Here is a 99,196-nt window from a genome sequence, read left to right as displayed (position 1 = left end):
CTGGACCGGCTGCACCCACCCACCATCCTTCACCGAAGCCCACCACCTCGACTGGTGGTCAACAGGTGGCCCCACCGACCTCGACAACGGCATCCTCCTCTGCCCCTTCCACCACCACCGCATCCACGACGACCACTGGAACATCGACGTCCGCGACGGCGTCCCCTGGTTCATCCCACCCGGCACCATCGACCGACACCAAACCCCCATCCGCGGCGGACGCATCCGCCTCGCCGCGTGACACATGGCACCCGTCTGCCCACAGGCAACCACCCTGCCCTTCGACAAGCTCAGGGACCGGAACTGCCAGCAGAGACGGGGGCCACTCGCTCCCCGCGTCACTCTCGGAAACCAGAGCCCCGGTCCCTGAGCCTGTCGAAGGGCCCACGGACGACCACGCCCTTCGACAGGCTCAGGGACCGGTGCTGCGCTCTGAGACCGGTGGGGCGCTCAGGGACTGGTGCAGCCCTCTGGGACCGCGGACACCCGCTCAGGGACCACACCCCGACACGCTCGGCGACCGGTCCGCCGCACGCCGCACGGGTCAACCCGCGGCGACGACCTCCTCGACGGCCGCACGCGCACCGACGGCAGCCAGTCGGTCGCGCGCCGCGACGAACGCCTCACGGAGCCGCGCATCCTGGCCGAGGTCTCCGAAGACGACCTCCAGGTCGAGGAACGCCCCGGGGCGCTCGGCTTCCTGAGCGACGGCCGCCTGCAGTTCGGCGAGCCGCCGGTCGACCGGCTGCAGCTCCCGACCATCGTCACCGACACCCTCGATGAACCGACTCCACGCCGCCAGCACGAGCGCCGAGCGCGCGATCCCTCCGCCCGTCCGCAGCTGCTCCCGCACGACCGGAAGCAGGAACTTGGGGATCCGTTCCGACCCGTCGACGATCTGCCGAGCCAGGGTGTCCTTGATCGCCTGACTGCCGAAGCGACGCATCAGCTCCGCACTGTAGGCGTCGAGGTCGATCCCCGGCACCGGCGCAAGCGTCGGCCTCGCCTCCTCGTGCATGTAGCCGAGGAGGAACCGGGCGAAGAGGTCATCGCGGCAGACGTCATGGACGTAAGTCTCCCCCGCGAGCAATCCCAGGTAGCTCATCGCCTGATGCGAGGCGTTCAGCAGCCGGAGCTTCATCAGCTCGTACGGTTCCACGTCCTCCACCAGCTGCACGCCGACCTGCTCGTACGGCGGACGGCCGTCGCTGAAGTCGTCCTCCAACACCCACTGCTCGAACGACTCCGACAGCACCGGCCACCGGTCCTCGATCCCGAACCGCTCCGCGACCATCGCCCGCTGCTCGTTGGTCGTCGCCGGGGTGATGCGGTCCACCATCGAGTTCGGGAAGCGCACCTCGGCGGCGATCCAGGCCGCGAGCGACGGGTCGATCCGCTCGGCGAACGCGAGGATCGCCGTGCGGGCGACGTGGCCGTTGCCCTGGATGTTGTCGCACGACATGACCGTGAACGGCACCGCACCGGCGTCCCGACGAGCGCGCAGGCCGGCGACGATGAAGCCGAGCGGACTCTGCGGGAGCGCTCCAGCCGGCAGGCCGTCGAGATCCGCGAGGGTCGCACCGTCGCTCGGTTCGAACGCGCCCGTCGCATCGTTGACGCCGTAGCCGCCCTCGGTGATCGTGAGCGACACGATCCGGGTCGAGGGATCGCTCACCCGGGCCAGGACGGCGGCCGGGTCGTCGGGTGCGAAGAGGTACTCGACGATCGACCCGACCACGCGCGCCTCGGCCTCGCCGTCGGGACTCGTCGTCACGAGCGTGTACAGCCGGTCCTGCGCACCCAGCGCGTCCCGCATCGCGGCGTCGCCGGGCAGGGTGCCGACGCCGACGAGCCCCCAGGACGAGTGCTCCGCGCCGGGTAGGGCGAGTACACGGTCGACGAACATCGCCCCGTGGGCACGGTGGAAGGCGCCGACCCCGAAGTGGACGATGCCGGGGCGGACCGCTGAACGGTCGTAGGACGGCACGGCCACCTGCGGGTCGAGGGCGGTGAGGGTGGCGTCGGAGAGCTGGGTCATGGGTGGTGCCTTCTCGTCGGTGAGCGGGTTCCGGATGGTGCGGTGGTCGTCAGGCGCCGTGGCTGGACTCGGTTGCCAGCGGCGTGGTGGCGTCGAGGGTCACGACGCGGGTGGCGCGATGCTTCGTGGCGTCGACCAGGCGGGCGTTCGGCTCGTCGACCCCGAGCACCCAGGCTTCGGCCTCGTCCCGCGGGTGGCCGTGGCCGAGGCGTCGGGCGATGAGGCGGTCGCGGCGGAGTTCGTCGTCCACGTCGACGTACCAGGACTCGTCGAGGTGCCGGGCGACGTCCTGCCAGCCGTGATCGTCGAACAGCAGGTAGTTGCCCTCGGTGATGACGAGCGGCACCTCGGGGCGCACGAGCACCGCACTGCCGATGGAGACCTCGAGTGAGCGGTCGAACCGGGGCGCGTAGACCGGGGCGCCGGGCGAGGACTCCGTGCGACCGCTCGTGGCGAGCCGCGCCAGCAGGGCGACGTAGCCGTCGACGTCGAAGGTGTCCGGGGCGCCCTTGCGGTCGCGTCGCCCGAGGCGGACGAGTTCGGGGTTGTCGAGGTGGAAGCCGTCCATGCCGACGATGACCGCCTGGTCGCCGAGGGCCGCGGCGAGCGTGTCACTGACGGTCGACTTCCCCGCGCCGGGAGCGCCGACGATGCCGAGGATGCGTCGCGACCCTGAGGCGGCGAGGGCCCGAGCTCGGTCGACGAGCTCGTCGAGGCTGATCCCGGTCGTGCTGCCGCCCATCGTGATGCTCCACCTCTCGTCGGGTCGGCGTCGTCGCGGTCGCGCCGTCGCCCGACTCACGGTAGGTCCAGGCGATGCCCGTGTCAACCGCGCATGTCACCGGTGTCACGACATTGGCCCGAAATGTCATGTCACGGGTGACATGACGGTGATTCCGTGGATATGATCTTCGCGACCCGGTGCACCGACGCACGGGCCCCTCACGTCGATCGGAAGAACCCATGACTGACTTCAACGGCCGTACCATCCTCGTCACCGGAGCGAGCGGCGGCATCGGCGGCGCGACCGTCCGCCACCTCGTCGCAGCGGGCGCACAGGTCATCGCCTCCGGCCGCAACGTGGAGCACCTCGAGGCCATCGCCGCCGAGACGGGTGCCGAACCGCTGCCCTTCGACCTCACCTCCGAGGACAGCATCCGCGACGCCATCGAGGGTCGCGACATCTGGGGCGTCGTCAACTCCGGCGGCTGGGGCGGCGAGATCGCGTCCCCCCAGGAGACCGACATCGAGGTCTTCGACAAGGTCATCAGCATCAACGCGCGCGGATCGCTGCTCGTCACGAAGTACGCCTCGCGCGAGATGATCCGCCAGGAACGCGGCGGCGCGATCGTCAACGTCTCCAGCCAGGCCTCCCTCGTCGCCCTGTCGGGTCACATCTCCTACGGTTCGTCGAAGGCCGCCCTCGACAACATCACGCGGGTCTCCGCCCTCGAACTCGGGAAATACGGCATCCGTGTCAACGCCGTCAACCCGACGGTCGTCATGACGCCGATGTCCGCCTGGTACTGGGGCCGCCCCGACATCGAGGGCCCGTTCCTCGAGGCCATGCCGCTCGGCAAGTGGGCCACCGAGGACGACATCGCCGGCCCCATCACCTTCCTGCTCAGCGACGCCGCCGGCATGATCTCGGGCGTCTCGCTGCCGATCGACGGCGGCTACACCGCACGCTGACCCGGTCGGCACGGGCCGTGCGGCCAGCACGAGCAACACGAGCGGGAGGGAGGACGACGCATGGCGACGATGCGACAGATCGCGGCAGCCGCCGGCGTGAGCGCGAAGACCGTCTCGCGCGTCTTCAACGACGATCCACACGTGCTCCCGGAGACGCGGGAACGCGTCGAGGCGATCATGCGCGAGCTCGACTACGTGCCGAACACGCTCGCCACCTCGTTCCGGTCCGGCCGCCCCTCGGTCATCGGGGTCGCCGTGCCCGACATCGTCGATCCGTTCTTCGCCGAGATCGCCCGGGCGGTGGAGCGGACCGCCCGCGACCACGACATGTCGACGCTCGTGACCAGCCTCGGCGACGATCCGGACCGCGAACGCGAGGTGCTGGAACCGATGCTGCGGCGGCAGCTCGCCGGGGTGGTGCTCGCGCCGATCGGCGACGACCAGAGCTCCCTGGCCGCGTGGGCGTCACGGACGCCGTTCGTGTTCGTCGACCGTGCACCCGGCGGACTGGCCGCCGACTCCTTCACGCAGGACGACTTCGGTGGGGCGTTCGCAGCGACGACGCACCTCGTCGAGCACGGCCACCGACGGATCGCCTTCATCGGCGACCAGCTGGCCCTGCCGACGACGGCCGAGCGGTTGCGCGGATACCGGGCCGCACTCACGGGAGCCGGGCTGCCCGTCGACGAGGACCTCGTCGTCCTCGGCGCGGAGACCCGGGTGGGGGCCGCGGGTGCGCTGGCGGCGGTCGGCCCACGGGCGACGGCCCTCTTCTCGTCGAACGCCGTCTGCACCATGGCGTTGCTGCCCGCACTCGCCGAGCACCCGCCGCCCCTGGTCGCGTTCGGTGACTTCCCCTTGGCCGAGCTCCTGCGACCGTCGGTGTCCGTCATCACGCAGGATCCGGAGACCCTCGGCCGACTCGCTGCCGAACGCATCATCGACCGCCTCGACCGCCCGGACGGACGCTATCGCCGGAGCACCGTCCTCCCGGTGCACCTCGTCGAGCGGGACTCCTGCCGGGTCGCCTGAGTCACCCGGTCCCGGAGCCACCGCCGGTCCCTGAGCTTGTCGAAGGGCCCACGAGTCCCCGACCGCCCCTAGTAGCTCAGCACCGCCGGCGCGAGCTCCGCGGTCTGGTCGCCGACCCGGTCGGGATCGCGCGGGTCGAGCCGCAACACCTCGTCGGCGTCGGCGAGCCGGTCGAGCTCGACCCAGAAGATGTTGGGGCTCCTCGTCGACCCGAAGTAGTACACCCGGTTCGTGAGGTCGGCCCCGGCCCGCCACCAGGTGGGGTACACGTCGCCCGTCGAATACGGTGCGCCGTACGGGACCGACACGTTCGCGATGAGCTGGAACACGCCCGCCACGGCCTCCACGGTGCCCTCGGGCTCCGGCAGGTAGTGGAGGAAGTAGGACGCGCGCACGAACCGGTCGAGCGAGGTGATGTCCCCGGGAGGCGGGAGCTCGCCACCGAACGGGCGGTACCGGTCGCGGTTGGCGAGCTGCTCGTCGAGACTCGGTGAGTTCGCCATGACGGTGTACTCGCGGCCGTGGTGGACGACGAGCCGGCCGTCGATGGGCTCGATGATCGCGGAGTCACCCGACGCGTCCTCGATGGCGATGTGGATGCCCATCTGGAGGCCGCGGAACAACGGGGACGTGATGCGGACGGTGTCGATGTCGGCGATCGCCTCGGCGACCGACGCGAAGCTGTCGAGGAGGTACTGCACCCAGAGCGCGTTCGACACCGTCGGGCGACCGTCGGGCTCGGCGAACGTCACATCCTCCGGGTCGAGGTAGAGCGCATGCGCACCGAGGCCGGCGGTGTTCAGGCCGTCGACGGTCCCCATCCCCCACATGCTCGTGACGACGCTGCCGTACCGGGAGGTCCACCGATGCGAGGTGGCGTCCCCGGTTCCGCCCCGGACCGTGCCGCTCGGGACGAACCACAGCTCCGGTTCGTCGCTTGCGGACCAGTCCATGCAGCGGCTCACCGTCTTGGCGACCGCGTTGTCATTCCAGAAGATTCGAGTGCACACGCGCTGAGCGTACTCCGCGCGCGGTGTTCGCCGGAGGGGTTATCGCCCACGCAGTGCGGCCGCCTCGCTGAGCCAGCGGGCGTACCCGTCCCAGGGGTCGACGTCTCGGGCGACCGCGGCGATGTGGGCGAGGAGCCGCGGTGAACCGGTGAACCACTCGGAGCGTTCCAGGCGTTCGCGGGCGAACTGCTCGTGCCGGGCTCGTTCGACGTGTCGGTCGCCGCGTTCGAGCGCGAGCAGTTCGTCGTGCCAGATCGCGGCGAAGCGTTGGCGGGGGTTGGTCGTCGTGCCGATCTTCACCCGGTCGCCGTGGCGGAGGTAGTAGACGACGTCGATCCGTGGTCGGGCGAGGTCGTCGTCGGGCACCTCGCCCTGTCTCCACTCGCAGGTGGCGCACAACCAGCCGGACGGGTAGTCGCGGCCGAGCCGTGAGCCGCACATGATGCACGGCGAGGGCAGGGTGTCGAGGACGCCCCATCGGCGTCCGGCCCACTCGGCGGCGAGCGCGAGGTGTTGTTCGCACAGCGCGACCGGCGCGTCCCGTGGAGCCGTGTCGTCGCATCCGGGTTGCACGCATCGTCTGTCGGACATGTGGCGAGTCTCCCCCAACCCGCCGACACCCGTAGGTCCCTGAGCCCGCGCCCGGTCCCTGAGCTCGTCGAAGAGCCCAGGGCCACCACGGCACGCTCCCGGCTGGGAGGCGGTCGGGTGGCCTCCCAGCCGGCGCGCAGGTCACATCGCGATCGCTCGCCCCTCCTCGTGGGAACGGATCGCCGCGCGGTAGATGTCGTGGGTCAGCGCCGCCTCTTCAGGACGGGCGGCACCGAACCGGTCACCGAGCGAGCCGTGACGCTCGGCCAGGAACACCGCCCACATCTGCAGGATCGTGTCGGAGAACCCCGACTCGAAGTTCGGCCCGGTGACCGTCGGCCACACCGACTGACTCCCCGCATCGAGCTGCTGCCACACCTGTTCGCGCCCGCCGCCCGGGATGTCCCGGATCGCGAACACCTCCACGAGCTTCGGGTTCTTCGTGCTGAACCGCACGCCGCCGTCGAGCCCGATCGCCTCGAACTCCCAGGTGTTCTTCTGCCCGGGATCGATGCGCTTCGTCTCCGTCGTGAGCGGGAAACGGACGCCGTCATGGCTCGCCCAACTGTGCAACACGGCGTTGTCCCACGTGTCGCACGGCACGAGCGAACCGTCGGGGCCCGGGCGTTCGGTCACGATGTTCTGCAACACGCCGTAGACGCTCTCGGGCGCCCAACCGAGCCGCAACGGCACGTGCCAGGTGTGCATGCCGAGGTCGTTCATCACGCCGGCCTCGCCACAGAACTGCGTCTGGCGCTTCCAGTTGATCTGCTTGCCGCGATCGATGTCGCTCGAGTGCAGGAAGCTGTTGCGCGCCTCGACGATCGTGCCGAGCGCGCCGGAGCGGACGTAGTCGATCGCCAGCTGCGCACCCGGGAAGAACGGCATCTCGCTCGAACACCGGACGAAACTCTCGGGGTGCTCGGCCATGGCCGCGAGGACGGACTGCGCCGCCGCCGCGTCGATCCCGAACGGCTTCTCCGCGAGCAGACCCTTCCCGGCGCGGATGACGTCGGTGTAGATCTGCTCATGGAGGTCGTGACGCACGGCCACGTAGACGACGTCGACGGACGGGTCGGCGAGGAGCTCGTGGTAGTCGGTGGTCTTCGTCACGACGGTGTCGATCTCATCGAACCAGTCCAGGGCGGCCGGGTTGATGTCGCACACCGCCGTCAGCCGGGGTCGCACCGGGTGGTCGATGAGGGCGGGCCAGCGCTGGATGGCCGCGGCGATCTCGCGCCCCATGAGGCCGCCGCCGATGATCGCGATGTTGACGCGTTCCGCCGCCACCCGGTCGGTCGTCCCCTGCTCGGCGCTCACGCGCGGGCCGCCTCGAGGATCGCGAGGCCGGCGTCGGCGTCGGCACCGTCGTGCAGCACCGCCATGAGGGCCGCCGTGATGGCCGCCGGGTGCTCGTGCTGGATGATGTTGCGGCCGTAGACGATGCCGCTGACCCCGGCGTCGAGCACGGCCACCGTGCGCTCCAGCAGGGTCCGGTCATCGACCCGGCCGCCACCGCGGACGAGGACGGGGACGTCACCCGCGACCTCGACGACGCGCCCGTACTCGGTGATGTCACTGCTCGGATCGGCCTTGACGAGGTCGGCCCCCAGTTCGACCGCCTGACGCACGAGCGTGACGATCTTCTCGATGTCGCCGTCGACCTGATAGCCGCCGGCCGTCGTGTTGTCCTGCATGACGAGGGGCTCGATCATGAGCGGCATCCCGTACCGGGTGGCCTCGCGGCGCAGCGCCATGATGGAGCGGATGTTCGCCTCCCGCACCTCGGGGTGGTCGGGGATCTGCATGAGGTTGACGCACACGGCGACGGCGTCGAGCCGGACGGCCTCCTCGATCGCGTGCGGCACGTGGTGGCTGTACAGGAGCGAGTCGAGCGGGTTGCCGTAGACGTTCGCGACATCGGTCCGGAGGACGAGTGCCGGCTTGTCCTTGCCGGGGACCTGCTGCAGGTGTCGGGCCTGGCCGAGAGTCAGCTGGACGGCGTCGGGACCGGCGGCGACGAGGGTGCGGACGACCTTGCCCATGTCCTCGATGCCGGTGATGAAGGAACGCTCTCCGAAGAACCCGTGGTCGACGGCGACGTCGAGCGCACGACCGGATCGGGCGTTGAAGAGACGATTGAGGCGGTACAGCGACATTGCGGCGGCTCCTGATCGTGACGGGAAGGGTTTCCGGATCCTCCCTCGGTGTGTCACAGTAGTGGCCTGAGACAACGTTGTCTAGCTTGCGTCGGCTGAGCGTCGACGCGAAGAACGGAGGGTCCATGGGCGAGATCGTCGTCGCCGGCCACATCTGCGTCGATCTGTCGCCCCGGCTCGGCGCGAGCGCGCGGATCGACCCCGGCGCGCTCATCGACACCGGCCCGCTCCGCATCTCGCTGGGTGGATGCGTCGCCAACACCGGCCTCGCGCTCGCCGACCTCGGCAGTGACGTCCGGCTGCACGCGACCGTCGGTGACGACGAACTCGGCGCGATCGTCGCCGCCCGCATCGCCGCGCAGCCCCGCCTTCATCCGGCACTCGAGGTGACCGACCGGGCGGCGACCTCGTACAGCGTCGTCGTCGAACCCGAGGGCCTCGACCGCACGTTCTGGCACCACACGGGCGCGAACGAGGTGTTCACCGGCGAACACCTCGCCGTCGGTGGCGCGGACCTCGTCCACCTCGGGTATCCGCCGTTGCTGCCCGGCATCGTCGCCGACGACGGCGCGCCACTCGCCGCCCTCCTGGAGCGGGTCCGCACGCACGGCGCGACCACCTCGATGGACCTCGCCGTCGTCGACCCGAGCAGCACGGTGGGCGCCCTCGACTGGGAGGCGATCCTCCGGCGCACCCTCCCCCTCACGGACGTCGTGAGCCCGAGCGTCGACGACCTCCGATCCGCCCTCGGCACGACGCTCCTCCCTGCCGACACCGCGCCGTCACCCCGGGCGCAGGCCACCGCGTTCGCCGAGCTCCTCCTCGCCTGGGGTGCCGGCGTCGTGGCGATCTCGGCCGGCGAGGACGGGCTCGTGGTGCGCGCCGCCGGCGTCGACCGCCTCCGCAGCGCCGGCCGGATGCTCGCCCCACTCGCCGAGACCTGGGCCGACGCGGCACTCCTCGCACCACCGGTCCCCGCTCCGGCCTTCGTGTCCACGAACGGCGCCGGAGACGCCTCGACCGCCGGTCTGCTGTTCGCTATGTCACGCGGCGCAGGACCCGCGGCCGCGGCGGACGTCGCCGGATCCAGTGCCGCCGCGGTCATCGCCGGTCTCCGGCCGACCGCGGACGAGATCGTCCGGCTACGGCCGAGCCTCCGCCCGCTCCTGACGGACGCATCGCCCGACCGACCCGCCGCGTGATCGGCGGTAGGCCAGGATGGTGATCATGCGCAGCTCCCGGCCCCCGACCATGAACGACGTCGCCGCAGCGGCCGGCGTCGGTCTCAAGACGGTCTCGCGGTACGTGAACGGCGCGACGAACATCAACACCGAACTGTCGGAACGCATCGGCGCGGCCATCGAGTCGCTCGGCTACCGGCACAACCTCGCGGCGGCGAGCATCAGGCCCGGACGGTCGAGCAAGGTCGTCGGACTCATCATCGGCGACCTGGCGAACCCGTACTACTCGGTGCTCGCCCGCTCCGTCGAACGGGTCTGCACCGAACACGGCTACCTCCTCATGTCGGCGAGCTCCGAGGAGGACGCCGGCCGGCACCGACTCCTCGTCGACCGCCTGGTCGCGCAGCGCGTCGACGGGCTCATCGTCGTTCCGCCTCGGCACGCCACGACGCCGTGGGCGACGAGCACGGTGGAGCACGCGCCGATGGTCCTCGTGGACCGCCCGACCGGACCGTTGGAGTCGGTCGAGGTGCACACGGTCCTCGCCGACAACGCGGGCGGGGCACGCCGGGCGACGGCGGCGATGCTCGACGGCGGAGCCCGGCGGATCGCGTTCCTCGGCGACTCCCTCGAGCTGTACACGATGCGGGAACGACTGACCGGTTACCACCAGGCCCTCGCCGAGGCGGACCACGTGAGCGCCACCGGGGCCGCGCCGCCCGAGCCGATCGTGTCCGACGGCGCGCACTCCGTCGAGGACGCGGCCGCGGTCGTGGCCGGCTTCCTCCGCGACGGCGTCGTGGACGGGGTGTTCGCGGCCAACAACCGTGCAGCGATCGGGACCATGCAGGCGTTCGCCGCGGCCGGACGTCGCCTCCCGCTCGTCGGCTTCGACGACTTCGAGGCGGCACCCCTCGTGACGCCGGCGGTGTCGGTGGTCGCGCAGGACGTCGCCCTCATGGGGCGGGTCGCCGCCGAGACCCTGCTGGCCCTCATCGCCGGTGAGGCCGGCCCACCGACCACCCACACGCTCGACGTGCACCTGGAGTTGCGCGGCTCCGAGCGCTGAGCGGGGGCCCTTCGACAGGCTCAGGGACCGGCGTGGGGTGCGCTCAGGGACCGGGGCGCCCTTCGACAAGCTCAGGGACCGGAGCGGGCGCTCAGGGAGCGGGGCGGGGGTCGCTCAGGGACCGGTCAACCCGGGTAGCGCAGGCCGTGGCCGAAGCGGAACAGCGGGTCCTCGGTGTCGTAGGGCACGTCCGACCGACTCGCCTCGACGGCCGCCATCGACCGCGGGAGGTCGAAGGGCAGCGACCCCTCCGGCAGCGCTCGACCGAACACGACGTCGAGGAACGCCGCATCACTGCCGCCGAAACTCGCGACGAGCGCCGCGACCGCGTCGACCACGCCCGTGAGGATCGCCGGCCGGTCGAGGTGCATGTCGAGCACCGTCGGCACCGTCGCGGCGAGGTCCAGCAGGCGGGTGACCTCGTCGGCCGGGATGTCCAGCGATCCGGCGTGGAACATCGCCTCGAACCCGCCCGGCCGGGGTTCGTACGGCGTCTGCATACGGACGAGTGCGAAGTCCGCCGACGCCGGGTCGGTGACGACCTCGCCGTAGCCGGCGGCCACGGCCGCATCGATCCCCTCGACGTACAGCCGCGGACGCGGCGAGCGCACCGGGAGCGTCCCGTCGACGTTCGTCAGCACCGTGAAGGCCCGGCGCTGTGCGGCCTCGCCGGCGGCGATGAAGTCGGCACGCCCGACGATCCCGCTCGCGGCCGACGCATCGACGAGGGGCTGTTCGAAGAGCCCGAGCACGAACTTCTCGCGGAGCAGTCTCCGGACGGACGCGTCGATGCGGTCCTCGGTGATGCGTCCCTGTTCGACGAGTTCGACGACGAGTTCCGGTCGGGCTTCGCCACCGAACTGGTCGCAGCCGGCCTGCAGGATGCGCTCCACGCGTGTCAGCTCGTCGAGGTGCTCGAGTCCCCAGGCCCGGGCGGGCATGTCCTGCCCCATGATCGAGGTGTCGGTGATGAGCCCCCAGTCGGTGCAGACGATGCCGTCGAAGCCGAGCTCCTCGCGGAGCAGCCCGGTGATGATGCCGTGGTTGAACGCGAAGGCGACCTCCTCGTGCTCGGTGCCGACGGGCATCCCGTAGTACGGCATCATCTGTCCGGCACCGGCGGCGATCGCGGCACGGAACGGGATGAGGTGGTAGTCGAAGTTGCCGCCCGGGTAGACCTGTTCGCGTCCGTAGGCGAAGTGCGGGTCTTCGCCGTCGAGCTGGGGCCCGCCGCCCGGGAAGTGCTTCGTCATGGTCGACACCGAGTCGGGCCCGAGTTCCACGCCCTGGAAGCCGCGGATGTAGCCGGCGACGAGCTCGGCGCTCAGCTCCGCATCTTCGCCGAAGGTGCCGCCGATGCGCGACCAGCGGGGTTCGGTCGCGAGGTCGACCTGCGGATGGAGGGCGAGTCGGATACCGACCGCCAAATACTCCTGGCGTGCGGTGTCGGCGAAGGTCTCGACGAGCTCGGTGGATCCGATGGCGGCGAGGCCGAGCGTCTCCGGCCACTGGGAGAACGCTCCGGCTCGGGCGGCGGTGCCCACGTTGTCGGTGAAGTGGTTGCGCGGGTCGGTGGAGAGGGTGACGGGGATGCCGAGCCGGGTGCGCGACGCCCGCTCCTGGAGGGCGTTCGTCCACTCGGCGAGCGCCGTGGTGTCGGGTGCCGTGCCGAGCACGTTGAAGTGCGTCAGCAGCTGTTCGCCGATCATGTGCTCGCCGCTCGCGAGGCCCATGTGCGGGTTGGCCTCGTCGATCGGGCCGGGGGCGATCATCGTCTGGAACAGCATGCCGGCCTTCTCGGCGACGGTCATGCGGCCGAGGAGGTCGTCGACGCGCTCGTCGACCGGGAGGGCTGCGTCGCGGTAGGCCGGCGCGGGTTCGGGAACGCTCATGGGTGGTCCGTTTCTCGTCGATGAGTGGAGCAGCGTCGGGATCACCCGTACCCGAACGGGCCGAGCATGAAAACCGAACCCCGTTCGGGAACGGAGGTTGTCTCTAGTATGCACGCTGTCGACGATCGCGCAACGCGTCCGGAGATGGCGATTCGCGCTGCGTCCTCGTCTACCCGGCGTGCTCCTCCATCGCGCGCAGCCCCTCGGCCAGCCAATCCAGCGACGGCGCCACACCCGGCGCGACGGGATGACGGTTCAGGTGCCCGTGGAGGACGCCCGGTTCGAGCCGGCTGCGGACGGATGCCCCGGCGGCCTCCGACGCGGCGATGAGCGCCTCCCCGGACGGGCGGAGGTCGTCGAACTCCGACAGCAGGACGGAGAGCGGCGGGCGGTCGGCGGTCACCTGCACCACCCCCGGCAGGGCGAGCTCCGGCAGGTCGTCGAGGCGGCCGACGTAGTTCTCGACCATCCACTCGATCGACTCCCGCGGGAAGCGCATGATGTCGGGCAGGACCTCCATCTCCGGAAGGACGTCCTGCGGCAGTGGCGGCACGACCGCGTGGAGGAACGGGTAGGCGAGGAGTACGGCGTCCGCTCGGCGGTCGCTGCGGAGCGAGGCGGCGAGCGCGAGGGCGGCTCCAGCACTGGCACCGCCGATCGCCGTCCGCGATCCGGGGACGACCGACCGCTCGTCGACGAGCCACTCCCAGACGGCGAGCACGTCGTCGAGTGGCACCGGGTAGCGCGTGACCCCGTCCGCCAGCCGGTAGTCGACGGACACGACCTCGGCTCCGGCCCGAGCGGCCAGTTCGGCGCTCACGACGTGCGCCTCCGGCCAGTCGAGCGTCCCCGCTGCGAACCCACCACCGTGTGCCCAGAGGAGGGCGGGACGGGCGAGATGGGCGGCGGCCTGGTCGGCCTCTCCGGGCACGTAGCGCCTGATCGGGATCTCGCCGTGGGGGCCGTCGACGACCTCGTCGGTGATGACGACGTCGACCGGTGGCTGCCACGGCCCGTCGTCGCCGTAGGCCGCGAGTCGCTCCTGGAACGCTTCGTCGAGCGCCCCACCCGCCGCGGCGCGTTGGGCATCGGAGAATCCATCGAAGAGCTGCAGCCGGTCGCGGTAGTAGGGGTCGAGTGCCATCTGCCGAGCCTACCCAGCCGGCTCCGTCGACCCGGCCGCCTCAGACCACGACGCTGCCGACGCGGTCGAGGTAGACGTCGATGGCGTCCCGGCTGGCCTGGATGCAGCCCAGCTTGGCGTCGAGCCGCGCCCGGTGTTCGAGGAGTCGCTCGAGCACCTCGGCCGACGGCGTCACCTGGTAGATCGTGTCGTCGTCCTCGAAGCACGGCAGGATCTGCAGGATGAGCGCGGTCGGCATGCCGACGGCGATCAGCTCGCGGATGCGCTGCACCTTCGCGACGAGGTGGTCGCCGTACTCGCGGTACCCGTTCGCGCAGCGGGTCGGTCGGAGCAGGCCCTGCTGCTCGTAGTACCGCAGCAGCCGCGGGGTGCTCCCGGTGGCCGCCGCCAGTTCGCCGATGCGCATGCAAGACCCCTTCGAACGAGATGTGTCCATCTTGAGCAGCCGTCCGAGTCGGCCGGGTATTCCCGAGCTGTCGTGCGCCGACTTGACCCTGACACCAGTGGCAGGCCGCGAGACTTCCCGACATGACCACCGACGCCGTGCGCACCGCACCACCGACGACCCTCTCCCCGGCCCGAGGCCGTTCGCCCCTCCCGACCGCGTTCCTCCTCGCCGCCGTCGGATTCGTGACCCTGCTCACCGAGGTCCTCCCAGCAGGCGTCCTGCCCGCGATGGCCGCCGACCTCGGCACCACGGAGGCGATCGCCGGCCAGAGCGTCGCGGTCTTCGCCCTCGGGTGCATCGTCGCCGCGATCCCGATCAGCCGCCTGCTCGCACGACTCGACCGCCGCACGGTCGTGCAGCTCGCCATCGCGGTGTCGGCCCTCGCGAACGCCGGGACCGCCGCAGCGCCCGACCTCCTCACGCACCTCGCGACGCGCTTCGCCGCGGGTCTCGTGGCCGGCGTCGTCTGGGCGATGCTCCCCGGGTACACCCGCGGGTTCACGAGCCAGGAGCGGTTCGGATCGACCCTCGGGATCGTGCTCTCAGGTGCGACGCTCGGCTTCGCCCTCGGCGTCCCGGCGGGTGCCGTCCTCAGCGCGGAGCTCGGGTGGCGGGCCGTGTTCGGCATCGTCGCCGCCACGACAGCGCTCCTCGGCGTCGTCGCCGTCGTCCTCGCGCCACGAGTGGCCGGAACGGTCTCCGGTCGCTCGACTCGCATGGGCGCTGCGCTCCGCCTCCCCGCGGTCGTCACGATCCTCGTGGCCCTGACGGTCTGCATCATCTGTCAGAACATCGCGTACACCTACCTCGCGCCGGTCCTCGCCGACCGCGGGACGCCCGTGCCGCTCGGCCTGCTCCTCGCGGTGTTCGGGGTGGCGTCCGTCCTCGGCACCCTCGGGGCCGGACGGCTCGCGAACGTGCGTCTCGGGATCACCATCCTCGGCGCGGCCGTCCTCGGGACCGTCGGGCTCGGCGTCGTCGCAGCGGATCCACCGGTCGCGCTCCTCCTCGTCGCGGCCGGGGGCTGGGGGCTCGCCTTCGGCGCGTACTCCGTGCTCTTCCAGGTCGCGATCGCCCGCGTCGCCGGCGATGCGGCGGACGCGGCCCAGTCGGCGCTCGTCACGATGTGGAACGTCTCGATCGCGGTCGGCGGGATCATCCTCGGCACCTGGGGCGCCGCGCTCCTCCTCCCGGCCGCCGCGGCGCTGACCGTCGTCGCCGTCCCACTGTGCGTCGCGATCGCGCGATCCGTCCGTCCTCGGTGAGCCGCCGGACGCCACGGGACCGGCTTCGGATCCTCCTACACTCGATGGGATGCCCGTCCCGTTCCTGCACTCGCCCAACGTCCTCTTCGACACCGTCGTACAGGGCACCCGGCGTCTGTCCCCCGGCTTCGTGCGGGTGACCCTTGGTGACCCGTCGCTGGCGGACTTCGCACCGTACGAGCAGGATCAGCGCATCAAGATCCTCCTCCCGGACAGCGACGGCGCCTACCCGGACGGACTCCGCGGCGGCCAACCCGAGCACGAGTGGCGACGGGCCTGGCGTGCCCTGCCAGCGGCGGAACGCCCGGTCATGCGGAGTTACACCGCGCACCGGGTCCGGCCCGGCCGGCACGAACTCGACCTCGACGTCTTCATCCACGACCCGGCGGGCCCGGCCAGCCGCTGGGCGCTCGGCGCGAGCACCGGGGACCACCTGCTCGTCTCCGGGCCCGACCTCCGCCGCGGCGACCCGACGCACGGCGTCCAGTGGGCGCCGGGGACCGCGACGACCGTCCTCCTCGCGGCAGACGAGACGGCCTTCCCCGCCGTCGACGGCATCCTGCGCTCCCTCGGCGAGGACGTGCACGCACACCTCATCCTCGAGGCCGGAGACCCGGCCGACCTGGCCCTCCTGCAGCCGCTGCCCGAGCGGCACCGGGTCGAGATCCACGAGCGTGGAGGCCGGGCGGGCGGCGACGCCCTCGTCGACGCGGTCGAGCGGTGGCTCCGCGCACACGGTGCGCACGTCGCGGCGCTCGGCCACGACTTCGCCGCCTGGTTGGTGACGGAGAGCACCAGGGTCCCACTCCTGCGAGCCGCGACGACCGCCCACGGCATCGACCCTGAACGGGTCCACACCCAGGGCTACTGGAACGCCCGGCCCAGGACCACCTACTGACAAAGGTTATGCTTGCCTTACCCGGTCGCGTCGATCGCGACCCGTTCGAAAGGTGACCAGTGCCCCTCCCCCTCGTCCGCCGCCGACGGCTCGCCGCCGTCGCCGCCCTCGCCGTCGCCGCCCTGAGCCTGGCCGCCTGCAGCAGCTCGAGCGCCGCCACACCCTCGGACGCCGCCACGAGCGCCACCCACGTGATGAAGCACGCCCACGGCGAGAGCACCATCCCGGACAGCCCGAAGCGGGTCGTCGTCCTCGAGCCGGTCCAGCTCGACACGACGGTCGCCCTCGGCATCACCCCGGTGGGCGCGGCCGTGCTGAACGAGACGGCCGGCGTGCCCGCGTACCTGGGGAAGCAGGCCGCCGACATCCCGACCGTCGGGACCGTGGCCGAGCCGAACGTGCAGCTGATCGCCGCGGCGAAGCCCGACCTCATCATCGGCACCGAGTCGCGCCACTCGGCCCTGTACGACCAGCTGTCCGAGATCGCCCCGACGGTGTTCATGGCGACGCAGACCGACCCGTGGCGGGACAACGTCCGCTTCGTGGCAGAGGCGCTCGGCAAGCCGGACGGCGCCGACGAACTCCTCGACGCCTACGACGCGCGCTGCGCCGAGATCGCGACGAAGCACGACACCGCCGGCAAGACCGCGCAGCTCATCCGGCCGCGCGACGGCGTCCTGACGCTCTACGGCCCCACCTCCTTCGCCGGCAGCACGCTCGAATGCGCCGGGTTCACCACGCCCGAGCACGCGTGGGAGGACATCTCCCTCGACCTCTCGCCCGAGCGGGTCCTCGAAGCGACCGCCGACCAGGTGTTCGTCACGAGTGTCGACCCCGACGACGCCTCGACCATGCCGGCCTCCCTCACCGCGAACACGGACGCGTTCCCGGAGCTGCACCTCGTCGACCAGTCGTTCTGGATCACCGGTGTCGGTCCGCTGGGCGGCATGGCCGTGCTCGACGACCTCGACCGGCTGCTCTCCGCGGAGTCGTGACGGACAGCGTCACGACCGGCGCCATCGCGACGACCGATCCTGCCGGACGGGCCACGACGGACGCCCGGCCCGGCTTGCGGACGCCTCACCGACGGCATCGGTTCATCCCGCTGCTCGCCGGGCTCGGAGCGCTCGCGCTGGCCGTCGTCCTGTCGCTCCTCGTCGGCGCGAACCCGATCAGCCCCGACGCGGTCTGGTCGGCGCTCACCGGCGCAGGTTCCGGCGAGGCGCGGTTCGTCGTCTGGGACCAGCGGGTGCCGCGGACCATCGCGGCGCTCGCCGTCGGTGCGTCCCTGGGTGTCGCGGGGGCACTCATGCAGGCGTTCACCCGCAACCCCCTCGCCGACCCCGGCATCCTCGGGGTCAACGCCGGGGCCGGGTTCGCCGTCGCCGCCGGCCTGGCGTTCCTCGGCGTCACGGCACCGAGCGAGATCGCCTGGCTCGCCTGCGGTGGCGCGCTCGTGGTCACCCTCGTCGTCTACACGATCGGCTCAGGCGGACGCGAGCGGTCGTCCGCCGCCCGCCTGACCGTGACGGGTGTGGCGTTCGGCGCCGTGCTCGCCGGCATGACGACGGGGATCGCCATCACCCACCCCGACGCGTTCGACCGCATGCGCGGCTGGAACGCGGGGAGCCTCCTCGAACGCGACCTCGGCGTCGTCGTGCCCGTGCTCCCGTTCCTCGCGGCGGGGCTCGTCCTGGCGGCGGCGAGCGCCCGCAGTCTCAACGCGATCGCCCTCGGTCCCGACGTGGCTCGCGCGCAGGGGGTCAGCGTCGGACGGAGTCGCGTCCTGGTGCTCGCGGCCGTCACCCTGCTCGCCGGCGGGGCGACCGCCATCGCCGGGCCGATCGCGTTCGTCGGCCTCGTCGTCCCCCACCTCGTGCGGTGGACGGTCGGGAGCGATCAGCGCCGCATCCTCGCCGGCTCGGTCGTCGTCGGCTGCGTCCTCGTGCTCTGCTCCGACGTGGTCGGGCGGATCGCGGTGCTCCCCGGCGAGATGCCCGTCGGACTCGTGACCGCCTTCGTGGGCGCCCCCGTCCTCATCGCGCTCGCCCGGCGCAGGACGGCGTCCGGACTGTGACCACGACGCGTGAACGGGCGGCGGACGTGCTGCGCACCAGGAATCGGCCGGCACCGCGCCTGCTCATCGTCTGCGGCGCGGCCCTGTTGCTGATCATCGTCGCGGCCATCGCCGGTCTCGCCCTCGGCGACTACCCGCTGAGCGCCGACGAGGTGCTCGGTGTCCTCTCCGGCCGGGTCGACGGCCTCGCCCGCACCGTGGTGCTCGAGTGGCGACTGCCGCGGGTCCTCGCCGCGATCGGCTTCGGCGCGGCGCTCGCCCTGTCCGGTGCGATCTTCCAGACGCTCACGCGGAACCCGCTCGCGAGCCCCGACATCATCGGTCTCGCCAACGGCTCCTTCACCGGGATGCTCGTAGCGCTCCTCCTGCTCGGCGGCGGGTGGCCGGCCCTCATGGCCGGTTCCCTGATCGGCGGCCTGGCCGCGGCGGTCGCGATCTTCCTCCTCGCCCTGCGACAGGGCTTGTCGGGCTTCCGCTTCATCGTCGTCGGGATCGGCGTCTCGGCCATGCTCGCCGCGTTCAACAGCTGGCTCCTGCTGCGAGCCGACCTCGACGTCGCCCTGTTCGCGGCGGCGTGGGGCGCCGGCACCCTGAACACCGCGACCGCGACGGTGGTCTGGCCGGCCCTCGGCTGCCTGCTGGTGTTGTTCGCGCTGCTCCCGCTCGTCGCCCGCCCGCTCCGCCAGCTCGAGCTCGGTGACGACGTGGCCGCCGCGACCGGGGTGCGCCTCACCCGCGAACGCGCGATCCTCATCGGGATGGCCATCGCCCTCGTGAGCGCGGTGACCGCCGTGGCCGGGCCGATCGCGTTCATCGCCCTGGCTGCCCCGCAGATCGCCCGCCGCCTGACCCGGTCACCGGGCATCCCGCTCGTCGCGACGGCGCTCGTCGGTGGGGTACTGCTGCTCGGGTCCGACCTCGTCGCCCAGCATCTGATCCCGCTGACGGTTCCGGTGGGCGTCGTCACGGTGGTGATCGGCGGGCTCTACCTCACACAGCTGCTCCTCCGCGAGCGCCGGCGCTGAGGGATCGGCGCGGAGCGGTCGGCGCTGAGCGGTCGGCGCTGAGCGGTCGGTGCCGACGGGCCGGCACCGGACGGCTCAGGGTGCGGCGTCGAGCTCCAGCAGCTCGCCGATCTCGCAGTCGAGCGCGCGGCAGATGGCGGTGAGCGTCGAGAACCGGATCGCCTTCGCGCGGTCGTTCTTGAGCACCGACAGGTTCACCACGCTCACCCCGACGAGCTCGCTCAGGCGGGCGAGCGTGAGGCCGCGGTCGGCGAGCAACCGGTCGAGGGTGCAGTGCACTCCGGTCGCCGCGTCGTCGTCGATGGCCGGGACCATCAGACGAGCCCCTCGGTGTCGGCGCGCAGTCGCTCGCCGGCACGGAACGCGATCGCGAGGCCGCCGACCGCCATGGCGACGAGCACGGGGACCCAGGTGAGTGGGTACGGGGTTCCCTCCACCGCACCGTCGGTCGCGACCGCGAGCGCGCCGTTCGACGCCATCGTGCCGAACCAGGTGTCCGCGATCCACCCGCAGAGGATGGCGATGGAGGCGATCGAGAGCAGGCGTGCGTTGCCGGGCGCGAAGGCGTCGCCGCGCAGCAGGCGGCGGAAGAACCTGAACCCGCAGACGATGACGACGAGGTTCGCGATCGCCGGCAGGATCGCGGCGAGCAGGACACACACGAAGGTCACGACCGGGAGGTCGACCACGACGATCGAACCCTGGTCGACCGTGACGGAGCCGGCTCCCGCTGCGCCCGGCAGGGCCACGTCGACGGCGTCGAAGAACACGGGGACCCGGGTCCCGTCGGTGCCGAAGACGTCGAGCAGCCGGAGGACGAGGATGACGACGACGGCTCCTGCGGCGGCGACGGCGGCACCGAGCACGGACACGAGGTCGTTGCGGTTGGAGCGCTGGGTCTTCGCCGCCTGCCAGGCGGCGTGGTCGAAGCCGGACGGCGTCGGGCGATCGGTGGAGTCGGTCATGGTCATCACATCCATATCGATTGTCGTTGGTATCGATAAACGATATGTCGAGATCGTCCGGAGCGCAAGACCGGCCCCCTGGATCACCCCTGGATCACCCCCAGGATCGCCCCTGCGGTCACTCGTCGAGCGCGTCGAGCTCCTCGAGCGCCGCCTCAGCGCGTTCGAACCGTGCCGCCTCGGGCTCCTCCCACCAGGTCGGACCACGTTCACCGAGCCCGTGTTTCGCGAGGCCGACCCGTCGGCGTGCGGCAGCCACAGCCTCCTCGTCGCCCGCGCGCTTCGCGACCCCGACGCCGGAGCGGCCACGGCCGAGGTGCGACTGCAGCGCGGCGACGAGGTCCTTCGGCAGGCTCGGGTCGGTGCGACGCCAGCGTCGACCCTTCACGACGAACCAGTGCTCGTCCTCCGCCGGTCTGCCCTCCTCCGGTCCGCCATCCGAACGCGGCGTCACGGACGCCTCCCGGAGACGACGCAGGGCCCGGTCCCCCGCAGACGCGGACGGGACCGGACCCTGGTGGTCATGATCGGTCGATCAGCCCTTGACGGCGTCGAGCACGCCGGCCCAGCCGAACGAGGAGATCGCGTCGGCGAACGTGGAGTCGCCGCGTCCCTCGCCGAGCTGCTTGCCCGAAGCGTCGCGGACGACGACCGTGTGGTCCTTCTCGGCCTCGGTGCCGTTGCCCTCTTCGACGAAGTCGATGTGGATCTCGGTGTCGCCGAGGGTGCCGGTGACCGTGGTCGTCGCGTCCTGCTCGGTGGTCTTCGTCGTGAGGAACGGGCCGCCGCCGAGTGCCGCGAGCGCCTCGTTGATCTGGTTGATGAGCGATGAGGTGTTCATGTGTCTCTCCCTGCGGTCGTGAAGCCTCCAGGGTAGTGAGCGGACCCGAGAACGGCAGGAGCATGGCGCTCGCGCACGAGATGTGCGATAGGACCCACCTGGCCTGCGCGCAGAGCAGAAGAAGCCGCTCCCGTCAACGGTCCCGCGCATCCAGGCGGGCTCGCGGTACCGGGTCGTAGGCTGCGAGCCACGCAGACCGGCACCCCGACACCGACGGACCGGTCGACGAGACGAAGGAGACAGCCATGTCCGGAGACACCGACCCCTACACGACCCTCAACGGCCTCCTCGCGGACTTCCGTTTCGCGATGCTGACGACCGTGGACCTCGACGGCAAGCTCGTCGCCCACCCGCTCACCGTGCAGGAGCGCGAGTTCGACGGCGACCTGTGGTTCATCATCGGCAAGGACGCCTCCGCCGTGCAGCAGCTCGACGTCAACCCGAACGCCGGCGTCACGCTGAGCTCGGACAGCTCGTGGGTGTCGCTCGCCGGGACCGCGGCACTCGTCGAGGACCAGGCGAAGCTCGAGGAACTGTGGAACAGCGTCGTCGAGGCCTGGTTCCCGGACGGCCCCTCCGACCCGCGCGTCGGTCTGCTGAAGTTCTCGGCCGACAGCGCCGAGTACTGGGACAGCCCCGGCGGCAAGATCGCGACCGCCGTCGCGTTCGTGAAGTCGAAGGTCACCGGCGAGACCTACGACGGCGGCGACAACGCGAAGATCGAGCTGTAAGCAACCAGCACCTCAGGCGCGCTCGTCCGCCAGCACCTCGCCCAGGATGCGGGCCGCTTCCTCGAAGCGGTCCGCGTCCTCGCCGGAGTAGTTCAACCGGATGAAGGACCCGGCGGGTTCAGCGGGGAACCACTCGGCGCCGTCGGCGATGATGAGCCCGCGGCTCTCGCAGGAGCGCACCACCTGCGCCGCATCCGTGCCGTCCGGCAGTCGCCCCCACAGGTTCAGGCCGCCGGCGGGGACCAGCCCGAGGTGGACCGTTGGCGCATGTTCGGCGAGGCTCGCGACGAGTCGGTCGCGTCGGGCACGCAGGCGGGGACGCAGGCCACGGAGATGCGTCCGCCAACCGGGTTGGGTCACGACGTCGAGCGTCGCCGCCTGGAGCAGGCCACTGATGTACATGGACTCGGCGGACCGGTCCGCCAGGATCCGATCGCGAGCCGGCCCCCTCGCGATGACGGCGGCGACCCGCAGCGACGGAGACACGCTCTTCGTCAACGACCGCAGGTAGATCACGTGTCCGTCGCCGTCGAGCGCGGCGAGGGGGCGTGGCTCGGTGTCGATGGCGAGGTCGTGCGCCCAGTCGTCCTCGATGAGGAACGCCCCGTGGCGCCGCACGGACTCGAGGACCGCGAGTCCGGTCTCCTCCGGCCACTGCCCGCCGCTCGGGTTGGCGAAGGTCGGCTGCGCATAGAAGGCGCGGGCTCCCGTGTCCTGGAAGGCGCGCTCCACGGCGTCCGGATCCGGCCCGGTCGGTCCGGTCGGCACGGGCACGAGCGTGACGCCGGCCTGCTCGGCCGCGAGGATCGCACCCCAGTAGCTCGGCGACTCGATGAGCATCGGCTGCCCTGGCCCGACGAGCGCCCGGAAGATCGAGCTGAGGCCGCTCTGACTACCGGCGATCACGATGACGTCTCGAGCCGTCGCCGGGGTGACCCCGGGCGGCGTGACGGCTGCGAGTTCGGCGGCGAACCAGGCCTGGAGTCCGGGCGCTCCGGCCGCCGGCGAGCGGGTCATGGCGACGTCGGTGCGGGCTGCGCGGGCCAGCGCCGCGCGGACGAGGCGTTCCGGGAGGAGTTCACGGGCCGGATAGCCCGAGTGCAGCGCGATCGTGTCGGGCGCGACCGACCGCTGAGCCGCGGACAGCGCACCGGGCCGCCAGGGCAGCGCACCGAGCGCGGCCGTCTGCCAGCCGTAGTCGACGGCTCGGTTGGTCCGCGCCGCCCGGACGAAGGTGCCGACCCCCGGCCGGCTCTCGACGAGCCCTCGCCCGGCGAGTTGCCGCATCGCGTTCTGCACGGTGACCGGACTCGCGCCGAACTCCGCGGTGAGCGCCCGGTTCGACGGCACCCGAGCGCCTGGCGGGGCGGCGGTGATCCAGGCGGTCATGGCCACGACGATCCGCTCGGTGCTATCGTTGTTCATGAGTCAACAGAGTAGCGTTATCGCTCGGGCACCGGTGGCGTTATCCCGTGCCGGTCTCGGCTGGGGGCTGCTCGGCGTCCTGGCGTTCTCGCTCACCGTCCCACTCACCAAGGTCGCACTGACCGGGATGTCCGCGCTGTTCATCGGCTCGGCTCGCGCCGTCGTCGCGGCCCTCCTCGCCCTCCTCGTCCTGTCGATCACCCGTCCACGGCGTCCCGTCGGCGCGCAGTGGGCCCGCCTCGCGGTCGTCGGCGGCGGGGTCGTCGTCGGGTTCCCGCTCCTGACCTCCTTCGCACTCACCACGGCACCCGCCGGCCACAGCGCCGTCGTGATCGGGCTGCTCCCCGCCGCCACCGCGGTCGCCGGGGTCGTCCGCGGCGGCGAGCGCCCGTCCCGCTCGTTCTGGATCTTCGCCGGCCTGGGTGCGGTCGCCGCCGTGGGGTTCGCCGCCCTGCGGACCGACGGACTCGCTCCGCTGGACTGGTCCGACCTCCTCCTCCTGGGCGCCGTCGTCGCCGCCGCGATCGGATACGCCGAGGGCGGCTTGCTCGCCCGCGAGCTCGGCTCCTGGCAGACCATCTGCTGGGCACTCGTCCTGGCCTCGCCGCTCATGGTGACGCTCACCGCGATCGCGTGGGCCGCGGAACCGCCGACGGCGACGCCGGTGGCCTGGCTCGCCTTCGGGTACCTCGGCGTGGTCAGCATGTTCCTCGGCTTCTTCGCCTGGTACCGCGGGCTCGCGATCGGCCCCCTGTCGCGCGTGAGCCAGATCCAACTCGTCCAACCGGTGCTGAGCATCGGGTGGGCGACCCTCATCCTCCGCGAGGACCTCGACCGGGCCACCGTGCTCGGCGGCCTCGCGGTCATCCTGTGCGCCGGCCTCGCCGTCCGCACCCGCCTCGACCGGAAGTGACCCCACCATGCGCCACACCCCCACGTACCTCATGACCGACGTCGACGAGGTCAAGCGCCTCATCCGCAACCACCCGTGGGCGACGTTCGTCTCGCCCGCGAGCACCGGCCTGGTCGCCTCCCACTACCCCGCGATCCTCGAGGAGGACGTCGACGACCTGTCCATCGTCAGCCACTTCGGCCGACCGGACGAGGCGTCGCACGAGCTCGGCGCGCACGAGATCCTCGTCATCATCCAGGGGCCGCACGACTACGTGTCGCCGAGTTGGTACCCGGAGGGCCAGCTCATCCCCACGTGGAACCACGTCACCGCCCACCTGTACGGGACACCTGAGGTCCTCAGCGAGGACGAGAACTACGAGATGTTGAGCAAGCTGACGGACCACTTCGAGGACTCCCGGCCAGACGGCCGCCACCTGTCCGAGGACGAGGCCGGCACCCGGCGCGCCGCGAAGGGCACGGTCGGCCTGCGCATGCGGGTGACGCGCTTCGACGCCCGCGCGAAGCTCAGTCAGAACAAGGCGCTCGAGGTGGTCGACGACATCACCGAGCACCTTGCGGAGCGGAATCCGGAGCTCGCCGAGGAGATGCGTCGCCAGCGGGAGCTCCGGACGCCGGGTCACTGACCCGACTCCGGGCACCGACCCGACCGCGGGCGTCGCTGACGAGCACGAGGGCGACGCCCGCCGCACTCAGGAGGAACCCGCCGGCCGTCAGGAGGGTGAACGGCTCGCGGAAGAGGAGCGCCCCGGCGACGGCGGTCGTCGGGGCGACGAGGAACAGGAGGGCGTTCAGGACCGTCACGCCGATCCGACGCAGCAACCACCAGTAGAGACCGTAAGCGGAGAGCGTCGGCACGAGCGCGAGGAAGAGCGTCGTGAGCCAGAAGGTCGCGTCGCCCGGCGGCACGGCCGCACCGGTCGCGAGGGCGAGGACGGCGAGGAGCACCGTGGTCGCCGTCGCGTGGACGGTCAGCGTGAGGAGGACCGGGGATCGGTGCGGCGAGCGCCGTTCCAGGATCGTCGCGGTGATGAGGCTGGCCATGGCCAGCGCAGGGAGGGCGTAGGCGATCGGCGGCGCATCCGAGGCGCCGAACTGGGACTGCACGATGAGGAACACCCCGACCGCACCGATCCCGAGTCCCAGCCATTGCGCGCCGGGGACGCGCACGTGCAGCAGCGGGCCGGCGAGTGCGGCGATGACGAGCGGCTGGACGGCGTCGATGAGCGCGGTCGTCCCGGTCGAGATGCCCACGGCGACCGAGGCGTAGACGAACACGACGTAGCCGAACTGCGCGAACAGGCCGATGACGAGTTGTGAGCGCAGTTGGGCCTGGCTGGCGTTCCTCCACTGCCCGCTGACCAGCAGCACGATCGCGAGCCCGACGGCGAGCGGGACGAACCGCCAGAGCAGGACGGTGAGCACGGGCACGTCCTCGGTGCCGATCTTCGCGACGATGAAGCCTGAGCTCCAAGCGAGGACGAAGGCTGCGGCCGCGAAAACTATACCGATCTGTTTACTCAACCCCGCAGTATACAGACTGGTATAGTTTTTGCATGACGGTCGACACGCCAGAGCTCGCACCCCTCACGCCGGGCGCCCGACGGGTGCTCGACGCCGCGTCCGTCCTCTTCTACGAGAACGGCATCCACGCGGTCGGCGTCGACACCATCGCCGAGGCCGCCGGGGTCACGAAGAAGACCCTCTACGACCGCTTCGGCAGCAAGGAGGCCCTTGTGCTCTCCTATCTGCAGCACCGCGATGCACGGTGGCGGGCCTGGCTCGACGAGGTCCTCGCCCGGCACCCGGAACCCGGGATCGACCGGGTGCTCGCGATCTTCGATGCGGCGATCGGCTGGTCCGACGACAACAGCCCGAAGGGCTGCAGCGCCGTGAACGCCCGCGCTGAGATCCCCGATCACGCGACGAGCGGCCTGGTCCTCCCCGAGGTCACCCGGCAGAAGCAGTGGCTGCTCGACCGCTTCGCCGAGCTCATCACCGAAGCAGGCCTGCCGGACCCCGGGGCACGCGCCCGCGAACTCATGCTGCTCTACGAGGGCGCCATCGTGACGGTCGGGATGCGCACCTTCCGGGAGCCGTTCGAGACCGCCCGTTCGATCGCCGGTCGCCTCCTGTCGGCCTGACCAGGCCCGCCGGGTGACCTGTCGGCGTCCACGCGACATCGCGTAGGGTCGGCGGATGGACTTCACCGACGACGCCATCGAGACCACCACCGACCCGGGCACCGATCGCCTCGCCACCGATCGCCTCGCCATCGTGACCGGCGTGGGGCGCCGACGGTCGATCGGGGCCGGTCTCGCCGTCGGCCTCGCCGCCGACGATTGGAACCTGGTCCTCAACGCGTGGCGCCCCTACGACGAGCGCCTCGGCTACGAGCGGACCCCCGACGACCCGGAATCCATCGCTGAGGAGTGCCGTGCGCTCGGGGTCACGGTCGACGTCGTGTTCGGCGACCTCGCCGACCCGGCCTTCCCCGCAGAACTCGTCGAGCGGGCGGCGCGCTCCGGTCGCGTGTCCGGACTCGTGATGTCGCACTGCGAGTCGGTCGACAGCTCGATCCTCACCACGGACGTCGACAGCTGGGACCGCCACTTCGCCGTGAACGCCAGGGCCACCTGGCTGCTCATCAAAGCGTTCGCCGAACAGCTCCCGGTGCAGGAAGGGACGCCGGAGGTGGCCGGCCGGATCGTCGCGCTGACGAGCGACCACTCGGTGCACAACCTCCCCTACGGCGCCAGCAAGGGCGCGCTCGACCGCATCGTCACGGCGGCCGCGGTGGAGCTCGCCGACCGCGGGGTGCGGTCGAACGTCATCAATCCGGGGCCGATCGACACGGGCTGGATGACCGAGGACATCCGTCGCGCGGGGGCCGAGGCGACCCCGGCGGGCCGGCTCGGCACGCCGTCCGACACCGCGGACCTCGTCCGGTTCCTGTTCTCCCCCGCCGGTTCCTGGATCAACGGCCAGCTGCTCTCGAGCAACGGCGGGTTCAACGTCGGCTAGCCGGGCCCTGCCGCGTCGACACCGGGCTCGAACGCGTCGACCCTGCCCCGGATGACGGCGATGTCGTCGGGCAGGATCCGGCAACAGCCACCGACGACGTTCGCACCAGCCTCCAGCCAGGCGTCGACGTCGCCGACACCGGCGCGCCCGCGCCAGACCCGTGTTTCGGCATCCCACCGCTCGCCTGAGTTCGGATAGACGACGATCGCGCGGTCCGTCACGGAGCGAGCGGTTCGGATGGCCGGCAGCACCTCGTCCGGGTGGGAGCAGTTCACCCCCACTGCCTGGAACTCGTCGACACCCTCGACCAGCCGGAAGCCCTCCTCCATCGGTTCACCGGACCGCAGGCGACCACCCGCGACCGTGAAGGACAACCAGGCCGGCACCCCGGAGCCGCGCACCAGCTCGGCGAGCGCCGTCGCCTCGTCGAGGGAGGGGATGGTCTCGAGGGCGAGGAGGTCCGGACCGGCGTCGGCGAGGACCGTCAATCGCCGTTCATGCCACCGACGCAGTTCCGCTCGCGTGAGGCCGGAGTCGCCCCGGTATTCGGAGCCGTCGCCGAGGGTCGCACCGTACGGTCCGACGGAGGCCGCGACGAGGAGGCGACCCTCGTCGTCCGGATCCGTTCGCGTGTCGCGGGCCCGACGGGCGAGGTCCACGCTCGACCGCAGGAGCCGTTCCGTGTCCGAGGCGGTGAAGCCGATGCGCTCGAACGCCTCGAAACCGACCTGGTAGGAGGCGGTGATCGCGATCTGCGCGCCGGCATCGAAGAACTCCTGATGAGCCGCCTGAACGGCCGCTGGCTGATCGACGAGCAACCGGGCGCTCCAGAGCGCGTCGGAGAGGTCGTGACCGCGCGCCTCGAGGAGGGTCCCGAGACCGCCGTCGAGCGTCCACGAGCGATGCCTCAGGTCCATGCAGCCCATTGTGCCCCCACCACCGCGGGGAGGGGCGGCACTGAACACCTGGTATTGTCTATACCCGTCCAGAGCCGAGAGGACGCGTTCGCACCCGAACGAACCGCCACCCGACGTGTAGCTCCCCCGAGCTCCGTGCCAGTGCAGCATGGCGATCCTCCGGCATTTCTCGGGCACTGAGCGATTACGCGAGTGCCGAATGATTCAACACGACTGTCAGGAAACGAGTACTGCTTGTGAACTCCAGCGACAACGCGGCATCATCGTCCCCCGCATCCCCCTCCCCCAAAACCGGCCGGAAGCCGGCCCGCAAGACCAGGCGCCTCCGCGTCGACGACGTCCTCGTCGTGAAGCGCTCGCGCATCCGCACCGCCATCTCGGGCACCGTCGTCGGCAACTTCATGGAATGGTTCGACTTCGGCATCTACGGCTACCTCGCCGTCACCATGACCGTCGTCTTCACCGAGGGCCTGCCGCCTGAAGCCGGCATCCTCGTCACCCTGTTCGGCTTCGCCGTGTCGTTCCTCGTCCGTCCGCTCGGCGGCCTGGTGCTCGGGCCGCTCGGCGACAAGATCGGCCGGAAGAAGATCCTCTTCCTCACGATGTCGATGATGGCTGCGGCCACCGCGCTCATCGGTGTGCTGCCGACGGCTGCGCAGATCGGCCTGTGGGCCATCGCCCCGCTCTACCTGCTGAAGATGATCCAGGGCTTCTCAACCGGTGGTGAGTACGCCGGCGCCTCCACCTACGTCGCCGAGTTCTCCCCCGACCGCCGCCGTGGCTTCTGGGCGTCCTGGCTCGACGTCGGCTCCTACGTCGGCTTCGCGGCCGGTGCCGGAACCGTCGCCCTCACCACCCTGATCGCGGAGGGCCTCGCCGGGCCGGACGCGATGACCGAGTTCGGTTGGCGCATCCCGTTCCTCATCGCCCTGCCGCTCGGTGCCGTGGCGGTGTGGTTCCGCCTCAAGATCCCCGAGACCCCGGCCTACGAGGTCGCCGAGACCGCCGGTGGGATCGAGTCCGAGCACGCCGACCCCATGGCCCGCCAGGGGATCTTCGGGATCTTCCGCCACTTCTGGCGCCAGATCCTCATCGCGATGGCGATCGTCGCCGCGACGAACACCGCCGGGTACGCCCTCACGAGCTACATGCCGACCTACCTCGAGAAGGACGTCGGCGTCTCCAACCTGACGGCCGCGGTGGCCACCATCCCGGTGCTGCTCATCATGTCCGCCTGCCTGCCGCTCGTCGGCCGCATGTCCGACAGGATCGGCCGCAAGCCGGTGTACCTCATGGCCGTCGGCGCGACCCTCGTGCTCATGGTGCCGGCGTTCGCGGTCATGCAGATCGGTGAGATCTGGGCGATCTTCATCGCGCTGTTCATGGTCGCCGCCCCCGTCGCACTGTGGGCAGGACCGTCCGCGGCCTCGCTGCCGGCGTTCTTCCCGACGGCGTCCCGCTTCGGTGCCATGGCGATCGCGTACAACCTGTCGGTCTCCCTATTCGGTGGCACGACGCCGCTGTTCAGCGAGTTCCTCATCCAGCTGACGGGCAACACGTTCATGCCGGCGTTCTACATCATGTTCTTCGCGGCGGTCGCCGGCGTCGGCGTGCTCACCATGCGGGAGACGGCTCGTCGTCCGCTCATCGGCTCGGTGCCGACGGTCGAGACGAAGGCCGAGGCGGTGGAGCTCGTCAAGGGGCAGGACGACAACCCGCTCATCGACACCCACACGATGCCGCTCGACATCCTGCCGCCCGCCGGGTCGTCCCCTGCGGCGGACGGCCAGGACGGCCGCGTCACGACGCCCGCCGGCTAGCGGGTTCGCCGACGACGACGCGTTCGTCGATCACGATCGGGGCGGGTGCGCGATGCGCATCCGCCCCGTCGCGTCCGACCCGCTCGAGGAGCGCGGCCTGCCAGCCGCCGCTCGCCAGAGGCTTCGCAGTGACAGGCGGCACGGTCGGGTCCTGGTCCTCAGCCACTGACTCGCGCGGCGCGTCCGGCCCACGCTCCTCGGCGAGTGCCTCCTGGATGATCCGACGGGGATCGAACTGTCGGGGGTCGAGGCGCCTCCACTCGGTCGCGTCGAACTCGGGGCCGAGCTCCTCGGCAGCACGCGCCTTGGTCGTGGCGACGAGGTCGCGGACGGTGCGGACGAGCACCCCGAGTTTCTCGGCGTACACCGGTAACTGTTTCGGGCCGATGAGCACGGCCGCGAGGATGCCGATGACGACCAGCTTGTCCATGGTGAGTCCGAACACGATGCGCTCCGACGATCAGGCGGCAGGGGTGTCGGCGCGGGTATCGGCGCGGGTATCGGCGCGGGCGTCGGCCCCGGTGTCCACGTCGCCCGACACCTCGTCCTTCAGGATGCGCGCCGACTGCCCGACGCTGCGGGCGAGACTCGGGAGCTTCGCGGCGCCGAAGAACAGCAGGATGACGGCGAGGACGATGAGGGCGTGCCAGCCGGTGAGGTTCTGGAGGATTCCCATGACGGGTCCTTTCGGGTCGATGCGGGTGAGGGCGGGAGTGTGTGGAGGTGTCGGCGGTCAGCGCCCGCTCGGCGGCGTTCCTCCGCCGCCGCCAGCTCCACCACCGCCGGACGGAGCGGCACCGGCGGTCGGCGTCGTCGTGGTGTCCACCCGCACGGTGAGCGCCACCTGGTACCCGGAGGTCGCGTCGCCCGTCACCGTCGCGAGCTGCAGGGCACCACCGTCGTCGCCGAAGACGTTGTCGGCGTCGAGGCTCACCTGCGAGAGGTTCGCGCTCGACCCCTCGTAGCCGGACAAGGCGTAGACGGTGTCGCACGCCGCCTGTGGGAGGGCGACCTGGGAGGTCGCGATGGCGTTCGCGGAGTCCGAGATGTCCTGCACCGTGGGGTACACCTCGAAATGGATGTGCGGCCACCGTCCCGAATAGCAGGCCGGGAAGATCGAGGTGTACGAGACGGTCCCCGAGCTGTCGGCGACCTGGACGCCGCGGAGGTAGGTCTCGTCCTCGATCCCGTCTGAGTACATCGAGTAGCCGCCCGACGCGTCGCAGTGCCAGACGTACACGGCGACGTCGGCGAACGGGGCGTCACCGTTCGCCATGTCGAGGATGGTGAGCGAGAGGGCCATGGGGACCCCGCTCGCGGTGGTGCCGGACCCGATACTCGACCGGATGTCGCTGCGCACGATGCCGGACTCCTCGAGCACGTCGGCACCGTTCGAGCCGTCGCCCGGGTAGGGGCCCGCGGTATCGTCCGGGATCTCGCCGGCCGGGAGGTCGCCGGTCGCGGTCGCGGTGCTCGTGCCGGACCCAGCGGCGCCGGTGCTCGCACTGCTGCTGCCGGACGCCCCGGTGGAGCAGGCGGCGAGCGCGACGGCTCCCACCCCGGCGCCCACGAGACTGAGCACCGTGCGCCGGCTGACGAGGGTTCCGAGGTCGAACGCGACCCCCTGGTCGACGACCTCCTCGTCGGCCCGGTCCAGCAGGCGGCCCTCGTAGGCCGGGCCGTCCGGGGTGGTCTCGGGTTCTGGGATCCTGCTCATGGTGCGCCTCGCCTTCATCTGCGATCGGTGGTCTCGATCGGTCGTGGGACGAGCCTCGGCGTGCGGGCTATGGACTTCCTATGAGCCGTCCATCCCTCGTCCATGGGTCTGCTGGGCGGTTGCCGAGCGCGCTTCATCCCACCAGCTGAGGACCCGGGAACCGATGAGCGTGAGCCACTTCGACGGCTCCCCCTCGGGCGCCTCGACGTCGAACCAGACCCGGCCGGGCAGACGGGCGCCCTGCAGCCAGGTGCCGTCGGCTTGCCGTGCACGGCGGACGAGTTCGACGGCGTCCGCGAGTCGAGCGTCCGGCGGGGTCCCCTCGGCGATGGACACGGCCCGGAAGTGGTCGAGGGCGACGAGGGCGCTGTAGCGATAGCGGTTCGGGTAGACGAAGTGCTCGACGAAGCCACCGACCCGCTCGCCGGTGGACGCTCGGTTGAGCAGCCGGCGAGAGAGCAGGTACTCCTCGCCGCCGTGTCGGGTCGCGCGGACGCTCGTGTCGCCGGTGGTCGTCTCGTAGGCGAGGAGTCCGCGGACGGCGTTGAGCGTGGAGTGGAAGGAGGAACGGACGGAGTCACCCTCCTCCGCCTCGCAGTTCCAGCCGCCGTCGGCGAGGCGGTGTGTGGTGAACCAGGCGGCCAGCTGGGTCACGTCCACGCCGAGCCAGGCGCCGCTCGCGAGGGTGAACGCGTTGATGCAGACGTCGACCTCCCCACTCCAGTAGGGCAGGTCGTCGTAGTCCCAGCGACTGTTGGTCTCCAGGCGCGCGGCGGTGTCGGTCAGGACGGCGGCATCCACGCCCCACTCACGGAGGTCCTTGAGCGCCCAGGTGGTCGCGACCCAGGGCTGGCCAGGTTGTTCGACCTCGGGGCTGTCGAAGAAGCCGGCCGGGAAGAACGCGCCGCCCGCCCACTGCCCGTCCGGGTCCTGATGTGCGAGCAGTTCCGCGCCGAACCCGGTGGAGGGGATGCTCGCCCGGGTCGTCTCCCACACCTCGGGCGGCGCACCGGCGAGGTCCCGTTCGACCTGCCAGCGGAGGGCCGGGTCGGAGTCGAGCATCCAGTCGAGCAGCTTCGCGTCGATCGCCATGCGGGAACGCTACTCCTCGCGGGGTGCGGCCGACAGGGTGGTGTCGGCCGCGCCCGGTGTCGGATCGGACCTTCAACGCGGGGTGGCTTTGAGGCCGTTCGGTGGGCCGTCGCGATCGGATGAGGTGCGGAGGACGTCGTAGCGGACGAGCGCGTCGGCTTGTTCGAGGCTGGGTTGCACGCTCATGAGCACGCGTTTCGTCGGATCGATGTCCCAGGCGATCACGAAGTAGGCGTCGGACCCCGACCGGTCGCGCCGTCGCTCGATGACCGCCTTCGGGATGACCGGGTCGTTCCGCATGACGAGCCACGTGTTGTGGTCGAGTCGGATCGGACGGGGGCGGGTCATGTATCGAACATACGTTCGAATCTGCGGTGAGGCAAGCCGAGATGCAGTTCAGCACCCATCACCTGACGGTCGCCCCGCCGTTCGATCGCCGCCTTTGGAAGGACGAGCTGATCGCAACAAAACGAGGGCCGGTTGCTTAACTTTGCTTAACCGCTTGACCACCCTCTTGAGGTCCCGCTACGGTAACTGCGTAACCGATTAACCACTCAATGCAGAGGACGTCATGAACCAACGAGGGTTCCACCAGCCGAACGGCGCATGGGTCGGAGACGTCATCCCGTGGCAAGAGGACGGTGTCTTCCACCTGCTCTACCTGCACGAGTCGCGTCGCGTGCCGAAGATCGGCATGCCGTGGCACCGCGTGACCACCCGCAACCTCGTCGACTTCGACGACCTCGGCGAGGCGCTGGCGTCGGGCGGCCCGTCCGCACCGGACTTCAACATCTACACGGGCAGTGTCGTCCTGGACCCCGACGGCGTCCACCACGTCTTCTACACGGGCCAGCACCCCGACCACCGCGGTGCCGACGGCCTGGCGCTGCAACTGGTCATGCACGCTGTCAGCACCGACGGCATGAGCACCTGGGAGCGCAGGGAGGCCGACACCTTCGGCGCCACAGCCGGATACGAGACCGCCGACTGGCGCGACCCGTTCGTCTTCTGGGACGAGGAGGCCGCCCTCTGGCGGATGCTGATCACCGCCCGCCACGCCGACGGACCCGAGCGCCGCCGAGGCGTGATCGCCCAGTGCACCTCCACCGACCTCTCCACCTGGGAACCCGTCGAGCCGTTCTGGAACCCGCGCCGCTACATCGCCCACGAGTGCCCCGAGGTGTTCCAGTGGGGTGACTGGTGGTACCTCGTGTACTCCGAGTTCAGCGAATCGTTCACGACGCGGTACCGGATGTCCCGCACGCTGCACGGCCCCTGGCTCGTCCCCGAGCACGACACACTCGACGGTCGCGCCTACTACGCGGCGAAATCCGCCGCCCGCGACGGACGTCGGTTCTTCTTCGGCTGGATCGCCTCCCGCGACGGAGCCCAGGACGCGGGCGCGTGGCAGTGGGCCGGCACCATGTCCGTCCTGGAGGCCGAGCAGCGTACCGACGGCACCCTCGCCTTCCATCCTCCGGCCGAATTGCGTGACACCTTCGCACCCACCGGGGAGCCGAACGACACCGTCGTCCCCTCGGGCACGGTGCTCAGCGCTCCTGACGGCTATGCCGACGCTCTCTCCTCCGCGGACGCACCGGATTCCTTCCGACTCGTCACCCGGTTCGACATCGCCCCCGGCACGACCGAGTGCGGTGTCCTCCTCCGGGCGAGCGCCGACGGCGACGAGGGCTACGTCCTCCGTCTGGAGCCGAAGCGCGACCGCCTCGTCTTCGACCGCTGGCCGCGCTCCACCACCGGCACGGAGCAGTGGCAGATCTCGGGCGACGTCCCGTTCGCCGTCGAACTCGAACGCCCCTGCCACCTCGCCCCCGGACGGCACGAGCTCGAGGTGATCGTCGACGGCGACCTCTGCGTCGCCACCGTCGACGACACGGTCGTCCTCAGCACGCGCCTCTACGACCGGCCGACCGGCCGCGTCGGTGTCTTCGTCGGCGAAGGGACCGTCACCGTCGAGGACTGCACCCTGCTGGAACGTGGTGATGCCGACCCCGACGACGACCACGCGACATCGCGCCGACTCGTCGCCAGCACCACGTCCTGATCCCGACACCACGCGCCGCCCGCCTGCTCCACCCGCCTGCACCGCCCCGCACACCCGCACCCACCTGTGATCGATCAACGGAGATTCCGACCATGCCAACCACCGCACGCACACGCACCATGCGCCCCACCCGCAGCACCGCCTTCGTGGCCCTCGTCGCGGCGTCAGCGCTCGCCCTCTCCGGCTGCGCCGGCGGATCGAGCGCCACAGACCCGACCGACGTCGACCCGAAGGGCGACATCGTCCCCCGCGAGATCTCCTGGCTGCTCTCCCGCCCGGCCGACGGCGGCGTGATCACCGCGATGGAGCAGATCGCCGACGAGTATGCGAAGGACCACCCCGGCTTCTCGCTCAACCTCATCACCACGCCCGACCGCCCGTCCTACATCCAGAAGTACGAGACCCTCGCGGCGGCGAACAAGCTCCCCGAGCTGTTCGACACCGACGCGACACCGTTCGCCCAGAAGCTCGCGAAGCAGGGTCGGATGGTCGACGTCGACCTGCTCCTCGAGGACCTCGGTCTCGCCGACTCCTACCGCGAGGCGGCGCTCAACTACCAGCGGTTCGACGACGGTTCGCTGTACATGGTGCCGTTCGAGTTCCAGCTGGAGTTCTTCTGGTACAACCGCTCCCTGCTCGCGGACGCCGGTGTCACCGTCCCGGCCACGCTCGACGACTTCCCCGCCATGTGCAAGGCGCTCCGAGCCAAGGGCGTCACCCCGATCGCGCTCGACGGGCAGGACCAGTGGCCGCTCGAACGTTACATGGCCTACTACCCGTTCCGGATGGCGGGTCCCGAGTACATCCAGGACCTGAAGGCCGGGAAGGCCTCGTTCTCCGACCCGGCCGGGAAGGCCGCAGCCGAGTGGCTGTACGACCTCGGGCAGGCGGGCTGCTTCCAGGAGGGCTTCTCCTCGACCGGCTACGCGGACGCTCAAGCGCTCTTCACCTCGGGCAAGGCGGCGGTCTACAACATCGGCACGTGGGAGCTGTCGAACCTCGCGACGGATGCGCTCGACCCGGGCGTCCGTGACGCGGTCGGCACCTTCACCCTGCCGACCATCGACGGCGCCGTCACCGCCGACAACGAGTACGTGACCCCCTCCGGCATCGGCATGGCGGTGAACGCGAAGACGTACGATCCGCTGGTCCGCGACTTCCTCGCCTTCGCCCTCGAGCGCTACCCGGAGCTGTACGCGGCGACCGGCGCGCTGTCGCCGACGACCTCCGCGCAGACGACCGTCCCCGCGAACGCGACCGAGCTGTACGCGAGCTCCGTGGCGCAGGCCGACGGCGTCGGACCGGCGATCGCGATGCCCTGGGACACCCAGCTCGACCCGGCCACGAACACCCGACTCCAGCAGGAACTGACCCTGCTCGTGCAGGGCGACATCACGCCGGACGAGTTCATCGCGACGATGGACGCCGCCCTCACGGAGAACGTCGATGACTGAATTCACCCAGACCGCGGTGGGCGCGGCACCGGCCCGCCCACCGCGGCGGCGGAAGCCGATGTCCACGTCGATGCTGCCCCGCCGGTCGACGCTGTCGGTGCTCGTCTTCCTGGTGCCGCCGCTCGTCCTCTACGGCGTCGCCGTGCTCCTGCCGATCGTGCAGTCGCTGTTCCTCAGCCTCTTCTCGTGGGACGGCATCACCGACATGGCGTTCGTCGGACTCGACAACTACGTCAAGATGCTCACCCGCGACGACGTCTTCTGGACCTCGTTCGGCAACGCGCTCGGCTACCTCGCCATCTGCCTGGTGCTCCAGCTCGGTGGGGCGCTCCTCGTCGCCGGGCTGCTCACCGCCCTCCCCCGAGCCCGTGAGCTCGTCAAGACGCTCTACCTCCTGCCGGCCGTCATCTCGACGGTCGCGATCGCCATCCTGTTCCAGCGGCTGTACGCGCTCGAACCGGTCGGACTCATCAACCAGCTGCTCGCCTGGGTCGGTCTCGGTGACCTCCAGACGGCCTGGCTGTCCAACGTGCAGACCGTCCTCGCAGCCGTCTCGATCCCGGAGGGCTGGCGGTTCACCGGGCTGTACATGCTCATCATCTACGCCGCCCTCATGGCCGTGCCACGCGACCTCGAGGAGGCCGCCCGGCTGGACGGCGCGTCCTGGTGGCAGATCTTCTGGCGGATCCGCTTCCCCTACATCCGGCCGGTGTGGATCACGACGACGGTCATGGCGACGACCTTCGCCCTCCGCGGCTTCGACATCCCGTACCTGCTCACGAACGGCGGGCCCGGTCAGTCGTCCGAGCTGCTGACCACGTACATGTACAAGACGGCGTTCGTCCACACGGACTACGGCTACGCCAGCGCGATCTCCATGTTCATCGTCGTCGAGTGTCTCGTCGCCGTCGGCCTCATCTTCCTGCTGCTCCGACGGAAGGACAAGTCATGACCGCCACCCTCCCCGCCCGGCCGACCGAACAGGTCGCGCCCCCGGCTGCGCCGGCACCGAAGCGGAAGCCCCGCCACACCCCGCGCGTCCGGGTGCAGCGGACGATCCTCACCGTGACCGTCGTCGCGATCGTGCTGGTTCAGGTCTACCCGCTCGTCTGGTTGCTGCTCACGAGCTTCCGGACAGCGGCGGACTTCGCCGGCGGCAACCCCTTCGCGCTGCCGTCCGAGTGGACGCTCGACAACTACGCCAGAGCGTTCTCCACCGGCAACCTCGGGCTGAACATCGTCAACAGCCTGATCGTCACCCTCGGGTCGAGCGCCCTGATCGTTATCGCCGGCATGATGGCGGCCTACGCGCTCCAGGTCCTCGGCTTCCGGTTCAGCGGGCTCGTCCGCGGCCTGTTCCTCCTCGGCATCATCGTGCCCGTGCAGATCGCGCTCGTCCCCCTGTTCATCGACTACTCGCAGGTCGGTCTGCTCGACACCCACCTGTCGATGATCATCCCGCTGGCGGCGTTCGCCCTGCCGATGGCGGTCTACCTGTTCTCCTCCTTCTACGAGTACATCCCGAGGGAGATGTACGAGGCCGCGTCGCTCGACGGCGCGGGCCCGTACCGGATCTTCGGCCAGATCACCTTCCCGCTCTCCGTCAACACGATCATCACGGTCGTGCTCGTCAACAGCATCTTCATCTGGAACGACTTCATCTTCGCGAACACCTTCGTGCTCTCGGACGGATTGAAGACCATCCCGCTCGGCCTGCAGAACTACATCGGGGCGATGGGGAACACTGATTGGACGGCGACGTTCGCCGCCGTCTGCGTCACGGTCACACCGCTGCTGCTGGTGTTCCTCGTGTTGAACAAAGCGATGATCAGCGGCCTCGAGAGCGGAGCGACCAAGGGATGAGCAGCACCGACCAGCCGAAACCCGGCGCGGACCACCCGAAGAACACCTCGGGCATCACGATGCGCGACGTCGCGAAGGCCGCCGGTGTCTCCGTCGCGACGGTCTCGCACGTCGTCAACGACAAGCCGGGCTCGCGGATCGGCGAGGACGCCAAGCGCCGGGTGCACGAGGCGGTGGCCGAGCTCGGCTACCGACCGAACGCCCTCGCGAAGACGCTGTCCCAGGGGCACTCCCGCTTCATCGGCCTCGTCGCCGACGCGATCGCGACGACCCCCTTCGCCGGCCAGATCATCCACGGCGCCCAGGACGAGGCGTGGCGACACGGCTACGTCCTGCTCGTCGCCAACACCGACGGCAACACGGCCGCCGAGGATGAGGCGATCGCGATGATGCTGGAGCACCAGGTCCGCGGGATCCTGTACTCGACCTGGTTCCACCACGAGATCACCGTGCCGGAGGCGCTCCACCAGACCGACACCGTGCTCGTCGACTGCTTCGCCGGCGGCAGCGGACTCCCGGCCGTCGTCCCCGACGAGGAGCAGGGCGGACGGACCGCGACCGAGGCGCTGCTCGCGGCCGGCCACCGACGGATCGCGTTCGTCAACACCACGACCCCTTCACCGGCACAGACCGGACGGCTCGCCGGGTACCGCTCGGCACTGCAGGCCGCGGGGGTCGCGTTGGACGACGCCCTCGTGTTCCCGGCCTCGCCGGAGCAGGAGGGCGGGTACGCGGTGACCGCCGAGGTCGTCGACTCAGGCGCCACCGCGGTGTTCTGCCACAACGACCGCGTGGCCATGGGACTCTACGACGGGCTGCGGGAACGCGGACTGCGGATCCCCGACGACATGGCGGTCATGGGGTTCGACAACCAGGACGTCATCGCCGCCCACCTCAGGCCGCCGCTGTCGACGGTCGCCCTCCCCCACTACGAGCTCGGAGCGGCCGGTGTCCGTCGGCTGCTCGGCCTCGACGCCACGCCGTCCACCGGGCCGCAGCTCATCGCCTGCCCGGCCGTCCCGCGGCACTCCGTCTGAGGGCGCGGCCATGCACGACGAACCGAGCGTCCTCCCGAGGCCTGGCTTCCACCTGACGCCGGAGCGCAACTGGATGAACGACCCGAACGGCTTGGTCTTCCATCGTGGGCGCTGGCACGCGTTCTTCCAGTACAACCCGGAGGGCAGCGACTGGGGCAACATGAGCTGGGGTCATGCGACGAGCGTCGACCTGCAGCACTGGGACGAGCTCCCGGTCGCCCTGCGGTTCACCGCCGAGGAACAGGTGTACTCGGGATCCGTGGTCGCCGCAGGGACCGACGGACGGCTCACGGCGTACTACACGAGCGTGTCCACCGACGGTCGGCAGGCGCAGTCCCGGGCGACCAGTGACGATGACGGGCTGACCTGGCAGCGCGATCCGGACAACCCGATCCTCGACCGCGGTTCGCAGGCGTTCCGCGACCCGAAGATCATCCGATACGAGGACGGCGCGGGGTTCCGCTGGATCATGCTCACCGTGGAAGCCGTCGAGCGGCAGGTCCTCGTGTACTCCTCCACCGACCTCCGCACCTGGGAGCACGTCAGCACCTTCGGTCCGGTCGGTCCCACCGGCGTCGTGTGGGAGTGCCCAGACCTCATCTCGCTCGCCGTCGACGGTCGTCCCGAGGAGACCCGGTGGGTGCTGCTCCTCAGCACCAATCCGGTCGGTGACGCGCAGGATCCGGACGGATCGTCGATGAGCTACCTCGTCGGCGACTTCGACGGCTCCACCTTCATCCCTGAGCGGTCCGAGCCACAGCGGCTCGACCACGGCCGGGACTTCTACGCGGCGGTCGGCTTCGACAGCGCTCCAGGCGGTGAAGCGGTCATCCTCGGTTGGATGGGCAACTGGCGCTACGCCGCCGACCTCCCCGCCTCGCCGTGGCGGGGTGCGATGTCGCTCCCCAGACGGCTCTCGCTGACCACGGTCGACGACGAGCCACGACTCGTGCAGGAGCCGCCGGCCTTCGTGACGGAACGGTTGGCGGCGATCGAACCGACGACCATCGCCGTGTCCTCGGACGCCGTCGATCTGCCGCTCGACGGCGACGGGGTGGTCGCGCTGCACTGGGATCCGTCGATCACGGGCGAGCTGCGGCTCCGGCTGACGGCCGACACCGACGGCGAGGTCGTCATCGTCCACGACCCGACGTCGGCGACACTCGCCGTCACCCGGTCGGGCGGCGCCATGGACACGGTGCACCCCGACTTCGCCTCGACCAGCATCGTCCCGCTCGCCGGTGACCGGCCGGCCCGGCTCCTCCTCAGCCTCGACGGCCCATTGCTCGAGCTGTTCGTCGACGGTGGTCTCGCCACCGTCTCCGACCTCGTCCTCCTCGGGAGCGGACCACCCCGGCTCACACTCGCGAGCGAACGCGCCAGCCCCGTCACCGTCGCCGTCGCCGTCCTCCACCGGGCGTCCGTCATCGATCAGGCGCACGCGTTCGCCTGACCCTCCTCCACCCGCACGATCCAGCACCATCCCGCCACGGGTGCCTTCGGCGCGCCCGCAGCACCGACGAAAGGAACCGCAATGACGCACGACCTCTCCAGACGGACGATCCTCCAGGGCGCAGGCCTCGGGGCCCTCGCACTGTTCGCGAGCGCAGGGGCTCCGCTCACGGCCCAGGCCGCTCAAGGGACGACCGCCGCGCAGGCACAGGCATCGCTCCGCTCGGTGTTCCATATGACGCCACCGTCGGGGTGGCTCTGCGACCCGCAACGACCGGTGTTCACGAACGGCGCGTACCAGCTGTACTACCTCCACTCCGGCCAGAACAACGGTCCGGGCGGTTGGGATCACGCGACGACGACCGACGGCGTCGCCTTCACCCACCACGGGACGGTCATGCCCCTCCAACCGGACTTCCCGGTGTGGTCGGGATCCGCCGTCGTGGACACCGCGAACACGGCGGGCTACGGTGCCGGGGCGGTCATCGCCCTCGCCACGCAGCCCACGGACGGGGTCCGGAAGTACCAGGAGCAGTACCTCTACTGGTCCACCGATGGCGGCTCCACCTTCACGATGCGCCCGGATCCGGTGATCGTGAACACCGACGGACGGACGGCCCAGACCGCGGCGGAGATCGACAACGCCGAGTGGTTCCGGGATCCGAAGGTGCACTGGGACGCGGCGCGGAGCGAGTGGGTCTGCGTCATCGGCCGTGCTCGCTACGCGGCCTTCTACACCTCGACGAACCTCACGACGTGGCAGTTGCAGCACAACTTCGACTATCCGAACCACGACCTCGGCGGCATCGAATGCCCCGACCTGTTCCAGATGCGAGCGGGCGACGGCAGCTGGCACTGGGTGTTGGGCGCCAGCATGGACGCCTACTCGATCGGCCTGCCCATGACCTACGCCTACTGGACGGGCACCTGGGACGGGACACGGTTCACGGCCGACGACCTCACCCCGCAGTGGCTCGACTGGGGGTGGGACTGGTATGCCGCCGTCACCTGGCCGAAGGCGGAGTCGCCCGATGACCGCCGGCTGGCGATCGCCTGGATGAACAACTGGAAGTACGCGAACCGCGACGTCCCCACCGACGCCTCGGACGGGTACAACGGCCAGAACTCCGTCGTCCGGGAACTGCGACTCGAGGCCCAGTCGGGTGGTCGGTACAGCCTGCTCAGCTCGCCCGTCGACGCCCTCGCCGGGTATGCGACCGCGACGCTCACCCTCCCCGACCAGACGGTCACCGGGAGCGCCGTCCTGCCCTGGAGCGGCCGGGCGTATGAGATCGAGCTCGACCTCACGTGGGACGCCGCGAGCAACGTCGGGCTCTCCGTCGGACGCTCGGCGGACGGCTCCCGGCACACCAACATCGGCAAGGCCGGGGCCGAGCTCTACGTCGATCGGGCGCCGTCCGACCAGGCCGGCTTCTCCTTGCAGCCGTACACGCGGGCCGCAGCGCCGATCGACGCGGCTGCGCGCTCCGTCCACCTGCGGGTCTTCGTCGACACGCAGAGCGTCGAGGTCTTCGTCAACGCCGGGCACACGGTCGTGTCGCAGCAGGTCCACTTCGCCGAGGGAGACACGGGGATCTCGTTCTACGCCGACGGTGGACCACTGACCGTCTCGGGGATCACGATCCGCGAGTTCGGAACGGCGATCTAGGCGAGCGCGCTCATCCGTGCGTCAGGATGGACGGATGGATCTCCAACACCTGACCGAGCACGGACGCTGGACGACGGCCCCTGCGGCGGTGACGACGGAGGCGGACGGTTCGCTCCTCGTCACCGCCGTCGAGGGCAGTGACGCCTGGCGGCACACCTCGTACGGGTTCGTCCACGACACGGAGCACGCCCTGGTCGCCCCGATGCCACGCCGCGGGGCCGTCGAGGTGACGTTCGTCCTCGACGGCTCCGAGCAGTTCGATCAGGCAGGGGTGTTCCTGCGGGTGTCCGAGACGGACTGGATCAAAGCCGGCGTCGAGGTGTCGGACGGGGTCGCCCAGCTCGGCGCGGTCGTCACGCACGGCACCTCCGACTGGTCGGTCGCGCCCGTCCCCGACTGGCTCGGACGTCCGGTGACCGTCCGAGCGAGTCGGGACGGCGACGCGGTGACGGTGCGCGCCCGGGTGGACGAGGAGGACTTGCGCCTGGTCCGGGTGGCGCACCTCGACCCGGATGCCGAGGTCGAGGCCGGGCTGTTCTGTGCGGCGCCGACCCGCGCGGGACTCACCGTGCGCTTCACCGCCGTCCGCCTCGGCCCGCCGGACGAGGCCCTGCACGCCTGACGACGGTCATCACCGGTGAGTTGCCGCCCCGCGGGTCGCCGTCGCCACGTTGCGCTCGGCGAGCACCGCGAACGCCTCGACCAGTTCCGGGGGCTCGACCACCTCGATCTCCGTGTCGAAGCGGTTGAGCGAGGCGGCGAGCGCGACCCACGACCAGGCACCGGCGGTGTATCGGGTGCGGTCATCGCCGGCCGCCTCGGCCGCGCCGTCACCAACGAAGGGCTCGACGGCGGACAGCGGGAGGTGCAGGAGGACGGTTCCGACGCACGGCCACCGGTCGGCGTGCTCCGAGCCCTTGAACCGCGCGGCGACGAACGCCCGCACGTCACCCCCGGGAGCCGTGCGGGGGTGGAAACGCGGACCCGTCGGCGTCCGCGGCATGAGACGGTCGGCACGGAAGATGCGCCAGTCGTCGCGGTCGAGGTCCCAGGCCACGAGGTACCACCGCTCGTCGGAGAGCACCAGGTGATGCGGTTCCACCCGACGCGGCGGTTCCGGGTCGTCGACCGCCCGACCGAAGCGGAGCACGTGCCGGTCCCGGATGGCGGCTGACACCGAGAGCAGCACCTCGGAGGAGACCGTGGGCGTCGGCGCGGCTCCGGTGCGGGCCACGTTCGCGACCTCCAGGGCATCCAGCCGGTGGCGGACCCGCGACGGCAATACCTGTCGGACGGTGGTCAGGGCTCGCAGCGCCGCCTCGCCGATGCCCTCGCCCGCCACCGCGGCGGTTTGGAGCGCCACCGTCAGCGCGACCACCTGGTCGTCGTCGAACAGGAGCGGTGGCAGCTCACTGCCGGCGTCCAGGCGATACCCGCCGTCCGGACCCATCGTCGCCTCGATCCGGTAGCCCATCTCACGCAGGCGGTCGACGTCGCGCCTGATCGTGCGGTGACTGACGCGCAGTCGATCGGCGAGGAGCGCGCCCGGCCAGTCCCGCCGGGCCTGGAGCAGGGAGAGCAGCTGCAGCAGGCGCGAGGTCGGTGAGGACATGATCCGAGCGTAAACCGAGTAGCGGACACGATCTGTCCTAGACGCCGGTGATCATGGTGCTCAGCCGGGAGGAGCCCGGTCCGAATCGAGGAGCACTCATGAGCATCACGACCACCACCCACCTGAACTTCGGCGGCGACGCCCGCACGGCACTGGCCTTCTACGCGTCCGTCTTCGGCGGACAGACCACGATCGCGAGCTATGCGGACTTCGGTATGCCCAAGGACGCTCCCGGGGCGGAGCTGGTCGTCTTCGGACAACTCGAGTCCGCCGACGGGTTCCGGATCATGGCCTACGACAGCCCGGGCGCTGTGGGCGGCTCGCTCATCGGCGGTGGCGCGACGCGTCGCGAACACGGCACGACCGTCACGGAGCAGTCGTGCTTCGTCTCGGTGCGCGGCGAGACGCTCGCGGAGGTCGAGTCCTTTTGGGCCAAGCTCACCGAAGGCGGCACGGTCGTCGAGGAGCTCGCGGCGTCCGCTTGGAGTCCGGGCTTCGGCATGGTCACCGACCGGTTCGGGGTCACCTGGATCCTCGACGTCGCCGCGGCGTCCTGAGGCGACCGCTCTCGCTGAGCGACCGCACTCACTGAGGCGGAGACGGAACGGGCCGGTGCGGAGGTCATCCACACCGGCCCGTTCCCGGTCATCAGCGTGCGGCTCAGCGCAGCTTGTCGAACCGCTGGCCTTCGGCCTTCGAGGGCAGGAGGAACAGGACGAGCAGGATGATGCCGCCGATCGACGGGATGAGCGAGAAGAAGTAGAACGGGCCGGGGAAGTTGGCGTCGTGCAGTCGGCGCCAGATGAGGGCGAGGCTCGGCACGATGGTCGCCAAGCCGATGAGCATCAGCAGGACGAAACCGACGATGATGAGCGGTGCAGCCCCCGGGATCTCGAGGATGCCGGGCTGGGTGTAGTAGGTCTTCGAGCCGGCACTGTTGTCGAACACGATCGCCTCGCGCTGTGCGGCAGCCGACGACGCACCGATCGCGACACCCGTGATCAGCAGGATGTTCGGGATGAGCGTGACCAGGAACAGGAACAGCGTGACCCACCAGTACTCGCTCCGCGAGGCACGGCCGGAGAAGGTCGCGTACTTGCGGAGGTAGCGCTTGGCCGCCTGCGTGAACGTCGCCCCGTAGAGCGGAAGTGAGAGGTCGTCGGGCGAGGTGGCTCCGCGCGGAGCCTGGGGAGCATAGTTCGGGGCCGCATACGACGGGGTTGCGGGGTATTCGGGTGTCGGGTTGGAACTCATGGCTGCTTTCGGTCGAAGTCGGTCGATGACTCAATTCTGGCAGCGCCGGAAAGCACCCCTGGACGGGTTGCGTTCCGCTGGGGTGGGCTGGTCCCTGCCGGCGCGGTCCGCTGAGCCGAGCCGGTCGAGGTGCACCCTTCGACAAGCTCAGGGACCGGAACGTGTCCGGTACGCAATACCCGGTCACTGAGGCCAACCCGGTCACTGAGCCTGTCGACGCGCGCCCAGCAGCAGGCGCGCGGCCCGAGCGAACCCATCAACCACACCCGGTCACTGAGCTCGTCGAAGTGCGCGGACCGGCAGGCTCGCGACCCGCTCACATCCCACAACCAGACCCGGTCACTGAGCTTGTCGAAGTGCTCACGGGATGCATCCACACCCACTCGCACTCGGCATCTGGAATGTCAGTGGTCCATGGTGGACTGGAGTCATGACCGAGACCACCACCGCGACCAGCGCGAGCGACGAGTACGCCGCGCAGCTCGCCGAGTTCTCGGACGAGTACGCCGAGATCGGCCGGCTGCGGGCGGCGCTCGATGCGCGTGAAGCGCGGTTGCTCGCGCGGTCGGCCGCGTACGCGGACGCCCTGGCGGACACCGTCGTCCCAGCCGTCTACCCACCCGCCGAGCGGCGTGCTCTGTCGCGGCGCTCGACGTGCGCGATGCTCGCGATGGCGACCCGTTCGGCCGAGCGGACAGTCCTGCACGCGACGGACGACGCCGAGCGGCTCGTGAACGAGGCGCCGTCTGTGTTGGTGGCGCTGGAGGCGGGTCGCATCTCGGGCCGGCACGCGCGCACGATCACGGATCAACTGCGTGAGGTTCCGACGGCCGGTCGCGCGTCCTTTCTCGCAGAGGTGCTCCCGATGGCCGAGCGATTGACCGCCGCGCGGCTCAAGAAGCGCGCGAAAGACCTCCGCGAGAGACTGCACCCGGAGTCCATCACCGCGCGAGCAATCCGTTCCGAGGCAGACCGCCGCATCGAGTTCGAGCCGGCCTCAGACGGCATGGCGTGGGTGCATCTGTTCACGACCGCTCCGATCGCGCAGGGCATCGTCGAGCGACTCGAGAGCGCAGCGTCCGAAGCGCGTCGCGCTGGCGACCAGCGCACCTGCGGGCAGCTCCAGGCCGACGCCCTCGCGGCCCTGGCCCTCACCGGCGTTACGCCGGAGGATGTCGCTTCGAACCCCGTGCTCCCGCACCCGATGGAGGTGCAGGAGCACATCAAGCCGACCGTGCAGATCACGGTCCCGGCGCTGAGCCTGGCCGGGGTGAGCGACGCACCCGGCACCCTCGACGGATACGGGCCGATCGACCCCTCGACCGCAGCGCGCATCGCGGTCAACGCACCGTCCTTCACCCGCATCCTCGTCCAGTCCGAAACCGGAGCCGTCCTCTCCGTTGGGCGGAATCAGTACCGAGTGCCAGCCGATCTGCAACGGGCAGTGCGCCTTCGAGACGGCACTTGTCGCGCACCAGGGTGCGGAAGACGAGCCAGGGCCTGCGACCTCGACCATTCCGTCGCCTGGCAGGACGGCGGAACGACAGACGTCGGAAATCTCGCCTGCCTCTGCCGACATCACCACCGGATGAAGCACCTCCCCGGCTGGAACCTCGAGCACCGGCCGGGCGGCGTCCTCAACTGGACGACACCCGATGGGAAACACCACCGCACCGAGCCGGACCCCGCGCCGTTCTGAACCCCCGCCGGTCCCTGAGCCTGAGCCTGTCGAAAGGTTCCTCGTGGGCACTTCGACAAGCTCAGCGACCGACGGAAGCGCGCCTGAAACGTCTCGCTCCCTGAGCATGCCACCTGCAGGAAAGCGCTTGCCCAGTGCGCGGTCACACCGGTAGCCTCGTCCGGAACCCCACCCGGAAGGTCGCAATGCCGCGCCGACACGACAGTCCATCCACCAGCGACCACCCCACACCGATCGTCGTCAACGACAACGCCGCCTGGTGCTGGTTCCAGGACGAACGGGCACTCGTCGATCCGGTCGCCGGCCTCCTCCTCGTGGGATCGATCGCCTCGACCACCGGTGTCGACGGCGAGCGCCGCGGCGGCAACGTCGAAGTCACCGTCGTCGACCTCACCACCGGCAGAGCCGACGTCGTCGTCCTCCACGAGCGACTCGAATCCGACGACCATGACGTGCCCGCCCTCTGGCACCGTCCCGACGGCCGCTGGCTCGCGATGTACACCCGCCACAAGACCGACGACCTCACCCGCTGGCGCATCAGCGAACCCGACGACCCACGCCACTGGGGGCAGGAGCAGACCTTCGACTGGAGCCCCCACACCGGCGGCTCCGGCGTGACCTACGCGAACCTCCACGAGCTCGACGGCCGCCTGTACTGCTTCGCCCGCGCCGTGAACGACGACCAGTGCGCCCTCGTCTCCGACGACCACGGCGACACCTGGCGGTACGCCGGCAAGCTCTTCACCCGCCCGAAGGTGGGCTACGTGAACGGCTACACCCGCTACACCTCAACACCCACCCGGATCGACCTCATCACCACCGACCACCACCCGCGCGACTACGACAACAGCGTCTACCACGGGTTCCTCGACGCCGACGGCCTCCACCGCACCGACGGCAGCATCGTCGCCCCGCACCCGCTGAACGGCGACGCGCCCTCACAGGTGGACCTCACGACGCTCGTCGCCGCCGGGTCCACCCTTCCCGAGGGCGGCCGATGGCCGGGTGTGCGTCTCGGCCACGGCTGGACGGTCGACCTCCGGCGGGCCGCCGACGGCACCCTCGCCGCCGCCGTCTCCGCCCGCGCCGACGACGGTCCGGCCCACCCGGACGAGGCCACCGAACGCTTCCGACCCGTCCTCGACCACCGGTTCCTCTCCGCCCGCCTCCGGCCTGGAGGCGAGTGGTCGGTGCATCCGCTCGCCCTCGCGGGCGCCGGACTCCTCCCCCACGAGCAGGACTACACGGGCCTCGTCGCGATCGATCCCGACGATCTCGACTCCGTCTACCTCTCGAGCGCGATCGACCCACGCGACGACACGACCCTGCCGCACCACGAGATCTTCCACGGACGGACCACCGACGCCGGAGCGAGCTGGTCGTGGACGCCCGTGACGGAACATTCGGCGCACGACAACCTCAGACCGATCGTCGCACCTGGCGATCCGTCGACCGTCTCGCTGCTCTGGTTCCGTGGCAGCATGGCGAGCTCTCAGGACTACCGATGCGAAGCCGTCCTCCTGCGCTTGCCCCGCGCCCCGCACCTCACGCGCGAAGCGGTCACTCCGGCCAGGACACCTCGCCGCTGAAGTCCGGGTGCTTCCGCAGGTAGGCCTGGATGAAGGGGCAGTAGGGCACGATCGTCAGGCCGCGCTCGGCGGCGTCGTCGAGGGCCGCTGACGCGAGGACGCTGCCGAGCCCCTGCCCGCCGAAGTCGGGATCGATCTCCGTGTGGGTGAAGAGGATCCGGCCCGGTTCGTCTCGGTACCCGGCGATCCCCGCGACGCGGTCGCCCACGCGGATCTCGTACTCGTGGCTCTCGTCGTTGCGGACGACCTCCGGGGTGTCCGCGTCGGTGCTGGGTGTCGTCATCGGGGCTCCGTTCCACTCGGTCCTCACTGTACGTCCGATGCGCCCCGTCATGAGCTGTTTACACGGCGTCCGGATCCGCAACCTGCCGGAAACATGGGCACACGCCGACGGAAACACGGTGGTGTCACGCTGGGCGCACCCGACGCGCTCCAGCCGCGTCCCTGCGGAGAGGCACCTCGAATGGATCAAGGAAACACAGCGTTCATCCTGATAGCTGCGGCACTCGTGCTGCTCATGACTCCAGGGCTCGCATTCTTCTACGGCGGCCTGGTGAAGGCGAAGAGCGTCATCAGCATGATGATGATGAGCTTCGGCGCACTCGGCCTCATCGGCGTCCTCTGGGTGCTGTACGGCTACGCGATCGCGTTCCCCGGCTCCGAAGGCACCGTCGCCCCGTGGGCGATCGACACCGCGAACATCGGCCTGACCGGTGCCCTCGAGACGCCGGAGGGTGCCTCCTACCCGCCGCTCGCCTTCGTCGCGTTCCAGGCGACCTTCGCGATCATCACCGTCGCGCTCGTCTCCGGCGCGATCGCGGACCGCGCGAAGTTCGGCTCCTGGATGATCTTCGCCGGCATCTGGGCGACCGTCGTCTACTTCCCCGTCGCCAGCTGGGTCTTCAACTTCGGCCTCGCCGATGACGGCAGCTTCGCCTACGGCGGCTGGATCACGCACGGCCTCCAGGACGTCTTCGGCGTCGGCGTCATCGACTTCGCCGGTGGTACCGCGGTGCACATCAACGCCGGTGCGGCAGCGCTCGCCCTCGCGCTCGTCCTCGGTCGTCGCGTCGGGTTCAAGAAGGGCGCCTACGTCCCCCACAACCCGCCGTTCGTCCTCCTCGGCGCCGGCCTCCTCTGGTTCGGCTGGTTCGGCTTCAACGCCGGCTCCGAGCTGGCCGCCGACGGCACCGCTGCACTCGCCTTCGTCAACACGATCGCCGCTCCGGCCGCCGCGCTGCTCGCCTGGCTCGTGGTGGAGCGCGTCAAGGACGGCAAGCCGACCTCCGTCGGTGCCGCATCCGGTGCGGTCGCCGGTCTCGTCGCGATCACCCCGGCGTGCGCCTCGCTGCACCCGATCTGGGCGATCGTCCTCGGTATCGTCGCCGGCGCGGTCTGCGCACTCGCGATCGACCTGAAGTTCAAGCTCGGCTTCGACGACTCGCTCGACGTCGTCGGCATCCACCTCGTGGGTGGCCTCATCGGCACGCTCTACCTGGGCTTCTTCGCCAACGGCACCGGCCTGTTCATGGGTGGCGACGGCTCGCAGCTGCTCGTCCAGGCGATCGCCGCGTTCTCCGTCCTCATCTACTCCTTCGTGCTCGCCTTCATCATCGGCTTCGCGATCGAGAAGACGATCGGCTTCCGCGTGAAGAACGAGGACGAGATCGCCGGCATCGACACCGTGGTCCACGGTGAAGAGGGCTACATCCTCGTCGACGCCAAGGCCTGACCGACCGACCGCACCACTGACCGACCTGCACCACCTCCCGACCCGACGAGGACGAGATGCGCGCAGCAGCTGGACCCGAACCGGCTGCCACTCCCGCTCATCTCGTCCTCGTCGACGTCGTCCCACGACCACCCGCGACACCAGGGCCGTCCCGGATCATCCGCTTCGACGACCTCGTCCGGCAACCACTCGACCGGGGCCGCGGCAGCGTGCGGGACGTCTGGATCAGCACCGACGTCGACCATCGCATCCGCTGGCGACTGCAACTCGTCGAGCTCCGCGACGCGAGCGGCCTCATCTCCGCCCCCGACGACCTCAACCACGCCATCGTGGGGTTCGCCGGCCCGCAGGTCGTGGTGCGCGCCGGCGGGAGCGCCGCGACCGGCCCTGGCCGGATCCTGCACCGGGAGGAGGTCCTCACCGTGCACGAGTCGTCGGTGCGGTTCTCCAGGCCGCGCCTCCGGGCGTCCGGGTCGAGCTCGATGATCGTGCTCAGCTACAGCGTCGCCGAAGACCCGCCGGCCCTGACGTTCCGGCACACGGACGCCCCGACCGGACCCGTCGACGGCCTGCAGATCGTCCTCGCGCTCGGGACGCCGGTACCGCACGACTCGGGCGAGATCCCACGCGGGGCTGCGCTCGTCTCCGCGCCGCTCGCCGTTCCGCCGCGCTACCGCTGACCGGCGGGTGGCTGCATCGTTGCACGGCGCGCCTGTGCGCGTTCCGACCGGCCCCGAGCGGCCATCACCAGCATCATGACGCCCGTCCCGCCGAGGATGACGGTGAAGACGGCTCCGAGTCCGGTCATCCACTCACCCTCGCCGCCGTAGCCCTCCACGACCGCCGTCCCCGGATCGGAGTCCCGGTACACGATCGCGACCTCGTCGCCGACGGATGGTCGATCGCTGATGTCCCACGACTCCCAGACGGTGTGCACGCTGTCGTCGGTGGCGCGGTACTCGACCCGGAAGTCGAGGTCCGAGGCCTCCACACCGTCCTGCACCTCGGTGATCGTGCCGGTGGTGCGCGTGCCCGTCTGGAGCAGCTCGTCATCGGCCATCCGGAGGCCGACCCCGATCGCGATCATGACCGGACCGACGAGCAGCATGCCGAGGATGAGGGCGACCATGCCGAAGCTCTTGCGGGTCGGGTGCGACGCCGCTGGCGCCGGCTGCTTCTGGAGGTCCACCCGCCTATTCCAACACACGTCGGCTGGGGCTCGACACACGTCGGGTGGTGCTCGAGACACCGTCGGTCAGGCCGCCTCCGTCCCACCGGTCCGGCCGTCGGCGAACCGCTGACGCGCGTGCTGGTTGCGGGAGCCGATGGGGACCACCTCGGTCGCGGCCGGCAGTCCCATGGCGGGCGTCGACACGTAGATGCTCTCGGCGCGCTCGACGAGGAACGTCTCGTGCCAGACGCCGACCGCCTTCGGTGCCGACCGGGCACGCCGGTTGAACCGCGACCAGGCCGGTCGATGCTCGGAGGCGGGCGCGGACGCGTAGGCGTAGAGCTTCTCGATCGACGACCAGTACTGCACGAGGTACGGTCCGGACGCACCGAGCAGGATGTGCGAGCCGAGCAGGCCGGAGTCCGGGTCGGTCATCAGCTCGCGCAGCATGCGCGGCATCTCTCCGAAGATCGGCATCCACTGGTCGGGACGCCACCACTGGTTGACGGTCATCCCGATGTGGAAGACGACGAGCTCCCCCTCGTGACGGTGGGTGATTCGGCCGGCGACGACGCGTGACATACACTGCTCCTTGTTCGATAGGGACGCTATCCAAGTTGGATAGTAGCACTATCCATGCGAGAAGGACACGATGCGGATCTCCGAACTCGCCGCGGCATCCGAGGTGCCGGTGGCGACCATCAAGTACTACCTGCGCGAGCGACTCCTCCCGGAGGGCGAGCGCACCTCGGCGACCCAGGCGCGGTACGGCGACGCCCACCTGTCCCGACTCCGGGTCATCCGAGCCCTCCTGACCGCCGGCGTCAGCATCGCCGAGACCCGGAACGTCGTGGCCGCCCTCGACGCACCGCCGCCCGGCCCGTACGACCTCCTCGGTGTGGCGCACGCCGCCGTCACCCCGCGCCCCTCGGGGCCTCTCGACACCACCGACGCTCTCGAGCTCTACGAACGGCTCGGCGGCGTCGCGGCGCAGTGCGACCCCGGCCTCCTCGCCGGCCTCGCGCAGGCGCTCGACACCCTGGAACGCGCCGGCTTCACGGTGCCGCCCGAGGTGCTCGACCGCTACGTCGAGGCCGCGCGTCGCATCGCCGAAGCGGAGATCGACGGCATCCCCACCGACTCCCCCGAGCTCGCCGTGCAGTACATCGTGCTCGGGACGGTCCTCACCGAACCGCTCATCCTCGCCCTCCGCCGGGCGGCGCAGCAGGTGGTGTCCTCGGCACGGTTCGGCGGGCCGGACGCGACGATGCCGATGACGCCGCAGGATTCCTGAGCGTCAGGCGTCCAGTTCCGCCAGCATCGGCGGGTTCGCCCCCGGGCGCGACACGGTGACGCTCGCGGCGCGCGCGGCACGCTCGAGGAGTCGACGGAGCTCGTCGTCGGAGATCACCCCGAGCCGCTCCTCGGCCTCCGGTCCGGAGACCCCCGCGGTCAGCAGGCCGTCGATGAGCGCACCCATGAACGTGTCGCCGGCACCGACGGTGTCGGCCACCGTCACCCGCGGCGTCGCGATCTCGAACACCGAGCCGGCGCGCACCACGAGGGCTCCGTCGCCACCCCTCGTCACGACGACGAGGCCCGGCCCCGACGCGACCCACTGCTTCGCCGCGTCGACGAGCGCGAGGTCCGGGTGCAGGAACGCGACGTCCTCGTCACTCGCCTTCACCACGTGGGCCCGTGCGATGCACACGAGCGCCGTCCGCCGAACACGCTCGGCGTCGTCGACGAGCGTGGGACGGATGTTGGGGTCGTAGGTGATGAGCGCCGATGCCCGACGGGCCTCCACCAGCGCGCTCAGGCGACCGGCACTGGGCTCGAGGACGGACGCGATCGAGCCGGTGTGCACGACGGACGCCTCCGGAGCATCCGTGGCGTCGAGGTCGAGGGAGAGGTCGAACTCGTAGGTGGCCGCACCGTCCGCGTCGAGCGTCGCCTGCGCCGTGGAGGTCCGACCGGTGGGCGCCGACACCAGCGAGACCCCGGACGCGTCGAGCCAGGCCCGGATCGCCGCGCCACGCTCGTCGTCGCCGACGTGGGTGACGAGCGCCGGGACCCGGCCGAGTCGGCCGAGGGTGATACCGACGTTCGCCGGGCTGCCACCGGGACTCTCGGCCTGCGTCCCGTCGAGTCGACGGACGATGTCGATGAGCGTCTCGCCGGCGATGAGCACGTCGGTCGTCGGGGTCGTGTGCATGGCTGTTCTCTCTGCTGGGTCCGGGTCAGACGGCGTCGGGTGACGGAGCCGTCGGTGACGGGGTGGCTGGTGACAGGCTGGCGAGCGAGTCCCGCTCGATGATCGGCATGGTGACGAGCTCGTGCCCGAGGGCGTGCCGACCGAGGAGCATCGACGCTCCGAGCGCGCCGATCTCCTGGTAGGGCAACCGGGCGGTGGTGAGCCCCGGCCGGAGATAGCCCGCGAGGATCTCGTCGTCGAAGGAGACCACGGAGACGTCCTGCGGGATCCGGCGTCGCCGTTCGAGCAGCACCTGGTACGCACCGAAGGCGACGCCGTCGTTCGCGGCGAGGATGGCGGTGACGTCGGGGTGCCGGTCGAGGAGGGCGACCGTCGCCTCGTAGCCGGGTTCCGGCTGCCACTCGACGATGTCGACCCGGGCCGGTTCGATCCCGGCCTCCGCGAACGCGGCGGCGATGCCCTCGAAGCGGAGCGCTACGGTCGCGGTCTGGCGGAGATCGCTGATGACCTCGCGCGGGAGGTCGCCGACGACGCCGATGCGGCGGTGGCCGGCGTCCACGAGTCGCTTCGCGACCGCGTACCCGGCGGCGCGTTCGTCGGGCAGGACGTTCGCATGACCCGAGGACGACGCTCCGTTCAGGACGACGACCGGGACGCCGGTCGAGGTACTCGGGAGGTCGATGAGACGGGCGCCGAGCAGGCCGATGAGGATGCCGTCGACACGGTGGTCGATCATCGTCTCGAACGCCCGGGCGAGGCCGCCCTCGATCCCCTGGGTCTCCGCGATGAGCATGGTGTGGTCGTTGGCCTTCGAGACCTCGAGCGCTCCGCCGATGAGTCCTGAGGCGTGGCGCGTCAACGTGACCTCGTCGGAGATGAACCCGATCGTCCGGGTCTTGCCTCGCCGGAGTACCTGGGCCGCGGGGTTCGGGCGGTAGTCGAGTTCGGCAGCGGCCGCGCGCACCCGCTCCACGGCGTCCGCCGACAGCCGCGACCCCGGGCGGTCGTTCATGATCATGCTGACAGCGGCCTTCGACATGCCCGAGCGCTCGGCGACGTCCGCGAGGGTCGTGCGGCGGCGCTGGGTGGACATGACACTCCTTCGTGCGGGTTGCTGAATCAGTTCAGCATATCGCGCGGAGCTGTGTTATGTTTCGTCTGCTGAATCCGTTCAGCACTCCCATTCATGGCTCATCGTCCGCGCCCTGCGAACGGTCGGCCCCGATTTCGCAGGAGCAACAACGTGGTTGATCTGAGTCGCAGGGCGGCACTCGCCCTGCTCGGTCTCGGTCTGGCGGGCACGGCCATCTCCTGGCCGCGCCTCACCGGCGGAGACATCCCAGGCCGTGGCGACGACGCCCTCACCGTCGCCCTCTTCGGCACCGCCCAGGACGCCGCCGCCCGACAGTCGCTCGTGGACGGCTTCCAGAAGCTGCACCCCGACATCCCCGTCCGGATCATCGCGATCCAGGGCCAGGACTGGGGCAACTTCTTCGCGAAGATCCTCACGATGGTCGCAGCGGGCACGCCGCCGGACATCGTGTCGGTGGCGACCGAGGGCACCCAGCTGTTCGCCGAGCGCCTCGCCCACCCCATCGACGAGTACGTGCAGCGCGACGCCGCCGAGCTGCAGGAGTACTTCGACGACGTGAACCCCTCGCTCATCGAGTCGTTCATGTACAAGGGCAACCTGTTCCAGCTGCCCGACAACTTCAACGCCGCGAACATGTACTACAACACCTCGGCGTTCGAACGCGCAGGGCTCGAGCGCCCCCGGGACGACTGGTCGGTCGACGACTTCTTCACCGTCGCCCGCACCATGCAGGGCAGCGCCCCCGGCTCGTTCCTCCCGTACTTCTGGAACAACCGGCTCTGGGGCGGCGTCGTGCCGTGGCTGTACATCAACGACACGAGCTTCCTCACCGAGGAGAAGGCGGCAGGCGGCGACTGGATGTGGTCCAGGTTCTACCCGAACGAGACCCCGCGAGGTGGCGGGTACCTGTGGGAGAACGCCGATGCGCTGAGCGACCGCACCGTGGAGAGCTTCGAGGTCCTCGAGCGCATGGTCTCCGAGGGGATCGCCGCGAACCCCGCGCAGGGTGGTGGCAACGAGCTCGTCTCCCTCTTCTCCCGCGGGTCGGTCGGCATGACGCCGGCCGGCGGGTTCTGGGTGAAGGGGCTCAACGACGCCGGCCTCGGCAACGACGAGTACGACGTGACCTACTTCCCGAAGATGCGCGGCCAGCGGCACCAGTTCGGCGCCGGCGGCTACGCGATGATGCGGACCTCCGAGCGCAAGGACGAGGCGTGGGAGTGGATGAAGTACTGCATCTCCGTCGAGGGGATGTCGATCGCGCACCAGCAGCCCGACTCCTCGCTCCCCCGCCGGTCCCTCAACGCCGAGCTGTACGGCGGCGACATCGGGCCGAAGCACTGGGAGGTCTTCTACGACACCCTCGACCGCTTCCCGACGACGGGCCCGATGCCCGCGCCGCCCCAGCAGGCCGCCGTCGAGTCGGCCCTCATCAAGAACGTGGTCGGCACGATCACCAACGGCCAGAACGGTGTCCGCCGGGGCCTCGAGACGATGCAGCGGGACCTCGAACTCGCACTGAAGGGACGATGATGGCACTGCAGTCACCGACGGCGACCCGCGCGCTGGTCGTCCCGCCCGAAGCGAAGTCCGGCCGCCGACGTCCCGCCCCGCGCGGCAGCCGGCTGCTCGTCTGGGTGTTCCTCGCCCCGACGCTCATCGGCCTCGGGCTCTTCAGCTTCGTCCCGATCATCGGCTCGTTCCTGCTGGCGTTCTTCCGCTGGGACATCATCTCGGCACCCGAGTTCGTCGGTGTCGGCAACTTCGTCGACCTCGCCGCGAACCCCACGGTGCGCGTGTCGTTCCTCAACACCGTCGGCTTCGTCGTGGTCGCCGTGACGCTGCAGCTGGCCGTCGCCCTCCTCCTGGCGATCCTCGTGCAGTCCCGCATGCCGGAGTGGATCCGGACCTTCTTCCGCTCGGCGTTGTTCTTCCCGCTGGTGCTGTCGGCCGCGTCCGTGTCGCTCGTGATGTCGTACCTGTTCAACCAGGAGTTCGGTCTCGTGAACGAGTTCCTCGGGCTCTTCGGCGTCGGGGACATCGGCTGGTTGACGACCGGGTTCGGCGCGAAGATCGTCGTGCTGCTCGTCTACGTGTGGCAGAACTTCGGCTTCACCTTCCTGCTGTTCATCGGCGGGCTCGCCGCGATCCCGCGCGAGGTCTACGAGGCGTCGTCGCTCGACGGCGCGCACGGCTGGAGCCAGTTCCGACACGTGACCCTCCCGCTCGTGAGCCCGACGATGCTCGTCGCCTCCGTCATGGCCATCATCAGCGCCCTGCAGATCTTCGACCAGCCGTACGTCCTCACGCGAGGCGGGCCCGGAGACGACACCCGCACGGCCGTCATGGTGATCTACGAATCCGCGTTCCAGCAGCTCGACTTCGGTCTCGCTGCAGCGATCGGCATCGTGCTGACGCTCCTGATCATGCTGGTCACCGCCGCGCAGTTCCGGCTCAGTAAGCGTTTCGTCTTCTACGGATGAGGTCCACGATGTCCACCGCAGTTATCGCCCCGAACCAGACGCGCCGCCGACTGGCCACGGCGGGGAAGTTCCTCGTCCTCATCATCGCCGCCTTCCTCACGCTCGCTCCGGTCGTGTGGACGCTCGTCACGGCGCTCACGCCGGCGAACGTCGACACCGGGCAGACCGAGTTCGGTCCCGGCGCGTTCATCGACGTGTTCCAGAAGATCCCGATCCTGCTCTACACCTGGAACAGCGCGCTCGTGACGCTGCTCATCGCCGCCGGGCAGATGCTCAGTGCCGCCATGGCCGGCTATGTGTTCGCGCGCTTCGACTTCGGCGGCAAGCGCATCCTGTTCGGGCTCATCCTCGCCACGATGATGGTGCCGATGCAGGTGACGATCGTCCCGGTCTTCATGCTCATCCGCGGCATGGGGCTGTCGGACACCCTGCTCGCCCTCATCATCCCGATGATCCCGACGGCGTTCGGCACCTTCCTCATGCGGCAGTACTTCATGGGGTTGCCGCCGGAACTCGCCGAGGCGGCACAGATCGACGGCGCCGGACCATGGAAGATCTTCTTCCGCATCTACCTGCCGTTGGCCGCACCCGGCCTCGCGATCGTCGGCATCCTCGCGTTCAACTACCACTGGAACGAGTTCTTCCGACCACTCATCCTCACGATCAGCGAGCAGAACTTCACCCTCCCGCTCGGGCTCGTGACGCTGCAGGGCAACCTCGGCACCGGGTCCGTCGCGACCGTCCTCGCCGGCGTCGTCCTGTCGATGATCCCTGCCGCCCTCGTCTTCGTCTTCGGGCAGAAGCCGTTGCGCGAGGGACTCACCGCCGGCGTCAGCAAGTGACCGACGTCGACGCCCGCACCGCGATCCGAACCACCTCGACCAGACCGATCTCCGACCGAAAGGGAGCCATGACCGGCCTCCAGTCCCAGCAGCACGCCGACCGCAGCTTCCCGCGGTTGCGCCCGAGGCCCGAGGCCGGCTGGGTGAACGACCCCAACGGCATCATGTTCGTCGACGGACGCTGGCACGTCTTCTTCCAGTACAACCCGGGGTCCGCCCGGCACGAGGACATCCACTGGGGACACTCGAGCTCCGCGGACCTGCTCGCGTGGGAGGAGCACCCGGTGGCGCTGCACCCCCGCCCCGGCACCACGGACGGCTTCGGGTGCTGGAGCGGCGTCGGGGTCGTCGACGACGGTCTGCCGGCGGTCGTCTACTCCGCCGCCCGCGACCGACACGGGCGCTCCGAGGTGGTCGTCGTGCACGGCTCGGCCGACGCCCGCGACTGGAGCGGCGAGCGCGTCGTCGCCGCAGCCCTCCCCTCGGACGAGCGGGTGACGATGGTGCGGGACCCGTTCCTCTTCGAGCTGGGCGGACGCCGCTGGGCGATCCAGGGTGCCGGCCGCTCCGACGTCGGTGGCGCGCTGCTGCTCTACGGCGCCGACGACCTCGACGCCTGGACGGAGGAGGGGTACCTGCTCGACGCCGAGGCGCCGGTGGTCTCGGATCTCGCGCCGTGCGAGGGCTGGGAGTGCCCGCAGCTGGTCCAGGTGGGCGAGGACTGGGTGCTGATCATGTCGCTGTGGTTGGACGGGCAGCCGCACCGCGGGGTCGCGTGGGCGCTCGGCTCGCTGACCATCGACGAGGGCACCGGCCGCCCCGTGTTCAGCGCACGCCGCACCGGCCTCATCGACGAGGGCTCGAGCTTCTACGCGCCGCAGGCCGTGCAGTCCGATGGCTCCGACGGGCAGCCGGCGCGCGTGCTCCTCTGGGGGTGGGCGCAGGAGCTCGCGCCGGACGGCGTCCGCGGCCGGACCCAGGCGGAGGCCGACGAGCACGGGTGGTCCGGCATGCTGACCTTCCCGCGCGAACTCATCGTCCGCGACGACCAGGTCGAGCTCGTCCCGGCCAGGGAACTGACGGCGCTCCGGGCCGAGCCCGTCGAGGTGGCCGCGCTCCCCGACCAGGCCGAGGTGGTGCTGACCGGGGCGGGGACCGCGGCACTCGTCCTCAGCGGCTCGGCCGAGCAGACCGTCTGGCAGGGCGAGCTGGCCACCGGTGACGAGGTGCGGGTCCTCATCGACGCGTCGATCGTGGAGATCCACCGGACCGGCCACCCGTCGCTGACCTTCCGTGCCTACCCCTCGGACGGCGAGCACTACGCCCTGCGGCACGACACGGGTGTGACGGCGGAGGCGTGGTCGCTGCGGGTCCGGACACCGACCGCCTGATCCGCTGACGAGCTGATCGCCAGACGGCCTGATCGATCGACCACCTGTCGCCGAGGGCCGACCGCGAACCATGCGCGGCCCCTCGGCGTCACGGTCTCCACCCGGGTTCGCGCAGCGGCGTAGCGTCCCCGCAGTCGGGCGATGGGGCACGAGGCACCCACCGCCCGACGCTCACGCGCTTCCGCGACTACCGCGCGAGGAACTCCAGGACGACCCGGTTCCACTCCTCGGCGTGGCTGACGTTCACGCCGTGCGGAGCTCCCGCCACGACGTGGAGCGTCGCCGACGGGATCGCCGCATGCGTCCGAGCGCCGGAGCCCTCGAGCGGCACGGTCGCATCGCTGTCACCGTGGATGACGAGCGTCGGCACGGTGACGTTCGGCAGGTCATCGCGGAAGTCGGTGTTCGCGAACGACGCCATCGCCTCGAGCGCGGCCGGCTTGAAGGCCTGGTGCGCAAGTGCGAGTGCCTCCTGACGCTGCTCCTCGGTCACCTTGAGCTCACCGTCGACCGAGAAGAAGTCGGTCGTGAACTGGTCGTAGAAGGCGTCCTGGTCCGCCGTCAGACCGGCCGTCATCTTCGCCGCCTCGCTGACGGGAAGCGGGCCGTCCGGGTTGCCGGGCGTCTGCAACAGGTAGGGCGGCACGGCGGAGGCGAACACCGCACTGTGGATGCGCTCCGAACCGTGGCGGGTGAAGTAGCGGGCGACCTCGCCGCCACCCATCGAGAACCCGACGAGCGTGACGTCGCGCAGGTCGAGCGCTTCGAGCACGGCCTGCAGGTCGTCGGTGAGCCGGTCGTAGCCGTAGCCGGTCAGCGGCTTGTCGCTGCGACCGAACCCTCGACGGTCGTACGTGATGACGCGGTAGCCGGCAGCCTCGAACGCCGGGACCTGCTCCTTCCAGGATTCGCCCGACAACGGCCAGCCGTGGATGAGCACGACCGGGCGGCCGGAGCCGCCGGTGTCGTCGACGTGCAGCTTTGTGTCCTTCAGCAGGCCGTGGTGGGCGGTGATCTCCGTCATGGCATTCCTCTCCCGGGCTGCGCGTCGCAGCCCCTCGTCCTCAGCTTCGGAGCTGCCGGCCGGAACCGATGGGGGCTTGCGATCGGCCATGCGATGTCCTAACCGTGCCGTTCGGCGCGCCACGCACAGCGCTGCGGCTCACCGCTCGGGCGGCAGCAGTCCCAGTCGTCGAGCGGTGGCCAGGGCGTCCTCGCGGGAGTCGACGTCGAGCTTCCGGTAGACGTTCCGGAAGTGGAACTTCACCGTGTTCGCGGACACGTACAGCTCCAGTGCGATGTCCTGGCGGCTGCGTCCCTCGGCCGACAGGAGGAGGATCCGGCGCTCGGTCGCGGTGAGTTCCACGAGGTGCGCGCGCTCGGGTGTCGGCTCGGGACTCGACACCAGCATGCGGTCGATCCGCGTGTGCGTCTCGCTGGGCGTCATCGTGCCGAGCAACTGACGGAGAGGCGTCCGGGGTGCGACCACGAAGGGGGTGAGCATCCCCGTCCGCGCCGTGGTCGCGATCGCCTGCGTGAGGTGTCGCCGGCCGTCCTCGTCGGACGCGTCGGCGAGCGCCGAGGCGATGAGGAGGTCCGTCTGCGCGCCCGCGTCGATGTTCACCTCCGCGAGGCCGGCGGTGGCGAGTTCGCGGGCGAGTGGTTTGCGGTCCGTGAGGAGTGCGAGCCGCGATGCGACGGCGGCGGTGTAGGCGTTCCGGTCGCGGTCATCGAGGAGGGCGTTCGCCTCGGTCGGGCGTTCGAGGGCGAGCAGCAGGGAGGCCTCCACCGCGTCGAGGAGTCGTTCCGCTCCGGCCTGGCGCAGGCTGCGACCGGCGAAGACGCGGGTGCGTTCGATGATCTGCAGCGCCGCCCGGCGGTCGCCCCAGAGGAGCGCGTACTGCGCCTGGGCATAGGTGATGAACGGCGCCCAGGACCGCTCCCGGTTCACCTGCAGTTCGAGGGTCGCGAGGGCCGCCTGCGCGGCGGGTTGGTCCATGCGGGCGATCGCGATGAGCGCCCGGGCGATCGCCCCGGAGAGTCGGACGAGCGGCACCATCCAGCCATGGGCACCGTCGCCCTCGTCGTGCCGGTCGAGCCAGCGCTCCGCCTCGACGATCTCGCCGCGGACGGCGTTCAGCAGGGCGAGCTTGCCGGAGGCGTCCGGCCCGTTCCGGCCGTCCCAGGACTCGTGGCGGAGTTCGTAGGCCTCACGCAGCACCAGGCTCGCCTCGTGGTGGTCGCCGACGAGCAGCTTCGTGATCCCCACCTGCAGGAGGGCGGTGGGCACCCTGGGCACGAACTCGTTCGGCTGGTGCACGCGGGCCCGCCGGGCGAGCTCCTCCGTGATCCTCGCGTAGGACAGCGCCTGCTGATGCCGGCCGTGCACCCGGTAGGCGATCATGAAGGCGGTCGCCGCGCTCAGGCTGATCCGGGCGAGCTCGGAGCGGGCGCGGTCGCGGAGGTCGTCCGGGTGGGTCGGGAGGTCGACCCGGCCGGCCGAGTGGTCGAGTGCGTCGGTCTCGCCGCGGATGTTGAGCCGGATCTCGCGAACGGCGAACACGATCGGGTGGGCGGAGAGCATCCGTGCTGGGAGGGCCCGCAGCGCCCGGTCGAGCGTGGGCAGGTCGAGGGCCATGAGGATCCCCCACTCGTGCTCGATCACCGAGACGACGGTCTCCCACTCCTCATCCTCGATGGCGGTCGCGAGGAGTCCGGTGACGGGGGCGACCTCTGCGGGGTGCAGGAACCCGGCCCCCAAGGAGGGAAAGTACCTATTCCGACCGATGTGCACGCGTCCACCCTAGGTGACCCTCACCTGTCGCGGAACATCCGGGGCTGGATGGGGGGTGGTCTTTCCCCGATCCACCCGAACGGCAGCCCGTCCACCGGTCTACTGATCGTCGGCCCCTCAGCTGGGGCCAGGTTTTCGGCGGGCGAACCGCCGCATCACGGGGAGGCAACACACATGCAGCAGCACACGGCTCGAAGGCGCCATCGCGCGCGATGGCGGAACCGGTGGCAGGCACCGTTCGCCGGTCGCACCACCATGGGGATCATGGGGGTGACCCTCCTCTCAGCGCTCTCGCTCGTCGGGGTGGGGTCGAGCGCACAGGCGCTCCCCGGCACCCCGGGAACCGCGCAGAGCGGTTCGGTCGTCTACTCGGAGGACTTCGAGAGCGGGACCGTCTCCCCCACCTCCCTCCAGGACTACGTCGGCGCGGACGGCGCCCGGTACACCTCCGACCCCTCCTGGCGCGACCAGACGCAGTGCAACGGCACCATCACGAGCTTCGCCTCGTCCGCCGAGCCCCGCTGCCTCGCCGCGACCGCCTCGGGTGAGGGCCGCACGCGGCAGCTCGCCTGGGCCCTGGGCGGCGGCGACACCACCAACCACTCCGTCAGCGCATGGACGTCCACGCAGACGCTGACGATGAACCCGCCGAACGCGGTCGAGTTCGCGACGGTCGACCCGATCGCCCTCGTCAGCGCGAACCGCTACCTCACGACCTCGGTCGACCTCGCCGCCGTCTCCTGCACCGCGTCGCAGCAGCCGATCCTGGAGTTCTTCCTCGCCGACGACCAGGGCACCGAGCACTCGGTCGGCGCGATCAACGGCTGCACCGCTCCCGGCTCCCGCTCGGTCACCGCTCCCGCGACCGGCGCCGCCGGGGCCGAGACCGTCCGCGTCGGCACCTACGTGTCGCCCGGGGCCGTCCTGCTCCCGGGAGCGACCGTCGGCATCGTCGCACGGAACCTCACCGGTGGTGGCACCGCCGGTAACGACCACGCGTTCGACAACATCCAGGTGCTCGACGTCTCGCCGCAGCTCGACAAGTCCTTCAGCCCCGCGAGTGTCGTCGCCGGTGAGACCTCGACGCTGACGCTGACGGTCACGAACACCGACGAACTCGCCGCGAAGAACGGTTGGTCCTTCACGGACGCACTGCCCGCCGGCCTGACCATCGCCGACGGCGACGCCTCGACCACCTGCCCCTCCGGCGTGGTCACCGCTCCCGAGGGCGGCACCTCGATCGCCGTCACCGGCAACCTCAGCCAGGGCATGACGTCCTGTGCGATCACCGTCGAGGTCACCTCACCGGTCGCCGGGACGTTCACGAACGGGCCCGACAACATCACGAGCGTGGGCCTCAACCCGCCGGCCGATGCCACGGTCGAGTTCGTGCCGCAGGCACCCGCGATCACCGTCGTGAAGTCGGCGTCGCCGGTCGCGGCCGAGTACGCCGTCGGTGACGAGATCACCTACTCGTTCCTCGTCACGAACACCGGCAACGTCCCGCTCACCGACGTGCAGGTCGACGAGGGCGCGTTCACCGGAACCGGTGACCTGTCCGACGTCGTGTGCCCGGCAGGTGCCGCGACCCTCGCGCCGGCTGCCGCCGTCACCTGTGAGGCGACGTACACGATGACGCAGGCCGACGTGGACGCCGGCACCGTCACCAACTCGGCCACCGCGACGGGGACGCCGCCGCAGGGTCAGCCGCCGGTGTCGCCGCCGTCCGAAGTCACCATCCCGGGCGTCGCGCAGGCCCCGGCGCTCACGGTCGTGAAGTCCGCGACGCCGAGCTCCGTCGCCACGGCAGGCGAAGAGGTCACGTACTCGTTCCTCGTCACCAACACCGGCAACGTCACCCTCTCGGACGTGTCCGTCGTCGAAGGCGACTTCTCCGGCACCGGCGAGCTGTCCGACGTCGTCTGCCCGGCAGGGGCGTCATCGCTCGCACCCGCTGCGACGGTCACCTGTGAGGCCACGTACACGGTCACCCAGGCCGACGTCGACGCCGGCTCGATGACGAACTCCGCCACCGCCACCGGCACCCCGCCCGGCGGCGGCACCCCTCCGGTCTCACCGCCGTCGGAGACGACCGTCGAGTTCCCGGCAGCACCCGCCATCACCGTCGTGAAGTCGGCGACGCCGACCACGGTCGCGACCGCCGGTGAGGACGTCACGTACTCGTTCCTCATCACCAACACCGGCAACGTCACGCTCTCGAACGTCGGCGTCGTCGAGGGTGCGTTCACCGGCACCGGTGCGCTGTCCGACGTCGTCTGCCCGGCAGGGGCCGCGTCCCTGGCTCCGGCTGCAACGGTCACCTGTGAGGCCACCTACACGGTCACCCAAGCCGACGTCGATGCCGGCTCCGTGACGAACTCCGCCACCGCCACCGGCACCCCGCCCGGCGGAGGAACGCCCCCGGTCTCACCGCCGTCGGAGACGACCGTCGAGTTCCCGGCAGCACCCGCGGTCACGGTCGTGAAGTCGGCCGACACCGCCGCCCAGGACCGCCTCACGGTGGGCCAGGTCGTCACGTACTCGTTCCTCGTCACCAACACCGGCAACGTCACGCTGACGAACCCGCGCGTGGTCGAGGGCGACTTCTCGGGAGCCGGCGAGCTGTCCGAGGTCGTCTGCCCGACGGACACCGGCCCGCTGGCGCCCGGAGCGACCGTGACCTGCGAGGCGACGTACACCGTCGTGCAGGCCGACGTCGACGCCGGACAGGTCACGAACTCCGCGACCGCGACCGCGACGCCGCCGAGCAGCGTGACGGGCGTCCCGCCGGTCTCGCCGCCGTCCGAGGTGACGATCCCGTCCCCGCCCGTGCCAGGCCTCTCCGTCGTCAAGACGGCGGACGTCGAGCGCGCGACGGCGGTCGGTCAGGTCATCACCTACTCGTTCCAGGTGACGAACACCGGCAACGTCACGCTCCGTGATGTCGCCGTCTCCGAGGGCGACTTCACCGGGACCGGCACCCTGTCGGCGATCGCCTGCCCCACGGGCACGGCGCTCCTCGCCCCCGGTCTCCAGGTCGTGTGCACCGCCACCTACACGGTCACCCAGGCCGACCTGAACGCGGGATCCATCCGCAACACCGCGTTCGGCACCGGGACGACCCCGGGCGGCGACCTGTTCACCTCGGACCCGTCGACGGTCACGGTGAGCACGCCGGGCCCCGTCCTGGCCTCGACGGGCGCGAACGTGGCACCGCTGGCGATCGGCGCGGCGGTCTTGCTGCTGCTCGGCGCCGGGCTGGTCGTCCGACGCCGCCTGCACACCGGGCGCTGATCCGGAACTGATCAGGAACTGAACGACACGGACGGGTCGGGCCTTCGGGCCCGGCCCGTCCGTGCGTGTTTCCGGCGGGACGGACTTCGTGCGGGTGCCGCCGGCGGCCGTGACGGTGGGGGCGCGGACGAGGTCAGCCGACGGTGTCGGCGACGGCGTTCCAGCGGAGGCGCTCGGGATCGGCGTCCCACTCCTCGAGCACGCCAGCGACGGAGGCGACCGGGAACGTGGTGATCAGGCGACCCGCGACCCCGTAGACCACGGCGGACGACGACCCCGCCACGCCGACGACCGCGAGGCGGCGTGCTCCGCCCAAGCCGGCCGCCGTCCGCACCGGCTGGTCCAGTGCCGGGAGCGCCGCAGCCGTCACCCGCGCCAGCAGCGTCGCCTCGCGAGCCCACGGGACGAACGCGTCCGCCGACAGCTGGAACGCGCCTGCGAGCGCGCCATCGAGCCAGCGCTCGCGCTTCAGACCGTAGGGGGTCGGCACCGTCGACAGCAGGTAGCCGTAGGTGTGGAGCAGTCCGGCGTTGCCGATCGGCCAGACGGCCTGAAGCCCGGCCCGCTCATGGAGCGCCTCGAACAGCCCGCGCGTGACGACCGGCGTGCCCGTGTGCTCGTCGACGACCGTGGACGCACCCCAGGCGGCGAAGCGGCGGGCGGCGGCATCCTCGTCGATCGCCGGACCGAGCCAGGAGCATTCGTCGAGCACAGCCTCCGGTTCCGCCTCGGCACGCCGCGCCAGCTCCTCGATCGTCACAGCACCACAGCCTAGGGGGCCCGGTCGTCGACGAATTCACCCGGCGTTCACGTTGCGTGGTGATTGCGTCCACACTCATTGGCCATCATGGACGCTGCGTCCGCAGGTGCGGCCGCACGAACGACACGCTCAGAAGGAGCGCCTGTGCCCCCCACCATCCTCTTCGACTTCGACGGGACCCTCGCCCTCGGCGACGGACCGATCACGGCCTTCGCCCGTGCCATCGCGAAGCGCACCGCGGACGCCTCGTTCGCCGCCCGCGCCGAAGCGGCCCTCGCCGCGTTCGCAGCCGGCACGGCCGACGCCCGGGACGGCTACGACGCCGTCACCCGGATCGCCCGCGACCAGGGCGTCGACGCCGCCGTCATCGGAGCCGCCTACGACGACTCCCGCGCACTCCTCGGCTCCGACGAAGCAGCGGTCGTCTCCCCCGACGGCCTGGCGGAGTTCCTCGACACGCTCAGCGGCCATGCCCGCCTCGTCCTGGCCACCAACGCGCCCGGCGACGGCATCACGGAACTCCTCGACACCTGGGGCGTCACCGAGCGGTTCGACGCCGTGCACTTCGCCGTCGGGAAGCCGGCCGGACTCGTGCCGCTCATCCGCGAGGCGCTCACCACGGGCCCGCTCCTCGCCGTCGGCGACATCGTCGAGAACGACCTCGCTCCGGCCACCGAACTGGGCGCCGACACCGCGCTCGTCGGTGCGACGTTCGAACGTTCCTCGGCCGACGCGACCATGCGCGGGCCGTCGCTCGCCGACCTCTACGACCGGATCCTCGACTGGGCACGAACCGCCTCGTCCGCCCCCGCGTCCTCCTCCGGCTCCACGTCTCCCTCTTCCACCCTGCAGTCCTGATCACCCTCCATCTCCGAAAGGCACCCTGAACATGCGCAAGATCCTGCTCGTCTCCGGCGTCGCGGCCATCACCGCCCTCGCCCTCGCCGGCTGCAGCCCCGCCGCCTCCACCCCCTCCGCCACGGGCACCGCCGCCTGGCCGGACTCGATCACCATCTCCCTCGTCCCCTCCGTCGAGGGCGAAGACCTCGCCGAGGCGCTCGACCCGCTCACCTCCTACCTGTCGGAGAACCTCGGCATCGAGGTGAACGGGGTCGTCGCGACCGACTACGCCGCCACCGTCGAGGCCCTCGGCAGCGACCAGGCGCAGGTCATCATCACCGACGCCGGCTCCCTCTACAACGCGACCGAACGGTACGACGCGAACCTCGTCCTCCGCGACGTCCGGTTCGGGGCGACCTCGTACGCGTCCGTCGCGTACACGAACAACCCCGACAAGTACTGCGACGACGCACCCGTCATGGTCACCTACGCGGCGAGCGACACCCCGCTCTCCTACTGCAACGGGATCGAACCCGGTGCCGATGCCGCGACCGGCTCCGGACCGGCGGCGTTGAAGTCCCTCGACAAGATCTCGAAGGGCACCAAGGTCGCCCTGCAGGCCGCGACCTCCCCCGCGGGTTACCAGTACCCCGTCGTCGCCATGCGCGACGCCGGCATCGACACGGACGCCGACATCACCCAGGTGCCGGTCGAGGGCAACAACAACGCGGTCCTCTCCGTCTACAACGGTGACGCCGAGGTCTCCTTCGGCTACTGGGACGCCCGCACGACCGTCCTCAAGGAGGCGCCCGACGTCGCCGACAAGGTCGTCGCCTTCGCGTACACCGAGATGATCCCGAACGGCGGCGTCGCGGTCTCCAAGTCGCTCCCCAAGGACCTCACCGAGCAGCTCACCAAGCTCATGGCGGGCTACGCGGACTCCTCCGACGAGGCGAAGCAGGTCATGTTCGACCTCGTCGGCCTCTCCGGCTGGACCGACAAGACCGCACCGGACGAGATCACCCGCTACGGCGAGATCCTCGACCAGTTCTCGAACTGACCGACTCAGTCCCGCTCCCCCACCCCACCCGTCACCCCCCTCCAGGAATCCGGTGCATGAACACTGATCAGCATCGCGCGGAGGCCCGAGCCCAGCTCGCGGCCTCCGCGTCGTGGTCCATCCGTCTCGACGACGTCTCGGTCACCTACCCGAACGGCACGAGGGCGCTCCGCAACGTCTCCCTCGACATCGCAGCCGGCGAGATGGTCTCCGTCGTCGGCTTGTCCGGCTCCGGCAAGTCGACGCTCATCCGCACGATCAACGGCCTCGTGCCCGCGACGAGCGGGACCGTGACCGTCGGCCCGCACCTCGTCACCGGCCTGCGCGGCCGCCGGCTCCGCAGCCTCCGTGGGCACATCGGCATGATCTTCCAGGGCTTCAACCTGGCCGACCGCGCCAGCGTGTACCGCAACGTGCTCGTCGGCCGGTTCGCCAGCACCCCCACCTATCGCACGCTCCTCGGGCTCACGACGGCGACCGACCGGGAGCTCGCCCTGCGCTCACTCCAGTCGGTCGGCATGCTCGACAAGGTCTGGACCCGCGCGGCACAGCTCTCCGGCGGACAGCAGCAGCGCGTCGCGATCGCCCGCGCCCTCACCCAGCAGCCGAGCGTCATGCTCGCCGACGAACCGGTCGCGAGCCTCGACCCGCCGACCGCGCACACGGTGATGAACGACCTCCGCCGCGTGAACACGGAGACGGGCCTCACGGTGCTCGTCAACATCCACCTCATGGACCTGGCCCGCACCTACACGACCCGCATGATCGGACTGCGTGACGGCGAACTCGTCTACGACGGGTCCGCTGCCGACGCGACCGAAGCGGACTTCGAGCGCATCTACGGCCGTCCCATCCAGCCCGACGATCGGCTCGACCGGTGACCGCCACCGGCACCGGCACCGGCACCGGCACCGACTGGAAGCTGCCGCCGAAACCGACGGCGAGGCTCCGCACCGCCCTGATCCTCGGAGCCGTCGCCGCGTTCACGATCGCGACCTGCCTCCCCGCGATCGGTGGGGTGCAGCTCGACTTCGGCGCGCTCATCAGCCACTGGGACAATGGCTCGGGCCTGCTCCTCCAGCTCTTCCAACCTGATCTCGCGTTCCTGCCGCGGACCGTCCAGCCGATGCTCGAGACCCTCCAGATGGCGCTCGTCGGAGCGGTGGCGGCAGCACTTCTGTCCGTGCCGCTGACGCTGTGGGCGGCCGCACCCACGAACCCGAACGCCGTCTCGCGTCGTGTGCTGCGCGCCGTCGTCAACGTCGTCCGCGCCGTGCCCGACCTCGTGTACGCCACGATCCTCGTCGCGATGGTCGGCGTCGGTGCGCTGCCCGGCCTCCTGACCCTGTTCCTGTTCGACATCGGGATCATCGTGAAGCTCGTCTCCGAGGCGATCGACTCCGCCGACCACCCCTACCTCGAGGCCGGGCGGGCGGCGGGCGGCACGCAGACCCAGATCAACCGCGCCACCGTCCTCCCGCAGGTGTTGCCGCTGTTCGCGAACCAGTGGCTGTACACGCTCGAACTCAACGTCCGCATCTCGGCCATCCTCGGCATCGTCGGTGCAGGCGGCATCGGGCGCCTCCTCGACGAGCGCCGGGCCTTCTACGCCTACGACGACGTGTCGATCATCGTGCTCGAGATCCTCGTGGTCGTCGTTCTCATCGAGATCGCGTCGAACGTGCTGCGGAGGCGACTCGTATGAGCACCATCGACCTGCGGCCCGAGCTGCCGCGTCACCCGTCCCGCCTCCTGCCGACCCTCGCCGCCGTCGCGGTCGCGATCGTCGTGGTCGCAGCCACCGTCGGCCTCCCCATCGACTGGAGCGATCTCGGCGCGGTCCCGGCGCAGCTGGTGCACTTCGGCGGGCTCATGTTCGAGAGCCCGAACTGGGAGAAACTGTCTCGCGCCCTCACCGAGATGTGGCGGTCGATCTCGATGGCCTGGATCGGCGCGATCCTCTGCGTGCTCATCTCGATCCCGCTCGGCATGCTCGCCGCTCGGTCCGTCGGGCCGGCCTGGCTGCGGCTCCCGCTACGCGGCGTGTTCGCCGTCGTCCGGGCCGTACCCGAGGTGATCATCGCGCTCATCCTGCTCACCATCACCGGGCTCACCCCGTTCACCGGGGCGCTCGCGCTCGGCATCGCCGGCATCGGCACCCAGGGCAAGTGGGTGTACGAGACGATCGAATCCGTGCAGGAGGGGGCGTCGGAGGCCGTCCGCGCCGCGGGCGGTGGCACGGCCGAGGTGACCCGCTGGGCACTGTGGCCCGCCGCAGCCCCTGCCCTGCTCTCGCTCGCGCTCTACCGCTTCGAGATCAACCTCCGTACCTCGGCGGTCCTCGGGCTCGTCGGAGCCGGCGGGATCGGCAGCATGTTGGCCAACTACACCAACTATCGGCAGTGGGATACAGTCGGGATGCTGTTGATCGTGGTGGTCGTGGCCACCATGACGATGGACGCGATCTCGGGGGCGATCCGCCGCCGGATCACGCAGGGGCCGGGCGTCCGGACCACGCGCACCACCCGCACCACCCTTCCCGCCCGCACGACGAGGAGCCGCAATGTGGACAGGGTCGGCTGACGCCCCACCGACGGCGCGCATCGCGATGCTCGCGCCGTCGCTGCAACCGAGCGAACGACGCGTGGCCGAGACGGTCGCCCTCGACATCGAGGCGAGCATCGAACGCACCGCGCAGGAGGTCGCCGACCTCGCCGGGGTCGGGCGGGCGACGGTCATCCGGACGGCGCAGTCGCTCGGCTACGAGGGCTACCCGCAACTCCGGGTCGCCCTCACCCGCGAGGTCGCCCTCGGCACGCCGGCCGCGCGGAACGACGGCGACGACACCATGCTCGGCTCGCTGCGCGGTGCCATCGACCGGTTCGCCGGTCGGCTCGGGCAGACGACGTCGGCCATGACGGAGGAGACGCTCGAGCGCTTCGTCCAGGTGCTCGACGAGGCCCCGCGGCTGCTGATCGCCGCGAACGGCCTCTCCTCACCCCTCGGCTCGGACCTCGCGATGCGTCTCATGTCGGCCGGGCGCCCCGCCGAGTACCTGCCGGACACCATCGGTCAGCGGATCGCGGCGACCCACCTGGGGCCGGGTTCGGCATGCCTCGTCCTCTCCGGCTCGGGGGCCAGCCGCGCGTCCGTCGAGGTGGCCGCCGCCGCCCGAGCCAGCGGTGCCACGGTGCTCGCGATCACCTCGTTCCCCCGATCCGCGGTCGCCGAGCTCGCCGAGGTGGCGCTCATCGTCGCCCCCATCGACGCCACCTTCCGGGACGAACTCGTGCACACCTCGCGGGCCGCCATCATGCTCGTCACCGAGTCGGTCGTCGGCCTGCTCGTCGCCCGCCGCGGTGAGCGCGCACAACGCGCCCAGTCGGCGACGCTCGCCGTCATCAGCGATTCGCTCTCGGACGACGCCTCGGGGTGATCCCGGGCCGGGGTCCCGATCGGCGAGAATGTTCCCCATGCCCCAACACCGACTGCGTCGTCAGCTCTTCACCGCCGCGATCGCCGTCACCGCCCTCGTCCTCACCGGCTGCACCGGCCCCTCGGCAGCGCCGACCCCCGACGCCGACGCCACCCTCCGGGTCGGGCTCGTGCTCGAACCGTCCGACCTCGACATCCGGACGACCTCCGGTGCCGCGCTCGAGCAGATCCTCATCGACAACGTCTACCAGGGACTCGTCTCCCGCACCGAGGACGACCGCATCGTCGACACGCTCGCGTCGAGCCACGAGATCAGCGCCGACGGCCTCACCTACACCTTCGTCCTGCGCGACGGCGTCACCTTCCACGACGGCGCACCGCTCACCGCGGCGGACGTCGTCGACTCGCTCACCCAGGTGCAGCAGGACGCCTCGTTCGTCGACCACCTCGCACTGGAGCAGGTCGAGAGCATCACCGCGGTCGACGACGGCACGGTCCGGTTGCAGCTCGGCTCCCCCGACACCAACCTGCTGTGGGCGCTCACCGGCCGCGCGGGCCTCGTCTTGCACCAGGGCGCCACGAACGACCGCTCCACGACCGCCGTCGGCACCGGGCCGTTCACGCTGCAGAGCTGGAAGCAGGGTGACAGCATCACCTTCGAGCGCAACGACGCGTACTGGGGAGACGCGCCGCAGGTCAAGGAGGTCGTCTTCAGCTACATCCCCGACGCCGCCTCCGCCGTGAACGCGACCCTCGCGGGCGAGCTCGACGCGCAGATCGGCCTCGACGCCAACCTGCGCGACCAGGTCGCGCGGGCCGAGGGCTTCACCGTCACCGAGGGCAAGACGACCGACAAGTACACCCTCGCCTTCAACAACCGGCGCGCGCCGCTCGACGACCCGCGCGTCCGTGAGGCGCTTCGCACGGCGATCGACCACGCCGCGATCGTCGAGGCCGTCGGTGGCGCCGCCGTCGAACAGTACGGTCCCATCCCCGAGCTCGACCCGGGCTACGAGGACCTCACCGGGGTGGTCACCTACGACCCCGATCGGGCGAAAGCGCTCCTCGCCGAAGCCGGTCAGGAGGACCTCGCCCTCACCCTCGTCATCCCGAACCACTACGGGACCGCCGCGTCCAAGGTGCTGGTCTCCCAGTTCGCGGCCGTCGGCGTCACCCTCACCGTCGACAGCGTCGAGTTCCCCACCTGGTTGAACGACGTGTACACGAACCACGACTACGACCTCAGCTTCGTCAACCACGTCGAGGCCCGCGACTTCCAGAACTGGGCGAACCCGGATTACTACTACGGCTACGACAACCCGCAGGTGCAGGCCCTGGCCGCCGAGGCGAGGACCGCGACCGACCCCGCGACGGCGGACGCGAAGCTGCGGGAGGCCGCCGCCCTGGTGTCGAACGACCACGCCGCCGACTGGCTCTACACCGCGATCACCCTCACCGTGGTGCGCGACGGGGTGACCGGCTTCCCCACGGACTTCGTGAGCGAGCACCTCGACCTGTCGGACGTCGCGGTCGCCGACTGATCCAGGAGCCTCGCGCGCAGCTCGTCCTGCCGCCGGACCCGATTACCGGGGTGTGAGCGGGGTGATCGACCGGCTGGCCGGGACGGTCTCGCCGTTCTTACTGCCGCCGATCACCTTGCCCTCGTTGCGGTTGTAGACGAGGTCGTACTCCGTGACCTCGTCGGAGAGCCAGGCGCCGATCCACCCTGTCTGGGTCTTGCCGGCCGGAACCGCCTGCAGCGGGGTGTAGCCGGCCGCGGACATCGCCGTCACGAGTTCCTTCGGGTTGCCCATGCCGAGGGTGATGTAGTCGAGGTTGCCGTTCCGACGGGTGATGGAGGCCACCGAGGGGTGGACGCTCCCGCCGTAGACGTCTCCCGCCTCGAGCTTCACCTTGATGAGCACCGGGTGGTTGCCGGCTGTGGAGCCTGCCGGCGCCGGGAAGTCGGTGACGATCGCCAGCGGGGTCACCTTCGTCCCGTCGATGTCGTCGGACAGGGTGGTCTCCACGACCGGCGTGCTCGGCGGTTCGGACACGGTCGGGGTGGAAGACGCCGTCGGTGAACCTGCACCGGCACCACCCGGCGAGGACGCGCATCCGCCGAGGGCGAGTGCGGAGAGCACGACGATGACGGGGAGGAACCGGGTTCGGGCGGAGTGCGAGCGCATCGAACCATCCTGTCATCCGACGCACCGAACCCGCCAGCTTCGCGGCTACCCGCGCTGCGCACCACGGGTCGCCGAGGAGACCAGGTCGTCCTTCGGCAGCGCCGTCCCGTCGGCCAGCGCCTGCGCCCAGGCCTCCGTCGTCACGACCGCGGCGAAGTTCGAGTCGAGGATGGCCATGAGCGTCGTGTGGACGGTCTCGGCGGTCGCCGACCCGGCCGCGTTCTCGATCGCGATCGCGCCGGTCGCGTCGGACAGCACTTCGACGGCGATGCCGAGCTCCTCGGCAGCCGCCGCGGACGCGATGATGCAGTTGTTCGTCATGTAGCCGACCAGGGTCACCGTGTCCGCACCCTGCTCGCGGAGCCAGGCCTCGAGGTCCGTCCCGGCGAAGACCGAGCCGTACTGCTTCACGACGGACTTCCACGACGGCTGCACGCGACGCGCGACCTCGGGGTGCAGCTCGAAGGCGGCGGTGTCCGGGTCGAACACGGGAGCGCCCGCTCCGGAGGTGTGCTGGACGACGGCGACGGGGAGGCCGGCGTCCGTCGCGGCGTCGATGGCCGCGCCGATCCGTTCGACTGACTGATCGCGCGGCGGGTACTGGATCGCGAGCGGCCCTGCGAAGTACTCCTGCTGGACGTCGACCAGGACCAGGGCGCGGCGGGTGGTGTTCACGGGTGTCTCCTCTGTTCGGTGCTGGCGTCGGGACGACGACCGGTCCATCGTCCCCTGGGCCCGACGGCGACACCATTGGCACGAATGCACAATACTGATGAGATCAGGCCAGATCGGAGCCGACCATGCGCATCGCCATCCACGCCTTCGACGACGTCACCATGTTCCACCTGTCCGTGCCGCAACTGGTGTTCGACGAGGTCCGCCATCAGGGCCTCGCCGACTGGGAGTCGTTCCTCGTCGCCGACCACGCGGGGTCGATCCGCACCGCCGAGGGGTACACGATCGCCGACGTCCGGGGACTGGCGGCGATGACCGACGCGGACATCGTCGTGCTCCCGTCATGGACGGACGACGGGAGTGCGGTGTCACCGGAGCTCCGGGCAGCCGTCCTCGACGCCCACGGACGCGGCGCCACGATCGTCGGGCTCTGCCTCGGAGCGATCGCCGTCGCCGACACCGGACTCCTCGACGGCCGGACGGCGGCGACCCACTGGCACGCAGCGGGGCACCTGGCGGAGCGGCACCCGGCGGTGACCGTGGACGCGACCGCCCTCTACGTCGATCACGGCGACGTCCTCACCTCGGCCGGCACCGCCTCCGGTCTCGACGCCTGCCTGCACCTCGTCCGCACCCGGCTCGGCGCCGAAGCGGCGAACCGCGTCGCCCGGAGCCTCGTCGTCGCCCCGCACCGCGAGGGCGGCCAGGCACAGTTCATCGAGCGACCGGTGCCGCAGGCGGAGACGCAGGATCCGATCGCGGTGGCGACGGCCTGGGCGTCCGCCCACCTCGATGAACCGCTCACCGTGGATCGCCTGGCCGCCGAGGCGCACCTCAGCCGGCGGTCCTTCGTGCGCGCCTTCCGGTCGGCGATCGGCACGACCCCGGCCGCGTGGGTCCGCGCGCGTCGCCTCGACGAGGCCAGACGGCTCCTGGAGACCACCGACCTCCCGGTCGACCAGGTCGCCGTGGCCTGCGGATTCACCCCGGTCACGTTCCGCCAGAACTTCGTCACGGCGTTCGACAGCACGCCGTCGCGGTATCGGCGTCGGTTCGACGCGCGCCACCGATAGTCTCGGCGGATGGGGATCAGGGGCGTAGGAAGACGGTCGTTCGGCATTGGGGCGGGGATCGCGGTGGTGGTCGTGTTGACGGCTTCGTCGTGCGCCTCGACGGCGACACCGAACACGCCACCGACGTCCGAGGCTCCGAGCACCTCGGCGTCCACCGGGCTCCTGGGGTGCGACGACTTCGCGACGCTCGACACCGTCGCCGCCGTCCTCGCCGCCGAACCGGCCGACGTCGTCGAAGCGGTCCAACCGACCGACGCCGTGGACCGGGCCGTCCTCACCGCGGCCGGCGGGCTCGCCTGCTCGTGGCGGGTGGGCACTGCTCAGCAGTCGATCGGCGATGGGGCCGGCGACTGGGCCTACCTCTCGATCGAGATCCTGCCGGACGCCGCCGACGACTGGGCCCCGCCCTACGCCGGCGACACCCCCTCGGAGGATACGAGGACGATCGCGGGCGTCGAGGCGACCACCGCGTCGGGCGAGACCGGCTGGCGGGTGTCCGCGCCCGTCGGCACCGCCTGGGTCGAGCTGTCCATCACCGCCGCGGGACTCACCAGCACCGGAAGCCGCTTCGACGACGCGCCCGCGGGCGAGGTCCTCGACAACCTCGCCGACGCCGCCGAGGCGACCTTCACGACGGTGGAGCCCGCCTCGAAGGCCCAGCTCGCCTGGCCCGCGCTCGCGCCGCGCGAGGGCGACGCCACCTGTGACGGTGGGCTCGACGAGGCCGGCATCGCGGCGGCGCTCCAATACGGCGCCACCCCCACGACCTACACCGTCATCGATCCACGCACCCAGCCGATCGTCGACCTGGAGGATGCGGCGAGCGCCCGCGTCGGCGCATTCAGCTGCGAACTCTTCGCGGAGGGCTTCGGGTACACCGACATCCTCGTGGTCCGAGGCGGCGCCACGATCATCGACGGGCTGGCAGCGCAGCCCGACATCGCGGCGGCACTCGAGCCCATCACCCTCGAGGGTGCGGTCGACGGTGAATCAGCCCTCGTCGCGCGTCGCAGCGACGGCCCGCGCTCCCCGCTCTCCTTCACCGTCGGTGAGACGTTCTACACCGTCAGCTCCGGCGACGGCGCGCAGACGGTCGCCGAGGCGATCATCGCGCAGACGAGGTGACGGCACCCATCCGCTGAACGCGCTCCCCAGGTGTCCGCGGTCCAGAACCCTCGGACGGGATCGCGCCCCAGCGCCGTGATGCTGCGCATCGCCCTGTAGATTTCGATGCACACCATCGACTCCGGAAAGCAGGCGCCGTGCCACTCCTGGAACACGAGGCGTCCCGGCCGGGCCGGCTCCGGGTCTTTCTCCGCGCTCAGCTGCCGTTCGCCGTCGCGACCGCTGTCGTCGGCGTCGCGATCGCCCTCGCACTGCCGCAGCACGTCACCGCTCCACTGTTCCTCGGCGGCCTGTCGGTGGCGGCGCTCAGCACGCTGCTGTCGGTGCTCGTGCCCTGGGAGCGGTGGTCGAGCAACACGATGGCGTGGATCGCCCTGCTCGACCTCGTCGCCGTGGCGTTCCTCCGCACCGAGCTGGTCCACGTCGTGCCGGCGGTCAGCTTCCTCTGCGTCTTCCCGATCCTCTGGCTGGCCTACGGCTTCACCCAGCGGATGATGGTGGTCGCCGTCGCCGGTGCACTGCTCATCGCCGCGTTCCCCTTCATCGTCGAAGCCCGCGTCCCGACCACCCCGCTCGACTGGCTGAGCCTGCTCCTCCTGCCGTTCCTCACCATCGGGATCGCCATCGCGGTGAACATCGGCGCCCGGCAACTCCGGCGCACGCAACGCGCCGTGCGTCAACATGCCGCCGAGGTGGAGGAGTCGCTCGCCCGCGCGCTCGATGCCGAGACGTTGGCGGACGCCATCCTCAACACCGTCGAGGCGGGCGTCGCCTTCTACACCCCCGACGGCCAGCTCAGACTGTCGAACCAGCGAGCGGCCGACATGGTCGCCGCCGTCGGCTTCCGGCTCGACACGCCTCCGTACGCCGGCACGCACGTCCTCGCAGCCGACCGGAAGACGACGATCCCTCTCGAGGAGCAGATCATCCCGCGAGCCCTTCGCGGCGAGGAGATCGCCGGACATATGGAGTGGTTGGGTCCGGTCGGTGAGCAGCACGCGATCCTCGCGACCTCGAGCCGCGTCGTCCGTCCCGACGGTGAACTCCTCGGGACGGTCGTGGTCGCGCACGACGTCACCGAGCTCGCGAACGCCGTCAGCGTCCGCGAGGAGTTCCTCACCACCGTCTCGCACGAGCTGCGCACACCGTTGACGTCCATCCACGGGTACCTCGAACTCGTCACCGACGACGCCGAGGTCGACGCTCCGCAGTTGCTGCCCGCGCTCGCCGTCATCCGGAGGAACGCCGAGGCGCTGGAGCGGCGGGTCCAAGAGTTGCTGACGGCCTCGGACAGCACCGTGGTGCTGCAGCGGAGCGACGTCGACCTCGCGGTCGTCGCCGCGGAAGCCGTCGCCGCTGCGGAGACCACGGCTCCGGACGCGACCATCACGCTGTCCACGGCAGGACCGATCATCGCCGCCGTGGATGCCGTCCAGGTCCGCCGTGCGGTCGCCGAGCTCGTCGTCAACGCCGCGAAGTTCTCACCCGACGGCCGGATCCAGGTGACGCTCACCCAGGCGGAGCAGGCCGTGCAGCTCCGCGTCACCGATGACGGCGTGGGGATGACCGCGGACGAACTCCGTCAGGCCTTCGACAAGTTCTACCGCACGCCGTATGCGAACGAGCGCGCCGTCCAGGGGGTCGGGCTCGGCCTGCACGCCGCGCGGTCGATCGCCAAAGCGCACGGCGGATCACTCGTCCTCGCCAGCACGCCCGGCGTCGGCACCGAGGCGACGTTGACGATCCCCGCCGCCGGTCCTGCGGCCGTTTGACCGGCCGGGGACCACTCAGCTCCGGCGCTCCGACTCCCGGCTCCGGTCGGAGCCGCCGACGGCTTCCGGCAGGGCGTCGGTCAGGACGATGACGAGGTCCTGGGCCTTCCAATCGAGGGCGATGCACCCCTCACGCGCCTCGGTGAGCTGACGGAGCGTCGGCGTCCGCCCCTTCCGCGGGACGACGAACGACTCGATGTGCAACACGTGTCCCTGGTCGCGGACTCTCGAACCGACCTGCTCGGCCCACGGCAGGCTCCGGAGGTACTCGTCGACCTGGCCGGTGACCGGGTGGGGCTTGGCGTCGTCGAAGGTGGTCGCCCTCGTGTCCATGAGGTCCGTGATCGCCGCGCGCAGGTTCTTCACCCCGTCCCAGAGGATGCTGGCCGCGATGAACAGGGCTGCGGCGGAGTCCGCCCACCAGAACCCGAGGCCGATCCCGGCGACGCCGACGATCGATCCGACGGCGGTCATCCAGTCCGCCTTGTTCATGTCCGCGTCGGCGTACAGCACCTTGTCGTGGAGCTGGCGCGCCAGGCGCATCTTGATCCGACCGAAGACGATCGGTAACGGGATCGTGAGCGCCATCGCGCCCATCATGAGCCAACCGAGCCAGACCGGTTCGCCGAACAGGACGACGGCGCCGATGGGCGGGTGCTCCGCCGTGATGAGGCCCGACACGGAGTCCACGGTCAGAAAGGCTCCCATGGCGAAGAGCGCGACACCGGCGACCAGATGGGCGACGCCGACGGCCCGGTGGAAGCCGTACGGGTACTTCGCCGTCGGCGGGCGGCGGATGATCCGCACGGCGACGAGGAACGCGATCGGCGGAGCCAGGGAGAGCAGGTCCTCGATCCACGCGGCCTTCATCGCCTGCGAACTGCCCATGACCAGGAAGACGATGGTGATCGCGACGGCCAGGAATGCGAGGCTCGCCCACTCGATCCTGATCGCGGCGCGCAGTGCACGTTCCTCCGCCTCCGGCAGCTCGGCGTGACCGAACCGGGCGGTCACGAGCGTCCCGCCTCGTCGAGGAATCGTTCCAGGGCCACCTGGAACCCGTTCTCCCCCAGGCGGACGATCATCACGTGCCGCTCCACCCCGTCGACGCCCTCGACCTCGCGGTACGGGCGGGTGATGGCTCCGAGGTCCACCCATGGGGTGTCGTCGCGGAACCCGCCGAGCACGACGTCGAGCTCGCCCCGATCGAGCGCCTCGAGCAGCGCGGTCTCGCTGCCGTCGGTCCATTCGATCTCCGCGCCGAGTCCGTCGGCGAACCGCGCGATGAGGGCCGGCTCGGTGCCTGCGGGATCACCCGAGCCGTCCAGTTCCACCCACGGCCGGTTCTCGGTCACGCCGACCCGCATGACCCCGTCGGTCACCCGGTCGAGGGTGCCCTCGGGGTCCTTCGGCACCTGCAGGCCGCATCCGGTCAGGAGCAGGATCGCCGACACGACGGCGATGGATTTCAGGCGGGCGTTCCTCATGCGGCAGACGATAGCGAGGTTCGGTGCCGCCCGCACCGGCCTCCACGCGGCGCGCAGGAGGTGTATAGGGCCGACCCGCGACGACGACCAGGGGCACCCCGCTCGGGCGGGACACCCCTGGCACCGCTCGCCTCGATTACGCCTTGATGAACGCGAGGAGGTCCGGGTTGATGACGTCGGCGTGCGTCGTGAGCATGCCGTGCGGGAAGCCCTCGTAGATCTTCAGGGTGGAGTCGCTCAGGAGTTCGTGCTGCTTGAGCGCCGCATCCTTGTAGGGGACGACCTGGTCGTCGTCGCCCTGCGTCACGAGCACCGGCACCGTGATGGCCTTGAGGTCCTCGGTCTGGTCCGTCTCCGAGAACGCCTTGATGCCCTCGTAGTGCGCGAGGGCGCTGCCGGTCATCCCCTGGCGCCACCAGTTGGCGACGACGGGCTCCGACAGCTCCACACCCGGGCGGTTGAACCCGTAGAACGGACCGGAGGCGACGGCCTGGAAGAACTCGGCGCGGTTCGCAGCCAGAGCGCTGCGGAACCCGTCGAAGACCGAGATCGGCGTGCCCTCGGGGTTCGCGTCCGTCTGGACCATCAGCGGGGGCACCGAGGAGACGAGGACCGCCTTCGCGACCCGACCCTGCGGCTGCCCGTACTTCGCGACGTACCGGGCGACCTGGCCGCCACCGGTCGAGTGGCCGATGTGGATCGCGTCGTGCAGGTCGAGGTGCTCGACGACGGCCGAGACGTCGCTGGCGTAGTGGTCCATGTCGTGCCCGGTGCCGATCTGCGAGGAACGCCCGTGCCCGCGGCGGTCGCTCGCGATCACCCGATAGCCCTCGGCCAGGAAGAACAGCATCTGCGCGTCCCAGTCGTCGGACGACAGGGGCCAGCCGTGGTGGAACACGATCGGCTGGGCGTCGGTGGAGCCCCAGTCCTTGTAGTAGATTTCTGCGCCATCGTCCGTGGTCACAAACGGCATGATCAACCTCCGCGTTCGAGTCGGCCCCGAACCGCTCGGGGCGAGTGAATGAGTGATGTTCCCGCTCCCCGGTGGATGAGCAGGCGCTTCACGATATCCACGTGGATGCGGCCACGCCCGGCCCGACCCCGATGTCTCGACAGCTGTCGAGACGAGCTGCTGACCCCGTCGGATCGGTGCGGGCTTGCCAAGCCTCCGCCGGGCGGATAGCATCGCGTCATACGATTAACCGACTCGATGACGAGGACACCATGGCACGCAGGAAGCAGACGGTCACCATGTGGCAGGTCGCCGAGCGCGCCGGGGTGTCGCAGGCGACGGTCTCCCTCGTCCTCAACAACGTCGAGGGCAATCGGGTCGCCGAGGCCACCCGCAACCGCGTCCTCGACGCCGTGAAGGACCTCGACTACCGGACGAACGCGTTCGCGAAGTCCCTGCGCAGTGGCGAGTCCGGCATGATCGGCTTCATCTCCGACGAGGTCGCCAGCGCACCCTTCGCCGGCCAGCTCCTCAAGGGCGCCCAGCTCGCAGCCTGGGAGACCGGGAACGTGATCCTCAGCGTCGACACCTACAACGAGCCCGACCTCGAGGCCGCGGCGATCGACATGATGCGGTCCTACCGGGTGCGGGGCGTCGTCTACGCCTCGATGTACCACCGCCTCGTCGAGCTGCCCGCCTCCCTCGACGGGATCCCGACCGTGATCGTCAACGCCCAGGACCGGGCCGGCACCGTTCCGAGCGTCTTCCCCGACGAGGAACTCGGCGGATACGCGGCGACGCGCCACCTCATCGAAGCGGGCCACACCCGGATCGCCATGATCAACATCCAGGATGTCGACAGCGACCTGCCCGCCGGGATCGGCCGCCTGGCCGGGTTCCGGCGAGCCCTTGCCGAGGCCGGTATCGCCGAACGGCCGGAGTGGATCCGACACGGCTCGGGCATCGTCGAGGACGGCCTCGAGATCACGACCGCGCTGCTCACCGCCGAGGACCGCCCGACGGCCATCTTCTGCGGCAATGACCGCACCGCCTGGGGCGCCTACCGCGCCATCGAACGACTCGGCCTCTCCGTCCCCGACGATTGCGCGATCGTCGGCTTCGACAACCACGAGATGATCGCGCCCTATCTCGACCCCGGACTGACGACCGTCGAGCTGCCGTACGAACAGATGGCGCGCGCCGGTCTCGAGATCCTGCTCGCCGGTGGCGGCGAGCAGCCCAGCAGAACCCCGATCGAATGCACACTGATCCCCCGCGGATCCGTGTCGAAGGCGAAGGTGCCATCATGACCACCGCATCACCACCCCGTGTCAGCGCGAAGCAGCGCGCCGTCAGGTCCCGTCGCGGGCCTCGCGAGCATCTGAAACGAGCGCTGCGAAGCTGGCAGTTATACGTATTACTGCTGCCGGCGACCATCTCCGTGCTGCTCTTCAAGTACTGGCCGATGTACGGCGCGCAGATCGCCTTCCGCGACTACAACCCGGCGGACGGCTTCGCCGGAAGCCGGTGGGTCGGACTCGAGCACTTCGCGCGCTTCATCGAGTCGTTCCAGTTCGAGCGCCTGCTGGTCAACACGCTGACGATCAACGGGCTCGGCCTGCTCATCGCCTTCCCGGTGCCGATCATCCTCGCGCTCATCGTGAACCAGTTGCAGAGCGAACGCTTCAAGAAGTTCACGCAGACGGTGCTCTACTCCCCCTCGTTCATCTCCGTGGTGGTCGTCGTCGGCATGATCCACCTGCTGTTCTCGCCCCGGGCCGGCATCGTCAACAACGCGCTCGTGGCGTTCGGCGGGGAACCGATCTTCTTCATGGGTTCGCCCGACTGGTTCCGCCCGCTCTACATCGGCTCGGACATCTGGCAGAACGCCGGATTCTCGATGATCGTGTACCTGGCGGCACTGACCGCGATCGACCCGGCACTCCACGAGGCGGCGCGCGTCGACGGCGCCAACAAGTGGCAGCGGATCCGCCACATCGACATCCCCGGGATCCTCCCGGTGATCACGATCCTGTTCATCCTCGCCATCGGCAACCTCTTCAACCTCGGGTTCGAGAAGGTCCTGCTCATGCAGACCGACCTCAACCTGCCGACCTCCGAGGTCATCCAGACCTACGTCTACAAGGCCGGACTGCAACAGGCGCAGTTCAGCTACTCGGCCGCGATCGGCCTCTTCAACTCCCTGATCAACCTGGTCCTGCTCCTGACGTTCAACTGGATCGCCAGGCGAGCAGGCCAATCGAGCCTTTGGTGATGACGCGATGACGCACACGATCTCCACCCCGCCCCAGCAGACCGAACGCCGCACCGTCCGGACGCCCGTCCGCCCCGGGCCACCACCCGCCCGGCCGGACCGCCGAGGCCGCCTCGCCGATCCGCTCTTCAACGTCGTCGCGATCGGCACCCTCGTCCTCGCGATCTGCGCCATCATCTACCCGCTGTACTTCATCGTCATCGCGTCGTTCAGCGAACCGGCGGAGATCCTCAACGGCAACGTGTGGCTGTGGCCGCAGGGGTTCACCGTCGAGGGGTACGCCCGGATCTTCGCGGACGCGACGATCTGGCGCGGCTTCGCGAACTCCATCCTCTACACGGTCCTCGGCACGGCCATCAGCGTGATCTGCATCCTCTGCGGCGCCTACGCCCTGTCGCGCAAGGACCTCTACGGCCGCACCGTCTTCATGCTGTTCTTCATCATCACGATGTTCATCGACGGTGGGCTCATCGCCCGGTATCTCGTGGTCCGCGACCTCGGCATGCTCGACACCGTCTGGGCCGTCGTGCTCCCGGGGGCGGTCGGCGTCTGGAACCTCATCATCGCCAGGGCGTTCTTCGAGAACAACGTGCCGGCCGAGCTCCGCGAGGCCGCACAGCTCGACGGGGCGAACGACTTCCGGTTCTTCCTGCAGATCGTGTTGCCGCTGTCGAAGCCGCTCATCTTCCTGATGATCATGATCCACCTCGTCGCGAACTGGAACGCCTTCTTCGACGCCCTCATCTACCTCGACGACGAGAGCAAGTACCCGCTCCAGCTCGTGCTCCGCAACGTGCTGATCCAGTCCGAGGTCACCTCCGCCGGAGGCACCGGTGGGCTCGACTCGTACGCGGCCGCCCAGCGCATCGGCGAGCTGATCAAGTACGGGATGATCGTGATCTCCAGCATCCCGTTGCTGATCATCCTCCCCTTCATGCAGAAGCACTTCACCAAGGGCGCCCTCCTCGGCGCGGTGAAGAGCTGATCCGGTGCGCCTCCACATCCGCCGCCCGATCACCGCGGCATCGCCCTCCCACCGGCATCCCCGTGCCAGCAGCACCACCGTCCCAGCACCATCACCACACCGAAGGAAGACCATCATGAGACACCGTCGTTTCACCGCCATCACCGCCCTCGCGGCGGGTGGCGCCCTCCTCCTCGCCGGCTGCACCGGCGGCGGAGGTTCCACCGAGGTCGCGGACAAGTCCGACGACTTCGGCTTCAACCAGACCGGCCTCCCGATCGTCGACGACACCCTCACCCTGTCGTTCGGCGGGACGAAGTCCGCGCTCGCCCCGGACTACGGCGACATGCAGCTCGTCCAGCAGTGGCAGACCGACACCAACATCGCCATCGACTGGAAGAACCTGCCCGAGCAGGTGTACGCCGAGAAGAAGAACCTCATGCTCGCCAGTGACGAGCTGCCGGACGTCCTCTACAACTCGGGACTGACCGACGCCGAGATCGTGCAGAACGGCGAGAACGGCACCCTGCTGCCCCTCGAGGACCTCATCGAGGAGTACGCGCCGACCCTGTCCGGCATCCTCGAGGACCGCCCCGACATCCGCGCGGCGATCACGGCGTCCGACGGCCACATCTACACGCTGCCGTCCGTCGAGGAGCTCGGCATCCTGCAGTACCCGAACTTCCTCTACATCAACACCGCCTGGCTCGACGCGCTGGGGCTGCCCATGCCGACCACGATCGACGAGTACCACGCCGCCCTCGAGGCGTTCAGGACGCAGGACCCGAACGGCAACGGCAAGGCCGACGAGATCCCGCTCTCGTTCCGGACGGACTCCTTCTGCGCCAACCCGAACGACCTCATCGCGGCCCTCGGCGGCCAGCCCGAGAACAACGACCACCGCATCGTGCGTGACGGTGAGGTCGAGTTCACGGCCAACACCGACGGCTACCGGGCCGGCGTCGAGGCGCTGTCCGACTGGTACGCCGACGGCCTGATCGATCCCGAGTCGTTCTCGCAGGACGACCTCGCCTACCTCTCCAAGGGCAAGGCCGACACCGCGGTCCTCGGCTCCTTCTTCTGGTGGGAACTCAAGGAGATGGTCGGCGAGGACCGGATGGGCGACTACGCCATGCTGGGCGTCCTCAAGGGTGTCGACGGTGAGCGTCTCGCGAGCGTCGCGAACAACCAGGAGATCAACCGTGGCGCGATGGCGATCACCCGCGCGAACCAGTACCCGGCGGCCACCATGCGGTGGGCCGACCGACTCTTCGACCCGGTGATGAGCGCGCAGGTGAACTGGGGCCCGGTCGGGGTCACCCTCGAGGAGAACGCCGACGGCGTCCTCGTGCAGATCCCCGCGCCGGCCGGTGAAGCCGAAGGCGAGCGGCGTCAGAAGGTCGCACCAGGCGGCCCGAAGATCACGACGACCGAGGACTTCGAGACCGTGGTCGCCCCGGAGCCGCGGGCGAAGGAGCGTCAGGACCTCGTCAACGAGTTCTACGCCCCGTTCAAGGCCAACGAGGCCTACCCGCCGGTCATGCTCTCGAACGACGAGCTCGACGCGACGTCCTTCGCCGTGACCGACATCAACACCCTCGTCAAGGAGAAGTTCGCGAGCTGGATCGTCAACGGCACCATCGACGACGAGTGGGACGGCTACACGTCGCAGCTCGATTCGATGGGCATCGAGGACGTCATCGCCACCTACCAGCAGGCCTACGACCGCTTCCAGGACGGCGGCGAGTAGCCCCGTCGGGGGCGGCGTCCGCGCCGCCCCCGACTCCCCCTCCTCCACCACATCGATCCACCGCCCGCACACCGACCGACATCCGTCAGGAGCACCATGACCACGCCCTCGACCGCCACCGAGCGGTCCCTTCGCCCGACAGCCCACTTCACCGCCGCATCCACCTGGCTGAACGACCCGAACGGGCTGGTGTTCCACGACGGCGTGTACCACCTCTTCTTCCAGAACAACCCGACCGGTTCCACCTGGGGCAACATCTCCTGGGGGCACGCGGTGTCCTCCGACCTCGTCACCTGGGAGCACCGTCCCGTCGCCATCCCCGCCGAGGACGGCGAGATGGCCTTCTCCGGGAGCGTCGTCATCGACCACCGCGACACGGCGGGATTCGCGATCGACGGCCGCCCGGCGCTCGTCGCCGTCTACACGGCGGCCCGCCACCCGGAGGGCGACGCTCCCGGGTCGCAGGCGCAGGCGCTCGCGTACAGCACGGACGGGGGCGAGGTCTGGACCCGGTATGCCGGCAACCCCGTCCTCGACATCGGGTCGACCGAGTTCCGGGATCCGAAGGTGTTCTGGTTCGGCGATGACGACGGCCACTGGGTGATGGTCGTCGCCGATCCGCTGGAACACCGGATCGGGTTCTACACCTCGCCGAACCTCATCGACTGGACCCTCGTGTCCCACTTCGGGCCGGCGCACGCCACGGGCGGCGTCTGGGAGTGCCCCGACCTGTTCCCGCTCCGCATCCGCGGGACGGACGAGGTCCGGTGGGTCCTCGTCGTAAGCCTCAACCCGGGGGCGATCGCCGGCGGGTCCGGCACGCAGTACTTCGTCGGCGACTTCGACGGACACGTCTTCACCGCCGAGCGGCTCACCGCCTCGTCCGATCCGGCCGAGTACGACTGGCTCGACTTCGGCCGCGACTACTACGCGGCCGTGTCGTTCAGCGATGTTCCAGACGGACGTCGCCTCATGATCGGCTGGGCGAGCAACTGGGACTACGCGAACGAGACCCCGACGGGACCGTGGCGGTCCGCGATGTCGCTCGCTCGCGAGATCGAGCTCGTGCGAGCGACGGACGGGCGGGTGCACGTCGCGCAGAAGCCCATCCTGCCGGGGGACGACGTCACCCGCTTCGAGGTCGACGTGCCCTGCGCCGACGGCGTGCACACGACGCTGACGCTCACGCCTGAGACGAGCACCGACGAACGCTTCGTCATCACCGTCGACGGCTCGGAGCGCAGGATCAGCTGCGACCGCACCGACGCCGGGAACACGACGTTCCACCCGGCGTACCCCTCGGTCGACTGGGCCGCACTCCCGACCGACACCGACGACACCGTCCAGCTGACGATCATCGTCGACGCCCACCTCGTCGAGGTCTTCGTCGGCGACGGCCGCGTGACGTTCACGGAGCAGGTCTTCCCCGCGGCACCGTTCACACGGCTCCACCACGGCGAGATCGACGAAGGCTGAGGGTTCCGACCGAGCGTCTGGCACCAGGGCTCTGACGCGGCAGACTGGCATCATGACGGAACACGCGAATCCACCCCGAGCCCGGCGGCGGATCGGCTGGTTCCTCCCCCTCGTCGGCGCTCCGGTCGTGTTCTTCGTCGGCATCTTCATCGCGGGCGTGCTCGACCAGCTCGGCGCTCCCGAACCCCTGTGGCGGGTGCCGTGGGCGCTCGCCATCGGCGGCTCCCTCGTCGCGGTCGTCGTCTTCCTCATCCAGGTCGTGCGGGCCCTCGGTCCGAACGCCGGTCGGTTGACGCCCGCGGAGGCGGCCCAGCAGGCGGCCGAGGTCGAGGAGTACGTCCGGCTCACCGGTGAGCAGCCGGAGCCGCGGCGGATCAGCGGTGTCCTGCTCGCGGTCGCCATCGTGCTCTCGATCCTGTCGGCGATCATCCTGGTCGTCGCGTTCCAGGACGTCGCCTCGATCCTGACCGCCCCCGGCGGCTCGAAGGCGTGGCTCCTCCTCGCGATCGTCGCGACGCCCGCCGCGTGGTGGCGCTTCGCCACCGCGCGGGCCGCTGAACGGGCGTACCGATCGGGGCAGGAGGCTCGCCAGGGACGGAGGATGCCCGGCGCAGCGGGCGAGCCGGGCGCGGCAGGGGGCTGGCCGCAGCCGGGTCCGGGTGCCGTCCGCACACGCCGCCATCGCATGTGGGTCCTCCCGCTCCTCGCCATCCCGGCCGTCATCGTCGTCGCCGTGCTCGTCATCGTCGGACTGCGCGCGGTCGACGCACCGACGGAGGCCATCCGGACGGTCTCGTTCACGATGGTCGCCGGGATCATCGTCGCCCTCGTCGCACTCGTCGTCGGTGTCGTGCGGTTCCTCAGCGCTCCGCCGCGTCCCCGAGCGCCGCGCGCTCCCGGGATACCGACGGCACCGCGACAGGCCGGACTCTACGCGGACCTCGCCGCACAGGACGCTGCCCGGCAGGGGCTCACCCTCGAGGAGTACGGCGTCTACAAGGGCGACGTCGGCAGCCTCGTCCGGCCGGTCAACTCGGCCGGCGGACTGTTGTTCATCGCCATCCTGCTGACCGTCCTCAACGTGTTCATCCTCGTCCTCATCGGCGTCGGGATCGCCCAGGCGAACGGACTGGTGCCCACCAACCCGGACGACCACGGGCTGGAACCCGTGCAGTGGGGCTTCCTCGTCCTCGAGATGCTGTTCGTCCCGGTCGCGTGGTGGTACTACCTCGTCGAACGGCGTGCCCAGAAGCTGCGGATCGCCCGGGGTCTGCCGAAGACGCTCAGCTCAACCGAGCTCCCGCCTCCCCTGGGCGTCGTGAGCACTCCTGCGAAGGCGGGAGGCCCAGGGCCGGTACCCGGGCCAGCGACGGTGCCCGTACCCGCGCCCGGGTGGGACGGCGGTCCCGCGCCACAATGGGCCGGCGGCCCGGACTGGGAGGCGAGCGTCGACGTCCACCGACTCGATGGGCTGCGGTGGAACATCGAGCAGGAGATCAGCACGCTCCGAGGGTTCCGACGCCGGTTGAAGGCCGACGGCGAGTCTTCGGTCCTCGGACTGGCCCTCGGCATCCCGTTCCTCGTTCCGCAGCTCTTCGGAGCGATCGAGGCGTTCACCTCGGCGCCCGAACCAGGCATCGGCGCGCTCGGGGAATGGATCTCTCGGCCGGCGGTCGCCGGTTGGGTCGCCGTCGGTCTCCTCCTCATCGCCGTCTCGGTGGTGTCCATCCGGGTGCGGATCCGGCGGGAGTTCGCGATCTACCGGCAAGCCGGGTGGGTGGCGTTGCAAGCGCCGACGGGCCTGGTCGAATGGACCGGTGAAGGCTCGACGCGCGTCACCTACGACCATCGGCTGGTCGGCGGCTCCAGGGATGTGCGGCCCCAGGATCTCGGTCGGGCGTTCATGCTGGTGTCGGGCCCGAGGATGCCGTCACCGGTGTTCGCAGGCGCCCTGCGGTCGGTCCGGGCGACCACGGTCGCGCGCCGGCTGGAGATCCACCGACTAGCGGTCCTGCGGCAGCAGATCGGCTCGTTGCGCGCCATCCCCGCACCGCTCGTGTTCGAGCGGACGGACGGGTGTCTGTTCGGGGCGCAGCACGACGGATGGCTCACGGTCGTGATCCCGCGTCCGGCGCAGGACGGCCAGCGCATCCGCCTCGCCCGGGTCAAGCTGACCCGCGCCGAGCGGGAGAGCCTCACCGTCTGAGGTCGTCCGGCGTCATCCCGGAATCCTCCGATCGGTCGATGGTCCGGCGTCGACCTGGTGCCTACCGTTGCAGGATGCCCCGAGACCTCGCTGCGGACCATCCACCCCTGATCGGCGACACCCGACCCGACAGCGATGGGCTCGTGCGTCGGCGCCGGCTCCGAGCCGCCGGAGTCCTGCTTCTCGTCCACGGCATCCTCATGGAGGTGCTCGTCGCCTGCGCGCTGCCGGTGATGCTCGTCCTCGGGGTGAGCCCGGCGACCGTTCCCGGTGGGATCGAGGTGTTCGCGCTCCCCTATCTGAACGAGAACCTGGCGTTGATGATGCTGATGAGCGGGATCTTCGGGATCCTCCGCACGATCGGTGCGGTCGGCGTCCTCCGGAATCGGGCCTGGGGGTTCGAGCTCTCGGTCCTCAACAGTGCCGTCACGCTCGTCCTGATGATCTTCATGTTGCCCGCCGGTGTCGCCGACGGGCTCCTCGCCGGTGCGGCGTTGACGCTGCTCCTCATGGCCCGATCCGGCGAGCGCCCGATCCTCCGGTCGCCATGAGGAGTGCCGGCGGCGGGCCAGGGCCAGCATGGGACCAATGAAGCGGGAGGAGCGGGCCACGCCGGCCCAGTCCCCCGACTGGCGCGTGACCCGCACGATCGCGATGATCGTCGATGCCAGTGCCCCCGGTGGCATCGTGCGAGCAGTCCGACCGGCCTCGCCGGACGCCTTCCCTCGCGAGTGCGACCCGGCCCGGCGCGCGAACCCCCGGTTCGCTGCCGGTCGGATGTCTCCCCGCAGGAGCCACCCTGCCATAACTAAGCGGGCCGCACCAGTTAGTGGCACCGTCTTCCACAGGCTCACCCGATCCCCGACCCATGGAACGCGGAGACCGGGACTGGTACCTTCAGAACCTCAACACGGCCATCGCTTCGTGACGGTCCGACCACATGCGCAGAGTCGAGGAGATCCGGATGCCGGCTACACGTCGCATTCCGACACAGGAGCGCGGTCAGGCGACGCAGCAGGCTGTCGTCGAGGGAGCCGCGAAGGTGTTCGACCGCATCGGGTTCGGGAACGCGAGTCTCTCGATGATCGCGGAGGCCTCGGGTGTCTCGCAGGGGTCGATGTACTTCCACTTCAAGTCGAAGGAACAGATCGCCCTGGCGGTCATCCATGAGCAACACGCCCGGTCCTTTCCGGTGATGGCTCAGGTCAGCGCCCAGTACGACGGGGTCCTCGAGCGACTCATCCGCGCTTCGCGGGCCATCGTCGACCAGCTCGAGCACGACCCGGTCGTCCGCGCCGGCATCCGACTCGCCCTCGACGAAGGCTCGCTCAGCGCACCGGCGGGCGACTTCTACGAGGACTGGATCGCCGGGACCGCCGTCGAACTCGCATCCGCACTCGACGAGGGCGTGCTGCAGAGCTCCATGCAGGCGCCGGATCTCGCGCGGACCCTCATCGGCTTCTTCACCGGTGTGCAGCTGACCGCCCAGGCGACCCTCGGCCGAGGAGACGTCGCCGCGTCGGTCGACCGGATGTGGCGGTTCACGATCGACGCCATCGTTCCCGAATCCGGCCGAGCCGCAGCGAACCGGATCCGCGAGCACGCGTTCGAGCAGTAGTCGCCTGCGCTCCACACGAGCGGATCAGCGGCGCACCGCCCGTGTCTGCGGTCGACGGCAGGATGGACGAGTGATCACCATGCTGTCCGCACCGACCAACCTGGGCCTCCGACCACCGCAGCGCGGAAGCGTGCCCGGCGCGGCGAAGGCCCCTGAGGCGTTGCGCGAGGCGGGGCTGTTCAGCCGGCTCGCGTCGCTCGGCGCCCGAGACGGCGGGGTGATCCTGCCTGGCCGGTACGTCGATGACGATGACACCCGCGCCCCAGGACGGGTTCGCAACCAGGATCCGCTCATCGACCACACCCGACGACTCGCCGGTCGGATCGAGGACGCATGGTCGTCGGGCAGCACGCCGCTCGTCATCGGAGGAGACTGCAGCGTCCTGCTCGCCGCAGGAGTCGCATCGGCGCGACGCGGGCGCATCGGCCTCATCCACGTCGACGGTCACACCGACTTCCGACACCCGGGCAACAGCGCCGAATGCGCGAGTGTGGCGGGAGAAGACCTCGCAGCCGCCGTCGGGCTGCACTGGCCGGCGATCGCCGACATCGACGGGCTCGCCCCCTACTTCGAGCCGGTTCGGACATCCCACCTCGGGCATCGCGACGACGACGAACACGCCGCGGAGGCACGTGCCCTGCTCGGCTACGTCGTCTCCGCGTCGGAGCTCGCCTCGGGCGGCCTGGCCGCGGCGACCTCGGCCGCCCTCGAAGTGGCGGGCACCTCCTACTGGGTGCAGATCGACGTCGACGTCCTCGATCCATCCGTGATGCCCGCGGTGGACAGCCCAGATCCCGGCGGCATCGACGCCGCACAGCTCACCGAGCTCATCAGCGTTCTCGCCCCTCGTGCAGCTGGCATCTCGATCACCGTGTTCGACCCCGACCTGGACCCGGACGGCTCGTACGCACGACTCCTCGTGGACATCCTCGCGCGCGGACTCTCTGCAGCCGGGTCGCGCAGCTAGGCTCGGCGCATGCTGCGAAGGGGGAAAGCATGACCGAGGTCGCCGCACCGCTGCTGGAGATGTTGTGGGAGAACGACGATACCGCGGAGGTCATCAGCACACGGTTCGGCCTCGACGATGCCGCTGCGGCAGGCCGGTGGGTCGCCGCGACCGTCGGTGACCACTGGGGCGTCGAGGTCGAATCGGTCACGCGGATCGTGATGAGCGGCCACAACGCCCTGGCCTGGATCAGCGCGTCGTCCGGACCGTTCCTCGCGAAGTGGTCCGTCCTCCCGACGAAGTTCCCTCGGCTGACGGCACTGACCCAGCTCACGGCCTGGCTCGGTGAACGGGGACTGCCCGTGTCGGAACCGGTGCCCGCACTCGACGGGCGGGTGCAGGTGGAGACCGGCGAGCGGACGTCGATGAGCCTCCAACGCCAGATCACCGGGCTCCTCCTGGACATCGCGGAACCACAGCAGGTCCGAGCGGCCGGGGCTGCCCTCGCGAAGCTGCATCTCGCTTTGGCCGACTATCCGCGCATCGAGGACGTGGGTGCGTTCGCCGACCAGCCCCAGCCGCTGGCGACACGGATCACCGACTGGCTGGAGTCCGGTCGTTCGGGTGCGCTGACGCCCGCAGCGCGCGAGCAGATGTTCGGGTTCCTCGCCGGCGCGCCGTCCGAGGAGTTGTCGCCGCAACTCGTCCACGGGGACTTCCGGTCCTCGAACATCCTGTGCGACGGACACGACCTCAGGGCGGTCTTGGACTTCGAGGAAGCCCGATTCGACTACCCCATCATGGAGTTGGCCCAATCGGCAGTGATGCTCGGAACCCGTTTCCGAGACTGGGGACCGGTCCCGCCCGATGTCCACACCTGGCTCCGCGAGGGGTACGAATCCGAGCGCCCGCTGACGACGGCGGAGGCCGGCTGGTGGAACCTCCTCGTGCTCTGGTTCTCCTTCCTCCTCGTCCCTCCGAAAGAAGATCCGACCGGATGGGGCCCGGCGGCGCGCGCGCTCCTCCCCGAGATGACCGCCTGACGCGGAGCGTCGACTGACACGTACCGCGAACGCTGCTGCCGGTGCAGGCTCAGGTGAGAACGGGCAGCGCCCAGCCACTCAGGACCGCACCCGCGGCGAGCACCGCACCAGCCGCACAGACGAGGCCCGCACTGATCCTCCGGGCGAGACCGAGACGGCCGCGCAGCCGTGTGACGGTGTCGACGTACTCCTCCAGCTCCCCCGCGAAACGACGCAGCAGCGCATCGTCGGCAGGCGTTGTCGGAGTAGCGGTCGTCGGCTCGGACAGACGTTCCACCGCGCGCGCACAGGCTGCTATCCGCAGTTGCATCGCTCCCGCGACCTGCTGAACGATGACCCCTCCAGCCAAGATCAACGCCCCGAACGAGGTCACCAGGATCGGCAGCGTTTGCGCCAGTTCCGCCTCCGAGTAGTCGTCGAGCGGACCGACGTACGCCGCGCCCACAACGAAGCCGACGCCCAACACCGCCACGACGACGACCAACGCACCGGGCCAGGTGGCGAGGGGCTCATCGACCAGCTTCCGGAACCGCTGGATGTTCTGCACCTGAGCCATGCATCGAACCTACCGGCGTCAGGAATCCTCGTACAGCGCGGGTCGGATCGTCGGGTATGCCGGGCATCCGTACGGTTACCGCTAGTAACCTGGTACCTCCTAGCGACCGAAGGAGCGCGATGAGCTCGAACCCGCCCGTATGGAACGTGATGCTGGACACCTGTCCGTCTCGGACCTCGCTCGCGAGGATCGCGAACAAGTGGACCGCCATGATCGTGATCGCGCTGAGCGAGGGTCCCGCGCGCTTCGGGACGGTCCGGCAGGCGGTCGGCGGGATCAGCGGGAAGGTGCTGGCCAGCACGCTGCGCGACCTCGAGCGCGACGGCATCCTCACGCGAACCGCCTTCGACGAGATGCCGCCGCGAGTCGAGTACGAGCTCACACCGCTCGGGCAGACGCTGCGAGAGCCACTGATGGCGCTGGGTCTGTGGGCCGAGCAGCACATCGAAGAGGTCCTGGGAGCACGAGACGCGTTCGACGACAGACGCTCGGACGAAACGGGTTCGACGCCGGAGTCCGAGAAGCTGCCACGAAGGGGCCTCTGACCCGGCTGGTTACCTTGATGTAACCGGGGCCCGGTGTGCGCTACTGGGCTCATGAACATTCTCGTACACGGCGCCACCGGCGCCCAGGGCGGCCCCGTCGCCGCCAAACTCATCGAACGCGGCCACACCGTCACGGCCGGCGTCCGCAACCCACAGGCGTATTCGGCTGGAAATGCGATCGCTCTCGACCTGGACGACGTCTCCACACTCACCAAGGCCTACGAGGACGTCGACGGCGTCTTCGTGCACCTGCCGCTCGGTTCGCCCGAGCAGCTGCAGACCTGGGCGAAGACCATCGCCATCGCGATCAGTTCGGCTCGGCCCGCGCGGGTGGTGGTGTCGTCCAGCGGATACCCGGTCGACTTCACAGCCGAGCACCCCAGCGCGATCGTGACGCTCCTCCGTGGACTCGAGGGAAGCGGTGTGTCGACGGCGGTCGTCGCACCACGGTTGTACCTGGAGAACCTGCTGGCTCCGCACATCGTCGGCGCCGTCCGGACCGACGGCGTGCTGCGGTACCCGCTCCGCGAGGACTACGCCGTCTCCTGGTCGTCCCACCTCGATGTCGCCGACGTCGCCGCCGGCCTGTTCGCCGACACCGACATCACCGGAGTCGTCGATCTCGGCGCGCTACCGGGCCTCGTCGGCGCGGACCTCGCCCGGAGCTTCGGCGAACACCTCGGCCGTGACGTGCGGTTCGAAGCGCAGAGCCCCGCAGAGATGGGCGCGGAGATGGCCGTCCTGATCGGCGAGGAGGCGATCAAGCCCGTGGTCGCGATGTACACCCACCGCTTGACCCAACCGTCGGACGTGATCGCCGAGTCGACCAGCGCTCAGGCACGACTGGGGATCGCGCCCCGCTCCGTGTTGCAGTGGCTCGCGGACATGGGAGTCTGACCCGCCGCGAGGCCGCCGACCCTGAACTGGCCCCGTCCGGCCGACACTGGACGGGGCCAGCGGACTAGAGTTCAGGCCAGGGGCGAGAGCGCGATGATGCGGAGGACCGGTGAGTTCTGAGACCTTCGTGTTGCTCGCCGTCTCCGTGATGGTCGCCGGGTCGTGCGCGCTGTTGTTCGTCGTCGACAGCCGCCAGTCTCTGTCCGGCCGGTACATCAACCTCTGGCTCACGGCCTCGATGCTCGCCGTGCTGTGCACGGCTTCCTACCTGGCCGCGACGGCGCTGGGGGATCCGCCGTTGGCCGTCGCGGTGGGGAACGGTGCGATGGTCGGGGCTGTCGGCTTCGTCTGGCTGGGCTGCCAGGCGTTCAACGGTCGACGGGTCCGGTTCTGGCAGGTCATCGCCGTGACACTGATCGCAACGATTCTGACGTTCCTCCCCGATTCCTACGCCCCGAACTGGGCGGGTGTCATGCCGAAACTGCTGGGCTTGAGCCTCTTCGCCGCACTCACCGCGGTCGAATCCCGGAGGGGTCTCTTCGGATCGTTCCGGGTGAGTTGGGCGATGACCATCGTGCAGGCGCTCCATGCGTCCTACAGCGCGGCGCGCGCCGTGATCTTCGGCCTCGACGGGCCCGATGGTGGCGTGTTCGAGCAGTATTTCAACACCGAGATCACGACGGTGATCAACCTGGTGTTCGTGGTCGTCACCACCTTGGTCCTGGTGTTCCTGCGGCTCGAAGAGCTCTCCAGTCGGCGCGCGAGCGGGGGCCCCGGTTCCTTCACGACAGCCCGTCGGCTCCAGGCGCTCCATCATGAGCACCCGGGTTCCGTGATCCTCTCCGCCGAAATCGTCGATCTGCCCGTGGTCAAAGCCGCCTACGGTGTCGCGCACGCGAACGAACTGGTGAGTCGGCTCATCGACAGTGTCGTCCAGTCGAGCCCGGGTGCCCTCGCGGTCGCCAGCACCCGCCGTGGCACGGTCCTGCTCCTGCTGCCGCAACAGCATGAGCGCGAGGATCGGGCGGTCGGCGCCGCGATCGAGGACGCCTATTGGAAGCTGTCGGTCGCGATGGTCGACGGCTACGCGAGCACCCTGCGGATCACGACGCTCTGAGCCATGCCGCGACCGCAAGCAGCGCGCCGGCGACCTCACCCCGGCTCCTGAACACCTCCCGCGTACACCCAACGCGTGCAGTAGGAGCCGTCGTACCGCGACGCCCGTTCGCACGGTCGGGGGCGTGAGCGACCTGTCAGCCTGCGTCAGCGGGGGTCGAGGCGGCCGTTCGTGAAGGCGACCGTCGCGGCGGCGATCGTGTCGATCGGCACGTCGATTCCGGCAGAACCGACCTGGAGTCCGAGGTTGCTGATCGTCCGGTGGTGCTTCGGCTTCAGCGTCGACCGCACACCCTCGGTGGTTCCGGTGACGCCGTCGACCATCCGGTAGGTGAGCACGCGGTGCCGCAGCCGTTTGCGCGAGGTGACGGATGAGATCAGGTGCCACGGGAGGAAGATCGAGCCCTGCAGCATCGTCCACTCCATCCCTGCGGCGTCCAGTGTGAGGACGGAGCCGAGCGATGCCCGCTTGCGGGCCGTGCGGATCAGATACACCGTGCCGAACACCAGGTACCCCGTGGTCAGCAGGACCAGACCAGAGGCGAAGAGCGCCGAGCCGAGGCTGGTCTGGGTCATCCCCAGCGCAACCGCTCCGACAGCTGAGAGGACGGCGAGCACGCTGGCGAGCACGATCGTGTTGCGGAACACCCGCCGGACCGCCGGGGCGTCCGTGCCGACGATCAGCGGCGGGAAGGCGTTCGGCGTGTTCGTCATGCCCCGAGTCTGCTGCATGTCGGGCTCAGCGGTCTCACCGAGACGCCCGACCCGGCACGAAGAGGGGCCCTGAGGATCCCGTGGAGGGCTCGATCGTGATCCATACTGGGGCGATGACGGCAGGTACGGCTCCCACCTGGGCCTTGGAGCGCGGGGTCTTCAGTAGCGGCGACGAGACGCTCCGAGCGGCGATCGTCCGTTCAGGCGGGACGATCCTGGAATGGAGTGACGCCTGGCTGGCAAACGGCAGGCTTCCGGACGTTCCGGGGGCAGTGGTCTTCCACGGTTCCTTGGCGAACGCGGACTGGATCGTCCGCGAGACCGACTGGCGACCTGGCGCCTTCTGCGCGACCGACCGGTTCGCGTGCTCGAGCTGGCACCCTGCCGTGCGCGAGCTGCTCCTGACACCGACCTCGGTGCTGACCACGGTCTCGGAACTCGTTGCGACGGGCGCACCCGAATCCTTCGGTGACCGCGTGTTCGTTCGTCCCGACAGTGCGCTGAAGCCGTTCAGTGGCCGCGTCCTCGAGCGCGCATCCATCACCTTGGAGTCCCTCGACCACGGCTTCTACTACGACGACGCGGACCTCCCCGTCATCGTCTCCCCCGTGGTCGAGGTGCGTGACGAATGGCGCCTGGTGGTCGTCGACGGAGCGGTCGTCGCCGGCAGCGGGTACGCCGCCGATGGGCGAACGGCCGGAGCACCGCTCGGTGCAGACCATCCCGCGTGGGTGTTCGGAGCGGGCGTCCTCGAGTCCCTTCCGCTCCCTGAACCGGCGTTCATCATGGACGTCGGAGAGGGCCCGGACGGCCTGCGGTTGGTCGAACTCAACCCGTTCAGCGGTGCCGACTTCTACAGCTGCGACCCGGACGCCATCGTCCACGCCGTCGACCGCCTGCTCAGCGCAGCCGATTGAGGCGGAGTTCCAGGTCTCGCTAGACCAGTTCCAGGACGGCGGTCGATCCGAGCACCATGCCGATGGCCGCTTCGGTCTTCGCGTCGTCGGTGTACGCGCCCAGCCGGATGTCCCGGCGACCACCGCTCATGAAGGTGAGTTCCACGAAGACGGTCTCGACGGCCTCTGAGCCCTCGACGTCCTCGTCCCGGTAGAGCTTGGTCTCCCACGAGACGCTCACGATGCTCTCGGTGTTGAAGAACTCCCGCTTCTTCCCGGCGCCGACGTCAGCAAGGAACCATGCCATGTTTGTCCCACATTCTCGGGCCGAAACTCGACCAGTGATCGTATTCTACCGCCGACGTCGACGCGAAGGGATGCGGACGGTTCCTCGTCCGGCCTCGTATCCGGCTGGAGCGCGTCGCGCCGACTATGGGCGGATCAGCACTTTGAGCGCCTCGCGGGAGTCCATGAGGCGGTAGGCCTCGGCGATCTCGGAGAGGGGCAGCTCGCGATCGAAGACCTTGCCGGGCGTGATCGTCCCGCCGAGGACCTGTGGCAACGCGGCTTCGATGTAGGCGCGGACGGTCGCCGGGCCGCCGGTCAGGGTCACGTTCTTCCCGAACAGCGACGAGAACCCGACAGGCGCGTCCTCGTACTGCGGGACCCCGACGCGCGAGATCGTTCCGCCAGGGCGCACCACCCCGTAGGCCTGCTCGTAGGCGGGCAGGTGTCCGACGGCTTCGAGCACGACGTGCGCTCCCTCCCCGCCGGTGAGCTCGAGCACCTTCCGGACACCCGCGTCGCCCCGTTCGGCAACGACGTGGGTGGCGCCGAACTCTCGGCCGAGGTCGGTGCGGGCCTCGTGACGGCCCATCAGGATGATCGTCTCGGCGCCCAGTTGGCTCGAGGCGAGAACGGCGGACAGGCCGACGGCGCCGTCGCCGATGACGACGACGGTCTTGCCGGCCTCGACCCCGCCCGTGTGTGCGGCCTGGTACCCGGTGAGGTACACGTCCGAGAGGGTCAGGAGTGACGGCATCAACGCCTCATCCGTCCCCGCTGGGATGACGACCGCGGTGCCGTCGGCCTGGGGCACCAGCAGCTGCTCGGCCTGGGTCGCGGATGACGCGCCGTCGAAGAACCCGCCGT

99 protein-coding genes (1 of these 99 running past the window's edge) are annotated in these 99,196 nt (G+C 70.2%); 59 read left to right on the top strand and 40 right to left on the bottom strand.

The annotated features are described in order from the left end of the window. Positions 1–241, top strand: a 241-nt coding sequence (locus ASE44_RS18725; RefSeq protein ID WP_056781531.1) for an HNH endonuclease signature motif containing protein, incomplete at its 5' end; no start/stop codon positions are given. Positions 242–544: 303 nt separating this feature from the next. Here ASE44_RS18725 and ASE44_RS14660 read toward each other — a convergent pair. Both ASE44_RS14660 and ASE44_RS14655 read right to left on the bottom strand, forming a co-directional pair. Next, positions 545–2,038, bottom strand: a complete 1,494-nt coding sequence (locus ASE44_RS14660) for a mannitol dehydrogenase family protein (protein WP_056781527.1) — start codon at positions 2,036–2,038, stop codon at positions 545–547. 49 nt (positions 2,039–2,087) lie between these two features. After that, positions 2,088–2,780 (bottom strand): nucleoside/nucleotide kinase family protein, encoded by a 693-nt coding sequence (locus tag ASE44_RS14655; protein WP_200921124.1) that lies wholly within the window; start codon positions 2,778–2,780, stop codon positions 2,088–2,090. 221 nt (positions 2,781–3,001) lie between these two features. Between ASE44_RS14655 and ASE44_RS14650 the strand changes: the two genes are divergently transcribed. Then, positions 3,002–3,730 (top strand): SDR family oxidoreductase, encoded by a 729-nt coding sequence (locus ASE44_RS14650; RefSeq protein ID WP_056013037.1) that lies wholly within the window; start codon positions 3,002–3,004, stop codon positions 3,728–3,730. A gap of 60 nt (positions 3,731–3,790) precedes the next feature. Beyond that, positions 3,791–4,762: a LacI family DNA-binding transcriptional regulator gene (locus ASE44_RS14645; protein WP_056781524.1), complete on the top strand. Its 972-nt coding sequence runs from the start codon at positions 3,791–3,793 to the stop codon at positions 4,760–4,762. 68 nt (positions 4,763–4,830) lie between these two features. Here the strand turns inward: ASE44_RS14645 and ASE44_RS14640 are convergent, their stop codons facing one another. The 4 genes from ASE44_RS14640 to ASE44_RS14625 all read right to left on the bottom strand — a co-directional run bounded on the left by ASE44_RS14640 (position 4,831) and on the right by ASE44_RS14625 (position 8,522). Further along, a complete protein-coding gene (locus ASE44_RS14640) occupies positions 4,831–5,772 on the bottom strand; it encodes a linear amide C-N hydrolase (protein WP_082456111.1) in 942 nt (313 codons plus the stop codon). Positions 5,773–5,811: 39 nt separating this feature from the next. Beyond that, positions 5,812–6,363 (bottom strand): GIY-YIG nuclease family protein, encoded by a 552-nt coding sequence (locus ASE44_RS14635; RefSeq protein ID WP_056013046.1) that lies wholly within the window; start codon positions 6,361–6,363, stop codon positions 5,812–5,814. A 141-nt stretch (positions 6,364–6,504) separates the two neighbouring features. After that, positions 6,505–7,683 (bottom strand): Gfo/Idh/MocA family protein, encoded by a 1,179-nt coding sequence (locus tag ASE44_RS14630; protein WP_235522656.1) that lies wholly within the window; start codon positions 7,681–7,683, stop codon positions 6,505–6,507. After that, positions 7,680–8,522 (bottom strand): class I fructose-bisphosphate aldolase, encoded by an 843-nt coding sequence (locus tag ASE44_RS14625; RefSeq protein WP_056781518.1) that lies wholly within the window; start codon positions 8,520–8,522, stop codon positions 7,680–7,682. Before ASE44_RS14625 ends, ASE44_RS14630 begins: the two co-directional genes overlap by 4 nt. Before the next feature lie 125 nt (positions 8,523–8,647). Between ASE44_RS14625 and ASE44_RS14620 the strand changes: the two genes are divergently transcribed. After that, positions 8,648–9,724 carry a carbohydrate kinase family protein gene (locus tag ASE44_RS14620; protein WP_056781515.1) on the top strand — a complete coding sequence of 359 codons (1,077 nt, stop codon included), beginning with the start codon at positions 8,648–8,650 and terminating at the stop codon, positions 9,722–9,724. 25 nt (positions 9,725–9,749) lie between these two features. Further along, positions 9,750–10,772 (top strand): LacI family DNA-binding transcriptional regulator, encoded by a 1,023-nt coding sequence (locus ASE44_RS14615; protein ID WP_056781988.1) that lies wholly within the window; start codon positions 9,750–9,752, stop codon positions 10,770–10,772. 125 nt (positions 10,773–10,897) lie between these two features. Here ASE44_RS14615 and ASE44_RS14610 read toward each other — a convergent pair whose 3' ends face one another. The 3 genes from ASE44_RS14610 to ASE44_RS14600 all read right to left on the bottom strand — a co-directional run bounded on the left by ASE44_RS14610 (position 10,898) and on the right by ASE44_RS14600 (position 14,214). After that, positions 10,898–12,664, bottom strand: coding sequence for a glycoside hydrolase family 3 protein (locus ASE44_RS14610; protein ID WP_056781507.1), 1,767 nt, complete (start codon positions 12,662–12,664; stop codon positions 10,898–10,900). A gap of 169 nt (positions 12,665–12,833) precedes the next feature. Beyond that, positions 12,834–13,808 (bottom strand): alpha/beta hydrolase fold domain-containing protein, encoded by a 975-nt coding sequence (locus tag ASE44_RS14605; RefSeq protein ID WP_056781505.1) that lies wholly within the window; start codon positions 13,806–13,808, stop codon positions 12,834–12,836. Positions 13,809–13,848: 40 nt separating this feature from the next. Beyond that, on the bottom strand, positions 13,849–14,214 hold the full coding sequence (locus tag ASE44_RS14600; protein ID WP_056781500.1) for a MerR family transcriptional regulator: 366 nt from the start codon (positions 14,212–14,214) through the stop codon (positions 13,849–13,851). 122 nt (positions 14,215–14,336) lie between these two features. Between ASE44_RS14600 and ASE44_RS14595 the strand changes: the two genes are divergently transcribed. Genes ASE44_RS14595 through ASE44_RS14575 form a run of 5 tightly spaced genes read left to right on the top strand, consistent with a single transcriptional unit; the run spans position 14,337 to position 19,521 of the window. Next, complete coding sequence (locus tag ASE44_RS14595; RefSeq protein ID WP_056781499.1) at positions 14,337–15,521, top strand: MFS transporter; 1,185 nt, start codon at positions 14,337–14,339, stop codon at positions 15,519–15,521. A 49-nt stretch (positions 15,522–15,570) separates the two neighbouring features. Then, a complete protein-coding gene (locus ASE44_RS14590; protein WP_157580010.1) occupies positions 15,571–16,419 on the top strand; it encodes a siderophore-interacting protein in 849 nt (282 codons plus the stop codon). 59 nt (positions 16,420–16,478) lie between these two features. Next, positions 16,479–17,414 (top strand): iron-siderophore ABC transporter substrate-binding protein, encoded by a 936-nt coding sequence (locus tag ASE44_RS14585; protein ID WP_056781496.1) that lies wholly within the window; start codon positions 16,479–16,481, stop codon positions 17,412–17,414. Then, positions 17,411–18,496 carry an iron ABC transporter permease gene (locus tag ASE44_RS14580; RefSeq protein WP_235522655.1) on the top strand — a complete coding sequence of 362 codons (1,086 nt, stop codon included), beginning with the start codon at positions 17,411–17,413 and terminating at the stop codon, positions 18,494–18,496. Before ASE44_RS14585 ends, ASE44_RS14580 begins: the two co-directional genes overlap by 4 nt. Then, positions 18,493–19,521: an iron chelate uptake ABC transporter family permease subunit gene (locus ASE44_RS14575; protein ID WP_056781492.1), complete on the top strand. Its 1,029-nt coding sequence runs from the start codon at positions 18,493–18,495 to the stop codon at positions 19,519–19,521. Before ASE44_RS14580 ends, ASE44_RS14575 begins: the two co-directional genes overlap by 4 nt. Before the next feature lie 75 nt (positions 19,522–19,596). Here the strand turns inward: ASE44_RS14575 and ASE44_RS14570 are convergent, their stop codons facing one another. From ASE44_RS14570 to ASE44_RS14555, 4 genes are all read right to left on the bottom strand, one after another. Continuing rightward, positions 19,597–19,836 carry a helix-turn-helix transcriptional regulator gene (locus tag ASE44_RS14570; RefSeq protein ID WP_056013071.1) on the bottom strand — a complete coding sequence of 80 codons (240 nt, stop codon included), beginning with the start codon at positions 19,834–19,836 and terminating at the stop codon, positions 19,597–19,599. Further along, positions 19,836–20,486 (bottom strand): DUF2975 domain-containing protein, encoded by a 651-nt coding sequence (locus tag ASE44_RS14565; protein ID WP_157580009.1) that lies wholly within the window; start codon positions 20,484–20,486, stop codon positions 19,836–19,838. Before ASE44_RS14565 ends, ASE44_RS14570 begins: the two co-directional genes overlap by 1 nt. Positions 20,487–20,604: 118 nt before the next feature. After that, positions 20,605–20,940, bottom strand: a complete 336-nt coding sequence (locus ASE44_RS14560) for a hypothetical protein (protein ID WP_056781488.1) — start codon at positions 20,938–20,940, stop codon at positions 20,605–20,607. 81 nt (positions 20,941–21,021) lie between these two features. After that, positions 21,022–21,327 carry a hypothetical protein gene (locus tag ASE44_RS14555; protein ID WP_056781485.1) on the bottom strand — a complete coding sequence of 102 codons (306 nt, stop codon included), beginning with the start codon at positions 21,325–21,327 and terminating at the stop codon, positions 21,022–21,024. A 245-nt stretch (positions 21,328–21,572) separates the two neighbouring features. Here ASE44_RS14555 and ASE44_RS14550 point away from each other — a divergent pair, with 245 nt between their 5' ends. Beyond that, entirely contained in the window at positions 21,573–22,058 is a 486-nt protein-coding gene (locus ASE44_RS14550) for a pyridoxamine 5'-phosphate oxidase family protein (protein ID WP_056781482.1), read from the top strand. Between the two features lie 12 nt (positions 22,059–22,070). On the opposite strand, the gene ASE44_RS14545 is transcribed toward ASE44_RS14550, so the two are convergent. Next, positions 22,071–23,483, bottom strand: coding sequence for a PLP-dependent aminotransferase family protein (locus ASE44_RS14545; protein ID WP_056781479.1), 1,413 nt, complete (start codon positions 23,481–23,483; stop codon positions 22,071–22,073). Between ASE44_RS14545 and ASE44_RS14540 the strand changes: the two genes are divergently transcribed. Both ASE44_RS14540 and ASE44_RS14535 read left to right on the top strand, forming a co-directional pair. After that, positions 23,482–24,396 carry a DMT family transporter gene (locus ASE44_RS14540; RefSeq protein WP_056781477.1) on the top strand — a complete coding sequence of 305 codons (915 nt, stop codon included), beginning with the start codon at positions 23,482–23,484 and terminating at the stop codon, positions 24,394–24,396. The genes ASE44_RS14545 and ASE44_RS14540 overlap by 2 nt on opposite strands. Before the next feature lie 7 nt (positions 24,397–24,403). Then, positions 24,404–25,021 carry an FMN-binding negative transcriptional regulator gene (locus ASE44_RS14535; RefSeq protein WP_056781473.1) on the top strand — a complete coding sequence of 206 codons (618 nt, stop codon included), beginning with the start codon at positions 24,404–24,406 and terminating at the stop codon, positions 25,019–25,021. Here the strand turns inward: ASE44_RS14535 and ASE44_RS14530 are convergent. Further along, the gene (locus ASE44_RS14530) at positions 24,939–25,919 is read right to left on the bottom strand and encodes a DMT family transporter (RefSeq protein WP_082498719.1); all 981 of its coding nucleotides are present in this window, start codon (positions 25,917–25,919) and stop codon (positions 24,939–24,941) included. The genes ASE44_RS14535 and ASE44_RS14530 overlap by 83 nt on opposite strands. 32 nt (positions 25,920–25,951) lie before the next feature. On the opposite strand from ASE44_RS14530, the gene ASE44_RS14525 reads away from it, so the two are divergent. After that, entirely contained in the window at positions 25,952–26,539 is a 588-nt protein-coding gene (locus ASE44_RS14525; protein WP_056781471.1) for a TetR/AcrR family transcriptional regulator, read from the top strand. A 55-nt stretch (positions 26,540–26,594) separates the two neighbouring features. Continuing rightward, positions 26,595–27,419 (top strand): SDR family oxidoreductase, encoded by an 825-nt coding sequence (locus tag ASE44_RS14520; protein ID WP_082456110.1) that lies wholly within the window; start codon positions 26,595–26,597, stop codon positions 27,417–27,419. Here the strand turns inward: ASE44_RS14520 and mmuM are convergent. Beyond that, positions 27,416–28,336 (bottom strand): homocysteine S-methyltransferase, encoded by a 921-nt coding sequence (mmuM, locus tag ASE44_RS14515; RefSeq protein WP_235522654.1) that lies wholly within the window; start codon positions 28,334–28,336, stop codon positions 27,416–27,418. The genes ASE44_RS14520 and mmuM overlap by 4 nt on opposite strands. Before the next feature lie 236 nt (positions 28,337–28,572). Here mmuM and ASE44_RS14505 point away from each other — a divergent pair, with 236 nt between their 5' ends. After that, positions 28,573–30,156 (top strand): MFS transporter, encoded by a 1,584-nt coding sequence (locus ASE44_RS14505; RefSeq protein ID WP_235522653.1) that lies wholly within the window; start codon positions 28,573–28,575, stop codon positions 30,154–30,156. Here the strand turns inward: ASE44_RS14505 and ASE44_RS14500 are convergent. The 5 genes from ASE44_RS14500 to ASE44_RS14480 all read right to left on the bottom strand — a co-directional run bounded on the left by ASE44_RS14500 (position 30,137) and on the right by ASE44_RS14480 (position 33,313). Next, on the bottom strand, positions 30,137–30,601 hold the full coding sequence (locus tag ASE44_RS14500) for a hypothetical protein (protein ID WP_056781463.1): 465 nt from the start codon (positions 30,599–30,601) through the stop codon (positions 30,137–30,139). The two genes, ASE44_RS14505 and ASE44_RS14500, sit on opposite strands and share 20 nt — an antisense overlap. Before the next feature lie 15 nt (positions 30,602–30,616). Beyond that, entirely contained in the window at positions 30,617–30,832 is a 216-nt protein-coding gene (locus ASE44_RS14495) for a twin-arginine translocase TatA/TatE family subunit (protein WP_369817202.1), read from the bottom strand. Positions 30,833–30,889: 57 nt separating this feature from the next. After that, complete coding sequence (locus ASE44_RS14490) at positions 30,890–31,873, bottom strand: intradiol ring-cleavage dioxygenase (protein WP_056781979.1); 984 nt, start codon at positions 31,871–31,873, stop codon at positions 30,890–30,892. Between the two features lie 78 nt (positions 31,874–31,951). Further along, a complete protein-coding gene (locus tag ASE44_RS14485; RefSeq protein ID WP_056781459.1) occupies positions 31,952–32,965 on the bottom strand; it encodes a hypothetical protein in 1,014 nt (337 codons plus the stop codon). Between the two features lie 72 nt (positions 32,966–33,037). Further along, on the bottom strand, positions 33,038–33,313 hold the full coding sequence (locus ASE44_RS14480; protein ID WP_056781457.1) for a hypothetical protein: 276 nt from the start codon (positions 33,311–33,313) through the stop codon (positions 33,038–33,040). Positions 33,314–33,536: 223 nt separating this feature from the next. Here ASE44_RS14480 and ASE44_RS14475 point away from each other — a divergent pair, with 223 nt between their 5' ends. From ASE44_RS14475 to ASE44_RS14440, 8 genes are all read left to right on the top strand, one after another. Next, on the top strand, positions 33,537–35,030 hold the full coding sequence (locus tag ASE44_RS14475; RefSeq protein ID WP_056781454.1) for a glycoside hydrolase family 32 protein: 1,494 nt from the start codon (positions 33,537–33,539) through the stop codon (positions 35,028–35,030). A 92-nt stretch (positions 35,031–35,122) separates the two neighbouring features. Then, on the top strand, positions 35,123–36,484 hold the full coding sequence (locus ASE44_RS14470; RefSeq protein ID WP_235522652.1) for an ABC transporter substrate-binding protein: 1,362 nt from the start codon (positions 35,123–35,125) through the stop codon (positions 36,482–36,484). A gap of 70 nt (positions 36,485–36,554) precedes the next feature. Next, positions 36,555–37,436: a carbohydrate ABC transporter permease gene (locus ASE44_RS14465; protein ID WP_056013507.1), complete on the top strand. Its 882-nt coding sequence runs from the start codon at positions 36,555–36,557 to the stop codon at positions 37,434–37,436. Then, positions 37,433–38,347 (top strand): carbohydrate ABC transporter permease, encoded by a 915-nt coding sequence (locus ASE44_RS14460; RefSeq protein WP_056013116.1) that lies wholly within the window; start codon positions 37,433–37,435, stop codon positions 38,345–38,347. Before ASE44_RS14465 ends, ASE44_RS14460 begins: the two co-directional genes overlap by 4 nt. Continuing rightward, positions 38,344–39,384, top strand: a complete 1,041-nt coding sequence (locus ASE44_RS14455; protein WP_056013119.1) for a LacI family DNA-binding transcriptional regulator — start codon at positions 38,344–38,346, stop codon at positions 39,382–39,384. The genes ASE44_RS14460 and ASE44_RS14455 overlap by 4 nt, the downstream gene beginning before the upstream one ends. Positions 39,385–39,394: 10 nt before the next feature. Next, positions 39,395–40,837, top strand: a complete 1,443-nt coding sequence (locus ASE44_RS14450; RefSeq protein ID WP_056781451.1) for a glycoside hydrolase family 32 protein — start codon at positions 39,395–39,397, stop codon at positions 40,835–40,837. 81 nt (positions 40,838–40,918) lie between these two features. Continuing rightward, a complete protein-coding gene (locus ASE44_RS14445; protein ID WP_056781448.1) occupies positions 40,919–42,505 on the top strand; it encodes a glycoside hydrolase family 32 protein in 1,587 nt (528 codons plus the stop codon). A 34-nt stretch (positions 42,506–42,539) separates the two neighbouring features. Next, positions 42,540–43,127: a DUF1349 domain-containing protein gene (locus tag ASE44_RS14440; RefSeq protein WP_056781446.1), complete on the top strand. Its 588-nt coding sequence runs from the start codon at positions 42,540–42,542 to the stop codon at positions 43,125–43,127. Between the two features lie 9 nt (positions 43,128–43,136). Here ASE44_RS14440 and ASE44_RS14435 read toward each other — a convergent pair whose 3' ends face one another. After that, complete coding sequence (locus ASE44_RS14435; RefSeq protein ID WP_056781444.1) at positions 43,137–44,117, bottom strand: YafY family protein; 981 nt, start codon at positions 44,115–44,117, stop codon at positions 43,137–43,139. A 98-nt stretch (positions 44,118–44,215) separates the two neighbouring features. Here ASE44_RS14435 and ASE44_RS14430 point away from each other — a divergent pair, with 98 nt between their 5' ends. Beyond that, the gene (locus ASE44_RS14430) at positions 44,216–44,674 is read left to right on the top strand and encodes a VOC family protein (protein WP_056781977.1); all 459 of its coding nucleotides are present in this window, start codon (positions 44,216–44,218) and stop codon (positions 44,672–44,674) included. A 103-nt stretch (positions 44,675–44,777) separates the two neighbouring features. Here ASE44_RS14430 and ASE44_RS14425 read toward each other — a convergent pair whose 3' ends face one another. After that, positions 44,778–45,371 (bottom strand): DUF805 domain-containing protein, encoded by a 594-nt coding sequence (locus ASE44_RS14425; RefSeq protein ID WP_056781441.1) that lies wholly within the window; start codon positions 45,369–45,371, stop codon positions 44,778–44,780. A 430-nt stretch (positions 45,372–45,801) separates the two neighbouring features. Here ASE44_RS14425 and ASE44_RS14420 point away from each other — a divergent pair, with 430 nt between their 5' ends. Then, the gene (locus tag ASE44_RS14420; RefSeq protein ID WP_056781438.1) at positions 45,802–47,070 is read left to right on the top strand and encodes an HNH endonuclease signature motif containing protein; all 1,269 of its coding nucleotides are present in this window, start codon (positions 45,802–45,804) and stop codon (positions 47,068–47,070) included. A 185-nt stretch (positions 47,071–47,255) separates the two neighbouring features. Continuing rightward, positions 47,256–48,659: a BNR-4 repeat-containing protein gene (locus ASE44_RS14415; RefSeq protein ID WP_056781435.1), complete on the top strand. Its 1,404-nt coding sequence runs from the start codon at positions 47,256–47,258 to the stop codon at positions 48,657–48,659. Here ASE44_RS14415 and ASE44_RS14410 read toward each other — a convergent pair. Continuing rightward, positions 48,631–48,942 carry a GNAT family N-acetyltransferase gene (locus ASE44_RS14410; RefSeq protein ID WP_056013142.1) on the bottom strand — a complete coding sequence of 104 codons (312 nt, stop codon included), beginning with the start codon at positions 48,940–48,942 and terminating at the stop codon, positions 48,631–48,633. The two genes, ASE44_RS14415 and ASE44_RS14410, sit on opposite strands and share 29 nt — an antisense overlap. Positions 48,943–49,122: 180 nt before the next feature. On the opposite strand from ASE44_RS14410, the gene ASE44_RS14405 reads away from it, so the two are divergent. Both ASE44_RS14405 and ASE44_RS14400 read left to right on the top strand, forming a co-directional pair. Further along, complete coding sequence (locus tag ASE44_RS14405; protein ID WP_056013145.1) at positions 49,123–50,391, top strand: ammonium transporter; 1,269 nt, start codon at positions 49,123–49,125, stop codon at positions 50,389–50,391. 56 nt (positions 50,392–50,447) lie between these two features. Next, a complete protein-coding gene (locus ASE44_RS14400) occupies positions 50,448–51,071 on the top strand; it encodes a hypothetical protein (protein ID WP_056013148.1) in 624 nt (207 codons plus the stop codon). Here the strand turns inward: ASE44_RS14400 and ASE44_RS14395 are convergent. Both ASE44_RS14395 and ASE44_RS14390 read right to left on the bottom strand, forming a co-directional pair. Beyond that, the gene (locus ASE44_RS14395; protein ID WP_056781432.1) at positions 51,062–51,580 is read right to left on the bottom strand and encodes a DUF3592 domain-containing protein; all 519 of its coding nucleotides are present in this window, start codon (positions 51,578–51,580) and stop codon (positions 51,062–51,064) included. The genes ASE44_RS14400 and ASE44_RS14395 overlap by 10 nt on opposite strands. A 66-nt stretch (positions 51,581–51,646) precedes the next feature. Then, positions 51,647–52,144, bottom strand: a complete 498-nt coding sequence (locus ASE44_RS14390; protein ID WP_056781428.1) for a DUF4188 domain-containing protein — start codon at positions 52,142–52,144, stop codon at positions 51,647–51,649. A gap of 70 nt (positions 52,145–52,214) precedes the next feature. Between ASE44_RS14390 and ASE44_RS14385 the strand changes: the two genes are divergently transcribed. After that, positions 52,215–52,856: a MerR family transcriptional regulator gene (locus ASE44_RS14385; RefSeq protein WP_056781425.1), complete on the top strand. Its 642-nt coding sequence runs from the start codon at positions 52,215–52,217 to the stop codon at positions 52,854–52,856. A 3-nt stretch (positions 52,857–52,859) separates the two neighbouring features. Here ASE44_RS14385 and ASE44_RS14380 read toward each other — a convergent pair whose 3' ends face one another. Both ASE44_RS14380 and ASE44_RS14375 read right to left on the bottom strand, forming a co-directional pair. Next, positions 52,860–53,777 carry a carbohydrate kinase gene (locus ASE44_RS14380; protein ID WP_056781421.1) on the bottom strand — a complete coding sequence of 306 codons (918 nt, stop codon included), beginning with the start codon at positions 53,775–53,777 and terminating at the stop codon, positions 52,860–52,862. A gap of 25 nt (positions 53,778–53,802) precedes the next feature. Next, complete coding sequence (locus ASE44_RS14375; protein ID WP_056781418.1) at positions 53,803–54,870, bottom strand: LacI family DNA-binding transcriptional regulator; 1,068 nt, start codon at positions 54,868–54,870, stop codon at positions 53,803–53,805. Between the two features lie 150 nt (positions 54,871–55,020). Here ASE44_RS14375 and ASE44_RS14370 point away from each other — a divergent pair, with 150 nt between their 5' ends. The 4 genes from ASE44_RS14370 (at position 55,021) to ASE44_RS14355 (ending at position 59,586) form a co-directional block, all read left to right on the top strand. Further along, a complete protein-coding gene (locus ASE44_RS14370) occupies positions 55,021–56,403 on the top strand; it encodes a sugar ABC transporter substrate-binding protein (protein WP_056781415.1) in 1,383 nt (460 codons plus the stop codon). After that, complete coding sequence (locus tag ASE44_RS14365) at positions 56,403–57,353, top strand: carbohydrate ABC transporter permease (RefSeq protein ID WP_082456108.1); 951 nt, start codon at positions 56,403–56,405, stop codon at positions 57,351–57,353. The genes ASE44_RS14370 and ASE44_RS14365 overlap by 1 nt, the downstream gene beginning before the upstream one ends. 8 nt (positions 57,354–57,361) lie before the next feature. After that, the gene (locus ASE44_RS14360; protein WP_082456107.1) at positions 57,362–58,195 is read left to right on the top strand and encodes a carbohydrate ABC transporter permease; all 834 of its coding nucleotides are present in this window, start codon (positions 57,362–57,364) and stop codon (positions 58,193–58,195) included. Positions 58,196–58,263: 68 nt separating this feature from the next. Next, positions 58,264–59,586, top strand: coding sequence for a glycoside hydrolase family 32 protein (locus ASE44_RS14355; protein ID WP_082456175.1), 1,323 nt, complete (start codon positions 58,264–58,266; stop codon positions 59,584–59,586). 187 nt (positions 59,587–59,773) lie between these two features. Here the strand turns inward: ASE44_RS14355 and ASE44_RS14350 are convergent, their stop codons facing one another. Together ASE44_RS14350 and ASE44_RS14345 are read right to left on the bottom strand one after the other, a co-directional pair. Then, on the bottom strand, positions 59,774–60,610 hold the full coding sequence (locus tag ASE44_RS14350; protein WP_056781411.1) for an alpha/beta fold hydrolase: 837 nt from the start codon (positions 60,608–60,610) through the stop codon (positions 59,774–59,776). Between the two features lie 138 nt (positions 60,611–60,748). Then, positions 60,749–62,347: a LuxR C-terminal-related transcriptional regulator gene (locus ASE44_RS14345; protein ID WP_056781408.1), complete on the bottom strand. Its 1,599-nt coding sequence runs from the start codon at positions 62,345–62,347 to the stop codon at positions 60,749–60,751. Between the two features lie 207 nt (positions 62,348–62,554). Here ASE44_RS14345 and ASE44_RS14340 point away from each other — a divergent pair, with 207 nt between their 5' ends. Further along, complete coding sequence (locus ASE44_RS14340; protein ID WP_235522651.1) at positions 62,555–65,674, top strand: hypothetical protein; 3,120 nt, start codon at positions 62,555–62,557, stop codon at positions 65,672–65,674. A 133-nt stretch (positions 65,675–65,807) separates the two neighbouring features. Here the strand turns inward: ASE44_RS14340 and ASE44_RS14335 are convergent, their stop codons facing one another. Continuing rightward, a complete protein-coding gene (locus tag ASE44_RS14335) occupies positions 65,808–66,434 on the bottom strand; it encodes an amino acid deaminase (protein WP_200921122.1) in 627 nt (208 codons plus the stop codon). 144 nt (positions 66,435–66,578) lie between these two features. Here ASE44_RS14335 and ASE44_RS14330 point away from each other — a divergent pair, with 144 nt between their 5' ends. The 7 genes from ASE44_RS14330 to ASE44_RS14300 are packed head-to-tail and all read left to right on the top strand — an operon-like array spanning position 66,579 to position 73,310. Next, entirely contained in the window at positions 66,579–67,292 is a 714-nt protein-coding gene (locus ASE44_RS14330) for an HAD family hydrolase (protein WP_056781402.1), read from the top strand. A 31-nt stretch (positions 67,293–67,323) separates the two neighbouring features. Then, positions 67,324–68,334, top strand: a complete 1,011-nt coding sequence (gene phnD, locus ASE44_RS14325; protein WP_056781399.1) for a phosphate/phosphite/phosphonate ABC transporter substrate-binding protein — start codon at positions 67,324–67,326, stop codon at positions 68,332–68,334. 56 nt (positions 68,335–68,390) lie between these two features. Beyond that, complete coding sequence (gene phnC, locus ASE44_RS14320) at positions 68,391–69,215, top strand: phosphonate ABC transporter ATP-binding protein (protein WP_056013186.1); 825 nt, start codon at positions 68,391–68,393, stop codon at positions 69,213–69,215. Continuing rightward, positions 69,212–70,039, top strand: coding sequence for a phosphonate ABC transporter, permease protein PhnE (phnE, locus tag ASE44_RS14315; RefSeq protein WP_235522650.1), 828 nt, complete (start codon positions 69,212–69,214; stop codon positions 70,037–70,039). The genes phnC and phnE (ASE44_RS14315) overlap by 4 nt, the downstream gene beginning before the upstream one ends. After that, positions 70,036–70,917, top strand: a complete 882-nt coding sequence (gene phnE / locus ASE44_RS14310) for a phosphonate ABC transporter, permease protein PhnE (protein WP_082456105.1) — start codon at positions 70,036–70,038, stop codon at positions 70,915–70,917. Before phnE (ASE44_RS14315) ends, phnE (ASE44_RS14310) begins: the two co-directional genes overlap by 4 nt. Then, positions 70,898–71,770, top strand: a complete 873-nt coding sequence (locus tag ASE44_RS14305; protein ID WP_056013189.1) for a MurR/RpiR family transcriptional regulator — start codon at positions 70,898–70,900, stop codon at positions 71,768–71,770. The genes phnE (ASE44_RS14310) and ASE44_RS14305 overlap by 20 nt, the downstream gene beginning before the upstream one ends. 37 nt (positions 71,771–71,807) lie before the next feature. Continuing rightward, positions 71,808–73,310, top strand: coding sequence for an ABC transporter substrate-binding protein (locus ASE44_RS14300; RefSeq protein WP_157580007.1), 1,503 nt, complete (start codon positions 71,808–71,810; stop codon positions 73,308–73,310). Between the two features lie 42 nt (positions 73,311–73,352). On the opposite strand, the gene ASE44_RS14295 is transcribed toward ASE44_RS14300, so the two are convergent. Both ASE44_RS14295 and ASE44_RS14290 read right to left on the bottom strand, forming a co-directional pair. Continuing rightward, positions 73,353–73,958, bottom strand: coding sequence for a hypothetical protein (locus ASE44_RS14295; RefSeq protein WP_056781392.1), 606 nt, complete (start codon positions 73,956–73,958; stop codon positions 73,353–73,355). A 45-nt stretch (positions 73,959–74,003) separates the two neighbouring features. Next, positions 74,004–74,633, bottom strand: a complete 630-nt coding sequence (locus tag ASE44_RS14290; protein WP_056781390.1) for an isochorismatase family protein — start codon at positions 74,631–74,633, stop codon at positions 74,004–74,006. A 125-nt stretch (positions 74,634–74,758) separates the two neighbouring features. Between ASE44_RS14290 and ASE44_RS14285 the strand changes: the two genes are divergently transcribed. The 3 genes from ASE44_RS14285 (at position 74,759) to ASE44_RS14275 (ending at position 78,603) form a co-directional block, all read left to right on the top strand. Continuing rightward, positions 74,759–75,706 carry a GlxA family transcriptional regulator gene (locus ASE44_RS14285; protein ID WP_056781387.1) on the top strand — a complete coding sequence of 316 codons (948 nt, stop codon included), beginning with the start codon at positions 74,759–74,761 and terminating at the stop codon, positions 75,704–75,706. A 66-nt stretch (positions 75,707–75,772) separates the two neighbouring features. Beyond that, positions 75,773–76,831, top strand: a complete 1,059-nt coding sequence (locus ASE44_RS14280) for a hypothetical protein (protein WP_157580006.1) — start codon at positions 75,773–75,775, stop codon at positions 76,829–76,831. Between the two features lie 137 nt (positions 76,832–76,968). Then, positions 76,969–78,603, top strand: coding sequence for a cell wall metabolism sensor histidine kinase WalK (locus tag ASE44_RS14275; RefSeq protein ID WP_082456104.1), 1,635 nt, complete (start codon positions 76,969–76,971; stop codon positions 78,601–78,603). Positions 78,604–78,618: 15 nt separating this feature from the next. On the opposite strand, the gene ASE44_RS14270 is transcribed toward ASE44_RS14275, so the two are convergent. From ASE44_RS14270 to ASE44_RS14260, 3 genes are all read right to left on the bottom strand, one after another. Next, on the bottom strand, positions 78,619–79,617 hold the full coding sequence (locus tag ASE44_RS14270; RefSeq protein WP_056781381.1) for a cation diffusion facilitator family transporter: 999 nt from the start codon (positions 79,615–79,617) through the stop codon (positions 78,619–78,621). Further along, positions 79,614–80,090 (bottom strand): transporter substrate-binding domain-containing protein, encoded by a 477-nt coding sequence (locus tag ASE44_RS14265; protein ID WP_056781969.1) that lies wholly within the window; start codon positions 80,088–80,090, stop codon positions 79,614–79,616. Before ASE44_RS14265 ends, ASE44_RS14270 begins: the two co-directional genes overlap by 4 nt. 136 nt (positions 80,091–80,226) lie before the next feature. Then, complete coding sequence (locus tag ASE44_RS14260; RefSeq protein WP_056013206.1) at positions 80,227–81,063, bottom strand: alpha/beta fold hydrolase; 837 nt, start codon at positions 81,061–81,063, stop codon at positions 80,227–80,229. A gap of 251 nt (positions 81,064–81,314) precedes the next feature. Between ASE44_RS14260 and ASE44_RS14255 the strand changes: the two genes are divergently transcribed. The 10 genes from ASE44_RS14255 to ASE44_RS14210 all read left to right on the top strand — a co-directional run bounded on the left by ASE44_RS14255 (position 81,315) and on the right by ASE44_RS14210 (position 93,320). Beyond that, entirely contained in the window at positions 81,315–82,352 is a 1,038-nt protein-coding gene (locus ASE44_RS14255) for a LacI family DNA-binding transcriptional regulator (RefSeq protein WP_056781378.1), read from the top strand. After that, positions 82,349–83,317 carry a sugar ABC transporter permease gene (locus ASE44_RS14250; protein ID WP_056013212.1) on the top strand — a complete coding sequence of 323 codons (969 nt, stop codon included), beginning with the start codon at positions 82,349–82,351 and terminating at the stop codon, positions 83,315–83,317. Before ASE44_RS14255 ends, ASE44_RS14250 begins: the two co-directional genes overlap by 4 nt. A gap of 7 nt (positions 83,318–83,324) precedes the next feature. Then, positions 83,325–84,302, top strand: a complete 978-nt coding sequence (locus ASE44_RS14245; RefSeq protein ID WP_082456103.1) for a carbohydrate ABC transporter permease — start codon at positions 83,325–83,327, stop codon at positions 84,300–84,302. Between the two features lie 115 nt (positions 84,303–84,417). Further along, positions 84,418–86,031 (top strand): ABC transporter substrate-binding protein, encoded by a 1,614-nt coding sequence (locus tag ASE44_RS14240; RefSeq protein WP_056781376.1) that lies wholly within the window; start codon positions 84,418–84,420, stop codon positions 86,029–86,031. Between the two features lie 96 nt (positions 86,032–86,127). Next, entirely contained in the window at positions 86,128–87,507 is a 1,380-nt protein-coding gene (locus tag ASE44_RS14235; RefSeq protein ID WP_056781373.1) for a glycoside hydrolase family 32 protein, read from the top strand. Positions 87,508–87,559: 52 nt separating this feature from the next. After that, a complete protein-coding gene (locus ASE44_RS14230; protein ID WP_056781370.1) occupies positions 87,560–89,713 on the top strand; it encodes a hypothetical protein in 2,154 nt (717 codons plus the stop codon). A 74-nt stretch (positions 89,714–89,787) separates the two neighbouring features. Then, the gene (locus ASE44_RS14225; protein ID WP_056781368.1) at positions 89,788–90,264 is read left to right on the top strand and encodes a hypothetical protein; all 477 of its coding nucleotides are present in this window, start codon (positions 89,788–89,790) and stop codon (positions 90,262–90,264) included. A gap of 413 nt (positions 90,265–90,677) precedes the next feature. After that, positions 90,678–91,331 (top strand): ScbR family autoregulator-binding transcription factor, encoded by a 654-nt coding sequence (locus tag ASE44_RS14220; protein ID WP_056781365.1) that lies wholly within the window; start codon positions 90,678–90,680, stop codon positions 91,329–91,331. A gap of 79 nt (positions 91,332–91,410) precedes the next feature. Next, positions 91,411–92,298: an arginase family protein gene (locus tag ASE44_RS14215; protein ID WP_082456173.1), complete on the top strand. Its 888-nt coding sequence runs from the start codon at positions 91,411–91,413 to the stop codon at positions 92,296–92,298. 29 nt (positions 92,299–92,327) lie between these two features. Continuing rightward, on the top strand, positions 92,328–93,320 hold the full coding sequence (locus ASE44_RS14210; RefSeq protein ID WP_056781362.1) for a phosphotransferase enzyme family protein: 993 nt from the start codon (positions 92,328–92,330) through the stop codon (positions 93,318–93,320). Positions 93,321–93,369: 49 nt separating this feature from the next. Here ASE44_RS14210 and ASE44_RS14205 read toward each other — a convergent pair whose 3' ends face one another. Next, positions 93,370–93,876: a hypothetical protein gene (locus tag ASE44_RS14205; protein ID WP_056013232.1), complete on the bottom strand. Its 507-nt coding sequence runs from the start codon at positions 93,874–93,876 to the stop codon at positions 93,370–93,372. Between the two features lie 119 nt (positions 93,877–93,995). On the opposite strand from ASE44_RS14205, the gene ASE44_RS14200 reads away from it, so the two are divergent. The 3 genes from ASE44_RS14200 (at position 93,996) to ASE44_RS14190 (ending at position 96,435) form a co-directional block, all read left to right on the top strand. After that, the gene (locus ASE44_RS14200; protein WP_056781359.1) at positions 93,996–94,421 is read left to right on the top strand and encodes a helix-turn-helix domain-containing protein; all 426 of its coding nucleotides are present in this window, start codon (positions 93,996–93,998) and stop codon (positions 94,419–94,421) included. Between the two features lie 51 nt (positions 94,422–94,472). Further along, positions 94,473–95,318, top strand: coding sequence for an NAD(P)H-binding protein (locus ASE44_RS14195; RefSeq protein ID WP_056781357.1), 846 nt, complete (start codon positions 94,473–94,475; stop codon positions 95,316–95,318). A 109-nt stretch (positions 95,319–95,427) separates the two neighbouring features. Further along, complete coding sequence (locus ASE44_RS14190) at positions 95,428–96,435, top strand: hypothetical protein (protein WP_056781354.1); 1,008 nt, start codon at positions 95,428–95,430, stop codon at positions 96,433–96,435. A gap of 146 nt (positions 96,436–96,581) precedes the next feature. Here ASE44_RS14190 and ASE44_RS18720 read toward each other — a convergent pair whose 3' ends face one another. Beyond that, positions 96,582–97,148, bottom strand: coding sequence for a hypothetical protein (locus tag ASE44_RS18720; RefSeq protein ID WP_056914199.1), 567 nt, complete (start codon positions 97,146–97,148; stop codon positions 96,582–96,584). 113 nt (positions 97,149–97,261) lie between these two features. Here ASE44_RS18720 and ASE44_RS18265 point away from each other — a divergent pair, with 113 nt between their 5' ends. Next, entirely contained in the window at positions 97,262–98,065 is an 804-nt protein-coding gene (locus ASE44_RS18265; protein WP_162235760.1) for an ATP-grasp domain-containing protein, read from the top strand. A 19-nt stretch (positions 98,066–98,084) separates the two neighbouring features. Here ASE44_RS18265 and ASE44_RS14175 read toward each other — a convergent pair whose 3' ends face one another. Together ASE44_RS14175 and ASE44_RS14170 are read right to left on the bottom strand one after the other, a co-directional pair. Next, complete coding sequence (locus ASE44_RS14175) at positions 98,085–98,351, bottom strand: hypothetical protein (protein WP_056781346.1); 267 nt, start codon at positions 98,349–98,351, stop codon at positions 98,085–98,087. Positions 98,352–98,474: 123 nt separating this feature from the next. After that, positions 98,475–99,196, bottom strand: partial view of an alcohol dehydrogenase catalytic domain-containing protein gene (locus ASE44_RS14170; protein WP_082456099.1) — the 3' portion only. It continues 313 nt past the right edge of the window; the window shows 722 of its 1,035 coding nt (coding positions 314–1,035); its start codon lies beyond the right edge, outside the window; it ends in the stop codon at positions 98,475–98,477.

The sequence above is a fragment of the Plantibacter sp. Leaf1 genome (assembly GCF_001421315.1).
Taxonomy (GTDB): domain Bacteria; phylum Actinomycetota; class Actinomycetes; order Actinomycetales; family Microbacteriaceae; genus Plantibacter.
The sequence above is the reverse complement of the archived record's forward strand: the minus strand, read 5'-3'. Positions and strand labels throughout refer to the sequence as shown.

Excerpts from the sequence above, each read along its gene's own strand:
- ASE44_RS14195 (WP_056781357.1), top strand. The coding sequence starts at position 94,473 with ATGAACATTCTCGTACACGGCGCCACCGGCGCCCAGGGCGGCCCCGTC.
- ASE44_RS14620 (WP_056781515.1), top strand. The coding sequence starts at position 8,648 with ATGGGCGAGATCGTCGTCGCCGGCCACATCTGCGTCGATCTGTCGCCC.
- ASE44_RS14220 (WP_056781365.1), top strand. The coding sequence starts at position 90,678 with ATGCCGGCTACACGTCGCATTCCGACACAGGAGCGCGGTCAGGCGACG.
- ASE44_RS14175 (WP_056781346.1), bottom strand. The coding sequence starts at position 98,351 with ATGGCATGGTTCCTTGCTGACGTCGGCGCCGGGAAGAAGCGGGAGTTC.
- ASE44_RS14420 (WP_056781438.1), top strand. The coding sequence starts at position 45,802 with ATGACCGAGACCACCACCGCGACCAGCGCGAGCGACGAGTACGCCGCG.
- ASE44_RS14410 (WP_056013142.1), bottom strand. The coding sequence starts at position 48,942 with ATGACGACACCCAGCACCGACGCGGACACCCCGGAGGTCGTCCGCAAC.
- mmuM (WP_235522654.1), bottom strand. The coding sequence starts at position 28,336 with ATGGACCTGAGGCATCGCTCGTGGACGCTCGACGGCGGTCTCGGGACC.
- ASE44_RS14625 (WP_056781518.1), bottom strand. The coding sequence starts at position 8,522 with ATGTCGCTGTACCGCCTCAATCGTCTCTTCAACGCCCGATCCGGTCGT.
- ASE44_RS14475 (WP_056781454.1), top strand. The coding sequence starts at position 33,537 with ATGAACCAACGAGGGTTCCACCAGCCGAACGGCGCATGGGTCGGAGAC.
- ASE44_RS14365 (WP_082456108.1), top strand. The coding sequence starts at position 56,403 with ATGGCACTGCAGTCACCGACGGCGACCCGCGCGCTGGTCGTCCCGCCC.
- ASE44_RS14425 (WP_056781441.1), bottom strand. The coding sequence starts at position 45,371 with ATGAGTTCCAACCCGACACCCGAATACCCCGCAACCCCGTCGTATGCG.
- ASE44_RS14660 (WP_056781527.1), bottom strand. The coding sequence starts at position 2,038 with ATGACCCAGCTCTCCGACGCCACCCTCACCGCCCTCGACCCGCAGGTG.
- ASE44_RS14340 (WP_235522651.1), top strand. The coding sequence starts at position 62,555 with ATGCAGCAGCACACGGCTCGAAGGCGCCATCGCGCGCGATGGCGGAAC.
- ASE44_RS14650 (WP_056013037.1), top strand. The coding sequence starts at position 3,002 with ATGACTGACTTCAACGGCCGTACCATCCTCGTCACCGGAGCGAGCGGC.
- phnD (WP_056781399.1), top strand. The coding sequence starts at position 67,324 with ATGCGCAAGATCCTGCTCGTCTCCGGCGTCGCGGCCATCACCGCCCTC.
- ASE44_RS14375 (WP_056781418.1), bottom strand. The coding sequence starts at position 54,870 with ATGTCCACCCAGCGCCGCCGCACGACCCTCGCGGACGTCGCCGAGCGC.
- ASE44_RS14230 (WP_056781370.1), top strand. The coding sequence starts at position 87,560 with ATGACGGAACACGCGAATCCACCCCGAGCCCGGCGGCGGATCGGCTGG.
- ASE44_RS14390 (WP_056781428.1), bottom strand. The coding sequence starts at position 52,144 with ATGTCACGCGTCGTCGCCGGCCGAATCACCCACCGTCACGAGGGGGAG.
- ASE44_RS14400 (WP_056013148.1), top strand. The coding sequence starts at position 50,448 with ATGCGCGCAGCAGCTGGACCCGAACCGGCTGCCACTCCCGCTCATCTC.
- ASE44_RS14435 (WP_056781444.1), bottom strand. The coding sequence starts at position 44,117 with ATGTCCTCACCGACCTCGCGCCTGCTGCAGCTGCTCTCCCTGCTCCAG.
- ASE44_RS14250 (WP_056013212.1), top strand. The coding sequence starts at position 82,349 with ATGACCACCGCATCACCACCCCGTGTCAGCGCGAAGCAGCGCGCCGTC.
- ASE44_RS14465 (WP_056013507.1), top strand. The coding sequence starts at position 36,555 with ATGCTGCCCCGCCGGTCGACGCTGTCGGTGCTCGTCTTCCTGGTGCCG.
- ASE44_RS14350 (WP_056781411.1), bottom strand. The coding sequence starts at position 60,610 with ATGACGGAGATCACCGCCCACCACGGCCTGCTGAAGGACACAAAGCTG.
- ASE44_RS18720 (WP_056914199.1), bottom strand. The coding sequence starts at position 97,148 with ATGACGAACACGCCGAACGCCTTCCCGCCGCTGATCGTCGGCACGGAC.
- ASE44_RS14255 (WP_056781378.1), top strand. The coding sequence starts at position 81,315 with ATGGCACGCAGGAAGCAGACGGTCACCATGTGGCAGGTCGCCGAGCGC.
- ASE44_RS14550 (WP_056781482.1), top strand. The coding sequence starts at position 21,573 with ATGTCCGGAGACACCGACCCCTACACGACCCTCAACGGCCTCCTCGCG.
- phnE (WP_082456105.1), top strand. The coding sequence starts at position 70,036 with ATGAGCACCATCGACCTGCGGCCCGAGCTGCCGCGTCACCCGTCCCGC.
- ASE44_RS14305 (WP_056013189.1), top strand. The coding sequence starts at position 70,898 with ATGTGGACAGGGTCGGCTGACGCCCCACCGACGGCGCGCATCGCGATG.
- ASE44_RS14645 (WP_056781524.1), top strand. The coding sequence starts at position 3,791 with ATGGCGACGATGCGACAGATCGCGGCAGCCGCCGGCGTGAGCGCGAAG.
- ASE44_RS14240 (WP_056781376.1), top strand. The coding sequence starts at position 84,418 with ATGAGACACCGTCGTTTCACCGCCATCACCGCCCTCGCGGCGGGTGGC.
- ASE44_RS14495 (WP_369817202.1), bottom strand. The coding sequence starts at position 30,832 with ATGGGAATCCTCCAGAACCTCACCGGCTGGCACGCCCTCATCGTCCTC.
- phnC (WP_056013186.1), top strand. The coding sequence starts at position 68,391 with ATGAACACTGATCAGCATCGCGCGGAGGCCCGAGCCCAGCTCGCGGCC.
- ASE44_RS18265 (WP_162235760.1), top strand. The coding sequence starts at position 97,262 with ATGACGGCAGGTACGGCTCCCACCTGGGCCTTGGAGCGCGGGGTCTTC.
- ASE44_RS14655 (WP_200921124.1), bottom strand. The coding sequence starts at position 2,780 with ATGGGCGGCAGCACGACCGGGATCAGCCTCGACGAGCTCGTCGACCGA.
- ASE44_RS14245 (WP_082456103.1), top strand. The coding sequence starts at position 83,325 with ATGACGCACACGATCTCCACCCCGCCCCAGCAGACCGAACGCCGCACC.
- ASE44_RS14605 (WP_056781505.1), bottom strand. The coding sequence starts at position 13,808 with ATGGCACTCGACCCCTACTACCGCGACCGGCTGCAGCTCTTCGATGGA.
- ASE44_RS14225 (WP_056781368.1), top strand. The coding sequence starts at position 89,788 with ATGCCCCGAGACCTCGCTGCGGACCATCCACCCCTGATCGGCGACACC.
- ASE44_RS14445 (WP_056781448.1), top strand. The coding sequence starts at position 40,919 with ATGACGCACGACCTCTCCAGACGGACGATCCTCCAGGGCGCAGGCCTC.
- ASE44_RS14360 (WP_082456107.1), top strand. The coding sequence starts at position 57,362 with ATGTCCACCGCAGTTATCGCCCCGAACCAGACGCGCCGCCGACTGGCC.
- ASE44_RS14610 (WP_056781507.1), bottom strand. The coding sequence starts at position 12,664 with ATGAGCGTTCCCGAACCCGCGCCGGCCTACCGCGACGCAGCCCTCCCG.
- ASE44_RS14450 (WP_056781451.1), top strand. The coding sequence starts at position 39,395 with ATGCACGACGAACCGAGCGTCCTCCCGAGGCCTGGCTTCCACCTGACG.
- ASE44_RS14300 (WP_157580007.1), top strand. The coding sequence starts at position 71,808 with ATGCCCCAACACCGACTGCGTCGTCAGCTCTTCACCGCCGCGATCGCC.
- ASE44_RS14265 (WP_056781969.1), bottom strand. The coding sequence starts at position 80,090 with ATGAGGAACGCCCGCCTGAAATCCATCGCCGTCGTGTCGGCGATCCTG.
- ASE44_RS14235 (WP_056781373.1), top strand. The coding sequence starts at position 86,128 with ATGACCACGCCCTCGACCGCCACCGAGCGGTCCCTTCGCCCGACAGCC.
- ASE44_RS14380 (WP_056781421.1), bottom strand. The coding sequence starts at position 53,777 with ATGCACACGACCCCGACGACCGACGTGCTCATCGCCGGCGAGACGCTC.
- ASE44_RS14405 (WP_056013145.1), top strand. The coding sequence starts at position 49,123 with ATGGATCAAGGAAACACAGCGTTCATCCTGATAGCTGCGGCACTCGTG.
- ASE44_RS14485 (WP_056781459.1), bottom strand. The coding sequence starts at position 32,965 with ATGGCGATCGACGCGAAGCTGCTCGACTGGATGCTCGACTCCGACCCG.
- ASE44_RS14205 (WP_056013232.1), bottom strand. The coding sequence starts at position 93,876 with ATGGCTCAGGTGCAGAACATCCAGCGGTTCCGGAAGCTGGTCGATGAG.
- ASE44_RS14570 (WP_056013071.1), bottom strand. The coding sequence starts at position 19,836 with ATGGTCCCGGCCATCGACGACGACGCGGCGACCGGAGTGCACTGCACC.
- ASE44_RS14440 (WP_056781446.1), top strand. The coding sequence starts at position 42,540 with ATGGATCTCCAACACCTGACCGAGCACGGACGCTGGACGACGGCCCCT.
- ASE44_RS14480 (WP_056781457.1), bottom strand. The coding sequence starts at position 33,313 with ATGACCCGCCCCCGTCCGATCCGACTCGACCACAACACGTGGCTCGTC.
- ASE44_RS14545 (WP_056781479.1), bottom strand. The coding sequence starts at position 23,483 with ATGAACAACGATAGCACCGAGCGGATCGTCGTGGCCATGACCGCCTGG.
- ASE44_RS14460 (WP_056013116.1), top strand. The coding sequence starts at position 37,433 with ATGACCGCCACCCTCCCCGCCCGGCCGACCGAACAGGTCGCGCCCCCG.
- ASE44_RS14525 (WP_056781471.1), top strand. The coding sequence starts at position 25,952 with ATGACGGTCGACACGCCAGAGCTCGCACCCCTCACGCCGGGCGCCCGA.
- ASE44_RS14215 (WP_082456173.1), top strand. The coding sequence starts at position 91,411 with ATGCTGTCCGCACCGACCAACCTGGGCCTCCGACCACCGCAGCGCGGA.
- ASE44_RS14210 (WP_056781362.1), top strand. The coding sequence starts at position 92,328 with ATGACCGAGGTCGCCGCACCGCTGCTGGAGATGTTGTGGGAGAACGAC.
- ASE44_RS14430 (WP_056781977.1), top strand. The coding sequence starts at position 44,216 with ATGAGCATCACGACCACCACCCACCTGAACTTCGGCGGCGACGCCCGC.
- ASE44_RS14615 (WP_056781988.1), top strand. The coding sequence starts at position 9,750 with ATGCGCAGCTCCCGGCCCCCGACCATGAACGACGTCGCCGCAGCGGCC.
- ASE44_RS14285 (WP_056781387.1), top strand. The coding sequence starts at position 74,759 with ATGCGCATCGCCATCCACGCCTTCGACGACGTCACCATGTTCCACCTG.
- ASE44_RS14355 (WP_082456175.1), top strand. The coding sequence starts at position 58,264 with ATGACCGGCCTCCAGTCCCAGCAGCACGCCGACCGCAGCTTCCCGCGG.
- ASE44_RS14455 (WP_056013119.1), top strand. The coding sequence starts at position 38,344 with ATGAGCAGCACCGACCAGCCGAAACCCGGCGCGGACCACCCGAAGAAC.
- ASE44_RS14520 (WP_082456110.1), top strand. The coding sequence starts at position 26,595 with ATGGACTTCACCGACGACGCCATCGAGACCACCACCGACCCGGGCACC.
- ASE44_RS14600 (WP_056781500.1), bottom strand. The coding sequence starts at position 14,214 with ATGCGCATCGGCGAACTGGCGGCGGCCACCGGGAGCACCCCGCGGCTG.
- ASE44_RS14470 (WP_235522652.1), top strand. The coding sequence starts at position 35,123 with ATGCCAACCACCGCACGCACACGCACCATGCGCCCCACCCGCAGCACC.
- ASE44_RS14540 (WP_056781477.1), top strand. The coding sequence starts at position 23,482 with ATGAGTCAACAGAGTAGCGTTATCGCTCGGGCACCGGTGGCGTTATCC.
- ASE44_RS14590 (WP_157580010.1), top strand. The coding sequence starts at position 15,571 with ATGCCCGTCCCGTTCCTGCACTCGCCCAACGTCCTCTTCGACACCGTC.
- ASE44_RS14595 (WP_056781499.1), top strand. The coding sequence starts at position 14,337 with ATGACCACCGACGCCGTGCGCACCGCACCACCGACGACCCTCTCCCCG.
- ASE44_RS14415 (WP_056781435.1), top strand. The coding sequence starts at position 47,256 with ATGCCGCGCCGACACGACAGTCCATCCACCAGCGACCACCCCACACCG.
- ASE44_RS14200 (WP_056781359.1), top strand. The coding sequence starts at position 93,996 with ATGAGCTCGAACCCGCCCGTATGGAACGTGATGCTGGACACCTGTCCG.
- ASE44_RS14555 (WP_056781485.1), bottom strand. The coding sequence starts at position 21,327 with ATGAACACCTCATCGCTCATCAACCAGATCAACGAGGCGCTCGCGGCA.
- ASE44_RS14295 (WP_056781392.1), bottom strand. The coding sequence starts at position 73,958 with ATGCGCTCGCACTCCGCCCGAACCCGGTTCCTCCCCGTCATCGTCGTG.
- ASE44_RS14385 (WP_056781425.1), top strand. The coding sequence starts at position 52,215 with ATGCGGATCTCCGAACTCGCCGCGGCATCCGAGGTGCCGGTGGCGACC.
- ASE44_RS14260 (WP_056013206.1), bottom strand. The coding sequence starts at position 81,063 with ATGCCGTTTGTGACCACGGACGATGGCGCAGAAATCTACTACAAGGAC.
- ASE44_RS14490 (WP_056781979.1), bottom strand. The coding sequence starts at position 31,873 with ATGAGCAGGATCCCAGAACCCGAGACCACCCCGGACGGCCCGGCCTAC.
- ASE44_RS14635 (WP_056013046.1), bottom strand. The coding sequence starts at position 6,363 with ATGTCCGACAGACGATGCGTGCAACCCGGATGCGACGACACGGCTCCA.
- ASE44_RS14535 (WP_056781473.1), top strand. The coding sequence starts at position 24,404 with ATGCGCCACACCCCCACGTACCTCATGACCGACGTCGACGAGGTCAAG.
- ASE44_RS14565 (WP_157580009.1), bottom strand. The coding sequence starts at position 20,486 with ATGACCGACTCCACCGATCGCCCGACGCCGTCCGGCTTCGACCACGCC.